This is a genomic window from Mameliella sp. MMSF_3455 (assembly GCF_030733205.1).
Classification (GTDB): Bacteria; Pseudomonadota; Alphaproteobacteria; order Rhodobacterales; family Rhodobacteraceae; genus Antarctobacter.
In genome coordinates this window covers 1-105439 of record NZ_JASHJL010000016.1, presented here as the reverse complement: position 1 = coordinate 105439, position 105439 = coordinate 1, and the positions used below count along the sequence as shown (strand labels likewise).

Sequence of the window (105439 nt, the reverse complement as noted above, 5' to 3'; positions counted from 1 at the left end):
CATACCGCCTGCACCAATGCATCCATGCCGATGCCGGGCCGATTTTGCACCACCTCGAAAATCCGCCACTCGGTCGGAGACAGAATGTCCTCCACCGCGTCCACACGGTCAGCCTCGAAAGGCTGGCCGCAGGAAGGACACAGGAGGTGCACCGCTTGGTGCATCAGGCCGCCGTGCCAGCCGTCGCCACATAGAGGCCGGAGGCGTTGATCGTGACGGTCAATGGGCCGTTGGTCGTCGACAGGCTGCCGCCATCCTCCAGCTCACAAAACCACATCGGAATGTCGGTCCCGGCCAGCGCCCCGTTGGCATCTGCATCACGAACGATCACCGCGTAAGCGACGTTTGTCAGGGTTGAGCCGGTCCACGACTGATCGTCACAGTCAACCGTCACTGCAAGGCCGGAGCGGGAAATGGTCAGCGTCACAGCCTTACCGTTGGCTGTGTAGCCGGTGCCGCTGATTTCATGTGCCGAGATGTCGGACCACGCATCATCGGCACTCTGGTTCGGGGTGTAGCCGGTGCCGACCAGGACCATCCGGAAGCTGTCATTCGACAGGTCAACCGTGCCGTCCCAGATGGCCTCGTATGCGGCGCCGTACATGGCGAAGGGGTTTGCAGCCATCAGTCTACTCCTTTGGTGCAGGTTGGTTTCGTTCGCATTTCAGACGCCGATGCGGCGCAGCTGAGAACGGCCCGCCGCGCCGCACTCGCCGGCGTGTGTTCGGCACAGCGCGCGCGGGTCCACACACCGGCCGCACAGCCGCGGGCGACGGTTTCGTCGATGCGCTCCTGGTCCTCGATCGTCAGGCCCTGCGCGCCGGGCAGCGCATCACCGAGGGCGGCTGTCAGGCCAGGCACATTCTCCGGCTGCGAAATCCCACAAGCCCCCAGCAGCAACACAGTCGCGGCGGCCCAACTCCGCCCAGATCGCGGCTTTCGTGGCATCGTCATTCTCCTGTTGGATGTCCCGGGCGTGATCGCGCCGCCCCAGCGCGTAAATCCCGGCGGCGAGGCTGGCGACCAGTGCCAGCGCGATGGCAAAGCGGGTCACTTCCGCACCGCCTTCCAGACGCGCGCCAGGACCAGCAGGCCAACCGCCGCCGCCAGGAACAGGCCCAGCCCCCAGGCCGCATCCAGCGCCCAGGGCGGCGCGTCGCGCAGCAGGTAGCCTGCCGTGCCACCTGCCCCGAGGCCCGGCGCCGCCTTGGCGCCCTCGGCCAGCGCCTTGTCGATCCGCGCGGTCACCGGGTCCTTCGGGTCCGGCTGCGGCGCGGCGCGGATCTGGCGCAGGGCGGCCATGACCTCGTCGATGCCGGCGTGCGCCTTGTTGAGCCCGTCGCCCGCGTAATAGCTCTGCCCTGCGCGCACGGTGCGCCCGAGCCGCTGGATGTCATGCGGCACCGGCAGACTGGCCCACTCTTTCGCCAGGGACAGCGCAAAGGCCGCGTCCGAGATCCGACCGGCCAGGAAATCGTCCAGGCCCCGGCGCCGCAGCAACCCCAGCGCCAGGCGGTCCTGCGTGGCCTGATCATAGCGCGCGGTCAGGGGCACGCCCGCCTCGCGGTAGAGGCCGCGCAGCGTGTCCTCCAGGATCTGGTAGGCGCCCGCCGCCTCGCTCTGGTACAGGCGGTCGATGCTGTCCTGCCAGTCCAGCACCTGCCCCACGGTCATCTCGACCAGCGGGCGCGGCGGGTGGTCCCGCGATTTGATCCCGCCCCAGACGGCGCCGTAGTCGTCGGCGCTTTCGTGCAGGCGCAGGACCGCCAGCAGCGGCTCCACCGCCGCGATGGTCTTGTCGGTCATGCCGAGTCCTTTCCATTTTCGGATGTGTCGTCGCGCAGCAGCGCGCGCGGCAGCAGGGGCCCCCGGCGCCAAAGGCCCCAGAGGTGAAGCGCGAGCGCCCGGATCATTCCTGTGCTTCAGTCGCCCGAGCAGAACGGCCCGAAGAGCCGCCGCCGGCCACGCATGTCGTCCATGACGTAATCGACGCAGAGCCGGTGGGGCCGCACCGGCTGCGGGCATCCCTCCGTGAACCGGGCAAAGGGCATGCGGATCGTGCCCGAGGTTTCGGGCCGGTATGTCCATTTGCCATCGCCGTCGCAGATCGTCCGCCACCCGCCCGGGGTCTCGACCTGCACGCTCACGGTCCACTCGCCGCGCAGGACGCGCTTGATCTCTCGTGTGTAGTCGACCTGGTCACCGATCAGCTGCAGGGACACGTCGATCCACGGGCGCTGAGATGGCCTGTCGTCCCAGGCGTCCAGCAGGGGCTGCAACAGCAGCAGGACCAGCCAGCCGACCACCAGGAGAACACCGAGGGTTTTGTTCGACACGTCGCGCGTGGTCATTTGCCCCTCCCCAGGATGACCGCCACCCATTCGGCGATCTGCCCGCCGGTCAGCCCCACCAGGTTCTTGGCGATCGCGTAACCGGTCATGGCCAGAAGGCCGGCCACCGCGTTGCCGTAGACCTCCGGGTCGCGCCCCAGCAGATCCAGCAGGGGCCCCGGGAACATCGTCGCGCAGAACAACCCCGAGGCCACCCGCGCCGCCGCCATCCGGATGGTGTGTTCCTCGCTGGTGAGGATGGACACGACGATGCCGCCCAGCACGGCCGCCACCATCCACACGTTGTCGATCAGCCAGTCAGCCAGATGTCTCACGCGCCCGGCTGCCCACATGTCATGTGAACCATCGCGCTACCCTTTCTGTGGTGTGATGGAAGTCCCCGGATCCGCCAGTGCGCGCGCCGGGCCCGGTATCTTAGACGGCGATCCAGCCCTTGCTCGCGCCGTAGCCTGCACCCGACTTGATGCGCATGAACTTCAGGATCGTCTGCGCGTTGGCCGTGGTGTCCACGGTCTTGCCTTGCAGGTCGTAGCCGCTGTTGAACGTCACCGAATGGCCGCCCGTCCCGTCCATCAGGACAGCAATGGTGATCATCTGGCCATAGCTGGGATCGTCGGCGCCCAAGTTCGCGTTGCTCGGCTGCTGGATGGTGATGTTGCCGTTGACCGAGTATTGGAAGAAACACCCATCATCGAGATCCGGCGTGACCGTCCCGCTGGCGCCCTCGGTCAGCACGAGGGGCGTCACCAGCGTATCAATCTCGACCCGGCCATGCTCAACCCGGTCCCGCGCGCTCTTGCTGTGGACCCGGCGACGATAGTCCGACGCCCCGCCACTGTACGACAGGCCGTAGAACTCCGGGGAGGTCGTATCGCCGGTGGGAAACGACAGCGCCCCCGCGCCGTTGTAGTGATGGAAGCGCGAGCCGCGCGCGCTGTTGCGCACCTGCGCCCCGTTGGGCAGGAAATGAATATCGCTGTCCGTCAGGTCGTAGGCGTCGATGCTATTGGACAGCACACCGGAGCCGGTCGCCAGGAAGTTCATGTCGATCCGCGACTTGGTGATGGTCGAGTTGTCCTCGCCATAGATCGGCGCGGACGAACGGCCCGTCAGAACCAGGGCCTCCACAGAGGCGCCATCCCCCACGCGGATGAAATAGTCGCCGGACCCTTCCACGCGCAAATCGCTCATGGTCAGGTTCGAGCAACTGCCCGAGAAATGCACGGCGGCCTCGCCGTTCTGGAAGTTGAAATAGGGCGCGATGAACTGCGAGTTGTCGATGCCGGAACAGCGGATGTAATGCGTGCCGCTCGGCACGGACGAGCCGTTGAAGGCGCAGCCGATGAACATGTGCCGCGTGTTGCCACCAACAAAAGTGTGCGACGACAGGTCGATGTATTCCGAGTTGACCGTGGTTTCGATCTGTTCGGTCAGTTCAAGCCCCGAGGCGCCGGCCTTGTAGGTCTCGAAATCGACGTTGATCCACTTGTTCACCTCCGACGACGCGCATTGCACGCCGGTCACATCGACATAGCCCCGGAAGGTCAATCGGTCGAACACATGCCCGCCCGCGTAGCCGTTGGTCGTGTTCCGGGCCAGGAGCAACATGCAGGACGGGTTGTGCGCGCCGTCCGAGTAGTTGGCGAAGCTGATGTTGCGGAAGGTCATGCGCGGCTTGCCGGTCATGTCCCACGTCGGCGTCCCGGCGGTCTCGCATTTGATGATCGAGTTGATCTGGTCGGACCCTTCGATCACGAAACCGTAGTAGCCCGAGGAAATCCCCGAAGCCACTCCCGAATAGGTGCAGTCGATGGAGGTCACGACGCGGAACGCGCCTTTCGGGAAATAGATGGTGACGCCGGGGCGGCTCTTGCCAAATTCAACCGCCGCCTGGATTGCCGCGCTGTCGTCGGTGGTGCCGTCGCCGGTCGCGCCGAACGCCTTGACGTTGTAGCGCCCCGATGCGCTTGGTTGCACATACAGCTTGTCACCGCCCGCCGTGGTCAGGTGATGGTCCGATGCCCCCGAAGCCGCGACGACATAGCGAAAGCCGTCCAGCGTCTGAACACCCTCACCCTCCGCGAGGCTGTCCGTGCTGGCCAGAACCGCCGCCGGGTCGGCATAAACCCAATCGGGTTGCTTGCCAGCAATCGCCGCAAGTTCTGCGTTCAGGTCGTCAAAATCCGCCACGCGACCCGTAAGGTCGACCGCTCCATCTACAGCCATTTGCAGGCTCCTTTTAAGTCACTGTGAGTGCGTGCGGCCCGTCCGGCGGGCCAAGGCTGTCGGATGACCAGGGCACAAGCCAGAAATCCGCCGTGCCGGTCGTGACGCCGGTGAATGTGAGAGAGAAAGACGAGCCTGCGGTGACCGTCTGCGCCGCGCCTGTCGGGCTGGCCGACGTGAAGCCCGCGCCGGTGGTCGCCCGGTAGAGCCGGACTTGCGTGTAATCGGCATCGTTTGGCACGTCGCCGTCCGCATCCACTTCGCCGGTGCTGGCCCCGAGGCTCAGCACCACGTCCTCCAGCGGGTCCAGCGGATCGACAATTTCCAATTCGTCCGTGGTTTCGTCCCAATCGTAGAAGGTCGATGCTTCCTCGCTGGCGGTGATCGGCACGCGCATTGCAACGCCGCTGCTTTCGTCCTCGCCGGTGCCGGACAGCCAGATCCCCGGATCCGCGTTGGTGACGCGATACACCCCGTCCATGTGCGAAAGCCCGTCAAGGTCCACCGTGATCGTGCTGCCGGGCAGCAGGTCGAAGGCCGAAGGCGGCGCGGTGCAGGACAGCATTTTCTGCGCTTCCAGCCGCCGCGCCTCGATTAACTGGATGCGGCGGGCCTGCGAGGCGCTTGTGACCATGCCAAGTTCAAGCGACCGTTCCTCACCCGCGCCGTCCCGCACCTCGACTGAGGGAAGTTCCGCCGTTTCCCAAAGCCGCTGCGGGCGGGTGTAGGATGCCACCAGCCGCCGGGGAATGTCGCGGCCCCGCTGCATGGTGGTGAACTCGATGGGATTGTCATCCAGCACGTCGCTTAGCGTGTACCCGGGCGTCGTGTATTCGCCGGGATAGTATCCGATCTTGCCGCCCGAATAGAACAGGCGCCCCGCCCCGGCCCGTTCCAGCGGGCGCAACTGGTTGTAAAGCTCGCTATCGGACCAGTTGATTGTGCCGGAAACCTCGTAGCGCGCCTCGGTCCCGCCATTCAGCAGGTCAACGCTCTCATCCGCCACGTCGGCGGCGTCCTCGAACAGGTCCAGCAGGATCTGCGCGTCCGGCCAGGGCTGCACCGGGTTCTGCCGGATTGCGTCCAGCAGGCAAAGCGCGTGGTTCTTGCTGAATTCCCAGGTGTCGGGATCGTCCTTGTCCTGCGCCGGATCGCGCGGGTCCCACACCTTGCTGTAGTCCATGACCACGTCGAAAGCGGGCGAGCGGGGATAGTTCGGCCAGCGGTTGGCGCGCTTCTGCAGACCATCGGAGCCGCTGCCGCCGGTATTCCACCGATACCAAAGCACCGTCAGCCCCGTGCCCGCGTCCGACTCGGTGAAAAACCCGTTGCACTCGTCAAGAATGCGCTGCGGTGGTTTTGTCTGGTCACCAAGACCGACCCAGACCCGCAAGAAATCACCCGTATTGAACGAAGCAAAGTTTCTTGGCTTGATGCTGTATCCGTCGCTGTCGAAGTCGAGCGGATCGCCCTGCGTGTAAACTGGATCACCGGGGTCGCCGAGGCCGAAAGTCTCGCCAATCTCCGCCGGGATCGTGACCGGGCGACTATCCACGAAGAACTCCATCTCCCCGCCCTCGGACGGGCGCGACGACAGGATCACGCACCCGTAGACAGCTTTCTTGTTCGGCTCCACCGCAGGTCGAAAGAATTTCAGAGGCGTCCCCGACGCCATCGTGCGGCCATAGGCATAGCGGATTTCCGGCTGGCTGGTCGGCTGTTTCAGGACCTGGCGCTGCCGTGATTGGCTGGCTGTCGGGATGCGCAACGCCGAAGCGCCAAGCGCGATCACGGCACCCGCCGCCAGGACGCCAAGGACGTTCGCCGCCACGCCGCCAAGCCCCGCAGCCGATGCCCACATGGCGACCTGAATTGCGATCCCGCCAGCGTCCGCGACATTCGGCCAAGCGGTCAGCGCCGGCAGGGCAATCACCGCGACCCTACGCATTCCACGACTCCACTGCCGAAGCGGGCGGCAGGATCAGCACGCCGCCCTCCGTCTTGACCCACCAGCCGCGCGAAAACCGCACGGCAAGGCTCTGCATCAACCCTCTGTGATGGCGGCCGACCGGCATTCGGACAACGCCGAACTCCCCGACACCGCCAACGCCAGCGATCAAACCCGCCCGCGTGGCGCAGTCGCGGGCCAACTGCAACAGCCCGCCGCCGTTGGCGACGACCTCGCGCGCGCCGTCCAGATCCGCACAGGCCCCGCGCAGGTCGTGCATGGGGTCGATGCCGTGCCACCGCTCGAAGGCGTCACTGGCCGCAGTGCAGCAGTCAGAGACACCCCATTCGAAGGGGCGCGCGTAGATGTCCGCTATGTCCCGCATCAGTTTTCCTGGTTTTCCACGCCCAGCACAAAGGCCGCCTCGACGCCCGCCGCGTGGCGTAGCAGCGTATCGCCCGGATAGCTGCGCTGGTGTTGCTCCGAGGTGTGAAACAGCCCGCTGCGCAAGCGCTGCGATGGCCCTGTCGTCGCCCCGAGTTGCAATGACCGCGTGCGCCCCAGCTCCGAGGCCGCGATGCTTTCGCGCATCTGGTCGCCGCGCCCGCGAAAGACCTCTTGCGGCGTCCCGACGAGCTTTGTCCCGGCCCGCTCCGTGACGGCGCCAAACCAGACGGCGCAGGTGATGTCCCGTGCGTCCTCGGTGGCAAGCGACGCCAGATCATCCGGCACGCCCACCAGCGAAAAGGCCGCCGCGTCGGCAGCCGTGCCGCGCTGTTCTGCGGGCAGCGAGATGCGGGCATAATTCCCGACCCCGGACCACGTCTGGCTGTCGAAGGTGATATTTCCCACGCCGGAATGCGCATAGACCGGATCCTCCGGCCAATCGACAAAGACGAGGAAGACCGGGAAAAAGAACGGCTTGCTGATTTCCGCCAAAAGCGCGCTGTCGACGTTGCGGCTCACCATGGGTCGATCTCCACGAAAGAGCCGTCTACCTCATCCTCGAACAATTCGCGGAAATTCCATGTGTATGACCAATCGCCAGCCGAGGGCCGCACCGCGCGAGGATAGGGTCCGACAGGAAGGAATACGCCCGTGTCGGATGTACCGATACTGACGGCTGCGCCGATTGCGTTGGCCAGACTGCCAAACACCCGGATCGTCGCGGCGCCCGTTCCATCCGTCTGCGCGGCGGTCACGATCTCTGCGGTCTGGGCTGGATCGCTGTAGATGGTCAGGAACTCGCCCGGGCGCGCAATCAGGTAGTTTGCAGGCCCGCCGGAGATGGTGACTGTTGCAAAGCCGAGGCTATCGGTCCCCGTGGCGGTCACGGTCAGCGGCCTGTATTCCCACGTGACCGAACCCTCGCTGTCCTCCCACGTGACCGAACCCTCACTGTTTTCCCATGTCAGCGGCGCCTTGTTGCGTAGGGCGTTGTCGCCCCGGCCACCCCAGTTGACCGGCTTCGAATACAGACGGACAGCGTGCCTGCCAGCCAGCAGTCGTTTCAGCGATTCCATGTAACCTGCACCGGCCTCGGTATTGTCGATCCCCGAAACGACCAGCGTGGCCATCCGCCGGCTGCGCTGCGCGGCAGAGCGATAATCCGCCCCAGTGATCAGGGAGCGGCTGACATCCACCGGATCGACGCGCGTCCACTCATGCCCCAATGCCCCCACCGGCGGCCAGGCATAGACGTTGGTCATCCTATCGGCTCCTCTTGCGCGGCGCTGTAGGTGGCCCGCACCGATTGCTGCACGATGCCCGGCGCGGCGCGGCTTACAGCCGCTGTCGTTCGACGCTCGATCTGCGCCTGCAGGTTGCCGTTGTCGTCGAAATAGACGCGCACGTCGGTCTGACCTCCCTGCATCATGGCTGCTGTGTCCTGACGGCTGATGACCTTGGCAGGGCCATGCACGATCTCGGGACCGCGCTCGCCCACGATCCCGAATTGTCCACGCGGGATGCTTCCGCCGCTGTCGAATAGCCCTGCAAACAAACTACCGAAGAAACCGCTACCGCCCCCAAATCCGAACATCGACATGAGCAGGCTGCGAATGCCGCTGGACAGGAGATCTGCCGCCATCTGGCGGAATACGTTGCGCAGCGCCTCGCCCATGTCTTCGCCTTGTACGATGGCGTTCGCCATGGCGTCGGACACGCTGTCGATGCCGCGGACAAAATCTTCGAAACGCGCGCGCTCGAACTCTTCCTTCACGTTGGCCACGGCGCGGGCATAAGCTTGTGGGTGCTCCTTGAAAAAGCCGTTGGCGTTCAGCTTTTCCAGCAAGGCCAATTCCGCGTTGTATTTTTCGAGAGCAGTACGCGTCTGCTCGATATAGCGTTCTGCAGCCCGGGCGTAGTCCTGGGTCTCCTTCGACGTCTTCGACGTTCCGCCACCGCTGCCGCCCTTGCCGCTGACAAGTTGCTTGTTGTAGCGCTCGATCGTGTCCTCGATCGGGATGTAATCAACGCTGGCGCTGTAATGGTCGCGTGACCCACGACCGCCCTCCATGAACAAGCGGGGGTCCTGCCCGCGCCCGCTGTAGGTCTTGGACTCGGCTGCAGAGATCTGGTTGAACAGCGCAGCAGCGGCGGCCAGGTTGCTGAGCAACTTGCCGGATTCTTCCGTTCCATTGGCGATGTTGGTGGCAATGTCCACGGCAGCAAGATCAAGAGCAGCCCGGACGGCCGCCAAAAGCTGATCGTAAAGTGCCTGCCCCTCTTCATCGGCATCGCCCAGGTTCCCGCTGACCTCGCTGATGTACCCGGCCAGCGCGATCATCGCGTCGGCCCGGGCACGCGCGTCGTCGGTCTGCTCGATCTCGGCGAAACGGGCTGCGACTTCGCGCGCCTCGCGTTCCGTGATGCCCAGCATGGCCGCCAGATCGTCGAAGTTCCTGGTCACCGAACGCAGGTTTCCGGCCCGCTCCTGCAGTTCCAAGATCCTGTTGTTCAGCCGCAGGAACGCCTCGTCTGACAGCTTGCCGCCCGAGGTTTGCAAACGGTCGATTTCGGTCCGCAGCGCTTCCAGCGTGGCCTCTGCCGCCCGGATTTCTTCCGGTTCCAATCCCAGCACACCGCCAAGGCCGAGCCCCTGCCCCACGGCCCGCGTCGCGGCCTGCTGGGCCTCACGCGCTCGGATCTCGGCGATCTCGCGCTCGATGGCGATCAGCTCGCGCGCGCGATCCGCCATGCCACCGTATTCGTCGATCAGCGATGACCGGCCACGCCCGCTTTGTCCTCGCGCATCGTCCAGCCGTTGCATGGCGGCGGACAGCGCCTTGACCTTGCGCTCGACATCCTCGGCACTGTCCCCGATCGAGATCAGGTCGCCGACCATCGGCCCCAGCACCGTCAAGGCGATACCTGCGGCGATGCCGATGCCACCAAAGGCCATGCCCACGTCTGCCGCCTGGATCGAGAACGCCCGCAGCCAGTCGCCTGTTGCGGCCCCCTGCTGCGCCACCTGGCTCAGCTGCTGGCCCATCATCCGCAGACCACCATTGGAAAAGCCGCTGACCGCCTTGTTGGCCCGGTTGGCACCGCGCACGAACCCTGCGTTCTGCTTTTTCCATGCGGTCTCAGCTTGCTTTGCCGATTTCAGCGACTGGGATTCCATCCGCTTCAGCGCCGCGAGGTATTCCTTTTCGGTCAGTCCAATTCGGACCAAGAGGTCTTCGTCAGCCACTCACAGAATCCCCAAGTCACGCATCCGCGTTTCGCTCATGACCGCGCCTGTCCCGGTGTCCTTGGCGCCATGCGCGCGGGCGTAGCCCCTGGCGCAGGCCGCAAACTCCCAAGCGCTCATTTCATCCACTTGCGCGGGCGTGAATCCCATCACGGCGCCGCCACCGTAGAATTCGGAGAAGCTCCATTTTCCTGGGGCGTCTCCGTCGCCCCTTTGTCCTCCCCCACCTGATCGTCCTCAACCTGGAAGAGCGCGTGCGCCAGAACCGCCTGCGCGGTCAGTTTGAACTGTACGAGCGGATGAAGGTCGATCAGCGGCGTTACCAGTGTGGCGGCGACGTCGGGCGCCATACCTCCGCCGACAAGGCCCCAACGAATTACCTGCACCAGGTCGTCGGCCTCCCAGCGTCCAGAGTGAAAGCGCAGATAGATTTCCTCGGGGCCGGCCTTACGCGCAGACTGTAACGCGCGCAGCTCGCCCAATCGCAGGCGGAACGGATGCGATCCGCCCGGCCAAGTCAGCGTGATAGGCTGCATCAGGCCAAGGTCCCGTAGACAACTGCGCCGTTACGCTCCAGCGAAATTTCGGCCGACACGACCTGCCCCTTGGTGCGCGCGTTGTTCATGCCGGCCAAGATCATCGGGTAGGTCTCGGTTTCGGTGTCACCCGAAGTGCCGTCTGCCGTGATCACCAAGTGGGTCACCCGGACATTCTTCGTTGCCCCACTATCGAACCAGTTGATCATCTGCTGGTGATTGGTGCGCGCCCAGACGCCGGTTCCGCTGATCGTCGCGTCCTGCGAGCGAACCGACCGCTTGATGCTGTGCGGCAGGCTTTCGTCGGAGCAATCCGGGACCTCGGACGTCTCGGTCTGGTTTGTCCTGCTGATGGTATAGTCGACCATCCCGCACACCTTGGTGTAGACCCCGCTCCCAGCGGTGAACTCGACTTCGAACACCAGTTCGTCAAAATCGGCCGTCGGTGCATTTGCCATGGCTTGCTCCCTTAATCCTATGCCTTGCCCAAGGGCCTACAGGGCGTTGATGTTGCGAACGGCGCGGCGCAGCGTGCTGCGCAGCCCCGACAGGATGCGGCGCCGGTTGGACCGGTAGGTGCCGAAGAAAAACGATGCGCCCGAGATCCGGCCCGTGGGCCGACCGGTCTTTTTCTGGACGCGCGGGGCTGTGCCGAATTCGAACCAGGCCGCGCTGATGCCGCTGCCGGATTTTGCCTTGGCGTAGACGGTGACGACCATCTGGTCGAATTCGTTGCGGCCCACCTGCCCGACCGTGATCGCCCCCGCCGGGGCCTGCCCCCAGGTCCAGGAGATGTCGACCTTCGCGGCCACTGCCGGGTAGGATAGCGCCAGCATGGCGCGCATCTCTGCCACGACGCGGTCCGCCCAGCGTTCGATCGCACGGGTCAGCTTGTCGTGGACTTCGGTTTCCATCGCCCGCATCTTGCGGGTGAACCGCGCGCTATCGACCACGCCGCGCCCGACCGATGGAGACCGCCATGTTCCGAACAGCCCTGACCTGCCTTGCCTTCGCTTCAAGCGCCGCGGCGCAATCCACGCCGGAGGACAAGCTGGCCGTGGCCTGCGCGGGATGGCAGGCCGACCGCCTGATGCTGGCCACCGTCTCACAGAAGAACGGCGAGATGATCGTCGCTCTCGACAACATCAGCACCGGAAACCCCGGCAAGAAGCTGGCCAGCGCGATGTCCGACAACCTGAACACGATCAACGGCGCGATCGACAAGGGCAGAAACGCCACAGCCACGGTCATGGAAACGGTCTGCCGGGCCGACTAGGCGCTGCGCGCCAGGATCGCGATCTGGTAGGTGGCCGCGCCGCCCGAACCATTCGCAATCCGCAACTCGTCGGCGCTGCCGCCGGTCACGGTCCCGATGCCTGCGACGTCCCCCGCCCCGATCATGACGAACCCGCCGGGCTTGATCGGCCCGATGGTCGGCGACGTGCCGCCAAGGAACCCCTCGAAGGCATTGGTGGCGCCGCCGATGGTCAGGTCCGAGGCATTCGCCGTCCCCGTGCGCGGCGCGTTGATGATCAGGATCGCGACGACCTCTGCCGCGGCGACGGTCGCGCCGAAAGCATCGGACAGGGCACCCGCAAGGTCGAGATCGTCATTCGACGATTCCGGGACTTCGCGCTCATCCACGAAAACGATGTCGGCCTGGTTCGCGCCGGTCCCGTTGGCGGTGTTCAGAACCGCCTCGACCACGGGCGAGAACTTGTCTGTGCCAAAGTCGTTTCCGCCGCGCTGGACGATGTCCATCCGGGCCGTCACGGTTGCTTTCACGGTCATCTGTCTGTCTCCTGTCTGACGGGTGAATTACCCGGTGATTTCCGTTTCGATCTGCACGATCCCGTGCGTGGTGATCCCGTCCGGATCGTCGATCACCCGCGCCAGGATCACGTCGCAGCGCGACAGGTCGTGCGGATGCGCAAGATCGAGTTTCGCCTGGTCGAGGGCGCCCACGATCGCATCGACCAGGTCCTTGCAGGGCACGCGGTCGTATGCGTCGCGGGTCCATGCGTCGATCTGCAGGACGGCCACCCGCCGCTTGAAACAGTCTTGTCGGAGGGGCTCGAAACTCTCGGGCCCCATCGAGATGTAGGGTTTCGGTGTTCGCGGCTCGGGCCGGTCGAGCACTTTCTGACCGACGATCGCGGCAACGCCCGGATCTCCGCGCAGGACGGCGACAACCGCCACCTGAAGGGCGCGAGACGCGCTCACACCGCCACCCCGCTTTCGACAACCAGGTAGACCCACGCGCGGCTGGTAATCGTGTCGACCTCGACCACGTTGTAGACGCCGGCGATCAGCTTGCCGGTGTCCGGGTCGCGCTCTTCCCGCAACGGGTGACGCATCCGCCAGTCGGCCCTGATGCCCCGCGTTCCCGTGGATGAGGCGACGCGAACCTTGAACCGCCGGGTGCCTTCGTTGGCACCGGCCAGGACTTCCTCGTCACCGCGCTGGTAGATGAACTGCGCCGAACGACTGAATTGCTCGACGAATGTCCGCGTCATTCCACCCGTGTCTTTTGGCGCGGTCACCGGCTTGTCAAAGGCGACGCGCTCTCGCAGCGGCCCCACGCCGCGCCCCTTCACAGCCATAGCCGCCACGGGTTCAGCATGGCCTTGACCTGCCCTGGAATGTCATGGCCGGCATCACGTCCGGCCAGGAACCACCAGTTCACCATCAGCCGGATGGCCTGCACGATGTCCTCTGGCACGTCATATGCCGTGTCACCGAAGCCGACCACCAGGTCGATACGCACTGCCCCCTTGTCCGGACGCGGGACGGGCCAGGACTCACCATACGGCGGATGCAGTTCGACCGGCAGCCCCGCCGGGATGAGGCGGTACCCACTGGGTGCCAGCGTCTGGTCCACGCCTGCGCCATCCGTGTAGACGACCTGGTCGACACCCTGGATCGGGTCGACCGGCAACGGGATCCCGCCAAATCCGAAACAGTCGCGCGTGAGCCGCACGGTCTGCGTGATGAACCGCCGCTTTGTATAGCCTTCGGCCAATCTCACGGCGGCAAGGCACAATCCGTCGATCAGGCTGTTCTGGTCATCCTCATCCGGCTCCAGTCGCAGCTGCTGGCGCAACTTGTCGTCCAGTGCATCCAGAAGGACCGCAGGCTTGGAAATCGTGGTGATCATTCTGCCATCTTTCAGCGGGCCGCGTCACCACGGCCCGCATCGCCCGATCAGGGCGTCACGATCGCGGCGACGGTCGAGGCATCGCTGTCCGACGCGGGTGCATAGCGGGGCGACATGCCCAACACCAGGGCCGCGACATCGGACGTCGCCGTGCCCACGGTCATCGACAGGCGCGCGTGGGTGAAATCGTTCACCAGGTCGAGGTCATCGGAATGCAGGTTGATCACCACCTGCTTGTCGTCGTCGCTGCCCGCCTTGGTCAGCTGCGTGATGTCGGTTCCGCTGACATCCTTGGCGCCGGTGCCACTGGAATCGGTCGCCTGTTCGAATTTCGCGTCCAGTGTCGCAGAGGCGCCCAGCGTGCCTGCCATCACGACCCCCATCAGCATCTGGAACCTGCTCATGTCGATCCAGTCTGTGGTGTAGGTCGCGGCGGTGTTGGCGTCGGGGTCGATCACGCCGACAACGGCGGCCAGATCGGAGGGGTTCAGCATTTTCATGGTTCTGTCCTCGGTCAGGAATGAAGGAAGCCCCGCGGCCTGCCGGACGCGGGGCCGCCGGATCAGGCGCGGGCGGCCAGGGTGACGAAATGCGACTTGGTCGCGTTGCCGTTCTTGGGGCTGACCGGCGCCGACAGGTGCGGCTGACCGCCATAGCGGAAGGTCCAGCGGAAGGCCTCGGTGTTGTAGTCGAAGTAAAGGTGGATCGACGACGCGAACTTCACCCCATCCGACCGGCGCACGCCGTAGTAGCCCTTGGGCGAGATCAGCTGCAGGTCACCCTTGTCACCGACGGTCTTGGCGAATTCCGAGAACCGGACCGGGCGGCCCAGCAGGAACCCGCCCGGCGCGCCCGCGAACCCGTTCGGCGGGATCCAGATCGGCTTGTCGCCGATGGTCATGGTCATCAGCTCCGGGATGCAGTCCTGGTTGGTCAGCCAGAACGGGCTGTCCCCCGGCACCGTCATCAGGCGGGAGTACATCTTGACCACGTTGGTGGCATTGATCGTATCCGCCGACTGCCCGCTCTCCTTGGCCACGGTGACCAATGCATCGGAATTGAACCAGCCCAAAGGCTGACCGGTGCCGGAACCTTCGACGATGGCCAGGTTCTTTTTCCAGGCAATCGCCATCGCGGCCTTGCGGGTCAGGCGGTTGCGCAGGCGGGCTGCGTCTTCCAGCAGTTCCTCCGACGCCGTCGCCATGCAGTAGAGCTGATGCAGCGGCACGTTGCGGCCTTCGTCACTCAGCTGGCTGGCGGTCATCTGGTTGCCTTCGGCGCGCCAGTAGGCCTTGATCCCTGCCGTCCCCCAGGGCGTGGTCTCGTCTGCACCCAGCTTGACCTCGCGCGCGCTGGTCGGCTCTTCGTCGATCATCGACCCGAATTCGTCGAACTCGGTGACCAGTTCCCAAACCTCGTCGCGGAAGGCCGGCGGCAGGCTGTAGCCCTCTCCGGACGATCCGCCGCCCTCGTGCGAATTGGCCAGAGCGCCAAGCCGTTCGTCGACCACACCGCCGACACGGCCCGCCTGCACGGCACCGTGCACCGCCGTGGCGAATTCACCTAGGTCGGCGAAACCGGCGGTCAGCGCCGGGTTGGTGTCACTGACAGTGTTGTGCCCCGCGGGCGCCGGCGTGGGTGCGCCTGCCGGCAGACCCTGCATGGACCGGCGGCGTTCGGCCAGTTTTTCGGCCTTGTCGATGTCCGCGCGCAGGCCCTCGATTTCCTCCTCGATCGCGGCGAACCGCGTGTCCTGCTCTTCGGTGAACTCGCCGCCTGCGGCCTCGGCCGCCTTGACGATCTCTGCGCCCTCCGCCTTCAGTTCGGCGAGGCGCTTCTTCAGTTGTGCCAGTGTCATGTTGGCCACTCCTTTTTCGCCGGGAAAAGTGTGTCCGCCCCGTGGCGCCCGGCGCACCACAGGTCGCTGCTGCCAGCCCCGCCGGGCAGGTCAGTCGATCAGGGAAAGCCGCGCACGGGCGACAGAGGCGCGGCGCGGACGCCGGGCCTCGGCCAACCGCTTCACGGCAGCGTCGAAGGTCTCGATACGGTCGGCCATGCCAAGGCGCACCGCGACGCGCGCGTGATAGGCCCGCCCGCCGCCGAAATGCTCCTCCGCCTCTTCGGGGTCCGCCCGGACCACGTCCTTGCCGACACCGCGATGGCGGGCAACGGCATTGACGAACATGTCATAGGCATAGCGCGCGCCCTCCTGACGATGGCGGCGCGCCTCGTCGGTCAGAGGGCCGAAAGCGCCCTCCGCCTTGCGCGCGCCCTCGGAAATGATGGTTCTGGTGATCCCGGCCTTTTCCAGCGCCTTGGAAATATCGTTGTGCTGCCCCAGCACGCCGATCGACCCGACAGTGCCCGACGGCGAGACCACGATCTCGTCTGCGGCACTGCCGATCCAGTAGGCAGCCGAGGCCATCATCGTATTGGCCACCGCCACGATCGGGCGTCCGGGACGGCGCGCGGCATAGACCATGTCTGCGGTCTCCGACACCATGTCGACAATGCCGCCCGGGCTGTCCACGTCCATGACGATGGCCGTGGCATTCGGATCTCCCGCCGCCTGCGCAAAGGCCGCCCGGAACCCCTCCAGCGACGCGGCGCCGGACATGCGCGACATCATCCCGCCCCGTGGCACGATGGTGCCGTGAAGGCGCAGGACGTGCACCGTCCCGCCGCGCCCCGTGACCGGCTCACCCGCATAGCTGGCCTTGCGGGGTTCATCGTCCCAGCCACCTTGGCCTTCGGCACGCAGCGCCAGCATATGCGCGATCTCTGCCGCCTTGGCTTCGTCGATGGCCCAGGTGCTGGCAGCGACAGCCGCCAGCACACGCGAAATCTCATGTGCCATCGCGCGCCTCAGAAATTGCCGACCGCGATCCCGTGGATCACGTCGTGTTCTGCCAGGCCCGGCCTGGTGCCGCTCTCGACCTTGAAGGCCTGCTTGATGTTCTTCATCTCTCTTGCCCTTTTCTCTGTTCCGGTTGGTCAGGCGGCGTCTTTCACCAGCTCCAGGCGCGGGCGCCCGCGCGATCCCCCGGCCGACGCCCGCAGGAAGGAAATCGACCGGTTGATCGACTCCTGCGAATCCCGCTCGCGTTCGCTGGTCCCCGTGCCCACGGGCACCATGTTCAACGGCTCGACATACCGGTCGCCCGCCGGGCCGATGCTGTTGCGCTTTTCCAGCGCCAGCACGTCGTTGACGCTCAGCCAGCCCCATTGCCGCCCCAGGGCATAGGCCTTGTAGCGTGCCTCCAGATCGCCACGCAGAAGCGTCTCGACGTTGAATTCGAAGTACACGCCCGGCACGCCGATCAGGTGCTTGGTCACGCTGCGCTCGATCAGTTCCAGGATCGGGCGCAGGGTGTCGGTGACGAACTCAAGGCTCTGGTGCTCGATGTTCGAAAACGTCGCCTTGTCCAGCAGGCCGACCTTGTGCGGCGGCACGCGCCAGATGCGCGCAAGGTCGATCCACAGTTCCTTGCGGGTTTCCAGGAACTGCGCCTCTTCCGCCGTCAGCCCCATCCGGTGCGGTTTCAAGCCATATTCGAGAAGCGACGGCGTATGCCGGTTCCGGCCTGTCGCCCATTTCCGGATGGCGTCCAGCATGTTTTTCCGGCTTTCTTCGTCGCGGAAATGGCTGTCGGTCGACAGGGCGTATGGCGGCGTTGCATCGTTGGTGAACAGGATGTTGGCGTAGCGCTGCAGCGCGATCCCAACGGCCACGGCCTCGCGTCCATCCTCAAGGATCGGCGAGGTACCGCGGATCCCGTCCAGCAGCGGCGGCAACGGAATGTGCCAGACCTCGTCGCGCAGCAGCTTTCGCTCGCGCCCCCAGCGGTCGCGCACGGCGAAACGGACAGATCCATCCGGCAGCTCCTCGACCGTCATCCGCTCAGGCGACGGGTCCAGCCGCCGCAGGCCGACCGTCTGCCCCATGTTGTCAAAGATCCGCTCGGCCAGGAAATCTCCGTGCGCCGCCAGGTCATCGACGATCTGGTAGACGAATTCGAACCCGGTGCGGTCTTCGTTCGGATCCTGCAGCAACATTGCCGCCGGGTGATCGTCAATCCGCTCGACCTTGGTTGCGCTGATCTTGCGGAATGCCCCGTGTTCCAGCCCGGCAACCGAGTCCGCCAGGCATTTCAGAGCGCTGCGCACCACCGGGATTTGCCGGGCCCGCTTGACCGTCACCGTGACGTCGATTTCCGAACGGGCCCCGGACATGCCGGTGAACCAGCGGTCGTCGCCCGCGTCCCGCTGCGTCATGTCGCTGGCGGACAGGCCGCCCCGATCGCCCCAAAGCCAGCCCATCATGCCACTTTGTACCCCGCCGGAATCACGATTTCCTTGTCTGATCCACCCGCGACCGGGTTACGGCTGATCAGCATGAAGGCGTTCAGCATGGCGATCACCGGGTCAATCTTGGCCCGCCCTGCCGCCTGTTTCGTCACCGTCACCGCCGATCCCCTCTGTTCGATCTTCACGTTGCCCATGCACCAGCCCATGATCGGCTGGCCGCAATGGCGCAGTGTCCCGTCCTTCAGTTTCCGTTCCATGCCCCAGATCGCTGGTGACAGCCTGGCGCCCTGCCCCACGGCGACGACCTGCCCGTCCTCGATCTCGCGCAGCGCCAGTTCATCGACGATGGCCGACACACCCCAAGGGTCGAGGCCAACGGCCCCGGCATCTGCCAGCAGCTGAGCGTCCTTCAACCGCTCTGCGACATCGGCCACACCGATCACGTCGCCGGTCGGGTCGTCTTCTTCGAGGATCGTGAGGTCTCCCGCCTCCGCGAAATCCTGCAGGCGCGGCGCGATTTCCTTGCGTTGGCGCAGGACCTCCGGATGCGCCCAGGCATGCACCCAGCCCAACCACTGCCGCGTCTCGGCACAGCGCCCGATCACCGCAGCGCCCAACAGGTCATCCAGCCCGCCGCCGTCGACGCCCATCACGGCCACGTCGCTGCGCGCGATAATCTCGTCCAGCGTCAGGGTCTGATCCCCGGCCTTTTCCCAGAACCGCGCCGCCATCCATTCGCCGCCCAGCCCGACGCCGATCTCGACATTCAGGTGCAGGCTTGCAAACAGCGCCAGTGCCGCGGGCCCGTCCTTCTTGGCTTTGCGGAACTGTTCCTCGAGGAAGGCGGTGGAGACCGAAACGCCGAGGTTCGGATTGACCGCGCCCCAGATGTCCGGGTTTTCCCAGGCCTTGTTTTTCATCAGCTTGGGCGGGAACTCGTACAGCACCGGCAGCAGCGGCGCCTGTTCCTCGCCGTCGCGCACCCGGCGCGCCCAGGAGAGTTCTTTCTTGAACTCGCCCGCCGGCGGTTCCTTCGACTGTGTCGTGATCGTCAGCAGGAACCCCTCGGGCCGCGCCGCAAACCCGCCGCGCAATTCGGCCAGGATTTCCGCCGCCCGGGGCTTGGCGCCCAGGACGTGCATCTCGTCGATCAGGATGCCGCTGGCCTTGGAGCCGGTGACCACATCCCCGTCGGCCGAGACGATGGCCAGCACCGCCCCGGTCTCGATATGCTCGATCCGTTTCAGGTGATCGCGGATATGGAACAGCCGCTCGATCTCGGGGTCGGACTTGATGATCCCCTTGACCGCCCGAAACGAATAACTGGCGATCTGATGCGAGGCCGAGATCAGGTAGAACTCGGCATCCGGGCGGTCGTTCAGCAGGATCGCCACCAGCATGATCGCCGCCGCCGTTGGCGTCTTGCCGTTCTTCTTGGGCACCAGCACGAAGAACTCGCTGATCGCGCGGCTCCGCGTGGCCGGATCGTAGGATCCGAACAGGGCCTCGACCAGCTCGAACTGCCAGGAACTGCAGATCTCCGCAAAGCGCGGTTTCTCCGGCATGTCCGGCATCCGGAACCGCTTGAACAGCGCCAGCGCCTTCGCGGCAGAACGCTCATTCAGGGGCAGGTCCGGAAAAATCGACTCGCCGGCCATCAGCCGGTCCTGCCAGTCAGGGCAGGCCGTCGACCATTCGCTTGGCTGGGCGTTCATCTCAGTGCGGACCGAAACCCGGTTTCAACAGATCGTTTTCGTCGATGGTTTCCGCCGCTGCCCGCCGCCGGGCCTCTTTCTTGCCCTCGGGCGGGCTGTCGTCGCCCGCCGCCTGCATCTTTTCGTGCAGCAGCTGGCGGTCCCGCCGATCCACGATCCTGGTCAGTTCTTTCATGGCCCCGACGTCACCATCGCGCGCTTTCTTGGCCAGCGTCTCTGCCCGCCACAACTCGAACCGCGAACGCTGCATGTCTCGGCGTTTCAGCTCCGAAAAATAATACTTCCGCAGGGTCGGCAGACTGACCCCCAGTCCTTCGGCGATCTCCTGGTCGCTGTAGCTCATCGCCAGGCCCATGATCACCCTGTCGGCGTTGCCTTGCGACCAACGATGGGCAGGCCTCCCACGACGCCCTGACGGCAGCGTGGTGAGGTCCCCAAACAGGTCCCTGGTCAGATTTTCGTCTTCCACAAAAAAAATCTCCGCATGGGTAGGGAGCGGGTTTCCCCTTTCGGCCCGAATCAGCGATCCGACCCCCCCTACCCTCCGGCACCGCCGTCAATGGAATTCGACCCGGCGCCCGTATTTATCTCACCGCCCCGAGGCGATCTCTTCCCGCTGCTTGTCCCGGCTGTGGCACGTCCAGCAGAGGCACTGCAGGTTGCTCCGATCCCAGAACCGCACCTCATCCTCCCGGTGCGGCTCGACGTGGTCCGCGACCAATGCCCGTTTCTCCAACGAGGCAAAGCCACACCGTGCGCAGGTGAACCCAGCTTCCAGCAGCACCTGCCAGCGCAGGTCCTGCCACCGCTTCGAACTGTACCAGGCGCGAGAACGCTTCACCGCAGCGCGGGCCTGGTCCCTTGTCCGATCCATCGTCGACAAGCGCGGGGCAAGGCCGGTCAGCCTGCCTGCCATCGGTTTCAGCCGCGCCATCCGATCTCCTGCTGCACGTCTCCAAGGGATGGGGCGCCGCCCAGCCGCTGCAGCGCCCCGGCTCTGCTCGCGCCTGTCGGCTGGCGCGCTCGGGGTATCCCGAAACGAGAAGCGCCCGGCGGCATCTCTCCCCACTTCTATTCAGCGGCACTATGTCAACATGAGCGGATCTCAGTCAACCCCCTTTGTCCCACGGCGCCAACGCGGGCAGCGCATCGGTCAACTCGAAGAGGTCGAACGTCACCCCGCGCAACCCGGCCTGCACGTCCATCAGCGCCCCGCGCCAGTCCAGATACCGCCGCCGCGCCGCCGCCACCTGCGAGGCCGTGGGTTCCACCGTCACGGGACAGACCGTCACCGCCTTGCGCACCTCGCCGCGCCGCGTCCGATATCGCACCTCGCCGATGACCTCGGTTTTGGCCAGCCTCCGGTTCTGGTTCGCGCCGCGCCAGCCACAGGGCACCATCCGCTGAGGCCCGATGTCCCAGCGCGGACAAGCACAGCAGCGCGCCAGTTCCGCCACCTGCACCGCCACCGACCACGGCACCGACCGCCGCAGCACGCTGACCACGACCTCGGCGTCATGGTGCGGCAGGCTGCGCCCGCCCGACTGATCGACCCGCAGGCACGACCCCGGCTCACCCGTCGACAGGGCCATCGCTTCCATGATCCGCCGGGTCGAGTCGCAACCGACAGAGGCACCGCCGCCGACCTCGTCAAACTCCAGTGCCGCCTTCTCGCGCGCAAAGGCCCATTCCAGCAGCAGCCGCACGCTGACCCGCTCGCGCCCGTCCGGGCCGACCGGCTGACCGCAGCGCCCGACACCTTCCGCTCGCACCGCGACGCGCGCCCCGATCCCGCGATAGGCCATCATGCCGACACCCCCGCGCCCATCGCCGCGATGGCCCGGCACCGGTCCACCACCGCCAGCCGCCTCTGGCGCCAGGCCACCTGGTCGGGCGGCAGATCATCCCCGCGCGCCAGCTTCCGCTCCAGGTCCCGCAGATGCCGGATCGGGTCCTCCGCCTCATCCTTCAGCATCTTGCAGGCATAGGCCGCCGGCCAACGGCGCGTCCGCTTGACCGCCGCCAGCAACTCCGGCGCCCAGCCCTCGGCAATCGCGTTCTGACCCAGCGCATGCGCAAAGACCGCCCGCACCAGCGGCGAGGCACTGTCCTCCGGCGGCTGGATCTCTGCGGCCCAGTCCAGGATCACCTTGGCAATCGGGAACCGGTCCTTGCCCTTGCCGCCCGGATGCGCCGCCACCTGTTCCGCCAGCGCTTCAAGGCTGGCCTCGGTCATGTAGGCCAGGCGCTCGCACAGATCCTCAACCATGTCGTCGAACTCTGCCTTGGTCAGGCTGGACGGCTTGGCCAGCCCCAGCCGCTTCAATCCATCGACCAGCACCCGCTTCACGCGCGCCTCGCCGTCCTTCTGCTCTGCGGCGTCCATATCGCCCCCTTTCTCAGCCCTTGTCCCGACTTATCCACAGCACCTGGCGCCCGATCCGTGGCGCCACGCCATTCTGTTCTTCTCTTCTGTGTTCTGTTCTTCTCTCCTCTATGCAGCACAGTTCCATTTCGTGCGGACTTGTGGCGCCATGTGGAAATCTGTGTTCTCCACAGATGGCCGGATTTTCCGTTTGTTTTCAGCGCCCCTTGTTCAGACGTCCCTCAGCCGCCGCCGCGCGCAACGCCCGTTCCACCGAATGCTGGATCTGGGGAAAGCGCCGCTGGCCGTGATGGTTGGCCGCCAGCCAGTCGTCGAGCCAGCAGACCAGCGCCCAGTCCTTGGTCATCGGCTCGCTGCACCCGCACTGGCGCAGCGTGCCCACCAGCCGCCGTCGCCGCTCCTGCACGGCCTTGTCGTCATTGGCCAGCTTGCGCGCCTCGCGCCGGTCCAGCGCGTCCTGCGCCACCTCGATCACCACCGGGTGCCCCAGGACGACCCCGCCGTCGTGGCTGTACTCGCGCCAGCCGTGCAGCGGCGTGATCTCCTGGTTCATCAACTCGTGCCACTGCCCGTCAGAGATCCGCAAGAGCCGCGCCAGCATCCGGTGATCCACCGGCAGCGACCCGATCGGGTTCTGCTTGCGCGCGTAGAAGAACAGGTTGAGCGCCGCCGCCTGCACCTCCAACGAGGCCGTCAGGTGCAGCCGCGACGACAGCCAGCGGTCGTGCCAGAACTTGGTGAAATAGTCGGTCGCGCCGGACGGGTCGCACATCTCCTGCGGATACTCCGGCATGTCCTCCACCTCGATCGGCCGCAGATGCTCTCTCACGCCGCCACCTCGCGCAACTTCAAGGCCCAGTAGGCCGCCAGCCGCCGCTGCAGCGCATCCTTGGCCTGACCATAGGCAAAGGCATCCCCGGCCAGACGCGCCGCCAGCAGGGTCTCACAGGCCTCGCGCACCGGCCCCAGCGCGTCACCCGCAGGCAGGCCCGGCAGCGCCTCGCAGGCCGAGGCCAGCGGCGACAGCAGGTGCGAATCCCAGGACATTCCGCCCCGGTTGAACCCCAGCGCCGTGGCACAGGTGACAAAACGCGCCCGGTCACTCATTCCGCATCCTCCGCCATTGCCTTCTCGAAAACCGCCACCTGCGCCGCCAGCTCGAACAGCCCGGCAGAGGTCAGCCCCTCATCGCCGCCGACCATGCCGCTCAGCAGCACCTTGTCCGGCGCGGGGCTGTCGGGCGCGGAAAAGACGCCGAACGCCCCCTGCCCGCCCTCCAGCACCAGCTTGACGCGCAGATGCGCCAGCGGCACCACGACCCGCAGAGTACCCGGCGCGCTCATGAGGCCCACCAAAGGCGCGGCATCCCGCCATCACGGTTCGCTTTCCGGCGACACCTATCCTCGGGCTGGTATTTCGGATTCAGGAACCGCGTCCGCATCCCCTGCACCTTCGAGTTCGTCAGGCCAAACCTCTTCCGCGCGACAGTTGTCCCCTCGTGCGAAATCACGTCCAGAATGTTCAGGATGCGCTCATCTTCGGCGCGGCTTTGCGCCAGAACCTTCGCCCCGCTCATGATGCCCGCACCCGATGCCAGATCCCCTCGACCGACCGGATCGGCAAGGCATGCGTCGCCGCCACCTCGGACAGGCGCCGATAGCTGCCCTTGCGCCCGATCCGGGCCACTGCCTGGACAACCTCGACACCGAACCGCGCCCGCAGGTGATCCAGCGGGTCGGGTTCTGCCTGGACGACAGGCTTGGGCGGCACCGCCGCCACCCGCGGCGCGTCCGGCACAGCCGCCACCCGCGGCGTCGCGTCCAGCGGCGGCAGGGCGCCGCGCTTGCGCAGCCGCACCTGCCAGTTGCGCACCGTCGCCACCGAAATCCCCAGCGCCTGGGCGATTTCGGATTGCGTACAGCCCGCCCGCGTCTTTGCGACAATCGCCTCCGCCCGGCGCCGGATTTCCTCGCGCCGCTTTGCGCCGAACTTGATCCCCGCCCGCGACGCGGCCGAGACGACGGCGCTTTCCGTCGCCCCGATTTCGCGCGCGACAGCGGCAGAGGTACACCCTTCCCCGGCCCGCTGGCGGATCAGGTCGATGTCCGACGTGCCCAAACGGTCCGTCGGCGTATTCGCGGCCAGCTTCATCGCCCGGCGGTTGCGCCAGACCGTGTTCACCGCCACCCCCAGCGCCTCGGCGATCTCGCGATCGCTGCGCCCGCGTGCGTGCAACAGGCGCAGCCGGTCCCTGTTCACAATGGCTTGTCCCATCAGTCCCTCCTGTTCAATCGCGGCATCACAGTGGATCCCCCTGCGGCGCGCGGTCATCGACGGCAAAGAACACCTCGCCAAAGTCGATGACGCAGGCCATGCCATCCGGCCCGACCCGCAGCGCCGTCCATTCGCCCAGTTCCGGATGCGCGTAGATTTCCACGACCGAGCCCTGCGACAGCATCACCGCCACCCGGCGCTGGCCGAACCCTTCCGCCAGGTCGCGTTTGATCCGGTCACGCGCCTCGCAGCCCTGCACCGCCTGTGCTTCCACGCCGGAGGCCAGCAACAGAAAGGCCCCGGCGGCCATGAGGAACCGCCGAGGCAAGTGCCGCGCGCAAGACAAGGCAGAAGCGCGCGGGGAAGTGACCGCAAATCCTGAAAGGCGCAGGCCGGAAGCATCCTTGGGAGGAGTCTGCACGCCCCCGGCCTGCTGACCGGCGCCATGCCCAAGCGCCGGTATTCCGTGAGTGATGGGCGGGCAGATCATGGGCATCCCGCCAGCTTGGACCGCGCCGCCGTCAGCGCCTCGATCGCCTCGTCGACCTCGACAATCGCCTGTCCCGTGTCGCGGGCATTGTCCGATTGCTGGGCGGCCAGGATGGCCGCCACGGCCTCGCCGGACTCCTTGCTGATGACACCGGCATGTTCGAACAGATGGCCCGAGGCACGGTCCCTGTCCGGGTTCAGCCGCCGGGCCATCATCCGCGTGACCGGATAGCGCCCCGCGGCATCCTCCAGCGCCCAGACATAGGCCAGGGGCCACTGCAACTGGCCGCTGAGGTACTTGGACAGGGTGCCTTTGCCGACCTGCCCGCCAAGACGGGCATTGATCGTCTCCGCAGCGGCGTCGAGGCAGCCGAACGTGCCGTCGATCAGCGCCGACATGGCAGCATTGATGGCCCGCGCGTCACTCATCCGGAAACCTCGTTTCCTGTGCAGGCCCGCACGATTCCGGCAACCTGTGGGTATGGGACAGACAGACCGACATCGTGTTGACGAAACCAAACCACGGGGCGAAGACTACGGGCGCGCCGGGATGCCCCCCGGACACGCCCAACCACATGACGCCACAAGGAAAACGTCACATGGAAAGAGACGAAGACATCGATCCAACGGTCGCCAAACTGACCGCCGAGATGCTGGGCATGAAGCTGGTCCTCTCGAAGCTGATTGCACAGGTGGCCCAGGACTACGAAGACCCGACCCGCTTTGCCACGTCGGTCACTTCCCCACTGAGGGGACTGGCGGACGCGGCTCAGCCGGACGATCCCGCCGCAACTCACATCACGAACGCCCTTTGCGATCTCGCGGACTTCCTCGAAGAGAGTGCGACAAGCTAGATCAAACATTCCGGACCCCATTACGCCTGACGCACGTTTTTTCGACACCCCGCGCCGTGTCCCGAGACCGCGCCTCTGCAACCGCAAGCGCATCCTCCCAATTCAGCCGCGCCTCGCGCCGCGCCACCTCGGTCCGGTGCCGGATCGCCCAAGCCGCAAGACAGCCCGCGCCGAACCCGGCGAGCGCGCCGACCAGAACGGCAAGGAAGAGGAAAGCAGCGAAGGAGTCGGTCATGCGGCAGTCTCCTGCTCATTGTCCGGCTCAGGGACCCAAGACTCGGCCGGAACGGCCCCGCCTGTGAGCCGATGAATACGAACGGCCAGAACCAGTCCGGGCACTTTCTTGCCGCCCAGCAGGTCACACAGGTAACCCGGGGAGATTTCGAGCCGGCGCGCCCAGGCGGCCTGGCTATCTCCGGAGTTTTTGATGAAGTCAGCGAACATCTTGCGAAACTTCTCACACAGAGAAGATCGCCCCGTCAAGGAGGGAATTCTTTGTCAGCGAATATTCTCTCCCAGCGTATTGCCCGGAGCGCCCAGCCAAAGGACAAGGCGCGCATGGGCCCAATTATCCTCAAGCAGTTGAAAACGCTGCGCATGACGCAGACAGCGCTGGCCGAAAAGGTCGGGATCAGCGCTGGCTATCTCAGCGAACTGATTTCGGGCAAGAAACAGCCCTCTATGTCGACGCTCAGCGCGATCGCCGAGGCGCTGGAAATCTCGACTGCCGAACTGCATGGCGCGCCGACACCCTCGTCGGGCTTCCACGAACCGACAGAGAGCTTTGTGTCACCCGTAAAGGAGACACCGGCGGACCTGCGCAAGGCCCTGATGGAGCAACCGGGCCATGCCTCCTACCGGGTGAACCGTGCAGCATTGCCGTTCGGGATACTGGCGGGCGACATTATCATCCTGGAACTCGGGAAAAGCGGCCAGTCCGGTGATCTGGTGATAGCGACCCGGGTTGATGACCAAGGCGCCGCCGAGACCTTCCTGGCGCGGAAGATCGCGGAAACCTTTGTTCTGCCCGATCCGCAGGACGCGCCTCTAAAGTCAAACGGCGCCGCAACTATAACCGTTATGGGCCGGGTTTCCGCCGTCTTCAGGAGTGCGTCTCCGACGTCCCGCTAAGCGCCTTTCGCGCAGCCGACATGCTGTCAAAGACCCCTCCCTCGACCCAGTAGCGACCATCGCCGATGTCGCGCAGCTCACGCCCATAGCGCACCTCGACAATCCGACCCGGCGCCTTACCGCCACCAGGCGCGGGGACGGCCCTGCGCTCTGCATCGACGGTTTCCGCGATAAAGGCGACCGCGCGCGCGACGTGCGCCACCAACGCCAACATCAGACCACCCACCAACGACGGAACGGCCGCCATGATGCCCGGCAACGGCTCGCGCTCGCCCAGGTTCAGCGCGATCAACACGCCGCCACCGGCGACCGTCAGCCATCCAGCAAGCTCGATCAATGCGGACAATTTCCGCAACCCCTCAAACATGAGACCCTCCTGAAAATCACATGGACGACGGTAGCGAGGCACCTGTCACCGCTCAACGATTCGCCCCAAGCTCGCGCGATATTCTCTTGCGGCGAACATTTCTCTTGACGCGAATATTCGCTGTCAGCTAACTCTGCCCCATCCCATCCCGGTCACATCCCCCGTGATGCACCCGCCGGGACACCCCGCGCGCTTCACGGCGCGCCCTTGGATGGAGGCCCACATGGCAGAAACAGTTTCCAGCACCGGCGACGACCGCACGGCGAACAACGCAGTCCGGCACCAGTACCGCAAGCTCGCTGAGGCCGAGAAAGCGCAGATGCAGCGCATCAAGGACATGGGCGCGGCGCTCATCACCGAATTGCATGTGATCGGCGGCACCGATCCCACCCTAGACCGCTTCGCCTCCCGCGACCTGTCGCTGGCAAACACGCACATCGAGGACGCCGTTATGCGCGCCGTCCGCCACATCACGCAGTGAGGCAGCCCACATGCAACGCATCCCCCGCGACTTCACCGCCGACCTGATCGTGCCGCCCTCGGGCAAGGTCCACCGCATCACCGCCATCGACGCATGGCTGCGGCTGAAAGCCCGCCAACAGCTCGAAGACGGCACCAGCGCTGCAATCCCTCCCACGCGCCTGTCGCGCCTTATGCGTCTCGACGCCCCCGCCAACGAGATCGACGCCGCCCGCATCCACGCGCTGCCCGCCACATGGCACGCCATCGCGACGCTGGACGACCGCGCAACCTCGCGCGAGATCGCGGAACACACCTACGGCCCGGGGATCGCGTGATGGGCACGATCTTCTCCCTCGTCGCCGCCACCGTCCTGATCGCCACGCTGGTCATCACCTGGCGCATCCTGGCCGATTGGCCCGCCCTGTCGGCCCCCGAACGTTGGGCGGGCGGGATCTTCAACGGCGCGCTCTGGACGATCTGCCTGCTGCTGATTGCCGCCGCGAGGGCCCTGACATGAGCGCCCTCACCCGGCAGGACGCCGACCCGCTCTGGTACGCCCGCGCCGTCCTGGCCGACATCGCCGCCCAGGACACGGCCACCGTGATCGAGGCCTGCCGCCAGGTCGAGCGGCACAGCACCGACCCGCAGGAACGCAACGACGCCCGCGCCCTGCGCGACCGGCTGGAAGGAGAGACGGTTTGACCCGCACGATCTGCATCTACCACGCCAACTGTGCCGACGGCTTCACAGCCGCCTGGGTTGTCCGCGAGTCCCTCGGAGACTCCGTCGACTATATCCCGGCGGGCTATGGCAGCGAACCGCCCGACGTCGCCGGTGCCGACGTGATCATCGTCGATTTCAGCTACAAGCGCCCAGTGCTGGAGAGCATGGCGAAAACCGCACGGTCCATCCTGATCCTCGACCACCACAAGACGGCGCAGGCGGACCTTGCGGGCCTGCCCTGCCCAACCGGTGCCTGGCATCACCAACGTACAGTCACGGGCCAACCTGTCGCCCTCTTCGACATGGGCCGCAGCGGCGCGCAGATGGCCTGGGACTATTTTCATGCCGCGACCCGCCCGGCCCTAGTCGACTACGTTGCCGACCGTGACCTCTGGCAGTGGCGACTTGAACACTCGCAAGAGATAAGCGCAGTGATCGCCTCCTACGACATGACGTTTGACCGCTGGGATGACCTGGCGGCGGAAATGCAGGCGGACTATGACCGCGGCCTTATGGCTGACGAAGGCGCCGCGATCCTGCGCGCCCGCAACAAGATGGTGCAGGGCATCATCGACAGCACGACCCGCAGCATGACGATCGGCGGTCACACCGTTCCGGTAGCCAACGGACCATATGCGCTCGCCTCTGAGGTCGCGGGCACATTGGCCGAGGGCCACCCCTTTGCCGCAAGCTATGTCGACACGCCGAAAGGCCGCGCCTTTTCCCTGCGCGCCCGCAACAATGGCGAGGACGTGGCCGAGATCGCGGCCCGGTACGGCGGCGGCGGGCACCGCAAGGCCGCGGGATTCCTCGCACCGCACGGCTGGGAGGGAGAAACATGACCCCCGCCGAGGCCCGCACAATCCTTGCCGCCCCCGCGGACCACGACGACGCCAAGATCCGCGACGCCGCCCGCCTGTTGATCGAGGCGGGCGGCCCCGAGGACATCCAGAAAGCCCGCAGGTTCGTCAGCTTCGGCCTGCGCCACACAGGAAAGGAAACCCATGCCACGCGATGAACTGAACTTTCTCGAATTCCTCCAGACCTTCCGGCGGGGCGAGCTGCTGCGCGAGGCGGACGCCCGCCTGGCCGAGGTGCTGGAGGCAATCCAGGAGACCGGAAACAGCGGCGAGATCACACTGAAGCTGCCGCTCAAAGTGAACAAGGCCGGGCAGATCGAATGCGTCCCGCAGGTCACCGCCAAGAAGCCGCGCCGCGAACTGGGCGCCGGAATCTACTTCCTCAGCGACGACGCGCGCCTGTCGCGCCGCGATCCCAACCAGGGCGACTGGCTGGACGAGGTCGAAAGCCGCCGCGACGCGGCAGAGTAACCCCAACCCGAAAGGACCTGACATGACCGACACCACACAAACCGACCCGCGCGCCGCGCTGGACGTCACCCTGACCGCCGCCCGGCTGGCCGACCCGGTGATCGCGGGCGAGAACGGCAAACGCTTTACCTTTGGCCCGACCGACTTCAAGCTGACCGAGATCCCGGACCCGCATGCCCTGCCGCCGCACATCATGGCGCAGCCTGTCGTGGACGATGCGCGGTCGCTGATCACCTACGCCAACCGCTTCAGCAACCCTGCGTCGGTCCTGATCGCGGACATCGACAGCCTGCGGGTTATGGCCTGCTTGGACTACCACGCCAGCAACCAGGACGAGGTGGAGCCGCTTGAACCCGGGGCGCGCAAGCACACCGCCACCCTGCAGCTGCGGGAAAGCGAAGAGTTCAAACGCTGGAACGAAATCCAGGGCGAGTTGATCGACCAGATGGCTTTTGCCGAGTTCCTGGACGAGAACGCCAACGACATCATCGCCCCGGAACCCACCGTCATGATCGAGATCGCGCGCGACCTCGAAGCGACACAGGGCGTCAATTTCAAGTCCTCGACCCGGCTGCAGACCGGCGAACGGTCCATCGTCTATGAGACCGAGACCCACACCAAGGGCGAGATGAAGGTGCCGACACAGTTCACCCTGCAAATCCCGCTTTTCGCGGGCGAGGCGCCTGTCGACATCACCGCCAGCTTCCGGTTCCGCCCCTCCGCCGGCGGCCTGAAACTCGGCTTCGTCTGGCGCCGCGTCGAATACCGTCGCCAGGCAGAATTCCAGCAGGTGGCAACACGCATCGCCGAAGGCAGCGGTCTGCCGGTGGTCTTTGGCCGGCCCTCCTGACCCTGATCTAACGCCTTGGCCAACTTTGGCCAGGGCGCCGCCTTCGGAGGCCGATGTTATGACCGACATTCTGACCGAAACCGCAGACCGGGCCCGCGCGGGCGCAAAATCGCTGCCCAGCCCGCCCCCGCCGCAGGACATGGTCGAGATGACCTTTCTGCCCACTGCCGACCTGCAGATCCACCCGGCCTACCAGCGCAAGATCAGCCGCGTCGGCATGAAGCGCATCACGCAGATCATCACCGGCTTCACCTGGGCCCGGTTCGGCGCGCTCTGTGTGGCCCGGGACGATGACGGCACTCTCTGGGTGGTCGACGGCCAGCACCGCATGATCGCGGCCCGCGCCCTGCAGCTGACCGCCGTGCCCTGCGTGATCTCGACCGCCACGCTGCAGAAACAGGCCGGCGACTTCGAAGGGATCAACACCACGCGCACCACCGTCGCCTCGATCGACAGGTTTCGCGCCCGCGTGGTCCAGGGTGACGAGGTCGCAGTCAAGGTGCACCAGATGCTCGAGACGCTGGGCATCAGCACGGATGTCGCTGCGGGATGCAGCCTCAGACCGACCGAGACCCGCGCCACGGCCAAACTGGAAAAACTGATCCGAAAGGCCGGTGAAGGCACGGTATTTACCGCGCTGGAAACCCTGATCGAGGCCCAGCCGGAACAAACCAACCTGCTGACAGCGTTCAACATCGAGGCGACGGTCATGTGCGTGGCCCGCATGCTGGAAGCCGGGCGCCCCTTGGAGCGCCTGGACGCCGTCCTGCGCGACACGGATTTCGAGACGATCAAGGAAGAGGCCAGCCAGTCGCAAAAGCTGAACGGCGGCACGGTGGCAGGCCACGGTACAGACCGGCTGCTGGTACGGGTCAACAAGGGCCTGCGGGAGAAGGTGGCATGACCCGCCCCCTCCGCGTCCTCATAGGCTGCGAGACCTCTGGCATCGCCCGGCGCGCCTTTGCCGCGCGCGGGCATGACGTCTGGTCCTGCGACATCGAACCGGCCGAGGACGGCAGCAACCGGCACATCCGCTGCGACATCAGAGACGGCATCCTGTCCGAGGGCTGGGATCTGCTGGCGGTCATGCACCCGCCCTGCACCCGGCTCTGCCGCTCTGGCCGCCGGTGGATGAGCGGCGCGGGGAAATGGACCCCGCCAAAACGCCTGCCGCAGGGCCGCAGCTGGGCCGACATGCGCGCCGAGTTTGAAACCGGCGTCGAGATCTTTACCGCCTGCTGGGCCGCGCCGATCCCGCGCGTGGCGATCGAGAACCCGGAGATGAACGACCTGGCGCGCGACCGGATGCCCGCAGACCTGCCCACGCCGCAGATGGTGCAACCGTTCTGGTTCGGTGAACCCGCCTACAAATCCACCGGCTGGTATTTGCGCGGCCTTCCCGAACTGGTCGAGACCGACCGCCTGCCAGAGCCGGAACGCGGCACCGACGAATGGAAGGCATGGAACAGGGTTCACCGCATGCCACCCGGCACCGAGCGCGCCCGCCTCCGCAGCCGATCCTTCCCCGGCATGATGGCCGCCGCAGCAGATCAATGGGGCGGCTATTCCCAGAAACAGGCTGCATCATGACCTACCATTTCCCCCCAAGGCTGATGCAGGCCAAGGCGGCGGCGCACTACCTGGGCGTCTCGCTCAGCAAGCTGCGCCAGCTCGACCTGCCCTGCAAGCGCGACGGGGGGAACGTACTCTATGATCGGCGCGATCTTGACGCCTGGGCCGATGGCTTGCCCTATTACGGGCAGGCGCCGCTTCAAGCGGTCCCGGCAACGGCAAAACCGAAACAATGGCGGACAGGATAGATGCGCGTCAGACTTCCCGGCCTCCTGCGCGAGACACACCGGAATGGCTCACTGCGGTGGCGGGTCCGGGTCGAGGGTGACGCGTCGCGCCGGATCGCCCTGCCTGTCGGGCCGGATCACGCCGACTTCCTAGACCACTACTATGCCGCGCGCGCCGGCCAGATCTATCAGCCCGACACGCCTGTTGCGGTGGAACGGTCACTGGACTGGCTCTGCACCCGATACCTCGATTACCTGCGCAAGATGGTGGCGGCCGGCCAGATGTCGCCAGACACGCTCCGCCAGCGCCGGAGTGTCCTGACACGGCTCTGCGACCACGCGGAGACGCCCGGAGACCGCTACGGCGACTATGACATGGACGCCCCGCCCGCCGCCTTCGTCGCGATCCGGGACGTCTGGGCAGACCGGCCCGGTGCCGCGGACAACCTGATCAAGACCGTCCGCGCCGTCTATCAATGGGCGATCGAGCGCGGAGAGATTGGACACAACCCCGCTGCCGGAATCGCGGCCATCAACCGCCGTCCGGCTGGCGGCGCGACACCCTGGACGGCAGAGGATCTGCGCAAGTTCAAGGACCGCCACGCGAAGGGCAGCACCCCGCACCTATGGCTGACCCTGCAGGCTTTTACGGCCTGCCGGATCGGGGATGCAATCTGGCTGGGGCGGGGAAATGAGCGGATCCGGGACGGCCATATCTTCCTGGAATGGCAACCGCGCAAGCGTGGTTCCGCCTTCGTCAGCATCCCGATGGCCAGCCCGCTCTTCGAGGTGACCCGCGCCGTGACCGTTTTGGGGCCCGCCTACATCCTCGGAAAACGAGGGCGTCCGTTCACCAGCGCGGAAAGCCTGCGCAACCAGGTCCGCCGCTGGTGCGACGACGCGGGCCTGCCCGACAAGTCATCTCACGGTATCCGCAAGGCCGTCGCCGAGTTGATGGCCGAGTCGGGATGCACTCAACATCAGATCATGGCGGTCATGTCGCACACCCAGGCGAAGACCTCCGAGGTCTACACGAAGGGCGTCCAGCGCCGGATTCTGGCCGCTGATGGCGTTGCTGCGCTGGAGGCTCTGGACTGGTAATGTGTCCCGCATGGCATTTTTGCGGGACAGGTGAGCCATAAAATAAACGCGCAATCGGTCATTCTGCGATTCCAAGGTCGCCCACCATCTTCCTTCACATTTCGAGTGTTGGCTGATGGTGACCCGCGCACACGATGGCCATCGAGGCGGCTCTTTCACGAATGCCGCGTCCACCGTTTGACCTCATCCGGCATGGCAACGGTCTATGGGACACTGCCAATGCGCGGGCGGTCAGCGTGGTCATTCAGACGTGCAACACCAGTTTGGCGCTTCACGACTTAACAATGCGACGATCGCGATGGTCCCAAATGAACGCATGTGCTGCTTGTGTGGCGCCAACCCCCTCCGAACAGGGAGCCCAGGTGAACAGCGCAACTGCCTATGCAGCCGCCGCGCGAAACCTCGGGGCGGAAATCGGCAGACGCGCCAAGACGTTAACGGGCCTTTCCGCGAACAATGCCATGCGAGTCGAACACCCTGCAAAGGACAATCCGAAGGCCCAGTCTTGCCTGCAATTCACCCGATGACAAAGGCGTAAATCACCACCCAGGCAGACAAGAGCGCGCCGACGATGACGACAAAGGCCCCGTTCCAACGGACCCCGACGTGCAAGGCGCTGACACCGGCAAAGGACCCGATCAACAGGGTGGTCGCCGTGAAGGGCGAGCAGATCCCGCTGATGGCCCAGCCCGCCGCAATGGCCGCCACCAAGGCCGACGGACTGACCCCCAGCACCTCGGGTGCCGGGATGATCGACGCAAAGAGCGTCACCGCAAGAATCGGATTCATGCCCAGTTGGCCCAGGAACGGCACCAGCCAGACCAGCAGCACCAGAACCGCCCAGGTCGGCAGCGCGGCCAAGTCGATGCCCGCCCCGGCCACCACCGGGCCCAGCAGTGGGCCACCCACGGTCCCGATATAGCCCGCCATCATCAACAGGGTGACCTCGCCCCGGGTGCCGGGCAGTTCCTGCGTGACGTAGCGCACCAGCCGGTCACGCATCCCGTAGTCCAGCGCGCCGCCCCGATGCTGGACCAGCGCCCAGCCCAGCGACAGGACGGGCACCACCAGCATCACGATCCCCACGATCCGGAAACCGGTCTGTGTGTGCAGCACGGAAACCGTCACCCCCAGCAGGACCAGAAGCAGCAAAAGCGGCCGCATCAGCGCCCAGGAGCCCTCGACCGGCCCGCGTGGCGGCGGCGGAACCGACAGTTTCGGCTTGAAGATCCGGTCCAGCGCCCAGCCCGCCACGATGATGATCCCCGCGCTGACGAACCCGGCGGGCGCCGATGCCGCCCAGCGGGCGCCGGGAATCAATGCATTGGTGATCGCCATGGAAAACCCCAGCGGCGACCAGGGCAGCGACGAGATGAAACCACGCTGGATCGCCAGCAGCATACGCCGCGTGCGATGGCTCCGGATCTCGGCATTGGGCTCCTGCGCGGCGCTGGTTGTCGCCAGGTTTCCCAGCAGCGAGATCGCCCCGTAGTTCAGCAACAGGGCGAACATGTGGCTGCCCACTGTCAGCGCGGCATAGCGGCGCCCGGGCGGCTGCTCGGCCAGGAACATCCCCGCGGCGCGGATGGACGGAGAGCTTTCGGCCACATTGCGCAGCGTGGTCAGCGCGGCGAAAAAGGCGGCAATGAAGCCGGCAGAGCCCAAGGCGCGCAGCACGGTTGTCTGCCAATCGGGCAGAATCGCCACCGCCACGCCGGTCAGCACCAGGGCCGCAAGAACAAAGGCCTGCCGTGACCGCCTAACCCTGATTGCCAGCAGGGCCACCAGCGCCGTCACCAGGAAAGGGATCAGGACAAATGCGCCGTGCAGGTCCCATTCGTCCAGTGTGACCACGATCGCGACCAGTACCAGCAATACGCCGGTGGCCGCATCCACCTTTTCTGTCCGCCGCGCAGAAATCGCCGCTCTCCCGGTTGTCACTTCGCTCGGGTCTGTCCTACCCGCTGCGTCAACAAGGGGACAGTCGCAATCCGGTCCGCCGCGGGATCAGCCATTGCGCCCGCCGACCAGATGCCCGCCAAGGGCGCTTATGCCAAAGGTGACGGCGGCGACGCAGACGATGCTTGGCCCCGCAGGCGTGTCAAAGCTCCACGCAGCCCAGAGCCCGCCCAGCGCGGCGATCACGCCCACCGAGGCCGCGCCCGCCAGCATCCCTTCGGGCGTGCGGGACAGCGGACGCGCCGCCGCCGCCGGAATGATCAGCAGGGCCGCAATCAGCAGCGCGCCAACCACCTTCAACGCGACCGCCACGACCAAAGCCAGCGCCAGCATCAGGGTCACGCGTTCGCGTTCCGGTTTAACACCGGAGGCGGCCGCCAGATCGGGCGAGAGGGTGGACAACAGCAAGGCCTGCCAGCGCCAGCCGATCAACGCCGCAACCGCAGCGCCCCCGCCCCAGATCACCGCCAAGTCCATCTTGCTGACCGCCAGGATATCTCCGAACAGATAGGCCTCGAGGTTCAGGCGCGGGCCTGACAGGAGACTGGACGCCACCAGCCCGGTCGCCAGGGCCGCATGGGCGGCGACGCCCAGGACCATGTCGGCGGCATAGCCGCGCCCGGTCAGGCGCGCGACGCCAAAGGCGACCAACAATGCCACCACCAGCGTCCCGGCGAAGACAGGCACCGACAGCGCCAGCGCCAGCGCCACGCCCAGGATCGCCGCGTGCGAGGTCGCGTCGCCGAAATAGGCCATGCGCCGCCAGACCACGAAGACCCCCAGCGGGGCCGCCGCCAGCGCCGCCCCCACCGCCGCCAGCACCGCACGGACAAGGAAATCATCCAGCATCGCAGGTCTCTCCCGGCGCGTGATCGTGACGGTGCGTGTGTTCGTGCCGATAAAGCGCCAGCGCCCCCTGCGTTCCGGTTCCGAACAGGGCGCGGTATTCCTCGGCCTGGGCCACGACCTCGGGGTGACCTTCACAGCAGACATGACCGTTGAGGCAGATCACCCGGTCGCTCGCGCTCATGACAACGTGCAACTCATGGCTGACCATCAGGACGGCACAGCCCATGCGGTCGCGCAACGCCTCGATCTGGCGATAGAAACTGGCCTGTCCCGGCTGGTCCAGACCGGTTGTCGGTTCGTCCAGGATCAGGATCTGCGGATCGTTCAGCAGCGCCCGCGCCAGCAGGACCCGCTGGAACTGCCCCCCCGACAGGTCCGACATCTGCCGGTCGGCCAGGTCGCCTGCCCCGGCCTCGTCCAGCACCTTGGAACAGTCGGCCGCGCTGACCCGCTTCGGCAGGTTCAGGAACCGGGCCACCGTCATGGGCATCGACCCGTCCAACCGCAGCCCCTGCGGCACATAGCCCAATCGCAGCGCAGGCTGGCGCGTCACCTTCCCGCGCGACGGTTTCAGCGCACCGATCAGCGCCCGCAGCAGCGTCGACTTGCCCGAACCGTTCGGCCCTACCACGGTGACGATCTCTGCTGGCGCGATCGAGAAATCCACGTCGCGCAGGACCTCGCGCGTGCCGTGCCGCAGGGTCAGACCTTGCGCCTCGATCAATCCGCTCACGCGCCGGCCTCCACGCAGGCGGGACACAGGCCCTCTGCCTCGATCGCCACGCGTTCGACCTTGAATCCCAGTTCCCCGGCGGCGGACCGCAGCGCATCAGAGGCCCGCCGTCCCGGGGTTTCGGCCACTGCCGAACAGGCGCGGCAGATCAGGAAACAGGGCGCGTGCCGTTCCCCCGGCGCCGTGCAGGCGACAAAGGCGTTCAACCGCTCGATCCGGTGGGCGAAACCGTTGGCCACAAGGAAATCCAGCGCCCGGTAGGCCACCGGCGGCTGCGAGCCCAGCCCTTCCTTGCGGAGCACGTCCAGCACGTCATAGGCACCCATCGCCCGATGCTCGTCTAGCAGGATCTCCAGCACCCGACGGCGCACCGGCGTGAACTGCAGCCCCTGCGCCTTGCAGGCCTCTTCGACCGTGCGCAGCGACGTGGCAATGCAATGGTGGTGGTCGTGATGTTCGAACCCCTTGGTTTCCATGTCGCGACTCTCCTTCGGGTTTGGGGTTGATATGGTATAACGTTTTGCCGTACAAGCCCGCGAACGTTATATCATAACATGCGATCCGAGGTTCCATGCTCCGCCCCCTTGTTCTGTCCGCCTTCCTCACCCTGCCCCAGATCGCCTCGGCAGAGGTGCCCCGCGTCGTCACCGACATCGGCCCGGTCGAAAGCCTGGTCGCCACGGTCCTGGGCGATCTCGCCACGCCAGAGCGGCTGTTGGCCCCCGGTGCCTCGCCACACCACATGGCCCTGCGCCCCAGCCAGGGGCGCGCCCTGTCTGAGGCGGATGTGGTGATCTGGGTCGGGCCAGACCTGACGCCGCAACTGCAAGAGCAGATCGACGCGCTGGCCGGATCGGCCCTGTCGCTGGCCCTTGGCGAAGCGCCCGGAACGCATCTCTTGCCCTTCCGTGACACCGGCCTGTTTCCGCATGAACACGATGAGCATGACGAGCATCACGACGAACACGATGATCATGCAGACGGCCATGATGATCACGACGATCACGATGATCACGATGATGACCACCATGACGACCACGCCGAAGGGCATCATGACGATCACGACGACGACCACCATGACGACCACGCCGAAGGGCATCATGCCCACGACGGTCACGGCGCGCATGACTCGCATGTCTGGCTCTCTCCGGAAAACGCGACCCTCTGGCTGACCCTGATCGCCGAGGCCCTGTCACAAGCGGATCCCGAGAACGCCGCCACCTACACTGCCAACGCCGAGGGCGGCGCCCGGACGATCGCAGAGGCCGTTGAACAGGCACGCGCGGTCCTGGATCCGGTCGCGGACCGCCCACTCGCCCTCGCCCATGATGCCTACCAGTACTACGAGGAATTCTTCGATCTGAGCGTCATCGGCGCCATCTCGGACGCGGATGCGAACACGCCCGGCCCCGCCCGCCTCGCCGCGCTGCGCGACGGGCTGGCCGAACAGGGTGCGGCCTGCATCCTGACAGAAACCTCCACGGACCCGCGCCTGCTGGAAGCGGTCAAGGCCAGCGGCCTGCCCTCGGTGCAGCTCGACCCGCTGGGAACGGATCTGCCGCAGGGCACCGCGCTGTACCCTGCGCTGATCCTTGAAACCGCGATGCGAATCGCCGACTGCGCCGGCAATTGACCCGCGCCGGGGCCCTATGGGGCCCCGCGACGCCCCTCGAAGGCTTTGACCTCGATCCCTGCCGCCTCCAGCGCGCCGCGCACGGCGCGTGCCATCGGCAGGGCCGTCGCACCGTCCCCATGCAGGCAGATCGTGTCGATCCCTGCCGGGATCGGATCGCCTGTCTCCGGCAGGACCGCCCCCGCCTGAACCATCTTCACGATTCGCGGCGCGGCCTCTTCGGGGTCATGCAGCACCGCCCCGGGCAGGCTGCGATCCACCAGGGTCGCATCCGCATTGTAGGCCCGGTCGGCGAAAATCTCGCCCGCCCAGAGGCACCCCAGCCGTTCCACAACCCGCTGCTGCGCCGTCGCGGCCAGCACCATGACGATGATCTCCGGCGCCACTTCCAGCGCGGCACCGTAACAGGCTTCGGCCAGCCCCTCGTCCTCGGAAGTCATGTTGGACAGAGCGCCATGCAGTTTCAGGTGCCGCACCTCGGCGCCCACGGCCCGCGCCATGCCCAGCGCCGCCCCCAACTGGTACTGCACCATGTGCCGCAGCGACCGCTCGGGCAGGTGCATCCGCCGCCGACCAAAGCCCTGCAGATCGGCAAAGCCCGGATGCGCGCCAATACCCACGCCCCGCGCCTTGGCCGTGGTCATCGTCTCGGCCATCACGTCCCAGTCACCGGCGTGAAAGCCACAGGCGACATTGGCGCTGGTGACAACCTCCAGCAGGGCGGCGTCCTGCCCCATCACCCAGGGGCCAAAGCTTTCGCCCATATCGGCATTCAGATCCACGGATGTCATGACAACTCCTCCCCGGCGGTCACGCCGCCGATCAATTCATACGACAGCAGGTCCGGCATATCCGCCGGATCGCGCACCAGCGGGCGCACGGCAATGTTTTCCAACCCGCGTCGGAACGCTCCCTCTGCCTCCAACGCCTCGTCGCGCGTCACGAACCGGAACCGCAACTCCGCACCCGGCGCGGCCTGTGCAACGCGCGGCAGGTCCGCCGGAATCACCGTGCCGATGCGCGGATAGCCCCCGGTGGTCTGACATTCATAAAGCAGCACATAGGGCGCGCCGTCGCCGGGGATCTGGATGTCACCGGGCGTGATGACCTCTGACACGATGCTCTGGCCCTCGGTCAGCCCATAGCCCTCGCCCTCGGGCAGCAGGCGGATGCCCATCCGGTTGCCCCGGCTGTCGCGCGCAAAACGCTCTGCGACAAAGCGCGCCCGCATGTCCTCGGGAAACATCCCCGTCTGCAACGAGGGCAGCACCCGCAGGACACCTCCGCCGAACCGGTCCATCGGGTCCAGTGTCAGTCCGGTCTCATGCCCCGTGTCCGGTGCCAGCGGCAGGCGATCGCCCGCCTCCAGCAGCCGCCCCAACCCGGCGTTCAGATGCGCCGATCGCGCCTCCAATTCCTCGGGCAGGTCGAAGCCACCGCCCAGCGTCAGGTAGCCGTAGACCCCGTGCAAGGCGCCACCGATCTCCAGATCCGCACCGGCAGGCAGGGCGTGGCTGGCGTTCCAGGCCAGCGGCGCGCCGTCAAGCGTGGCGCGCATCGGCGCCCCGGTCAGGGCGATGCGGCAGGGCACGTCCGCGCGGAAGCGCCCACCGTAGCCCGCCAGTTCCAGCGCCGTGCGCACCGGCTGGCGCAAGAGCGCCGCGCCCTCGGCCAGGGCCAGCCGGTCCGCCGCCCCGCCCCGCGACAGGCCCAGAGCCATGTAGCCCGGCCGCCCGCCATCCTGAACCGTCGCGCCCGGTCCGGCCTGCAGGATCTCCAGAAGGCTCATGCCAGCGGCTCCACGGTCACACCGCCCATCGGATCGTCCGAGAGCCGGTCCCAGGCCTCCGCCGGGACCGCGTCAAAGACCACCTCGTCCCCGGGCCGCAACAGGAAAGGCGTCTGGCTCTCGGGCCGGAACAAGGGCGCCGCCGTGCGCCCCACCTGTCGCCATCCCGTCGGCGCCGAGACGGAAAACAGCACGAATTGCCGGATCGCCACCACCAGCGCCCCCTTGGGCACCCTGGGCGTCAGCCCGGACTGGCGCGGGATGTCCCAGGCCTCTGGCAGCGTGCCCAGATAGGGCTGGCCCGGCGCAAAGCCGATGGCATTGACCCGCACCCGCGCCTGCGACAGCTCCCGTTGCGCGGTCGCAGCGCTCATGCCCGCAGCCTCGGCCGCCTCATCCAGCTGCGGACCGAATTCGCCGCCATAGATCGTGGGAATGCGCAACAGCCGCCGCCCCTCGGGCAAAGGCGCCGCATACCAGTCGTCCTGCGTCAGCCGCGCCTCAAGGTCCGCACTCAGGCGCTCCAGCGACAGGAAAAGCGGATCGAACCGTAGATAGGTGGAAACCAGCGAGGTCGAAATCTCCTCGACCCCTTCCGGCGGATCGCGCTCGACCGCCGCCCGAAAGGCCAGCGCCGCCCTGTTCGCCGGTTCCGACAGGGCCGGTCCGAACTGCACGATCACGCCATCCAGCCCGATGGGCGCAATCCGGGGAAAGTCAGTGCAAGGCTCTGTCGTCACGTCCAAGGCTCCTTGGCGCACAGAGCATCATGCGCCGCGCCCCTTGTCCACCGCTTCCAGCCCCCGGGGCAAAGGCGCGTCGCCCCTGGCGTCTTCTCCGTGAAGAATATTCCCCGGCGAGGCAACCGAAGGCAGCTGCCAACCAGCTTCCCCTCAGCCGAGAATGCCCCGCATTGCGGTCAGGAATGCCCGCACCTCTTCCAGCGAGTTGTAATGTGCCAGCGACACCCGGATGCAATCTGCTTGGCCCAGGGGCCCCAGCACGTTGCCCGAATAGTGATCCGCCTTGCGGGTATGGGTGCGGATGCCGGCCTCGTTCAGTGCCGTGACGATCTCGGCCGAAGGGCGCCCTTCGGCCCAGAAGCTCACCAGCCCCTCGCGGCCCGGGTTGTCGGTGCCACCCACGATGACGACCCCCGGCAGGTCTGCCAGCCCGGCGAGGTTGCCGGTGCCGTGGATCATCGCCTGACACAGCGCCGCCTCGTGGGCGTGGATCGCCCGCCGCGCCTCCGCCAAGCGTCCGGTCCGCGTTTCCGCCCCGGATACCTGCTCTCCCAGCCAGTCGAAATAGCTCACCACGTCCGAGAAGGTGGCATAGGCGCCGGTATCCCGCGTGCCCATTTCCCAGTTGCCCTCCGGCCCGTCGATCAGCGCATCGTGCGCCAGCGCCGTCAGCCGGTCCGAGGCCCAGGCCACGCCGTAGCCATGCCGCGAAAAGACCTTGTACGGAGAGATCACGTAGCCGTCGACACCCGCCCCCGCCACGTCGATATGGCCGTGGCAGGCGTGCTGGATGCCGTCGACGATGATGAAACATTCGGGCGCCACGGCGCGGATCGCATCGGCGATTCCCGGCAAATCCATTCCGATGCCCGTCACGGGCGAGGTATGCAGGATCGTGGCCACCGCCGTATCCGGTGTCACATGCGCCGCGTAGGCGTCGGGCGTCACCCGCCCCGTGGCGCCGTCATGCGGGATCAGAACGTGGCGCCGCCCTGCCACCCCGGCCCAGCGTGCCATCGCACTGCGCGAGGCCGGGTGCTCCACGGTCGAGCCCAGGGCCACACCCGGCCCCGCGCCAAGGCAGGCATCCCGGATCAGCCGGAACAGCAGTTCCGTGCCGCTTTCGCCAAAGATCACCGCACCGCCCTCGGCGCCAAGGAAGTCGCGCACATCCGCCCGCGCCGTGTTGATCACCTCGACCAGTGCCTTGGAGGCCGGGTTGTCGCGACCCTGGTTGTCAGGGATCGCGGCAAACCGCGTCGAAGTCTCGACCACCGTGTTCAGGGTCAGCGCCCCGCCCGCGTTCTCAAAGAACACGCGCTTGCCGGTAAAGGGGCAGTTCTCGACATGGGCAAAGCGCCCGCGAATTTCGCTCAACAAGGCATCTTCGAACATCAGTGCGGTTTCCGTTCTTCCTGTTCCACGGCCTGCGCCGCCTCTTCCATGTCCTCGGGATCCTCCGAGGGAATCGCGTATCCGCCACCCAGCCATTTCGCCAGATCCACGTCCGCGCAACGTTTCGAGCAGAATGGCCGGTACTCGGGGTCAGTTGTCTTCGAACAGATCGGACAGCTCATATCACCTCTCTCAACGCCACGCGGTCGCGCTTGCGCTGCAGTTCCAGCAGGCCCAGCGTCGTCCAGCCCGCCACGACGGTTTCCGTGGTCTCGGCCTTCAGCGCCGCCTTCAGCACGCTTTCGACCTGGCGGCGGTCCTTTTTCACCATCGGCGCCGGATCGACCACGATCTGCCCCCCCAGCCCGCGCAGCCGCAACTGGCGCGGCAGGTCCCGCATGGCGGCGATATTCGCCTTCAGCCCCGCCGCCGGAGAGGTGTCGCCACCGGTGTTGATGTCCACCGCCACCAGCGCCGAGGTCGGCTCGATCAGCATCGACCCGCTTGAGGGCAGTGCAACCCGCGGCTTGCCCAGCGTCTCGATGGTCTCGCCCAGCTCGTGCCGGTCGAAAGCCCCCTCGGCATCGTCCAGATCCGCCGGGGCGACCCATTCGCGCCAGGCCAGCGCGTGCGGCCCGTCGCCCTCGACCAGCAGTTCCGCATCGCCGGTCGTGTCCGCCATCACCGCGCGGGCCAGTTCAGACATGGCCAGGAGATCGTCCATGACCTCGTCTGCCAGGTCCGGATGCGCCGACGACCGCAGGATCACGCCAGCCCCCTCGGGCAGCGGACTTTCCCCCACCACGTCATGCGCAATTTCCATCAGCGCATCACGGATATCCTCGTCCCGGATCTGGCGCGAGACATTGATCCCCGGCGCGCCGGGCGTGACGATGGCATACCGCGACTTGAACAGGATGCGGTTGGTCACCGGGATGGCCTTGCCCGGCTCGGCATAGCCGGTCACCTGCACCAGCAGCCTGTCGCCCGGGCTCAGCCCCTTGACCTGCCGCAGAAAGGCATTGCCGTCGGGCGTGCGCAGGAATAGCCCGCCCTGCCCCTTCATCGGCCGTTCGACGACGCCGCGATAGATCGACCCGGGACGCGGCAGATCCGCGTCGATCAGCAGGTCGTCCAATTGCCCGTCCACCAGCAATGCGGCCGCCTCGCGGCCCTTCCACTGGTCCAATACGATTGTGCTGCCCTTCATGACGCATCCCTGTAAAGCGGATAGCCCGCTGCTTGAAGCAGATTTGCCGTCTCGGCCAGCGGCAGGCCCACCACGGCGGTGAATGACCCGCTGATCCAGGGGATCAGCGCCCCCGCCGGCCCCTGGATACCATAGCCGCCCGCCTTGCCGCGCCAGTCACCGCTGTTCAGGTAGCCGTTCAGTTCTTCGTTGGACAGCATCTTCATCTTGACCTGCGTGACCACGTCCCGCTCCCAGACCTTGTCACCCCGGCGGACCGCGACGGCGGTGATGACCCGGTGGCGCCGCCCCGACAGCATGGTCAGGAACGCGGCCGCCTCTTTTTCATCCGCGGGATTGCCCAGGATGCGGCGGCCCATCGCCACCGTGGTATCCGCCGACAGAACGATCTCGTCCGGGTCCGAGGGAATCGCCATGGCCTTTTCCCGTGCCAGCCGCACGCAATAGGGGCGCGGCTGCTCTCCCTTCCTTGGATCCTCGTCAATGTCCGGCGGACGGATATCATCGGCCGTGACACCAAGCTGTGCCAGCAGCTCGCGCCGGCGGGGACTGCCGGAGCCCAGGATCAGGCGGGGCTTTGGGGACATGGACGGCTTCCTTGCAACGGGGACAGGTCAGGCTTCACCAGAGGCACCGTGCGGATGCAAGGGCGGGACAGGCACCGCCACGCGAAAAAGCGGCCTGAAAGCCGCTTTCAACGCGCAAGCAAGCGCGTTCCCCGCATCACTCCGCGCACACCGCAACCGGACGGGCGGCACAAAGCTGGTCCGGCGCCTTACTTGAAGCGATAGTTGATCCGACCCTTGGTCAGGTCGTAAGGGGTCATTTCCACCTGAACCCGGTCGCCCGCGAGGACACGGATGCGGTTCTTGCGCATCTTGCCTGCCGTGTGCGCGATGATCTCATGGCCGTTGTCAAGCTCGACCCGGAACGTCGCGTTCGGCAGGAGTTCCTTCACGACACCGGGAAATTCGAGCGTATCTTCCTTGGCCATGTTCTCTCCTGAATCGAAAACCGCGCTCTCGGCGCGGCGCGCCATAATATGCGCCTGCAGCGCGGGGAATTCAAGTCACATCTCAGCGCAATGCAATGACTTCCGGTGCGCCGTCCCGGCCCGCCTGATCGTCCCAGTGCTGTCGGTTCAGAACCACGCCCTCGCGCCGCACGCGCGCCACCGCGCCCGGGTCGATCTCGGCATAGGTCCAGCCGGGCTGGTTCAGAACGCCATCGGCCAGGATGCCGGTCTCGGGAAAGCCGATATCCGGCGGGCCGAAGACCGCGCCGCGCCCGACGCTGACGTCGATCGACTCGCTCCAGTCCGCCTCGCCCACGACCGAGGACATGACCGCCACGCATTGCGCCTCCAACGCCCGGGCCATCGCGCCGATGCGCACCCGGCTGTTCCCCGACAGGGCCTCGGTCACCGAAGGCACCAGCAGGATCTCTGCCTCCCGCAGCGCCCGGCCCAGCAACGGATACTCGCTGTCGTAGCAGATCAGGATACCGATCCTGCCCAGCGCCGTGTCGAACAGCCGCAGCGGTCCGCCCGCCACGACGTTCCAGTCCTCGCGCTCGAACCGGGTCATGATCTGCTTGTCCTGCCCCCCCATCTCTCCGGAAGGGGCGAAGAAGCGCGCCCGGTTCACCGGTCGCGGCCCGATCTCCGGGTCGAAGACAGGCGCCGAGGCGGCCAGGATGTGCACGCCGAAGCGCCGCGCCAGCGACGCATGCAGCTCATCCGCCGCCGGAACGCGCTCGGAGACCGCGTGCAAACTGGCCTCGAGGTCCAGCGCCACTTCGCGCCCCGCCAGCGTCGCCAATTCCATCGCGCCGTATTCGGGAAAGACCAGCAAGTCGGCCCCCTCGCCGGCGGCCTCGCTCACCCATCGTGTCAGCTTGGCCTCGTAAGCCTCCCAACTGTCAAGAAATTCCGCCGGGTACGCCGCTGCAGCAACCTTCATCTCAGAGCCTCACAATTCACGCATCCAGAATTGGAGCGGCTTTTCCGTCTCCGCGTCCTGGTCGATGTCCTTCCAGCGGAATCGCGCCACCGCGCCCTCCAGCGGCTCATACCCCCGCTTGCGCCAGAACGGATCAAGCGGCGCGTAGTCGGCAGGCCGAAGCGGATGGTCCTCTGGCCGCACCACCCCACAAAAGACGCAATACCGCCGACCCAGCGCCCGCGCATGAGATTCGCGCAGGTCAAAGAAGCGATGCCCGATGCCGTGCCCGCGGTACTCGGGCAACAGCACGGACTCGGCACAGTAAAAGACCTGGGACAGGTCAAATCCCTTGCCGTCGAAGGCCCCGGCGAAATCCTCGGCGTGGTCCTCCAGCGGCGTGCCCGTGGACGCCCCCACAAGCCTGTCGCCGTCAAAGGCCCCCACCAGCACCGCGTTTTCGCTGTCGCGGTAGGTCTGCAGATAGCCGCGTTCGTACTCGAAGTCCCCGTCGTAAAGATAGGGAAAGGCGCGGAAAACCGAGATCCGCAGCCGCGCCACGTCATCCAGCGCCGCCTCCAGCGCGGCGCCCGTCAGCACCTCGACCCGCATCACGAGACCTGCGCGGTCCAGTCGGCGAGATTGTAGTAGGTCACGACCCGGCTGATCCTGCCGCCGTCCAGCGAAAAGAATGACCCCGCCGGCAAGCGATAGTTCTGCCCACGCGCCTCCGGCAGGCCTTCGTCGGTTTGCAGGTAGGTGCCGTTGACGATGAATTCCGCCGCCGCCCGGCTGCCGTCCTCGCTCTCGAAGATCACCATGTCGGTCAGGTTCTCGCGGTAACAGCGGCTCATGTGGGCACAAAACGCCTCGAACAGTTCCTTGCCGCGCCGCACCTGCCCCTCGTTGACGTGATGCGCCACATCATCCGACAGGCACTCCAGCATTCCCGCCGTATCACCCGCATTGAAGGCCGCGAAATACTTCGCCACCACGTCCCGCGCCTCTCCCATTGCGCAACTCCCCGTTTCTTCTCTCTGAAAATACTCGAAAAAGCGGCGCAGCCGCTTACTCCGCGCTCCATTGATCGCCCAGCCTCTTGACCAGCTGGTCCCGCGTCTGGCGATAGGCGTTCAGCTTCTGCTCTCGCGTCTCGCCGATGCCGGTCGGATCCATGATCGGCCAGTATTCCACCGTCAGGTGATAATAGCGCGTCAGGTCCAGCGCCCGCCGCTGCGAGGCCGGAGACAATGTGACGATCAGGTCGAACCCCGACAGCATCTCGCCCATCTGTTCCATTTCCTCGAAACTGCGCGACCGGTGCCGTTCCAGCTCTACCCCGATCTCGCTGCAGACCGAGATCGCGAAACCGTCGATCTCGAGATCGTTCACGACACCGACCGACTGCACGTAGGTTTCTGTCCCGTACAGCTTCTTCATGATGCCCTCGGCCATCGGGGACCGGACGGCATTGTGGTCGCAGGCAAAGAGGATCGACTGCGGCAACTCCGGCACCTCAGCCCCCGAAATGCAAGACGCAGACCAGGGTGAACAGCCGCCGCGCCGTGGCGTCGTCGACCTCCACCTTGCCCTCCAGCCGCTCCTGCAGGATGCGCGCGCCCTCGTTGTGAATGCCACGGCGCGCCATGTCGATGGTCTCGATCTGGCTGGGCGGCAGGGTCCGCACCGCGTCGAAGTAGCTCTTGCAGATCTGGAAGTAGTCCTTGACCACCTGCCGGAAGGGCGACAGCGAAAGATGGAATTCTGCCGCCTTTTGATGATCTGCCGTGCCAACGTCAAAGACCAGCCGCTTGTCCCTGATCGACAGCCCCACGTTGTAGGGTCCGGGCGGCACGGCGCGATCCTCGCGCGCGGGCAAGACAAAGGAATTCTCTTCCATTAGGTCGAACATGGCCACGCGCCGCTCCTGCTCGATCTCCGGCGTCGGCGGAGGCAGGTTGGCATCATCCAGTTCGATATGCGCGATGCGGGTCATGGGCAGCATCCTGAAAACTCGCATTGGCTTAGCGCGGCCCGTCCCCGGGGGCAATGGCACCAAAGGGTCAAATCCCGCCTTCGGACCCGACCCGCCTCAGCCGTCCAGCAGTTCCGCCACCAATTCGGGCGGACGGCATAGCCGCACGCCTTTCGGCGAACAGACGATGGGCCGCTCGACCAGTTCGGGATGCGCCACCATCGCCTCCAGGATCGCGATTTCGTCAACGCCATCCTCCAGCAGCCCCATCTCCTTCGCCTGAGTGCGGGCCGTGCGCAGCACCTCCCGCGCCGTCAGCCCCGCCACGGCAAACAGCGCCTGCAACTGCGGCACGGTCCAGCCCGTCTTCATGTAGGGCACCACGACGGGCTCTTGGCCCGCTTCCCGGATCAGCGCCAGCGCCGCACGCGACTTGGAACAGTTCGGGTTATGAAAAATGACGACCCTCATGCCCTTCCCCCTTCAGCGATTGAGCTTTTCAAGCCGCGCGGTCACGCTCAACCCGTGCGCCTCCAGGCTTTCGGATCGCGCCAGCACCTCGGCCGCCGGGCCGATGGCGCGCAGGCTGTCCGGCGTCATCCGCGCCAGGGTCGTCCGCTTGAGGAAATCCATCACCGAAAGGCCCGAGGAAAACCGCGCGGAACGCGCCGTGGGCAGGACGTGGTTCGGTCCGCCGACATAGTCGCCGATGGCCTCGGGCGTCCACTGGCCCAGGAAGATCGCCCCGGCGTGCTGGCATTTCCCGGCCAACGCCTCGGGGTCCGCCACGCAAAGCTCCAGGTGCTCGGGCGCGATTCGATTCGACAGCGCCGCCGCCTCGTCCAGGTCGGGCACCGTGATCACCGCCCCGAAATCACGCCAGGAGGCGCCCGCGATCTCTCGCCGTTCCAGCGTCTGCAACCGCGCCTCGACGGCCTCGGCCACCCGGCGGCCAAAGGCCTCGTCGGTGCAGATCAGCAGTGCCTGCGCGCTTTCATCGTGTTCCGCCTGGCTCATCAGGTCCAGCGCGATCCAGTCCGGGTCATTGTCACCATCGGCGATGACCAGGATCTCGGAGGGGCCGGCGATCATGTCGATGCCGACCTTGCCGAAGACCCGGCGCTTGGCCGCGGCGACAAAGGCATTGCCCGGTCCGGTGATCTTGTCCACCGGCGCGATGCTCTCGGTGCCATAGGCCAAGGCGGCAATCGCCTGAGCCCCGCCTATGCGATAGATCTCGTCCACCCCGGCAATCCGCGCCGCCAGCAGGACCGCCGGGTTCACGACCCCGTCCGGCGTAGGCACGCAGATCGCCAACCGCTCCACGCCCGCCACCTTGGCGGGAATGGCGTTCATCAGAACCGACGACGGATAAGAGGCCAGGCCGCCCGGAACATAAAGCCCCGCCGCCGACACCGCGCCCCAGCGCCAGCCCAGAGTGGCGCCCTCGGGATCGGTCCAGCTCTGATCCTGCGGCATCTGGCGGACGTGATAGGCGCGGATGCGCTCGGCCGCGGTTTCCAGCGCCTGACGTTCGGCATCAGGCACGCGCGCGCACTCCGCCTCGATCTCCGCCTCGGAAATCCGCAACCGGGACGCGTCCAGTTCCAGCCGGTCGAATTTCGCGGTCAGCTCAAGCACCGCCGCGTCGCCGCGCGCACGCACGTCCGCGATGATCTCCGACACCACCGACTCCACGTCCGGGCTGTCTTCGCGCTTGGCCCCCAGAAGGGTCCGAAAGGCGGTTTCGAAATCGTCTTGGCGGCTATCGAGAAAGACGGGCATGGGCACCTCCGCTGCATCCAGCGCCTCTTAGCCCGCCCATCCGCCGGCCTCAAGCGCCGCGACTGGCGCACGCTCCTGGCTGGGGGCCGCCCCGTCGCACTTCATGCTCTTCCCTTGAAGGTTTGCCGCCTTCAGCGGGCCGGCGCTCAGCCTGCTCTCGGGGGCGTCTCGGACCGGAATACGGTGCCAAGCCGCGCCGTCCCAAAGGGTCGGCGGGCGGGCGTCTTTGCGGCGCAGCCGCAAACAGTCCCGTCCCGACGACAGGACCTACAGGCTCACGCTCCGTGGTCCGGCAGCTTCCCCGAAGGCGCAAGGTAAGGCCGCGTCACGTCCCGCAACGCTACTTCCAGCGCCTCGACCTTCGCCCGCAGGGCCCCGTCCCCGGCCAGCGTCAGAACGACAAAGCCATCCGCATCCTCACCCGGCTCGAATGTCACCGACATAAGCTGCAGGATCATGTCGCGGTCCGACCGGTCCACGCCCTGGCTCGCCACGCCCAGCACATTGTCGATCACCAGCAGCGCCTGCACGCGTTCAACAGGCCGCCCCCTTGCGCGGGCCGCCTCCACATCTTCCCAGCGGATACGATTGACAAGAAGGCCCAGCCTGCGCTTCGAGGCCTGCCAGCGGATCTCGGTGACCGGCAGGACCGCATCCTGAACCAGGCTCGAAATCACCGCAAGGTCCTCGGCATCCAGCGCGCCAAGGTTCAGCGGTCGCTCGCCACCGTCTTCGAAACGCGCGTCCTCGGTCATGCCTCGGCGACCCTCTCGATCCGGGCGCCCACCGCCGACAACTTGTCCTCGACGTTCTCATAGCCGCGGTCCAGGTGGTAGACGCGGTTGACCATCGTCTCGCCCTCGGCCGCCAGCCCGGCCAGGATCAGCGAAACGCTGGCCCGCAGGTCCGTCGCCATCACCGGGGCGCCGCGCAGCCGCTCGACCCCGGTCACCGTCGCCGTGCCGCCATGCACATCGATCTGCGCGCCCATGCGCATCAGCTCCGGCGCGTGCATGAACCGGTTCTCGAAGATCTTCTCCTCCAGCACCGACACGCCCTCGGCCGTACACAGCAGCGCCATCATCTGTGCCTGCAGGTCGGTCGGGAAACCCGGGAAAGGCTCGGTGGTCACGTCCACCGCCGACACGCGGGCATTGCGGCGCGCGACCTTCAGGCCGGCCTCGGTTTCCTCTACCGAAATCCCCGCCGCGTCGAGCTTTTCGCAGAAGGCTTCGACCAATTCGATCTTGCCGCCGAGGCAGGTCACTTCACCGCCGCAGATCGCCGGCGCCAGCATGTAGGTGCCCAGTTCGATCCGGTCGGTCACCACAGCATGGGTCGCCCCGCCCAGCCGGTCGACGCCCTGGATGGTGATCTCGGGGGATCCCTCGCCTTCGATCTGCGCGCCCATCGCCCGCAGGCACCGCGCCAGATCGACGATTTCCGGCTCGCGCGCGGCATTCCTGAGAACGGTCGTCCCTTTCGCCAGCGTCGCCGCCATCAGGGCGTTTTCCGTCGCACCGACCGAGACGAAGGGAAAGGTGACGATGCCGCCCCGCAGCCCGCCCGCCGGCGCCTTGGCGTGCACATAGCCGTCGCGCAGGTCCATCTCGGCGCCCATCGCTTCCAGCGCCTTGAGGTGCAGGTCCACGGGCCGCGCGCCGATGGCACAGCCTCCGGGCAGGGACACCTCGGCATAGCCCTCGCGCGCCAGCAGCGGGCCCAGCACCAGGATCGAGGCCCGCATCTTGCGCACGATGTCGTATTCCGCCCGCTGGGTGATCTCGCCGTGCGAGGACATGGCCAGCACCCGGCCATCGGCCAGGGTCGACACCTCGGCGCCCAGCGACCGCAGCAGCAGCGTCATCGTGCGGATGTCCGACAGGCGCGGCGCGTTCGTCAGCGTCAGCGGCTCGTCGCTGAGCAGTGTCGCCGGCATCAGCGTCAGGCAGGCGTTCTTGGCGCCCGCGATGGGAATCTCCCCGGCCAGCGGGCCGTTCCCCGTCACAACAATCGAATCCATGCCTGTCCTATTCCTCGTCCGGCGTGTCGCCATTCTTTGGTGCAGCGGGCTCTGCGGCGTCCTGCCGCGCCCGGGCCTGGGCCTTGCGGCGCGCAAGATTGGCTTTCAGCGCCGCTTTGAGCCGCGCATCCCTGCCGTCATTGCCACTTTGGCCCCGCCGTTTATCATCCTGCTTCATGGCGCGGGTGTACCTCAGCCATGATTGCTGGTCCAGCCTGAGGCAGGGCAGTCGGCAAAGCTTTGTCGGTTTTTTCAATTCGACCTCTTGCGCGGTCAGAATTTCCGGTCTAAGAGGCCCGCCACACGCTGCTGCTGTAGCTCAGAGGTAGAGCACTCCCTTGGTAAGGGAGAGGTCGAGAGTTCAATTCTCTCCAGCAGCACCACCACTTAGGGTCTAAGCCCATGAAGTGGCGCACAGTTACCCGCACAGAAATCATCTTCCCCTCCGTTCGATAACCTGCACAGCGGCTGCTTGTTGATGTGGGCTGTGATGCCAGTAGTGTTCCCGGATGGTCGCGGGCGATGTGTCGAAGTATTCCGCCGCATCCTCGATCCCAAGGCCGCTCATGATCGCGTGCGTGATGGATGTGTGTTTCAGAACGTGTGGCGTCACGCCGTCCAATCCGGCCCGCTCAGCCGCGCGCCTTATGCCCTTCTTGATGCTCGCCACCGTCTGACCGCGAAACATCACGACATGGGTCTGATGCGCAGCGGAATTGCGGGGCAGAGCGTCCATCCCGGCACGCCACCTGGCAATGTGCGAGCGTAGCTGGCGCGGCATGACGATCCGGCCTCGCCGCTTATTCGTCTCGCGCTGACCGTCTTCACGGAAGCGGATAACACCGCGTTCCAGATCGACGCGCGACCAGGTCAGTTCGAGGATCGCACTGGCGCGCCTGCCGGTATAGTACGAAAGCAAGATGAATTTGCGCACATGAGGCGCGGCGGCGCGCAAGAGCAACGCCAATTCGTCGCGGGTCAACCATCGGTCCCGGATCGCTCCGGCCTCTGGCAGCTTCACCTTGATCGGATAAACAAGGACGCCCTCTCGGTGCGCATAGTTCAACGCGGCTTGCAGAACCCCCAACTCCCGGCGCACCGTGCCGGGCGCGCAGTCGCGGTGTGCCTGATACCGACGGCATTCCGATTCCTTGACGGCATCACAAGTCAGGTCGGCCCAGAAAGGGGCTAGCGCGGCGATGGAATATGCCAACGTCGCCGGGGCTTCCATGCCCGGCCCGTAGTCATCCGCGTATTTGGCAAGCACCTCACCCACCGTCAGCTCTCCCGGATGTGCTGGCCCTGATCGCTCCGGGACCGCTTTTTGGGCGAGGTAGTCGGAAAGCGCGTTTTCAGCCTCGCGAGACTGCTGTGCACCAAATCCTGTCCTGATCTGTGCGGTTCCGTCGCGGATGACCCATTGCTGTTCATCCTTGCGCCAGTAGAGGCGCGCGGGCTTTCTCGGCCTCGGCATGAAACCCACTCCTGCACCCATTCCCAGGTCGTCAGATATGACCGGGTGTTGAATTTATCCGCCCGCAGCTCGCCGCTGCGTACCGCCTTCCGCAGGGCCTCCACCGTGACCGTGTGGTGAAGTTCCTTAGCAACCTCTTGCAATGTCATCAGGCGGGCCATCACTGCCCCCCCTCAAATCCATCTGCGATCCGCGCGACCACCTCTTGATTGACGAAGGCAATGGCTTGCCTGCCAAGGCGCAGATCTTCGTTCTGATCCGGGGTCCAGTCGCGGACGCTTGTCGGGCGTTCGTTGAAGGCATAGTGAGCCGCGCCCATGCTGATCGTCGCGGCTGCGTCCTCTTCAAAGACTTCTATCCGGCAAACCGGGTTGCGAAAGCCTCCGTCGCGCAGTCGCGTGCCTGCCTCGACAAAGGCAGCGGTTTCCCGGCATTCGGCAAAGACCCGGATCAGGGCTGCAATGGCATCCTCGAGTGTGTCGGTCGGGCTGTCGGGGGCCAGTTCTGCCAGCGTGAAGGGATCGTCCTCCCAGGCAAAAGCCGGATTGGCCCAGGGCAGCCGCCCAAAATCCCGCACATAGCGCGGTGCGGCGCGGCCTGGGTTGCTGTCCAGGATGTGCGCCAGCAGCACGCGGGCGGCGTCCCGATACGTCAGATCGGGCGCATTCACACCCCGCGCGCCAGTCGTGATCAGATCGTTTTCCCGCAGGTTGCGCATGGTCACCCAAACCTTGGAAGGCTCAACAAGCATGGCCTCGGCCACAATCCGTTTCAGGTCGCCCGCTTTCATGCTCGGCCTCGATAGCTCTCTTATGGCAATTCTTGGCGATCATCGGATTCCGGTCAATGCTAAATGTAAGGGTTGCTCTAAGTGTTTTCTGGACACTTAGACTTCGCCTCGCAAGTCATTGATTTCCTGTAATTCCCCAAACCTTCCCAATCTTATGCTCTCGCTCGATTTCCTCCACTTGGTCGGAGATTTCGTAGGCGAGGCGGCGGATCACGTCGAAGATGCTGGGGAAGTCAAAGACATGCTCTGCACTTTCGACGGAGGCGATACCGGCCATGTGGGACAGGGCGATGATCTGATTGGCCTTGGTCACGGCGTCGTCGCCGTTGAGGTAACCACGGGTCATTGCTCAGCCTCCATGAGGTGTTCCAGACCGTCCATTAGGCGCGTGACCATCGGCTTGGCGGTAGCGGTGATGTAATTGATGGGCAGCCTGCCATCGTCCAGGTCGTCGAGGATGCAAAGCGCATCGCGCAGCCTGGCCGCGTAGCCGTGCAGCTGATGAACGTCAGGCAATACGGGGGTGGTCCCGCAGGCGGGGTCTTTGGGCATTGTCAGGGCCTCCTGATGTGGTATGGTCTAATTGGACCATATGCGTTTTGGTCTAATTAGTTCAAGAGGAAATATGACCACTCCTGCACAACTGCGCGCCGCGCGATCTATGCTCGAGCTGAGTCAGCCGGAATTGGCTGCGCAAGCAGGCGTGTCAGTGTCCACGCTCAAGAGGGCTGAGGGCAAAATTCAACCGCCTGCGTCACAGGATGCCATCGCCGCGATCCGCGCCGCCCTCGAAGCCGCCGGGGTGGAGTTCATCGCGGAAAACGGCGGTGGCGCAGGTGTTAGACTTAGCAAAGGAAGTTGAAGTGCGTTTCAATGGAACACAGGACGAAATAAATCAGATGTTTGCAGAGAAGATTGGAGCTCTGGAGGTCGAGCTTTTGGCAACTCGTCTGATATTAACCGCCCTCACGAGACACTTGAAGGGAGAGGACGGCAGTTCTTCCGAAGTGATCCGAGATCAAATCACCGAGAATGTTCTCCGTGTCCTCGATATTGCCGGACCAGAAGCGATTTCACCGGAAGTGAAAGAACCTTTAAAGGCCGCAATTAGAGGCTACTTGAAGAAGCCGTCTTCAGCCGAGATCATAAACTTTCCGAAAGAGTAGGCAATGGCGCGCCGCGCCAGACAGAGGATGCAGGCCGCGCGCTGTCGGGGTTGCTGACGGGACTCGCCGACTGATCCGGGATGCATGGGGGCCAACATGAAAATCCCCAGGGGCATCCGCCCTATTCCGGTTCCTTCCAGTCCACCATGCCAAAGGCGGCGGCCAGATCGCCGGGGGATAGCCCGGCCTCCTTGGCCTCTGCCATCGTCTTGATGATCGCGGACAGGGCGCGTGCCCGCCCGCCTGCGTCAAAGGCTTGCAGGGGCCGCAGCGTGTCGATCCGGACGGGGGCGCCCAGCTTGGCCGTGGCCTCATCCGCCAGCAGCTCGGCAATGGGTTGCAGCGTCCAGGTGGCAAGCTGGCGCTGTGCCTCGCGCACAACCGGCCCTGTGGCGGATCTGTTCATCAGCGACGGCAGGACGCCATAGGCCGCAAGGATGCCCTCTCGGGCCGCTGCCAGCGTCTCGGCGGTCATGCTCTTGCTGAGGTCGGGCGAGAGCTGATCCGGTTTCTGGCCGATGGTCGGATTCATCCCCGCCGCCGTCGCCTGGGCCACACCTTCCATGACCAGGGTGGAGCCGCGCCGCCCGCGAAAGGCCGCGCGCAGGGTCGCCATGTCGTCGGCCCCGGTGTCCGGCAGATGCGCGATGATGCTGCCCAGGGGCGCGCTCTCGAAGGTCTCGGACAGGGCCGATTCCACCGCGTGCAACATGGCGCCGGTCAAGCTGGACCGGCGCAGCGGCGCCGTGCCGATCCAGGGCATGGCGTGATCCGCGCCGATCCGCAGGTGCAGCACCTCGGGCGCAAGGGCCGTCATGGACCGCCCACCGCCCGCCTCGGGTATCGACAGGCGGTAAGCCCTGGGCAGGCCGTCGCGGGTGCTAACGTCCCAATCCGTGGCCGGAACAAGGCCCCGGTCACTGATCAGGAACAGGGCTTCGCCGGTCAGGGCGATGGACCGCGCCGCCATCGCCATCGTCTGGCGCGGCAGGAGGTCGGTTCCGGTCACGTCCGCCATTGCAAAGCCGCCTTCCCAAAGGCTGATGCAGCTCTGCACCGTCGCTGTCAGTTCGGCCACGCCGCGGCGCCCGCTCACATAGCTGTCCCGCGCGGCGATCACCTGGGCCGTGTAGCCCGATCCGCTCGATCGGGCCTCGATCGGGCGCAGCTTGTGCATGATCCATCCCAGCATGGTCACCTCCACCGATAGGCGTGATTGGCCCGCATCACGATCCGGTTCAGGTCCGGGCTTTGCGCGGTCCAGCGGCGCGCCTCGACCTGGGCATGATCGTAGGCTGGCCGGGCGACGGCCGACAGTTCCACCAGCTCGGCCGCAAAGACCGTGCGGCGGATCGTGGTCCCGTCGCGCTCGATGCGATCCCCGCCACCGGCCACGCGAAAGCCCGGCGACAGGCCCCGGATCAGCCCGGCCCCATGCGCGGCAAGGAAGTCGCGCGCCCAGGTCGTGGCGTCCGAGATTGTCGCCTCGAAGGTCAGGGCCTCGTCGCTGTCCGTCAGCTCGAGCGTGCCCGCAGCGCGGCTGGCAAGCGGGCGGTCGAAGTCGTGACCGGCCAGCAGGTAGATCCCCGCGCCCTGGGCAAGGCTGGCGGCGAAGGCACGCGGGGCGATCACCTCGAAGCGCCCAGGGGCCAGCTCGGTCGGTTGGTTGTAGGGAAAGCGCCCGGTCAGCCGTGCGCCTCCCCCGTCCAGGCGGCGCAGCTCCAGCCCGCCGCCTGCCACGCCACCGTAGAGCATCAGTCCTGCACCCCGGTCAGCACCTCGAGCTGGGCGGCGCGGGAAATGGTGACGTCCATCGTGGACAAAGCCGTGAGGCGCAGCCCGCCGGACTGGGCATCGCTGTAGGGATCGCGGATCAGGTCCACCGCGCCCCACATGCCGACGAAGATCGGCGCCGTGCCGCCCGCATTGGTGGTCAGCAGGGCGTTCGATGCCGTGGGCGATCCGGTCGGGGCCGCAAGCCCGTTGGTCGACATGACCACGTTGCGCGCCGGGATGTTCTTGACCAGGCGATCCCATTCCGTGATGCCGGTGCCGGTGTCGATGTAGGTATCATCCAGAGCGGCCCAGACCTCGGGCCGGATCATCAGCTTGACCGCATCGGGCGATCCCGCCGCGTTGGCGGTCATGAAGCGCACCACAGCCGCCCGGAATGCCGCCCAGGACGCAGCCGCGTTGATCGCAGTCTCCGTGATGGACCAGCCCGACGCGCCAGTGAAAACCCCGGTCGGTTCCCCGCTGGACCCGCTGCCCAGGAATACCGCCGCGTCCAGCGCTTCGCCCATGCAGCCCGCCATGTCGCGCCGCACCGCCTGTTCCAGCGCCGCGCCCGACTGTTTCAGGCTCTTGCGGGTAATCCGCATCTGGATGCCCAGGGTGTTGTCCGGGGCAAGCGGGCGGTCGGTCGTGCTATAGACGGTCGGGCCTGCAACATTGGCGGTTTCACCATCGGCCCAGCCCGCCGCCACGCTGGACGTGACAACCGGGTATTCCAGTTCGCCGGTGCCCACGTTGACCATCTGCGCGCCCATGCGCGCCGCAGCAGACTGCGGAAACAGCCGGTCGATGATCGGGGCGGTGCGGATCGGGTCGGGCGTGCCGCTGGCGACGGTTTCACCGGCCCGGACTTCCAGCGCCTCGAGGGGCACCGGCATTCCGCGATAGCCGCCGCGCTCGCGCAGTTCGGTCACGATTTCCGCCGTCTGGCCGTTGAGCTGGCGCCCTTCGTCCAGGGCAAGCGCGACCTGGCGCAGTTCAAATCCCGCCATCATGTCGGACCATTCTCGGTCAGAGCGGGTTTCCAGTTCCTCGCCCGCCTCGCGACGCTCGGTGTCCTCAGCGATCAGGGCCGCGCGATACCGGGTTTCGTTCTGCCGGTACTCGCGGTCCATGTCTTCCATGCTGCGCACCTCGTCGTCAGAGGGGCTGTCCTTCGCCGCCAGCTCTGCCAGCGACTGGCGGATTTCCGACTGGCGCCGGGCGATCTTCACAGAATCGAGCATTTGGGTTCCTTTCTGCTCTCGGGGTTCTTGCCGGGCTTTTCGAGGGCCTCGACAGCATCCCGCCATGCCTGGCGGTCTTCTCTTGGCGGCGGGTGGCCGCACTCGAGCCGCGTCTTGCGTGCGTGGCAGGACGGGCAAAGGGCTTGCAGGTTGGTCGGCTCATAGGACAGGTCGGGATGCGTCCTGACCGGCTTGATGTGGTCCACCTCGAGCCGCCCGCCGCAGCCGCAGGACCGGCAGCGGTAGCGGTCCCGCTCGAGGATCTCGGCCCGCAGGGCTTTCCAGCGTTTGGTGCGGGTCACGCGGGCGCTGTGCCTTTGATGTTGCTTGCGGATGCTCATGCGGGTTCCTCCGACCAGGCGGTGATTTCGAGGAAGGCCCGCTTGCCGGGCACCTCCTTGATCCCGTCGATCTCGTAGGTGATGCCCTCATGGGTCAGCCGGTCGGTGCGGCGAATGTCCCGCCCCGCCGCCGTGTTGCGGATGACAAAGCGCGTCACCAGCTTGTTGTCCCAGGCGCCCGCGCTGTAGCGTTCGGCGTCGGATACGTCCCGGCGTTGGGCGTAGATCGGCGCGCCTTGATCGTACCACTCGGCGTCATATCCGCCGTAGTCATTCAGTGTCAGGTTCGCCCGCCGGATTTGAATCCGGCGGTCAAGGTTCCCGGCATTCAAGCCCATATCATCCTCGCTTTCTTGACCGGCTGTGCTGCGATCCGTGCGCCTTGGGCCACGGCCAGCACCGATGCCGCCGCCGCGTCGATCCGCCCGGTGCTGCGCGCCTTGGCAAGTTTCAGATTGTTGGCCGGATCGCGCAGGCAGACTGCATCCGCGAAGGCGGAACGCATCAGCAGGGAGGGCCGGGATTTCACCTGGCCGTCGAAGGTGGCGCGGCGGAACCGCTCGCAGTCCTCGCCACCGTCGCGGAAGCCCTGGCCGCGCCAGACAAGGGGCGCCCGGATGCCTGCGCGGGTGATCGCTTCGCCAAGCTCGGCCTGCTTGAAACGGTCCATCGTGATTGCGCTGATCGGCTGATCCTCGACATGGCGCAGCACCTCGAGCAACCAGGGCGCAACGGGCACCGTCTTGTCGCCCAGCACCGTCAGCTCGCCGCGCTCCTGCATCTCGACGTAGCGCCCGGCCACGCCATCGGACTGGCCGCGATCCAGAAGGCTGGGGGAGCTGGGGAAGGTGCCCAAGGCTTCCAGGCGCCCGGTCTCGGGCCAGTAGAAAGCCGCCGCCGTCATGCTGGCAGAGCCGCCCAGGTCGATCCCGATCACGCATCCGCCTTGGCGCGGTGGCAGCTCTGACACCTCGCAGGCCAGCCATTCGTCCTGTGTGATCAGCGAGTCGCGTGTCTCACCGCTGACGCGCTCATTCCGGTTGTAGAGGCGGAAGGTGGAGAGGCTCGAGCCGCCGCGTGCAATTGCCCGCTGCGCCTGGGCCTCGAGCCATTCAGGGCTGGACCCGATGCCATGAACGGAGCCGGGATTGGCGATCAGGAGGCTTTCGGGATCATCCGCCGGCAGGCCGGGGGCGGGCCGGTGTTCCTGTACATAGGTGCCGGGGGCCGGGTCGTCGATCCAGCGGGAAAACGGGTGCGTGTCGTCGCTGGCGGAGGTGCTGATGAGGAAGGCGCGCCCGCCACGCTTGCCAAGGCCCGACAACAGCGCGTGTTCCAGTTCGTCGCCGCGATCCAGCGCCCAGTGCCCGCGTTCGTCCAGGATCACGATTGTCGGGGCGCCGCCCAGGGCTGACTTGCCGTCAGCCGCGACAACGCGCAGGACATGCCCGCCGCCGTCGCCTTCGTACTCGATTTCAAGGCGGGGGGCGCGGCGGAAGATCAGCCGGTTCTGCACCTCGGGCGGGAGCGATTGGCAGAAGCCCGCCACGAAGTCCCAGATGATCCGACCCTGATCGCGTGTTCGCGCGGCTGCGATGATCTCGCGCCGGGGCTGGCGATCCCAGATGCCCAGGAGACCGCCCAGGCCAAGGCCCGCAGTGATCGCGGACTTGCCGTTGCCGCGCCCGATGCTGAGAACAGCGGTAGAGGTCTCCGGTGCTAGCGCACCCTCGATGAATTGACGCTGGAAGGGTGCCAACTGCACCAGATTGCCTGCGTTCGGCCCCTCGGGAATGGCGAGGGCATGCATAAATCGCATAGCTTTTTCTGCCGGGGCCGCGCCGTCCAGTTCCCCACCGGGCGAGAAAACTCCCTTGTCAATAGCACGGTTTACCCTCCGCATCAGATCGGCGGCATTGGGACCATTTTCGAAGAGGTCGGGCTGATGATCCGAAGAACGGGCGAGGTCGGGCGCGCGCTCGGGCTTCGGCTCGAGCTTCGATCCGTCCGCCTTACGCCATTGCCTGTTTTTTTTCGTCGCCTCTGTCATCGTTCCTGCTCTCGCGCGTATCTCTCTGTTCAACCGTTGCTCTTGCCCTCTCTGCCAATGGAGAGGGGAGCCGTGCAGAAGGCATAGGACGACTGCCCACAGCGCGCGGCTGCGGCAGTCCCTACGCCCCTTGCGGTCTTGCCCTGCCAACCGAGCCGGGTGTGCCGCTTGAAGGCCCGTCCGGTCATGCGCTCCTGCCGGTCGGTCGGTTGCTGCTTGCGACACCATGAGCGCGGTGCCGGGGATCGGGCCTCAACCTCTCGGACTGCCCTTTGCCTGTGATCCCGCCCGTGGTAGGCTGTCCAATGTGGAGCCACCGTTGCTAACCCGTTCCACCACATCGGCCCTGCGTCTGGGGTGGCGCGCAGGGTCGCCGCTTTCTCACCTCTCGATCACCTCCACGTCGCCCGGTGCTGCACCCAGTTCGGACAGCAGCCGCCGCATGACCTGCTCTTGCTTGGCTGAGGGGCGCCAGGAGGCGCGCTTGCCATGCTTGGCGATGGATCGCACAAAGCCCTGTAGCCATTCGTCGCTACCCGCCATCACGGCGCGCATGACCAGCGGCCAGCGATGCACAAGGATTTCGTCAAGCTCGCGCGCGGTCATGCCTGCACCCCGCGATACCTGGCCGCGATCCGCGCCATATGCGGCGACGTGGTGAGGCTCTTCGCGTCCATCGGGGACCGCCCGTCATAGTGCAGCGCGGTCTGATCCATGATCGCCTGGGCGAGGTCAGCCGGAATGTCCGTCGCGCTGTCTCCAAACCCTGCCGGGTATTCAATCGCGATCTGTTCCGGCGTGAGGTTGTCGAACGTGTCGCCAAATCGGATCAGCGCACGGATACCGCCGATCAGGGTGAAGTCGGTGAAGGATGCGCCGTCTATGGACACGGTCACCTCCGCGTCGTCGGCAACAGGGCCGATGGGCAGGCGCAGGATTCTGTCTGTGCCCGGGTCAAGGATCACAACCCGGATTGTCTGGGTCAGAAGCCCGATCTGTGCGACTTGCTCGACCTCCTGCCCGGAGGTACGGGCCATGTTGCCGATGCCGCTGTCATCGTCTGTGAAGTCCACTCGCAAGTGATCTTTGACGGCGTCCAGGTCGAAAGGGTCGGATGCGCTGACGGGGGTGCGCGTGGCAATTAGTTTCATGCCGCAATCTCCACTTCGCTGATGTGTCGGAAGAAGGCTGCTTGATCGGCGGCGCTCATCGCGTCGAAGGCTGCCGCCGCGTAGGATTTCAGCTCTGCCCGGCTGGCGAGTGCCGCCCAGGACCGGGCCTCATCCATCTGGCCCAGGAAGGCGGGAACCGGCGCGCCTGCCACGCGGATCGCGGCGCGGGCCGTCAGTTCGGCGTGATCCGGGTGCAGGGATCGCAGGGCTGCAAAGGCCAGCGCGGCGCGTTCCTCGGTCGAAAGCCGGGCGGCGGCAACGTCGCTGAAACCGGACCAGGCGTCAGTGGTGCCAAGAGTGAGCGTGTAGCCCAGCATCTTCGACATGCGCTTGTGCGCGGGTTTTGCCAGTTTGCCAAAGCTAGACATGGGCGCACTCCCGCACAGATACCGCACAGAAACTGCGGAACATGACGGAAACAACGGCGATCACGCAAAGACTGGAATGCCCTAAAAACAGGCTTCTAAGCTGCCCACCCCTGTCTTGGTAAGGGAGAGGTCGAGAGTTCAATTCTCTCCAGCAGCACCATTCCCCCATGTTCGACATTTCGCCGACCGGTGGATGGCCTTTGGCTGCGGCGATCAAGTCACCAGTTGGATGAGAGCAAGGGCCCGGCGAAATTTCGTGGCGGCACTCACGCCAAACGAAACTTGTGAGAAGCACTGCGCAAACATCTGTTTTTGAATTGAAAACCTGACCAAGCGACATCTGATCGGTTTTCCCGATGTTCCGACCATCTCTTGCAGTTTCTTGGCAGGAATCGGTTCACAGGAACCAAAGGGGACAACCCGTTGATTCAAATACATGATCGGAAATCACCCCCAATGTCGCCGCCAAGATCGTACAGCAGAGCCGCGGAGCGCCGCCACCAAACCCCAACTCGGGCTGGAGACGCCGTCGAAAAAGTCCTGAAACGACAAGAAACGTAGCCATAACGCCCTACTTCTGAAGAATGAATATTGCATTTTGTAAACGCACACCGCACCAAGGCAGGCGTTCCCCCAGAAAGTTTCCTCCGCTAACCCACTGAAAACTCGCACCGGCAAGTTTCCGCATTCTCGTCGTGCAAACCGGGATCCGCTAGCCATATGGGGCCGATCTCGTCCACTCTTGCCAAGGCCCCGTCGCAGGGCCTATCCGCAGGTCCGGGCAGTTGGCCCGCGCAATGACCGGATCACCTGTGTTTCTCTATCGCTTGCTCCTCAGCCTCTTTGCCACCGGCACCCTGGCGACTGCCCTGCGTCGGGGTGGGCTCTCCGCGGCCCGGTCCCGGCTGTCGCCCGGCACGCCCACTCCCGGCCCGCATGTCTGGTTGCACGGCGCCTCGAACGGAGAGCTTGCCTCTGTCCGTCCGCTTCTCGAACGCCTGATCGCCGCCCGCCCGGACCTGCACTGGCTGATCACCGCCAACACGGACACCGGCGTGGCGCTGGCCAAACGCTGGGGCTTGCCGCGTGTCACCGCCCGGCTCGCGCCGCTGGACCTGCGCGGCCCGACGCGCCGGATCATGCAGGGCTGGCAGGTTCGCGCCCATGTCGCGCTCGAAGCCGAGCTCTGGCCAAACCGGTTCCTCAGCTGCCCCGGCCCGGTCCTGCTATTGGGCGCCCGGATGAGCGCGGGCACCGCGCGCAACTGGGCACGGCTGCCGAAACTGGCCGGTCGGACACTGAATCGCGTCGCGTTCGCCTCGGCGCAGGATGGCGCAAGCGCAGAGCGGCTGGCCGATCTCGGCCTGCCCGCCAGCGCCCGGGGGCCGGTCGTCGACCTCAAGGCATTCTACACGCCCCCCGCCCCGGTGGCCGATCCAGGGCTGGACGCCGCCTTGCCCCGTCACCTGACCTGGCTTGCCGCCTCTACCCACGAAGGCGACGAGCGCGTCGCGCTCACCGCCCACAAGACCTGCCTGCGCGACACACCGGGGCTGAAACTCATCCTCGCCCCACGTCATCCCCGCCGGGCGGATGAAATCGCCGAAGAGGCCCGCGCACTGGGCCTGACCGTCGCCCGCCGCAGCCGCAGCCAAGACCCCGCGACGGCGCAGGTCTACCTGGCCGACACGCTGGGAGAGATGCCGCTCTGGTATGCCCGCGCGGGCCGGGTCTTCATCGGTGGAACGCTCAGCGACCGGGGCGGACACACCCCCTATGAGCCCGCCGCATTTGGCGCCGCGCTGATCCACGGACCGGATACGCGTAATTTTACCGCCGCCTTTTCGCGGCTGCGGGACATCGCACCGGAAATCACCGATGCAGAAACGCTTGCCCATGCGCTGACCGCCCTGCAAGACCCTGCCGAACAAAAGAAATCCGGCCAGGCGGCCCGTGCCGCCCTGCGCCAGGACAGCAGCCTCGACGCGCTGGCGGACAGCATCCTTGCCCAGCTGCCGCCGCCAGAGCGAACTTGATCCGCCGCGCGTTATCCTTATCTTTCATATGATTGCCATCCGGAGCCGGGAGATGATCCAGTACAGTCTCAAATGTGCCGACGGACACCAGTTCGACAGCTGGTTCCAATCCGCATCCGCCTTTGACAAGCTGCAAGCCGCGGGCCACGTCGCCTGTGCCGTCTGCGGAACGGAAAAGGTGGAAAAGGCGCTGATGGCGCCCCGCGTCGGACTTGGAGACACGCCCGAAACCGCCCCGGAACAACCGCTGTCCAAACCCGCGACCCCCGCCGAACAGGCCTTGGCCGCGCTCAAGGCCCATGTCGAGGCGAACTCGGACTATGTGGGCACGCGGTTCGCACAAGAGGCCCGGGCCATGCATGCCGGTGACGCTCCGGAACGCCCGATCTGGGGCGAGGCCAAGGGCCATGAGGCCAAGGCGCTGATCGAGGACGGGATCAAGGTCGCGCCCCTGCCCTTTACCCCCACGCGCAAGAGCAACTGACCCCTGTTCCGGCCCGCGCCATTGCGCTAGGCAAAACGGGCAGACATCAGGGAGCCCGCCCATGCAGATCCTCATCACCGGCGCCAACCGCGGCGTCGGCGCGGCGCTGGACAGCGCCCTGACCGCGCGCGGCGACAAGGTGCTTGGCACCGCGCGCGACCACCCGGAATACCTGCCGCTGGAAGTCACGGACCCGGCCTCGCACCGCGCCCTCTCCACAAGGCTGGAAGGCCGGACCATCGACACGCTGATCTGCAACGCCGGCGTCTACCTGGACAAGGGACAGAGCCTCGCCGACGGCTACCCGCCGGAAATGTGGGCCGAGAGTTTCGCCGTGAACGTCACCGGCGTCTTCCTCAGCGTGCAGTCGCTCCTGCCCAACCTGCAACTGTCGGACATGCCGCGCATCGCGATCATCTCGTCTCAGATGGCCTCGCACACCCGCGCGCCCGGCGGCAGCTATATCTACCGCGCGTCGAAGGCGGCGGCGCTGAACCTTGGCCGCAACCTGGCCGCGGACCTGAAACCGCTGGGCATCGCCGTCGGCATCTACCACCCCGGCTGGGTGCAGACCGACATGGGCGGCGGGGCGGCGGAAATCACCCCCGCCGAAGCCGCCCGCGGACTGGTGGACCGCATCGACGCCTTGGACATCGACCACACCGGCTGTTTCGAGACCTGGGATGGCCGCGCACATCCCTATTGACCCCGTCCTAGAACCCGCGCGCTTTCCGGCGGCCTTCGCCGCCGCCTGGCACAGCCGCAGCGGACAGACGCTGGCCGCGCTGTTCACCGAAGACGCGGTTTTCGTCACGGTCACCGGCCTGTGCTGGCACGGACGTGCCGCGATCGCCAAACCGTACGACCGCATTTTCAGGACCGCCTTCGCCAGAACGGTCCTGACGCCCAGCCGGACCGCGACCACCACGCTGTCGGACGACAGCGCGCTCGTACGTTGCAGGTTCACTCTGTCCGGCCAGCCCGCACCGGATGGCGGCCCTCGTCCGGACCGGCTGTGGATCACCAGTTTCGTGCTGCAGCGGCAGGCGCAGGGCTGGCTGGCACTCAGCGCCCAGACGACCGAGGACACCGCCTCGCCCGAGGCGCTGGTCGCGTCTGGCAGAATGGCCCCGGTGGACCACCGAACGCCGCGCGACCGCTGAGCCGCGGTGACATCGCCACAACGGCCGACCTGCGGCCAAAGCGCCCTTGCGCGCGACGGAAACGCGGCGTAAACGCCCTGCGATCTGAAGGGGGACCTCCATGTCCGTGCTCGTGATGAAATTCGGCGGCACTTCCGTCGCCACGCTGGACCGCATCCGCCGCGCCGCCAAGCGCGTCGGCGTCGAGGTCGCCAAGGGCCATGACGTGATCGTCATCGTCTCGGCCATGTCCGGCGAAACCAACAAGCTGGTGGGCCTGGTCGAGGACACCTCGCCGCTGTTCGACGCGCGCGAATACGATGCGGTGGTCTCCTCGGGCGAGAATGTCACCGCCGGATTGATGGCGCTGACGCTGCAGGAAATGGACATCCCCGCCCGCAGTTGGCAGGGCTGGCAGGTGCCGGTGAAAACCACCTCGGCCCATGCCTCGGCCCGGATCGAGGAAATCCCGCCGGAGAACATCACCGCGAAGTTCGCCGAGGGCATGAAGGTCGCCGTCGTGGCCGGGTTCCAGGGGATCAGCCCGGAGGGCCGCATCACCACGCTGGGCCGGGGCGGTTCGGACACCACCGCCGTGGCCTTTGCCGCCGCGTTCGGCGCGGTACGCTGCGACATCTACACCGACGTCGACGGGGTCTATACGACCGACCCGCGGATCTGCGAAAAGGCGCGCAAGCTGGACCGGATCGCCTTCGAGGAGATGCTGGAAATGGCCAGCCTGGGCGCCAAGGTGCTGCAGACCCGCTCTGTCGAGCTGGCAATGCGCTACAAGGTGCCGCTGCGGGTGCTGTCGAGCTTCGAGGAAATGGACGACGCGGCGGGAACGCTGGTCTGCGACGAGGAAGAGATCATGGAAAGCAATATCGTGGCCGGTGTGGCCCACTCCCGCGACGAAGCCAAGATGACCCTGGTCTCGGTCGCCGACCGGCCCGGCATCGCCGCCGCGATCTTCACCCCCCTGGCCGAGGCCGGGGTGAACGTGGACATGATCGTGCAGAACATCTCGGACGAGGGTCGCACCGACATGACCTTCTCCTGCCCCACCAACCAGGTGGCGCGCGCCGAGAAGGCGATGGAAGAGGCCAAGGCCAAGGGTGACATCAATTTCCACGGCATCGTCGCCGATACCAACGTGGCCAAGGTCTCGGTCGTGGGTATCGGCATGCGCTCGGCCGCCGGTGTCGCGGCCAAGTTCTTCCGCGTGCTGGCCGACGAAGGCATCAACATCCAGGTCATCACCACCTCCGAGATCAAGATTTCCGTCCTGATCGAACGCAAGTACATGGAACTGGCCGTGCAGGCACTGCACGATGCCTTTGAACTGGACAAGGCCGGCTGACGCCGGCGCCGTCACACCCAGGCCGGACGGTTGATTTCCGACCGATCCGGCAGTGCATATCACACGCATAGCGGGTATATTCTCGCCCCGTCCGCGAAAAGCGGTTTCCAATGGGGCGCTCAATGCTCTATTGCTCCGGATCGCATCCACCGGAGAGGCGCGGGAAGACATCCATGCCGACAAATACCGAATCGGAAAGCCGCAAGCTGCTTGGCCGCTTGCGCGACACGATGGCCGAGGATGCCGCCGGGCAGGCGCGCCTGGACAAGATCACCCATCTGACCGCCGACAGCATGGGGACAGAGGTCTGCTCGATCTACCTGTTCCGTGACAACGAAACGCTGGAACTCTGCGCCAGCCAGGGCCTCAAGCCAGAGGCCGTGCACCAGACCCGGATGAAGCTGGGCGAGGGCCTTGTGGGTCGCGTCGCCTCCACCGGCAAGACGATCAACGCCGCGGACGCCCCCTCGGAACGCGGGTTCCGCTACATGCCCGAAACCGGGGAAGAGATCTATTCCAGTTTCCTCGGCGTGCCGATCCAGCGGCTCGGCTCCAAGCTGGGGGTGCTGGTCGTCCAGTCCAAGCAGGCGCGCGAGTTCACTGCGGACGAGGTCTACGCGCTCGAGGTCGTGGCAATGGTCCTGGCCGAGATGACGGAACTGGGCGCCTTCGTCGGCGAAGGCGCGGCCCTCAAGGCCCGCCATACGCAGTCGCTGTTGTTCCGGGGCGGCACCGGTCAGGAAGGCAGCGCGATGGGCCATGCCTGGCTGCACGAGCCGCGCGTGGTCGTCACCAACCCGGTGGCCGACGATCCCGACACCGAACTCCGGCGCCTGCACGACGCGGTCGACCAGCTGCGGGTCTCGGTCGACGAGATGCTGGCCGGCGCCGGCAGCGATGGCGAACACGCCCAGGTGCTCGAAGCCTACCGCATGTTCGCCAATTCGAAGGGCTGGATGCGCCGCATGGAAGAGGACATCGCCCGCGGTCTCTCGGCCGAGGCAGCGGTGGAAAAGGAGCAGTCCACCGCCCGCGCCCGCATGGCGCAGGTGACGGACACCTACCTGCGCGACCGGCTGCACGATCTTGACGACCTGTCGAACCGACTCTTGCGGATCCTCACCGGCCAGGGCAACCAGACCGGCGCCGAACTGCCCGAGAACCCGATCCTGATCGCCCGCAACATCGGCCCCGGCGAGCTGCTGGAATACAACCGCAAGCTCAAGGGCGTGGTGCTGGAAGAAGGCTCTGTCGGCAGCCATGCCGCCATCGTCGCCCGCGCGCTGGCGATTCCGCTGGTCATCCACGCCGACCGGATCACCAACGAGGCGCTGAACGGCGACCAGATCCTTGTCGATGGTGACCAGGGCATCGTGCACCTGCGCCCGGACGAAACCGTGGTCAGCGCCTTCCGCGACAAGATGGCGATGCAGGCCAAGGCGCAGGAACGGTATTCGTCGATCCGCGACACGAAATGCACCAGCGCCGATGGCGCCCGGATCGAACTGCACATGAACGCCGGCCTGATGGCCGACCTGCCGTCTTTGGCCGGCTCCGGCGCCGAGGGCGTGGGCCTGTTCCGGACAGAACTGCAATTCCTGATCCGCAACAAGATGCCGAAACGCACCGAGCTGGTGGACATCTACGCCAAGGTGCTGGATGCCGCCCAGGGCAAGCGCGTGATCTTCCGCACCCTCGACATCGGCTCGGACAAGGTGCTGCCCTACATGAAATCGCTGGACGAGCCCAACCCGGCGCTCGGCTGGCGGGCGATCCGGGTTGCTCTGGACCGCCCCGGCGTGATGCGGATGCAGTTGCAGGCGCTGGTGCGCGCCGCCAATGGCCGCCCGCTGACCATCATGTTTCCCTTCATCGCCCAGTACGAGGAATACGCCCGCGCCCGCGACGAGGTGGACAAGGTGCTGGCCCGCGAGCGCCGTCTTGGCCATCCGGTGCCCGAACGCATCGAGGTCGGCGCCATGCTGGAAACGCCCAGCCTGGCCTATGCCTCGCGGCGCTTCTTCGAAGAGGTGGAATTCCTGTCGATCGGCGGCAACGACCTGAAACAGTTCTTCTTCGCCGCCGACCGGGAAAACGAGCTGGTCCGCCGACGCTACGACACGCTGAACATCTCTTTCCTCAGCTTCATCGAGAACATCGTCGCGCGCTGCGAAAGCACCGGCACGCCGCTGAGCTTCTGCGGCGAGGACGCGGGACGCCCGATCGAGGCGCTGGTCCTGGCAGCCATCGGGTTGCGGTCGCTCTCGATGCGGCCCGCCTCGGTCGGCCCGGTAAAATCGCTCTTGATGCGGTATTCGCTGAAAGAGGTCCGCGACGTGATCGAGGAATCCAAGATGCGCGGCGAACAATCGGTGCGCCAGGCCGTCATGGAATACCTGCGCGACAATTCCTGAGCGCGTCCCCTCACGCCAAGTTGCCCGTCGGCGCCTTGACAGGGGCCGCCCCTGCTTCGACTCTGCCCCGACGCGACAGACACGGGGACAGACATGCGCAAACCGATTTTCGCCGGCCTCTTCATCCTGGCCGGCGCCGCCGCCTTTGCCCATTCCGGGGTCCAGAACCAGGCCGTCATGGCCCGTATGGACTCGATGAAATCCATCGGTGACGCGATGAAGGTGCTGGGCCGCATGGCCAAGGGGCAGACGACCTTCGACGCCAGCGCCGCGCAGGCCGCCGCGGCGAACATCGCGCGCCATTCCGCCGAAACCCCGGCGCTGTTCGAGGCACGCGAAACCGATCCCAAGTCCGAGGCCAAGCCCGCGATCTGGACCGATTTCGCCGATTTCACCGCCAAGGCCGAGGCCCTGGAAACCGCCGCGCTGGACGTGTCGAATTCGCTTACGACGCCGGACGACCTCGTGCCCGCCGTGCAGCGGCTGGGAGAGGCCTGCAAATCCTGCCACAGCCTCTACCGGGAGTGACCATGCCGCTGAACCGCCGCCAGTTCCTTGCCACGACCCTGGCCGCCTCGGCGCTGCCGCGCATGGCCTGGGCCGCGCCGCATCCCCTGCGGGCGGAACCCGTGGTCTCGCAGATCCTCGATGCCGGAGAGGGACAGACGGCCGGCTTTGGCTTCAACGGGTCGACCCCCGGCCCGGAACTGCGCCTGCGCGCGGGCGACCGCCTGTCGGTCGCCTTTGAAAACAACCTGCCCGAGCCAACTGCCCTCCACTGGCACGGCATCCGCATCGCCAACGCGATGGACGGCGTGCCCGGCCTGACGCAGGACGCGGTCGCCCCCGGCGGCACCTTCGACTACGACTTTGTCGCGCCGGACGCGGGCACCTATTGGTATCACTCGCACCACCAGAGCTGGGAACAGGTGGCGCGCGGTCTCTACGGCCCGCTCATCGTCGAAGAGGCCGCGCCCCCGGATGTCGATCACGACATCACCGTGATCCTCGACGACTGGCGGCTGGAGCCTTCCGGCAAGATGGCGGGCGATTTCGGCAACATGCACGACTTTGCCCATGCCGGGCGGCTGGGCAATTTCGCCAAGGCGATCCTGCCGGACGTCACGGTGCACCGGGGCCAGCGTCTGCGCCTGCGCATCATCAACACCGCCACCGCGCGGGTCTTTCCGCTGGTGCTCGACGGGATCGCGGGCCGGGTGGTGGCGCTTGACGGCCGTCCCCTGCCGGAACCGCGCGACCTGTCCCAGGTCGCGCTCTCCCCGGCGCAGCGCATCGACGTGATCGGCGACGTGACCGACACGGTCCGTTTTCTCTTTCCCACCCCCGAAGAGGCCTTTGTCATGGGCGCGCTCGAACCCGGCGAGGCCCCCGTGCCCGCACGCGACACACCCATCGCCGCCCTGCCCGATGACCACCGCCCGACACCGTCTGACACCGCCCGCAGCCTGACCCTGCGGATGCAGGGCGGCGCGATGGGGGGACAGCACGCGGGCGACGACATCTGGTCCTTCAACGGCGTCTCCGGCCTGCCGGACGCCCCCTGGGCCAGCTTCGACCGGGGGGAAACCGCGCGCCTGCGGCTGATCAACGACACCGCCTTTCCGCATGGCATCCACCTGCACGGGCACCACTTTCACGAGGTGACCGCGGACGGCACCGAGGGCGACCTGCGCGACACCACCCTGCTGATGCGGGGCGAGACACGCGAGATCCTCGTGGTCTTCGACAACCCGGGCAAATGGCTCTTGCATTGTCACATGCTGGGCCATCAGGCATCGGGCATGAAGACATGGGTCGAGGTGGCGTGATGCGCGCGCTGGTCCTCGCCCTCCTGCCCGTGCCGGCCCTTGCGGGGCATGAACTCGACGGGCGCGACATCGCCGCCGGCAAGGTGATCTATGCCGAGAACTGCGCCGCGTGTCACGGTGCGGACCTGCAGGGCCAGCCCGACTGGCAGACCCCGGACGCCGACGGCATCTATCCGGCGCCGCCGCACGACGAGACCGGCCACACCTGGCACCATTCCAACGCCGATCTCTTCGACTATACGAAACGCGGCGGGCAGGCGGTCGTGGCCGATCTGGGGCTCAAGAGTTTCACCAGCGGGATGCCGGCCTTCGCGGGCACGCTGTCGGACGAGGAGATCTGGCAGGTGCTGGCCTATATCCGCTCGACCTGGCCGGACCGCATCCGCGAGATCCACGCCAGCCGCAATCCGCCGCACGACTGACCGGGCCCGCGTCCGGGGAACAGCCCGTGAAAAAACCCGGTCACAGCCTTCGGCATGTGACCGGGTTCCAGGACTGTCTACACGAGTTCGCCCCTACCGTTCTGGCCAGAGCGCCGCCCGCGCTTTCTGCGCGGATGGAGACCCTATCCCCTGTGCTTTTGGCGCGGCCTTCGGCGAAGCCGGGCCTGTCGTGGGACGGGCGCTTCGTTCCGGGGCTTTCCGCCCTCGGTACGACTCACATACCGCGGTTAAGCCTAATTCCGCGTTAACCGCGGTTCCGCCATCTGCTCTTTCAGCTCGGCCACCAGTTCGTCCCGCGGCAGGCCGGACCGTTCCGCCAACGCCAGCAGGCCGAAATGCACATGCGCCATCTGCTGGTAATAGCTGGTATAGGCGTAATTCGTCGCCGCCCCCGCCACGGCGCCCAGCACCGGCACCGTCTGCGCCGCCAGCTTCTGCCCCATCGCGACGGACAGTTTCGGCGCGATCCGCGCGATCAGGCTGTGCACCGCCGCGCCGGTCACCGTCACCCGTGCCGCCAGGAACCCCATCTCGGCGCCGTCATCCTCTTCCAGCGGGCCCGCCACCGCAAAGACCGTCAGGCATTCCCGCGCCACCTCCGGATCATTCGGGTCGAACCCGTATTCCGCCGCGATTCCCTGAATCGCCCGAAACAGCACCGTCACCGTGACCGGCAGTTCGGCCAGCGCCGTCGGCAAACCGCCCGATCCGCCCGCCGCGCCCATCGCCGTGGCCAGCGCCGTGTTCAGCCAGCCCTTCTGGTCCGGCACCATGCCGCGCGACTGCTGCGCCGCCTGCATCGCCACGGTCAGCGCCCGCCGCGTCGCCTCTTCCAGCCGGTCCTTGGCATGGTCCGGCAGCCGTTCCAGCAGGTTGCCCGCCTGCCCGCCAATCAGCGACAGGACCTGCATCCCGATGGACCCGGCCTCATCGTAACGCTTGGCCAGGGCGGCTATTTCCGCCTCGTGGGACCGCACAGGAAGTTTCGTATCGCTCACGTCCAGACCCTCCTCGATCCCCCAAAAGATGGGATCAGACAGGCCCGCGATCAAGCCGCGCGCGTCACCGCCCCCGCGACACCCGCCCAGGCGCCGGGCACCAGCTCCAGCCCCAGGACCCGGTCCGGGTTGGTCGGCGGCGGCATCTCGACGCCCTCCAGACGCTGGAACCCGAAGCGCCCGTAATAGGGCGCATCCCCCACCAGCAGCACCCGCGCAAGGCCCAGTTCCCCTGCCCGCGCCACCGTGTCCCGGATCAGCGCCGCGCCCAGCCCCTCGCCCTGGGCGATGGGGTGCACCGCGACCGGCCCCAGGAGCAGCGCGTCGTGATCCCCGACACGCACCGGCCAATAGCGGATCGCTCCGCCGAGGGTCCCGCTCTCGTCCCGCGCCACGCGGCACAGGGCCGCCACGGGTGCCACGTCCTCGCGCAGGCGGTAGGACGACAGCGCCGAGCGCCCCGGCGCAAAGGCGAGGTCGTAAAGGGCCTCGACCTCCCACCAGTCGTCCGCTGTTTCCTGTGCAAGCGTGAACACCAGTCCTGCCCCCTGCCCCCGTGCATTCCGGCGCAAGGCCGCGTATCACGCGACAAACCCACGCGCAAACAGGAGCGACGCCCTTGTTCTATCGTCCCGAGGATGGCCACGGCCTGCCGCACAACCCGTTCAACGCCATCGTGACACCACGCCCCATCGGCTGGATCTCGACCCGGGGGTCCGACGGGCACGACAATCTGGCCCCCTATTCCTTTTTCAACGCGGTTGCCTACGTCCCGCCGCAGGTCATGTTCTCCTCGACCTCGGCCAAGGAGGACCGCGGCGACACCAAGGACAGCGTCGCCCAGATCCGCGAAACCGGCGTCTTCTGCGTCAACATCGTGGAATACGAGATGCGCGACGCGATGAACGCCACCTCCGCCTTCTTCGGCAAGGAGGTCGACGAATTCGCCGAGGCGGGCCTTGAGAAGTCAGAGTGCGAGACCATCGCTTGTTCACGCGTGGCCGCGGCCCCCGCCAACCTGGAATGCAAGCTGACCCAGATCGTGGAACTGCCCGGCAAGGCCAATTTCGCCGTCTTCGGAGAGGTGACCGGCGTGCACATCCGCGACAATTGCCTGAAGGACGGCATCTTCGACGTGCTGACCTTCAACCCGCTCAGCCGCATGGGCTATCGCGACTACACCGTCGTGCGGGAGAAGTTCGAACTGAAGCGCCCGGGGGAATAACGACGGGCGACCAACTGCCGTAGACGAGGAGCGGGCGTGCCAAAGTCGCGCTCGTTCCCCGACAGCGGTCATTCGCGTGGGGTGCGGCGAAAGCTGGCAAGGAGCCCAAACTTACATGCGCATTGGGAACGGTCGTTCAGGTAGTAGGCCAATCAACCGCTCCTGCAGTTTCGTTTCTGGATTTAGCAGACGGTTGGGTGCAGACCTTTCAGAAAGCGCAAGTGCCCCGGCAATTCCCGCGTTTGAACAATAAAAGCAAATTAGAGCCCACCAGTCCATTCTCCCATCTCTTACAGTCGCAATTCCGTGGTTGGGTGCGTAGCACATAAATGCATATTCACCGTCGGGTTTGTTCCATGCGGATAAGAGATCAAGGCATTCTTTTTTCTCAACAAAACGACCCAAGACACGAAAGGGTGCGTCTCGCTTTCCAGCAATTATGGGTGTGCGGTATTCCAGCCCATTGTTCGTTTTGCGTAGGATCAACTCCTGCAACTTCTCAGCAACCACTTGGTCGCCTTGTGACGACAAGAAATGGAAGATGAACAATGCATCCCATGGTTCGTCAGCGCGCCCTGCAATTTCCATCTACGATACCCTTCTTGTGACTTCGGCTCACACTATTTGACCCATCGTAGCAGTCGCAGCGAAAGCCCGCTTCGTCCCGCACAGCCGACAATCATACAACCAACCGCGAAGGTCCGCTCCGACCAACCGGCTCGTGACGTGCTATCTCCGCTTCGGGCTGCAACCGCACACCCCGCATGCCCTCCATGCGGATCCGCATGGCCCCACCCTCTCGCATTCCGGCGTCGGACGTGCTATCCAGACCTCTCAACGATGGAGGCACCGATGGACCAGACCCTTTGAACCCCTGACATTTCCCAGAGTTCAAAGGAGGCATCATGCCTGATCCATCCATGCCGGGTCCTTCCCTGCCCGCAGCCGACGCGGCCTTTCCCATCATCCTGCCCGACGGCACCCCGCATCGCGGCACGGTTTTCCTGAAAAACGTGATCGACCACCCGCGGTTCGAGGTGGGCGCCTACACCTATGCCTCGGACTTCGACCCGCCCGAGGACTGGGCGGCGCGTCTGGCCCCCTACCTCTTTCCCTTCAGCCAGGAGTGGCTGCGCATCGGCAAGTACTGCCAGATCGCCCACGGGGTGCGGTTCATCGGCAGTTCGGCCAATCACGCGACGGACGGGCTGACCACCTTTCCCTTCGCGGTCTTCGACCCGTCGACCATGCTGGGCTACCAGCCCGACAGCCGCGACACGGTGATCGGCCATGACGTCTGGCTGGGCTATGGCGCGCTGGTCCTGCCCGGCGCACGGATCGGCAACGGCGTCATCGTCGGCGCGGGCGCGGTGGTGCGCGGCACGGTGCCCGACTACGCCGTTGTCACCGGCAACCCGGCGCAGGTGGTCAGGATGCGCTTCACCCCGCAAGAGGTCGAGGTGCTCAATTCGCTGGCCTGGTGGGACTGGCCGCCCGAGTTGGTTGCCCGGGCCCGTCCGGCGCTGGAGGCCGGGGACGTCGCTGCATTGCAGCAAATGGCACCGGCAGACGCCGGCTGAAACGGAAAAGGGCGCCCTTTCACGGGCGCCCTTAACGAAACCTTGCCGGTTTGTACAAAATGCTGAAAACGGCGTACGTTTTGTACAAAACGTACAGCGTGCCGCCCGGCCTCAGTGCCCGCCCAGGATGCCCGTTCGGACGTTGTAATCGACCGCCAGTTCATAGTCCGGGTCGTCGTCGCTATCCACCATCAGGTGCCCGGCCTTGGTCAAGAGCTTGTGGCAATCCCGGCTCAGGTGGCGCAGCTTGATCCGCTTTCCGGCCTCCTCGTACTTGCCCGCGATCGCCTCGATCGCCTGCAGCGCCGACTGGTCGACAACCCGGCTTTCGTTGAAATCCACGATCACCACGTCCGGGTCGTTTTCCACGTCGAACAATTCCACGAACCCGTCGGACGACCCAAAGAACAGCGGCCCCTGGATCTCGTAGACCTTGGCGCCGAGGTCGGTGTGGGATTCGCGGGTCCTGGCGTGAATGCGCCGCGCGTTGTTCCAGGCATAGGCCAGGGCCGAGACGATGACACCGACGACAACCGCGACGGCAAGGTCCTCCATCACCGTGACGACCGTCACCAGCAGAATGACAAAGGCATCCATCAGCGGGACTTTCCTGAGGATTGTCAAAGAGTTCCAGGCAAACGTCCCGATCACCACCATGAACATCACCCCCACCAGCGCGGCCAGCGGGATCAATTCGATCAGCGGCGCCGCAAAGAGGATGAAGATCAGCAGGAACAGCGCCGCGGCGATGCCCGCGATCCGCGTGCGCGCACCGGATTTCACGTTGATCATCGACTGGCCGATCATCGCGCAGCCGCCCATGCCGCCGAAGAACCCGGTCAGGATGTTCGACGCGCCCTGCGCGATGCACTCCTGGCTGGCGCCGCCGCGTTTGCCCGTGATCTCTCCGACCAGGTTCAGGGTCAGCAGCGATTCAATCAGCCCGATCGCCGCGAGGATGACCGCGTAAGGCAGAATGATTTCAAGCGTTTCGAGGTTCAGAGGCACCGCCGGAATGTGGAAGGGCGGCAGCCCGCCCTGGATCGAGGCGAGATCCCCCACGCGCGGCACGTCCAGTCCGAACCCGATCACAAGTGCCGCCACCACGACAATGCCAACCAGCGGCGCAGGCACGACCTTGCTGATCTTGGGCATGACCCAGATGATCGCCATCGTCAGCACCGTCAGCCCCAGCATCAGGTACAGCGGCATCCCCGAAAGCCATTCGCCGCCGCCCATGCCGTGACCGGTATTTTCCATTGTTCCCGGCACCTTGAACTGGCCCAGCTGGGCCAGGAAGATGACGATCGCCAGTCCGTTCACGAACCCCAGCATGACCGGATGCGGCACCAGCCGGATGAACTTGCCCCATTGCAGCGCCCCGGCGATCACCTGCAGGATCCCCATCAGGACAACGGTCGCGAACAGGTATTCGACCCCGTGCTGCGCCACCAGCGCCACCATGACCACCGCCAGCGCCCCGGTCGCGCCAGAGATCATGCCCGGTCGCCCGCCAATCAGCGCCGTCACCAGTCCCACCAGGAAAGCGGCGTAGAGCCCCACCAGCGGGTGCACACCGGCGACAAAGGCAAAGGCCACCGCCTCGGGCACCAGTGCCAGCGCCACGGTAAGACCCGCCAGGAGCTCGATCCGCCATCGGCCCGGCGTCAGTTTCTCGTCCGGCATCAGGGACAGGTCGGGCAATTCCACACGGTTGGCGAAACGCGCCAAGAGAGCTTTTTTCATCGGGGGTCCTTTCCTGGGCGCAGCATCGGGCAGCCTGTGGCCGCTAACGCCGCATCGCAGCATGTTCGCGATTCACGGCCTGATAGCCGAACCGGACCAAAGATGCACGGAATACTTCCGTATCCTGCCGAACCGCGGCGCCCGGGTATCCCACAGAGGCAACACCGGCGGGATTGTATCACGAAACCCCGCTCGGGTGCTTGCCCTCGGACACGCATCCGGCACACTTCGGGCAAAGCGAAACACCGGGCGCCGGGCAAGGACGGGGAATTGACATGACGGAAACGATGATTGCCGTGATCGGCGGGTCGGGCATCTACGACATCGACGGGCTGGAAAGCGCGGCATGGCAGGCGGTGAAAAGCCCCTGGGGCACCCCTTCGGACGAGATCCTGACCGGCACGCTGGGGGGCGTGAAGATGGCCTTTCTGCCGCGCCACGGCCGCGGCCACGTCCACGGGCCGACGACCGTCCCCTATCGCGCCAACATCGACGCGCTGAAACGGATCGGCGTCACCGACGTGATTTCCGTCTCCGCCTGCGGTTCCTTCCGCGAAGAGATGGCACCGGGCGATTTCGTTGTCGTCGACCAATTCATCGACCGCACCTTCGGGCGTGAAAAATCGTTCTTCGGAACCGGGTGTGTCGCCCATGTCTCGGTCGCCCATCCCACCTGCCCGCGCCTCGGTGAGGCCTGTTTCACCGCAGCCCGCGAGGCCGGGATCACCGTCCACAAGGGCGGCACCTACCTGGCGATGGAAGGGCCGCAGTTCTCGACCCTTGCTGAATCGAAGATGTACCGCGAAAGCTGGGGCTGCGACGTGATCGGCATGACCAACATGCCCGAGGCAAAACTCGCCCGCGAGGCCGAGCTTTGCTACGCCTCCGTCGCGATGGTCACGGACTATGACAGCTGGCACCCAGACCACGGCGAAGTCGACATCATGGACATCATCAAGACCCTGACCGGCAATGCCGACAAGGGACGCGAGATGGTCCGCCGCCTGCCTGCCCTGCTGGGCGCCGAACGCGCACCCTGCCCGCATAGCTGCGACCGCGCGCTGGAATACGCCCTGCTCACCGCGCCCGAGAAACGCGATCCCGCGCTACTGGCCAAGCTCGACGCGGTCGCGGGCCGCATGCTTGGCGGCAACTGACGCCTGGCCATGCTGCGACCTGCCCTCTTCTGGCTGGCACTCGCCCTGCCCTGCGCGGCGACGGGTGCAGTCGACTATATCGAAACCGACGGCCCGCTCAGCGACGAGGATTTCTACCGCCTCGTCGCCTGCGCCGCCCCTCCGGGCGAAGCCTGTCGCAAGGACATGGTCCATTGGCCCACGGAGCGGCCCCTGCGGGTCCAGATCGCCCGGATCGACCGCGCCTTCCTCGGCGGACGCCAGAAACGTGCCCGCGCGGCTCTGACACGGGCCATCCAGTACATCAATCGTGCCGGCGCCGGTATCTCGCTCCGCGAAGTCGCCCCGGGGGCCGAGGCCGACATCCGCATCTACCTGGTCGACACCGATGGCTCCGCGCCGCTCAGCGGCACCGGGATCAAGGGGGTCGACGGCATGACGGTGACCGGCGCGCGGGTCATCGTCTGGTCACGCAGCGACACCCATGTGATCCAGCGCGCGCGGATCATCTTTGGCACGCGTCTGGACATCCGCCACTACGAATCCGCCATGATCGAGGAGTTGACCCAGGCCCTGGGCCTGTTGACGGACATCCGCAATCCCGCTTACCTCGGCAAGTCGATCTTTTCGCAGGACGACAATCAATCCAAGGACCTCGGTCCCCAGGATCTCAAGGCCCTGCGCCGACACTATCCGCCACGGGAGTAACCTCATGGACTTTCAGCTCTGGCTGGCCTTTGTCGCCGCCTCCACCGCTCTCCTGCTGATCCCGGGGCCCACCGTGCTGCTGGTCCTGTCCTATGCCCTCAGCAAGGGGCGCTCGGTGGCCATTGCCTCTGCGGCGGGCGTCGCCAGCGGCGATTTCATCGCCATGAGCCTGTCGCTGGCGGGTCTCGGCGCTCTGGTCGCCGCTTCGGCCACATTGTTCACCGTGCTGAAATGGGTCGGCGCCGCTTACCTCGTCTGGCTGGGGATAAAGCTGATCCGCTCGGCACCGCAAAAAGGGCTGGTCCTGCCCGACAGCGGCGTGACCGCGCGCGGCGTCTTTGCTCACAATCTGGCCGTAACCGCGTTGAACCCGAAAAGCATCGCCTTCTTCATCGCCTTCGTGCCGCAGTTCGTGACGCCCCAGGCGCCGCTGCTGCCGCAGTTTGCAATCCTGGTGGCAACCTTCGTCACCCTCGCGGCGCTCAACGCCCTTGCCTATGCGCTCGCCGCCGACCGGCTGCGCCGCATGATCCAGCGCCCGTCGATCCTGGCCTGGCTGACCCGGGCGGGCGGCGCCACGCTGATCGGAATGGGCGTGCTGACGGCAACACTGCGCCGCGCCTGAAAGGACGACTGCGGGCAGAAGACTTGCACAGCCCGCCGCTGCCGCGCTACCGCAGGCGGGCGTTTCAACCGGGGACCCTACCATGCCGCGCAAGACAGAGATCAAGGACTACATCCGGACCATCGTCGATTTCCCGCACGAGGGAATCATGTTCCGGGACGTCACCACCCTCTTCGCCGACCCGCGCGGCTTTCGCATGGCCATTGACCAGCTCCTGCATCCCTATGCCGGGGTCCGCTTCGACAAGGTGGTGGGCCTCGAGGCGCGCGGCTTCATCCTCGGCGGCGCCGTGGCGCACCAGCTCTCGGCCGGTTTCGTGCCGATCCGCAAGAAGGGCAAGCTGCCCGGCGCGGTCATCTCCGAGGAATATCAGCTGGAATACGGCGAGGCGGTGGTCGAGATCCACGACGACGCCATCGAGGCGGGGGAAAAGGTGCTGCTTGTCGATGACCTGCTGGCCACGGGCGGCACCGCAGAGGCCGGCATCAAGCTGGTCGAACGGCTGGGCGGCGAAATCATCGGCTGTGCCTTCGTTATCGACCTGCCCGAACTGGGGGGACGCCAGCGGCTCGAAGCGATGGACATGGACGTACACGCCCTCTGCGCCTTCGAGGGCCTCTGACGCCGGGCGCTCTTCAGGCTACTTCGGGCCGAAAATACCTCCGGGGGAGCGCCGCAGGCGCGGGGGCAGCGCCCCTATCGGAGAACGGCGCGCTTGCCGCGCAAGGACGACGGGAAAAGCGCGCGCCCGCAGGCGCGCACAATCGGATCACGGAGCGATCAGCGGTGATCGGCCAGGTTCACGGGCACGGCCGCCGGGCTTTTCGGCATATCCGAATTCGCGTCGATGAACTCCAGCACCAGCGGACGGATGTTGTTGCGCCAGCTCTTGCCGGCGAAGATGCCGTAGTGGCCCGCCCCCGGCTCCAGGTGGCTCGCCTTCTTCTCGTCCGGCAGCCCGGTGCAGAGATCCAGCGCGGCGACGCATTGGCCGGGCGCCGAGATATCGTCCTTCGCCCCTTCGACGGTCTTGACCGCGACCTTGGTGATCTTGCCCATGTCCACCCGGTGCCCGTCCACGATGAACTCGTTCTTGGCGATCTCGCGGTTCTTGAAGACACGTTCAACCGTCGACAGGTAGAATTCCGCCGGCATGTCCATGACCGCCAGGTATTCGTCGTAGAAACGGTTGTGCGCGTCGTGGTCCGAGGCCTCGCCGCGCGCGACCCGGATGATCTGGTCGCGGAAGGCGGCAGAATGGCGGTCCGCGTTCATGGACATGAACGAGGCAAGCTGCAGCAGCCCAGGATAGACCATGCGGCCAACGCCCTTGTACTTGAACCCGACGCGCTGGATCATCGTCTCTTCCAACTGGCCCATCGTCACGCGACGGCCAAAGTCGGTCACGTCGGTCGGGGTGGCGTCAGGGTCGATCGGCCCGCCGATCAGGGTCAGGGTGCGCGGCTGCGCATCCGGATCCAGCTCTGCCAGGTAGGCGGTTGCGGCCAGGGTCAGCGGCGCCGGCTGGCACACGGCGATCACATGGGTATCGGGGCCGAGGTGACGCATGAAGTCCATGAGGTACAGCGTATAGTCCTCGATATCGAACTTGCCTGCCGAGACGGGGATGTCGCGGGCATTGTGCCAGTCCGTGACATAGACCTCGCAATTCACGATAAGCGACTTGACGGTCGAGCGGAGTAGTGTGGCATAGTGGCCCGACATGGGCGCGACCAGCAGGATCTTCCGCGGCTGTTCCTCGCGCCCGGAGACGTTGAAATGGACCAGGTTGCCAAAGGGTTTTTCCACCACGGTGGCGACGTCGACGAGGTGATCCTTGCCGTCCTCGCAGGTGAACGTGTGGATCCCCCAGTCGGGCTTGACCACCATGCGCTCGAATGTGCGTTCCGTTACGGCACCCCATGCCGCCATCCACTCCAAGGCGGGGTTGGGAAAGGCCGAGAACATCGGGTAAGAGGCCATCGTCCGCGCCGTCGCGCCCATCCACGCGTTGGTGTTGCGGATGCTTTCCATCAAATCATACGTCGCCATGTAGCGCACGACAGCACTCCTTTTGTTTCGCGGGGTCAGCGGCTTGCCGCGCACCCAGGCCCGAGCCAATTCGTCGCTTTGCCCCCCGAAACCCACGACGGTATTTCTGCAGTTGCGAAGGATAGGGGGATTTGTTTCCAATGACAACAAACGAGGTTGCCGCAGGCGAAAGCCGCGCGCGGATGGAGGAGAACCTTGAGCGGGTCGAGGAACTGAGCAAGCGGCTCGTTTCGGCCCTGACCCGACGCCATCCGACGCCACAGGCGCTGAATGGCCCCGACCATGCGCTGTATACCAAGGCCGCGCAGGCCTACATGCAGGAATGGATGACCAACCCGGCAAAGCTGATCGAGCAGCAGGTCAGTTTCTGGGGCAAGACCGTCACCACTTTTGTCGAGGCGCAGCAACAGCTGGCCCGTGGCAAGCTGACCGCCCCCGAGAACCCGGGGCCCAGCGACAAGCGTTTCAAGAATCCACTTTGGGACAGTCACCCGTACTTCAACTACGTCAAGCAACAGTACCTCATCAACGCCAACGCCATCCGCGACGCGATCGACGCGATCGAGGACATGGACGAAAAGGAAAAGCGGCGTCTGCGCTATTTCAGCCAGCAGATCGTCGACATGTTCGCGCCGACCAACTTCCTGGCCACGAACCCCGACGCACTGATGAAGGCGGTCGAGACCGAGGGCGAAAGCCTGGTGCGCGGGCTGGAAAACCTTGTCAGCGACCTCGAGGCCAACAATGGCGAACTGGTGGTGCGGCTGGCCGACGACAGCGCCTTCGAGATCGGCGAAAACATCGCCACTGCACAAGGCGAGGTGATCTATCGCAACCGGATGATGGAGATCATCCAGTACAGTCCGACGACGGAACAGGTCTACGAGACCCCCGTCGTGCTGTTCCCGCCCTGGATCAACAAGTTCTACATCCTTGACCTGAAACCGCAGAACAGCCTGATCCGCTGGGTCATCGACCAGGGCTATACCCTTTTCGTCGTCAGCTGGATCAACCCGGACGGCAAGTACCGTGACGTCGGACTCGAGGAATATGTCGACGAGGGCTTCCTCAAGGCGATCGAGGTCGCCAAGGAGATCTGCGGGACCGACAAGGTCAACGCGGTCGGCTATTGCATCGCCGGCACGACGCTCAGCCTGACCCTGTCGTTGATGAAGAAACGTGGCGACAAGTCGGTGAAATCGGCCACATTCTTTACCGCGCTGACCGACTTCAGCGACCAGGGAGAGTTCACGCCCTTCCTGCAGGACGATTTTGCCGACGGGATCGAACAGGAAATCGACCAGGAAGGCATCCTGCCCTCTTTCATCATGGCGCGCACCTTTTCCTTTCTGCGGTCGAACGACCTGATCTACGGCCCGGCGATCCGGTCCTACATGATGGGGGAAACTCCGCCCGCCTTCGATCTTCTGTACTGGAACGGCGACGGGGCGAACCTGCCGGGGCGGATGTTCAGCCAGTACCTGCGCGGGCTTTGCCAGCGCAATGAATTCGCCGAAGGCACGTTCGAGCTTTTCGGGGAAAAGCTGAGCGTCAAGGACGTGGATGTGCCCCTGATGTCCATCGCGGCCGAGACCGATCACATTGCCGCGGCGCGCGACGTCTATCGCGGTGTGCAGATGATGGGATCACGGTCCAAGCATTTCGTGATGGGCCAGTCCGGCCATATCGCCGGGATCGTCAATCCCCCTTCCAAGGGCAAGTACGGACATTTCGTCAACGACGACCTGTCGCAAGACTTCGATGCCTGGAAAGAGACCGCCGAGTTCCGCGAAGGGTCGTGGTGGCCGCATTGGGAGGGCTGGCTGCGCAAACGGTCCGGCAAGAAGGTCCCCGCGCGCGAGCCTGGCGATTCGGCCTATGAGCCGCTTGCGCCCGCTCCCGGGACCTATGTGAAGTTGAAGGCCGCCCAACAAAACCAGTGACTTGTCAGTGGCATGCTGCGGTGCAGAATTTTTTCTTGAAATGCCGCGTCGCAGCATGCATATTCTCGTCAGTTGCTGAGCGATGGGGCGGGCCCAAGGCAGCACGAGACAAGGATTGACTGAGATGGCACAGACCCAGGACATCACCGCGATGATGAAAGAGATGATGGGCGCATTCCCCGTGGACACCAAGGCCATGGAAGACGCGTTCAAGACCACCGCGACCATGAACGAAAAACTGTCGGCGGTTGCTCTGGAAGCCGCAGAGAAGTCGACGGAACTGTCGGCAACCTGGACCAAGGACACCCTGTCCAAACTGGCCGACATGTCGAAAGCCAAGGCAGAGCCGGCCGACTACGCCAAGGCGATGACCGATTTCGCATCGGGTCAGGCCGAAGTGGCAGCCGAAAACATGGCAGCCCTCGCCGAGATCGCCAAGAAGGTTCAGATGGACACCGTCGAACTGCTGATGGCAGCCGGCAAGGATTTCTCCGAGGACGCAACCGCGGCCATGAAGAAAGCCACCGACGAGATGACCGCGACCGCCAAGAAGGCAACCGCCGCGGCAAAGTAATCGGTTACGACCGAACGATTTTGCGCCCTCTCCTCCCAAATTTGGCGCAATTTCCTGGGGCAGGATCTTCGGATCCTGCCCCTTTTTCTTTGCCTGACAGAAACTTGCCGATCGTCGTCTCCCCCCTGCGACAGGGGGTGCGACATAATTTTCGCTGCATCGCAGCAGAAAAATCTTGAAATGCTGCGCCGCAGCATCCATCTTCGGGTCAGTGGAACGCAGCACGCCGGAGACGGCGCAACATTGGAAGAAGGATCAAGACAGATGGCAAAGACCGACGATATCACCGCCATGATGAAAGAAATGATGGGCGCATTCCCCGTCGACACCAAAGCTATGGACGACGCTTTCAAGACCACCGCGACCCTGAGCGAAAAGCTGTCCGGCGTCGCACTGGAAGCGGCCAAGAAATCGACCGAGCTGTCGGCCTCCTGGACCAAGGACACCCTGTCCAAGATGACCGAGATGTCGAAGGCCAAGACAGAGCCCGCCGACTACGCCAAGGCGATGACCGAATTTGCATCGGCACAGGCAGAAATCGCGGCTGAGAACACCGCCGCCTTTGCCGAGATCGCCAAGAAGGTTCAGATGGACACCGTCGAACTGCTGATGGCAGCCGGCAAGGACTACTCCGAAGACGCGACCGCGGCGGTCAAGAAGGCCACCGACGAGATGACCGCGACGGCCAACAAGGCGACGACCACCGCCAAGAAAGCCGCACCGGCCAAGTAATCCGGACACCACCGGACAATAATTGCGCCTCTCCTCCCAAACTTGGCGCAAGCGACTGGGGCAGGATCTTCGGATCCTGCCCTTTTTCTTTTTCTCTTTGCACCAACGAAAAAGGGCGAGCCCCTATCGAGCGCGCCCTTCGTTTCGAAAGTAAGGTCCAAGGGATCAGACGATGGTCGCCTCGGTGGCGGCACGGATCTCGTCCTCGGTCACGCCGTCGGCGGTCTCTACGATCTTCAGACCGCCCTCGACCACGTCCAACACACCGAGGTTGGTGATGATCCGGTCGACCACACCCTTGCCGGTCAGCGGCAGCGTGCATTCCTTCAACAGCTTGGAGTCACCGTGCTTGTTGGTGTGGTCCATGACCACCACGACCTTCTCGACACCGGCCACGAGGTCCATCGCCCCGCCCATGCCCTTGACCAGCTTGCCCGGGATCATCCAGTTCGCCAGGTCGCCGTTCTCGGCCACTTCCATCGCGCCCAGGATCGCCGCCGCGATCTTGCCGCCGCGGATCATGCCAAAGCTCGTCGCGCTGTCGAAATAGGAGGTCCGCGCCAGTTCCGTGATCGTCTGCTTGCCAGCGTTGATCAGGTCCGGGTCCTCTTCGCCCTCAAAGGGGAAGGGCCCCATGCCCAACATGCCGTTTTCCGACTGCAGCGTGATGTCCTTGTCGCCGACGTAGTTGGCGACAAGCGTCGGAATGCCGATCCCGAGGTTCACATACATGCCGTCTTCGAGTTCTTCCGCGGCCCGCGCCGCCATCTGATTGCGATCCCAGGGCATTATGCTTCCTCCCGCTTGCGGACGGTCCGCTGTTCGATCCGTTTCTCGTGTTCACCCTGAATGATCCGGTGCACGTAGATGCCGGGCAGGTGAATGTGATCGGGGTCGAGCGAGCCGCGCGGCACGATTTCCTCGACCTCGGCCACGCAGATCTTGCCGCACATCGCCGCCGGCGGGTTGAAGTTCCGCGCCGTCTTGCGGAACACGAGGTTCCCGGTGTCGTCGGCCTTCCACGCTTTCACGATCGAAAGGTCGGCAAAGATGCCTTCCTCGAGGATGTAGTGTTCCCCGTTGAAGACCTTGACCTCCTTGCCTTCACCGATCTGCGTGCCGTAGCCGGTCTTGGTGTAAAAACCCGGGATACCCGCGCCGCCGGCGCGCATGCGCTCGGCCAGAGTGCCTTGGGGGTTGAATTCCAGTTCCAGTTCGCCCGACAGGTACTGGCGCATGAATTCGGCGTTTTCCCCCACATATGAGGACATCATCTTCTTGATCTGGCGGGTGTCGAGCAGCTTGCCCAGACCGAACCCGTCGACGCCGGCGTTGTTGGATGCCACGGTCAGATCCTTCACACCGCTTTCGACAATGGCATCGATCAGCAGCTCCGGAATGCCGCAGAGGCCAAAGCCCCCCGCGGCAATCAACATCCCGTCGTGCAGAACGCCGTCAAGCGCCTCTGCCGCCGAGCCATAGACCTTCTTCATGGCAGTTGCCTCCCTTGGTTTCGGATTTCAGGAGGTTTTCGCCGCCCTGCAGCAAGATGTCAACGGAGGCCCGGGATGAGAGCGCTCACATCAGATCAGCCGCACTTGTGTGCCGATCGGAGTGATCTCGAAGAGCTCGGCGATCTTCTCGTTATACAGACCGATGCAACCGTCCGATGAGGGACGCCCGATCTTGCGCGTGTCATGGGTGCCGTGGATCAGGTAGGCGGGCCAGTCGAAATAGAGCGCATGCGTGCCCAGCGGATTGTCGGGCGCGCCACCTTCGACCGGACGCCAATCCGGAAAGCGTTCCATCTGCGACGGTGTGGGAGTCCAGGAAGGCGCCACCTTCTTGCGCACGATCTTGGTATATCCGCGTTTCGTCAACTCGTCGGTCTTGGGCACCGAAGTCGGGTAGACGCGATAATCGCTTCCATCTTCGTTCCAGTAGTGGAGCGCGCGGCTGGCAGTGTCACAGACGATACAGCCCACGCCGAGCTCGTCAAAATGGTCGCGCCAATCTTGGCTCGAAAAGCTCGAGATGTTGCGGCGCACGACCTCGGCCTCTTCGCGCACCTCGGCCCGGGCCCGTGCTGGCACCACCAGTGCTGCGCCGCCCGCAATCAGCAGGCCACGGCGGGACATTGCATTGCTCATGATGCTCTCCTTGCCTGTTACTCCAGGCAAGCCTTACTCCGCGCCGCGACGCAGCACCAATCACATCCAGTTGACGAAATCCGTCTTCAACCCTCGTCGCCGGCCGCTTTCTTGGCAGCAGTTTTCTTGGCCGTGCTCTTTTTCGCGGTGCTCTTCTTGGCGGCAGGTTTCTTGGCGGCGGCCTTCTTGGGCGCGGCTTTCTTCTTGCCGCTCTTGGCTGCCTTTTCGTTCACCAGTTCGACAGCCGCCTCCAGCGTGATCTCTTTGGGATCGGTGTCCTTGGGCAGGGTCGCATTGACCTTCTCCCACTTGACGTAAGGCCCGTAGCGCCCTTCATAGACGCTCAGCGCGCCGCCGTCCGGGTGATCCCCCAGTTCCCGCAACGGCTTGGCCGCCGCGCCGCGACCGCGTCCAGGGTTTGCACGCTTCTCGGCCAGCATCTCCACCGCCCGGTTCATGCCGATCTCGAAGACCTCCTGGAATTCCTTGAGGTTGACGTAGACCGGTTTTTCCTCGTCGGGCTTCTGGTGCATGATGAAGGGGCCAAAGCGACCGAGGTTCGATTTGACCACGCCGCCCTCGGGATGCATCCCGATTTCACGCGGCAGTGTCAGCAAGGTCAGCGCCTTTTCCAGAGTCATGCCGTCCGGCTCCCAGCCCGGCAGGAACTGGCCGCGCGCCTTGGGCAGCGAGGCCCGCGGCGGCTTCTTGTTCTCCGGCGTCGGTTCGCCGCGCTGGACATAGGGCCCGAAACGCCCGGCCTTCAGCCAGATCTCGTCCCCGGCATCCTCGCCCAGCAGGCGTTCCTCGCCCTCTGCGCCCTCGCCCGCGATGGGGCGGGTGTAGGTGCACTCCGGGTAGTTGCCGCAGCCGACGAATCCGCCGGTACGCGAGGTTTTCAGGTGCAGTTGCCCCTGGCCGCATTTCGGACAGATACGCGGATCGCTGCCATCTTCGCGCGGCGGGTAAAGCTGAGGGGCAAGCGCCTCGTCCAGCACGTCCAGCACCTCGGAAATGCGCAACTCGGACGTTTCCGCAATCGCAGCACTGAAGTCGCGCCAGAACTTGGCCAGCAGGTCCTTGTAGTCCTCGTTGCCCGCAGACACGCTGTCCAGCTCATCCTCCAGCGCGGCGGTGAAATCATACTCGACGTAGCGCTTGAAGAAGTTGAGCAGGAAGATCGTGACGATCCGGCCCTTGTCCTCGGGGATCAGGCGGTTCTGCTCCTTGCGGACGTATTCCCGCTCCTGGATCGTGGTCACGATCGAGGCATAGGTCGAAGGCCGGCCGATGCCCAGCTCTTCCATCTTCTTGACCAGCGTCGCCTCGGTGTAGCGCGGCGGCGGGTTGGTAAAGCTCTGCGTGGCCAGCGTGGCGCCGTCATCTGACATGACGGCATTGCGCGCCTCGCCCACGGCCTTTTCGACCGCCTTTGCGTGTTCGCTCTTGAGGGCGCCCGCGTCGAACTTGGCCGCCTCGCCCTGCATGATTTGCGGCAGGCGCTTGTCGTCATCTTCGACGGGCTCGTCGCGCCCCTCTTCGTAGATCTTGAGGAACCCGTCGAACAGGACCACCTGGCCAGTCGCGCGCAGACCCACCTGGCCATCGTCGCTGCCGATCTCGACCGTGGTCCGTTCAAGACGCGCCGCCGCCATCTGGCAGGCCAGCGTCCGCTTCCAGATCAGGTCGTACAGCTTGCGTTGATCGGGCTCGGACAGGCGCAGACTCTCGGCATCCTTGGTCATGTCCGTGGGGCGGATGCATTCGTGCGCTTCCTGCGCGTTCTTGGCCTTGTTCTTGTACATGCGCGGGCTGTCGGGGACATACTCCGCACCGTAACGATCCTTGATCGCGTCGCGCGCGGCCATGACCGCCTCGGGCGCCATGTCGATGCCGTCGGTCCGCATGTAGGTGATGTGCCCGGCCTCGTACAGGCGCTGCGCCGCGTTCATGGTCTGGCGTGCCCCCATGCCGAACTTGCGGCTGGCCTCCTGCTGCAGGGTAGAGGTCATGAAAGGCGCGGAAGGATTGCGCGAGGTCGGCTTGGCCTCGACCGACAAGACCTTCAGCGCGCGTTTTTCAACAGCGCTGACAGCCATCTCGGCGTCGGTCAGGTTGGCCAGGTCGTAACGGTCGAGTTTCTTGCCAGCGAGGCTGGTCAGGCGGGCCTCGAAGCCCTGGCCGCGCGGCGTGGTCAGCTGGGCCTTCACCTGCCAGTATTCGCGCGGCTTGAAGGCCTCGATCTCCATCTCGCGCTCGACAATCAGGCGCAGGCAGACCGACTGGACCCGTCCCGCCGAACGTGCGCCCGGCAGCTTGCGCCAGAGCACCGGCGACAGGTTGAAGCCCACGAGGTAATCCAGCGCCCGGCGTGCCAGATACGCCTCGACCAGCGGCGCGTCGATGTCGCGCGGGTTCTTCATCGCCTCGCTGACCGCCTGCTTGGTGATGGCGTTGAAGGTGACCCGTTCGACCTTGGTGGATTTCTTGATCGACCGGCGCTTGGTCAGCGCCTCCTTGAGGTGCCAGGAAATCGCCTCTCCCTCGCGGTCGGGGTCGGTGGCGAGGATAAGTTCGTCGTCGGATTTCAGCGCCTCGGCGATTGCCGCGACGTGCTTTCGCGAATCGTTGGCAATCTCCCATTTCATCTCGAAATCATGATCCGTATCGACCGAACCATCCTTGGGCGGCAGGTCACGGACGTGGCCATAGGATGCCAGAACGGTGTAGTCGGATCCCAGATACTTGTTGATTGTCTTGGCCTTGGCAGGGGATTCGACGACGACGACGGGCATGGGGTTCTGCTACCTCGTTAAATTTCTTTCGGGCCTTGCGAAGGCCTTGTCTTGAGCCGCGTATGGCGGCGCAAGATGTGGTGCGCAAGAAGCATTTGTCAATCCGGGGCGCCGTGACGCTGGCGATGCCGCTTTCCGCGCCGCTCTGTTTTCGGCTAGGTTCACCACATTTACCGGAGCGAGTGACATGACCCGATTTGCCTCTTTCCTGGCCGCCATCGCGCTGGCCGTCACGCCTCTGTCGGCCAACGCATGGGAGGAGCCCGCGCGCGGCACGGCCCTGCGCGCCGACCTTATGGATGCGATCAGGCCGCACGCGGAATGGATCCTCGGGGCCCCGGTGATCTTCGTCGTCTCGGACCTGCGGGTCAGTGGCGACGTTGGGTTTGCCAACCTTCATCCGGTCCGTCCCGGCGGACGTGAGATCACGCGGCAAGAGATCCCCATGCGGCCCGGCTGGGACAATCCCTTTGACTGGGGCGGGCCGGACATCCAGGTGCTGTACCAGCGCTCCGGGTCGACCTGGGTCGCCGTCCAGCACGCCATAGGTGCCACGGATGTGTGGTGGTCGGACCCCACCTTCTGCCCCACCTGGGGGCCGGTGATCCCGGAGGTCTGCTGACCCCGGGGTCAGTTCCGCACCACCAATGACAACAACCCGCCGGGCTGGCGCCGGATACGTCCGTCCAGTTCGAGATCGGTCAGCACCGGCGAGACCTTGCCCGCGGGCACGCCCAGATCGCGGATCAACTGGTCCTCGGCCAAGGGAGAGGGACCAAGTCGGTCGAGAATCTGCTGGTGCAGTGCCGCGGCCTTGCGGAGGGCCGCGTTTCCGTCCTGATCTTTCCGAGCCGGTTCACGACGCTGGGGCGGCCGTTCCCCTTGGTTCGCGCTTAATGTCGGTTCCGGCAGGTCCAGCGCGGGCTGATCCGTGGCACGAGGCGTTTCCAATGGTGGCAGCGCCTCGAGAATGTCCTCGACGTTGCGGATCAGGTGGGCGCCGTCGCGGATCAGGATATTGCACCCGCTGGCGCGGGCATCCATCGGGTGCCCGGGAACCGCCAGCACCTCGCGCCCCTGATCAAGTGCTGTGCGCGCGGTGATCAGCGACCCCGACTTTGCCGCCGCCTCGACCACGACGACACCGCGTGACAAGCCGGAGACGATCCGGTTTCGCGTCGGAAAATGCCGGGCCACCGGTTGCAGGCCCATCGGTTGTTCACTGAGCCGACAACCGCCGTGCTGACAAATGTCGTCGGCCAGGCGCGTATTCTCCGACGGATAAAGCACATCGACACCACCGGCCATGACGGCCACTGTGCCACTTGGCAGGGCACCGAGATGAGCCACGGTGTCGATCCCCCGGGCTAAACCGGACACCACGACGAACCCGGCCTCTCCAAGACCTTCGGCCAGGCGCCGGGCCATGCGTGTACCCAACGACGACGCGCTGCGCGCGCCGACCAGCGCGATCATCGGGCGCCGCAGCGCGGACTTGTCGCCGATCCCCCAAAGCAGCGGTGGCGCGTCCGGCAGTTCGGCAAGGTCCAAAGGATACCCCGGCTCTCCACGACAAAGCAGCCAGGCCCCGGCGCGGCGCCCGGCGGCGAGTTCCGCCTCGGCCACGCCAAGCGGGCAGGCCTGGTATTTCTCGACCCCGGCGGCGCGGGCGACATCCGGCAAGGCGTCTAGCGCGGCGGCGGCGCTGCCGTGTTCGTTCATCAATCTCCAGAAGGTCGTCGGCCCCACGCGACGCGAGCGCAAGAGACGGAGCCAATCCACACGATGATCTTCCGTGGTGGGTGGGAGTGGGGGGTGAGTGGAAGAGTAGCTTTCGTCGCGCATCCTGGCCCCGTCTTCTTGCAGGACCAGTGATAGCGCCATAGTGGTTAACCATAGGTGAATCGCGCCGGGTCACCTGCAGGATTTCGTGTAATCCACTGTTTCGGAACGACTCTTGATATGATCGGTGGCCTGCCCGGCGCCGATTGGGCAAGCCGCTCCGGCCCCGCCGGAGCACCTGCGTCAGCTACAGGGAGGGTGCCGCCAGGCTTCAGGCCTGCGCCCCGCCAACCGTCAACCCCCCGATCATCACCGTCGGCTGGCCCACGCCCACCGGCACCCACTGGCCCTGCTTGCCGCAGTTGCCCATGCCCGGGTCCAGCTCCATGTCATTCCCCAGCGCAAGGATACGGTTCAGCGCGTTTGCCCCGTCACCGATCAGCGTCGCGCCCTTGACCGGGGCACCCACCTTGCCATTCTTGACGCGGTACGCCTCGGTGCAGGAAAAGACGAACTTGCCATTGGTAATGTCCACCTGTCCGCCGCCGAAGCCTACGGCCCAGATGCCGTCCTTGAGATCGGCCACGATGTCCGCGGGATCCGAATCGCCGCCCAGCATGTAGGTGTTGGTCATCCGAGGCATGGGGATATGGGCATAGCTCTGACGCCGCCCGTTGCCCGTCGGCTCGACACCCATCAGACGGGCGTTCTGCCGATCCTGCATGAAACCGACCAGCTTGCCGTCTTCGATCAGAACATTCCTGCCCGAGGGCGTGCCCTCATCATCCACGGTGATTGATCCGCGACGGTCCGGGATCGTGCCATCGTCCAGCACCGTCACGCCCTTCGCGGCGACCTGCTGACCCATCAGACCGGCAAAGGCGGACGAGCCCTTGCGGTTGAAATCCCCCTCCAGCCCGTGGCCCACGGCCTCGTGCAGCAGGATGCCCGGCCAGCCGGGGCCAAGCACGATGTCCATGACACCCGCCGGGGCCGCCTCCGCCTCGAGGTTGACCAGCGCGATGCGCAAAGCCTCGCGCGCCTTGGCCTGCCAGTCTTGCGGCGCCAGCAGCCCGTCCAGTGCGACGCGCCCACCGCCTCCCGCGGTGCCGGATTCGCGACGGCCGTTCTCCTCGACGATGACCGAGACATTGACCCGGGTCATCGGCCGAACGTCCGAGACCAGCGTTCCGTCGGCGCGCAGGATCGTGACCTCCTGCAAAGAGGCCGCGATGGTCGCGGTCACCTGCACGACGCGACGGTCGAGATCGCGGGTGAAGGCATCGATTTCGCGCAGGGTCTCGAGCTTGACCGGGAAACTGGCCCCCTCGATGGGATCGGCATCGGTATACAGGTGCCGGTTGGTGCCCGCGGGCGGTGGCGCCATGATCCCGCCGCCATCACCGATGGCAAGCCGCGCCGTGTCCACAGCACGTTTCAGCGCCGCTTCGCTGAGCTCGGAAGAATGGGCATAGCCCGCCACCTCGCCGCGCACCGCGCGCAGGCCGAAGCCTTCGGAAGAATCGTAGCTGGCAGTCTTGACCCGCCCATCATCCAGAACAAGTGCCTCCGAGCGGGCGCGCTCTATGAACAGTTCACCATCTTCGGCCCCGGCAAGCGCTCCGCGGACAAGAGCAGAGGTGGCATCGAGGTCGAGATGGGTCTCGAACGGACGGAAGGGAGCGGCTGGCATGGGCACCTCCGGATTGATCTGGATCAAGAAAAAGCGGCGGTTTGCCGCAAGGACCGAGCTTTCCCGGCATTCCAGAATATGATTTTAAACAGACAGAACGCAATGGGAGGTGCGTGAACTGCCGTGTCCGACGCGGCGTTCCTCCTGTCCGACCACACTCGCAACCGATCAGGGTGAGACATGCAAAGCAAACCGATGCTTTTGGGCCTTCTGAGCGCCTTCATCGCCGCGCCGGCACTGGCGCAGGACCTTCCCGTCGTGGGCAAACCCCACGACGGTGGCATGGGCTTCCAGCCCGCCGCCACCGAACTGGCGGCCGATCTGCAGTGGCTGGACGGCATGATCCTGGTGATCATCACCGCCATCTGCCTGCTGGTCGTCGCCCTGATGGCCTTCATCTACGTGCGGTTCAACCGCAAGGCCAACCCGAACCCCAGCTCCTTCACCCACAACTCGCCGCTCGAGGTGGCCTGGACAATCGGCCCGATCGTCATCCTCGTCTTCATCGGCGCCTTCTCGCTGCCGGTGCTGTTCAAGCAGCAGGAGATCCCCGAAGGCGACATCACCATCAAGGTGACCGGCTACCAGTGGTACTGGGGCTATGAATATGTCGGCACCGACCTGGTCTACGATGCCTACATGATCGGCTCCCCCGCCACCGGCGGCGACAACCGCATGACCCCGGAAGTCGAGGAGCAATTGGTCGACGCGGGCTACGAAAAGAGCGACTTCCTGCTGGCCACCGACACCGCAATCGTCCTGCCCGTCGGCAAGACCGTCGTGATGCAGGTGACCGGTGCGGACGTGATCCACTCCTGGACCATCCCCGCCTTCGGCGTAAAACAGGACGCCGTCCCGGGTCGTCTGGCCGAACTGTGGTTCACCCCCGAGAAAGAGGGCGTCTACTACGGTCAGTGTTCCGAACTTTGCGGCATCGCACACGCCTACATGCCGATCACCGTCAAGGTCGTCAGCGAAGAGGCCTACGAGGCCTGGCTGCAGCGGTCTATCGACGAGGGCGGCTATACCGACGTCCGCGAAGTCCTGACCAACTAAGTCCGGATGGGTTCACGAACCCATCCCATGCCAAACCTGCAAGGTGCGCCCGTCCGGCGCATCTTTTGACCACAGGGACCCGAGATGAGCGACGCCAGCCTGCACGCCAGCCCCTATGAGAACGAGGCCCAGTTCGGTGACTACTTCGCCCTGCTGAAGCCGCGGGTGATGACGCTTGTCGTCTTTACCGCCTTTGTCGGCCTGCTGGCCGCGCCGGTCGGCGTACATCCCTTCATCGGGTTCTGCGCGGTGCTCTTCATCGCCGTGGGCGGCGGCGCCTCGGGCGCCCTGAACATGTGGTACGATTCGGATATCGACGCGGTGATGAAACGCACCGCCAAGCGCCCGATCCCCGCCGGCAAGGTGTCGCGGGACGAGGCGCTGGCCATCGGCCTGACCCTCTCGGTCTTTGCCGTGGTCTTCCTCGGCCTCGCCACCAACTGGGTGGCGGCGGGCCTGCTGGCCTTCACCATCTTCTTCTACGTCGTGATCTACACGATGTGGCTCAAGCGGCTGACGCCGCAGAACATCGTGATCGGCGGCGCCGCCGGGGCCTTTCCCCCGATGATCGGCTGGGCCGCCGCGACCGGCGACATCTCGACCGCCTCTGTCCTGATGTTCTGCCTGACCTTCCTCTGGACACCGCCGCACTTCTGGGCACTCGCGCTCTTTGTCCGCATGGACTACGACAACGCGACCGTGCCGATGCTGACCGTGACCCACGGCCGCCGCGCGACCCGCCGTCATATCCTCGTCTACACCGTGCTGCTGGCCATTTTTGCCATCGGGCTGGGCTTTACCCAGGTTGGCGGCCCGGTCTATCTGGGCACCTCGCTGCTGCTGAACGCCCTGTTCCTGAAAGGTGCCGTGCAGATCGCGCGCCGCGACGAGGCGCAGGCCGAAGCGGACAGCTACAAGGTGGAAAAGAAATTCTTCAAGCTCTCGTTGCTCTACCTCTTCGCCCATTTCGGCGCGATCCTGGTGGACGCGGGCCTGGATCGCCTGGGGGTCTGGGGATGAGCCTGGTCAAGGAACACGAGCTGCACAAGCGCCGCCGCGGTCGAAACATCGGCGTCGGTCTGGTGCTGGCGGCATTCATAGCGATAATATTCGGGCTGACCGTCGTGAAAGTCACCCGGGGGGACTTCCAGATGCAACAGCAACAGGGAGTGACTGATGGCAATTGATGGCAAGCTGAAGACGGTCTACCAGACCGTCGGCGTCGTCGTCCTGATGGGGGGCCTCGCCTGGGCCTCCGTGCCGTTTTACGACTGGTTCTGCCGTGTGACCGGCTTTGGCGGTACGCCCAACGTGGCCGTGGCCGCCGGCGACGTGCTGGACCAAACCATCAAGGTCCGTTTCGATGCCTCGAGGGAACGCGGGATGCCGTGGGAGTTCAAACCCATGCAGACCGAGATGGAGATCCGCATCGGTGAGGAAGGCCTGGCCTTCTACGAGGCCTACAACCCCACCGACCGCCCCATCGCCGGGCAGGCGTCCTACAACGTCGCCCCCTACGAGGCCGGCGCCTTCTTTTCCAAGATCGAATGCTTCTGCTTTACCGAACAGGTGCTGATGCCCGGTGAACGCGTTCAGATGCCGGTGAGCTTCTTCGTCGATCCCGAGATCGTCACCGACCGGGACGCCAAGCACACCAACCACATCACGCTGTCCTATACCTTCTACGAGATCGACCTGCCCGACGAGACGCAGGCCGCGCTCGACGCCCAAAAAGACGCGAAAGCGTCCGTGAACTAACGCCTAACGAGGGAACCGCAATGGCGCATGCAAAGAACCACGACTACCACATTCTGAACCCCTCTATCTGGCCCTTCCTCGGGTCGGTCGCCGGCTTCGTGATGCTGTTCGGCGCGGTGCTGCTGTTCCACGGCAACGGTCCCTGGATGTTCCTGATCGGCCTCGTCGGCGTGCTGTACGTGATGTTCGGCTGGTGGTCGGACACAGTGACCGAAAACCAGGTCGGCGACCACACACCGGTCGTTCTGATCGGCCTGCGCTACGGCTTCATCCTGTTCATCATGTCCGAAGTGATGTTCTTCTTTGCCTGGTTCTGGTCGTTCTTCAAACACGCCATGTACCCGATGGATCCTGACGGCAATTCGCCCGCCGTGGACGGCGTCTGGCCGCCCGCGGGCATCGAGACCTTCGACCCCTGGCACCTGCCGCTGATCAACACGCTGATCCTGCTCTGCTCGGGCGCGGCGGCGACCTGGGCGCACCACGCCCTGGTGCACGAGGACAACCGCCAGGACGTGAAGTCGGGGCTGATCATCGCCGTCCTGCTGGGCCTGATCTTCACCTTTTTCCAGGCCTATGAATACAGCCACGCGGCCTTCGGCTTCAGCGGCAACATCTACGGCGCCAACTTCTTCATGGCGACGGGTTTTCACGGCGCGCACGTCATCATCGGCACGATCTTCCTGTTCATCTGCCTGATCCGTGTCTACCGCGGCCATTTCACCGCAACCAACCACCTCGGCTTCGAAGCGGCGGCCTGGTACTGGCACTTCGTCGACGTGGTCTGGCTGTTCCTCTTCGCCGCTGTCTACATCTGGGGCGGCTGAAGGTGCGGCGGGATAAACCCCGCCGTATATCAGGCCTTGAACCTCACGGCCCAGAAGGTACACCAAGGCGCGCCCGATCCGGGCGCGCCTTTCACGTTCCCGGAGCCCCGCTTGAGACGCTACATCGCCCCCCTGCTGATCGGCCTGACCGGCATTGCCATCCTGCTGTGGCTGGGCACCTGGCAAATGCAGCGGCTGGACTGGAAACGCGGGATCCTGGACGAGATCGATACCACCATCACGGGCGATCCCCAGCCCCTGCCCCGGATGATCGATCCCGAGGCGCAGCGCTATCAGCCCACGACCCTGACCGGAGAGATTGGCGCCGAGACCTTGGCGGTGCTCGTTTCCGTCAAGCAGCGCGGCGCCGGCTGGCGCCTGATCTCACCATTCCAGACCGAGGACGGACGGCGTGTTCTCGTCGATCGCGGGTTTGTTCCCGTCGACCAAAAGGACGCAACGCGCTACGCCGGACCGGCAGAGATGACCGGTAACCTGCACTGGCCCGATGACCGCAATTCTTCGACCCCCGACAACGATCCGGCGGACAATACATGGTTCGCGCGCGATCTAGCCCCGATGGCAGAGGCACTGGACACCGAACCGCTGCTGGTCGTGACACGAACAATGTCGCCCGCCGACAAGGGTGTGACGCCCCTGCCCGTCGACACCAGCGGCATTCCCAACGATCACTTGCAATACGCCATCACGTGGTATTCGCTCGCCGCGGTCTGGCTCATCATGACAGGCGTCTGGATCAGACGGCTGAAAACAGGCAGGGAGGCCTGACATGCGTTACATCTCTACCCGCGGACAGGCGCCTGCGCTGACATTCGAAGAGGCGATGCTGTCCGGTCTTGCGCGCGACGGCGGCCTCTATGTCCCCGAAACCATCCCCCGGATGAGCGGGGACGACATTCGCGCCCTGCATGGTCTCAGCTACGAGGAAACGGCCTTTCGCGTGATGCGCCCCTTCGTGGGCGATGGCTTTACCGACGAGGTCTTTGCCGACCTGATCGCCAAGGCCTATGCCGGGTTCGGCCACGGCGCGCGGGCGCCGATGGTGCAACTGGCTCCGGGGCATTTCCTGCTCGAGCTGTTCCACGGGCCGACGCTGGCCTTCAAGGACTTTGCCATGCAGCTGATAGGCCAGCTGTTCCAAGAGGCGCTGGAACGCCGCGGCGAGCGTGTGACAATCGTCGGCGCGACCTCGGGCGATACCGGATCGGCCGCGATCGAGGCCTTCAAGGGGCTGGACAACGTCGACGTCTTTATCCTGTTCCCGCATGGCCGCGTCAGCGAGGTGCAGCGCCGCCAGATGACCACCCCGGCCGAGGCCAATGTGCACGCCTTGGCGCTGGACGGGCATTTCGACGACTGCCAGGCGCGGCTCAAGGACATGTTCAACCACTTCGAGTTCCGCGACAGCGTACGGCTGGCGGGCGTAAACTCGATCAACTGGGCGCGGGTGCTGGCACAGGTTGTCTACTATTTCTCCGCCGCCGTCAGCCTGGGCGCGCCGGATCGCAAGGTCAGCTTCACCGTGCCCACGGGCAACTTCGGCGATATCTTTGCCGGCTACATCGCCAAGAAGATGGGCCTGCCCATCGACCGGCTGGTCGTTGCAACCAACCAGAACGACATCCTGCACCGCTGCCTGTCCACGGGTGACTACAAGACCTCCGAGGTCCATCCCTCGATCAGCCCCTCGATGGACATCCAGGTCAGCAGCAACTTCGAACGCGCGCTGTTCGACGCCTATGGCCGCGACGGTGCCGCCGTGGCGCAACTGATGGACGAACTGAAAGCCGGTGGCTTCAAGGTGTCCCAGGGCGCGCTAGAAGCCCTGCGAGAGCATTTCGATTCGGCCCGCGTGTCCGAAGAAGACACGCTGGACACCATCCGAACCGCACATGCCACGATGGGCGAGTTGCTGTGCCCGCATTCCGCCGTGGGTGTCCGCGTGGGCGAGGCGCAGCGCGACCCGGCGACGCCGATGGTCACGCTCGCCACCGCGCATCCGGCCAAGTTCCCCGACGCCGTGGAAAAGGCCAGCGGGATCCGCCCCCCTCTTCCAAATCGCATGGCCGATCTGTATGAGCGTCCGGAACGGGTGACGCGGGTACGGAATGACCTCGCCGCCCTCGAAACCCTCATCCAGGAGCGCATCGCCAAGTGACCGTCCAGATCGCCACCCTTTCCAACGGACTGCGCGTCGTGACCGAAAACATGCCGGGGCTGCAAAGCGCCGCGGTCGGACTATGGGTCACTGCCGGAGGGCGACACGAACGCGAAGAACAGAACGGCATCGCGCATTTCCTGGAACATATGGCCTTCAAGGGCACCAGGACCCGCAGTGCCCTGCAGATCGCAGAAGCGATCGAGGACGTGGGCGGCTATATCAACGCCTATACCTCGCGCGAGGTCACGGCCTATTACGCACGCGTTCTGGAACCGGACGTGGCGCTGGCCGTGGACGTGATCGCCGACATCCTGCGAGAGCCCGTTTTCGACCCCAAGGAAATCGAGGTCGAACGCCATGTCATCCTGCAGGAAATCGGCCAGGCACATGACACGCCCGACGACGTGATCTTTGACTGGCTGCAGGAACAGGCCTATCCGGACCAGCCCATCGGCCGCACCATTCTGGGCGAAGCCACGCGCGTCCAGGGATTCGACCGGGGCGACCTGGCGAATTTCGTGAACGAACACTACGGGCCGGACCAGATGATCCTTTCTGCGGCGGGCGCGGTGGATCACGACGCGCTGGTCAAACAGTCCGAGGCGCTCTTTGGCGACATGGTCCCGCGCAGCGCCCTCGGGGCCGATCCCGCCCGCTTCCGCGGTGGCGAAACGCGCCGGACCAAGGACCTCGAACAGGCGCACCTGGCGCTGGCCTTCGAGGCGCCGGGCTATCGCGATCCCGACTTCTACACCGCGCAGATCTATTCCGTGGCCCTCGGCGGCGGCATGTCCTCGCGGCTGTTCCAGGAAATCCGCGAGAAGCGCGGCCTTTGCTACACCATCTTTGCCCAGAACGGCGCCTATGCCGACACCGGCATGACGACGATCTACGCCGGAACCTCGGGCGCCGAGATGCCGGAACTGATCACGCTGACCGTGGACGAGATGAAGCGCAGCGCCGAGGACATGAGCCCCGCCGAGATCGAACGCGCCCGCGCCCAGATGAAGGCCGGCCTGCTGATGGGCCTCGAAAGCCCGTCGTCCCGGGCCGAGCGCAGTGCCCGCATGGTCCAGATCTGGGGAGAGGTGCCGGATATCGAACGCACAGTGGCCAAGATCGATGCGGTCACACGCGAGGACGTGCTGCGCTTTGCCCAGGCACAGGCCGCCGAAGCCGCCGCGGCGATGGCGCTCTACGGCCCCGTCGCAGAGGCCCCCACGCTCGCCGAGCTGCAGGCACGCCGAGCGGCATGATGCTGGCGTTCCGGCGCAAGGTCCAGCTCGAGACAGAGCGCCTGACGCTGCGCCCGCCCGTGCATTCCGATTTCACCACCTGGTCGAACCTGCGCCGTGAAAGCCGCGAGTTCCTGACCCCCTGGGAGCCGTCGTGGTCGTCCGACCACCTGACGCGCAAGGCCTTTACCAACCGCGTCTACTGGGCCTCACGCTCCATCGGCACCGGCTCGGCGCTGCCGCTCTTCCTGATCCGCCGCGAAGACCAAGCTCTGCTGGGCGCGATCACGCTGGACAACATCCGGCGCGGCCCGGCACAGGCCGGCACGCTGGGCTACTGGATCGGGGAACGTTACACCCGGCGGGGCTACATGTCCGAGGCGATCGCCATGATGGTGCACCAGGCCTTCGAAAAGATGGGGTTGAGCCGGATGGAGGCCGCCTGCCTGCCCGAGAACGTCGCCTCGCGCGGGTTGCTGGAGCAGTCGGGCTTCAAGTACGAGGGCGTGGCGCAAAGCTACCTGCAGATCAATGGCCGCTGGCGGACCCATGTGCTCTATGCTTCGCTGCGGTCTGACAGGCGTGGCCGGACCGAGGTCGGCTAGACGCCGTGAAGCATGACCCGGATGCGCAGAAAAGCATCCCCGAGCACTGACCGGACCGCCCCGGCGAAATTGTGAATTTGGCCAGCGGTCCGCGCGCGCTACCCTTTCCGGGACGTCACCCGACAGGAGCGCCCGATGATCCGCCTTGCCGCCGCCCTTCTTTTCCTGACCGCCACGCTGGTACAGGCCCAGGAACAGCGCCGACCTTCGCACTGCATCGCCATAGCGGATGCGGCCCCGGGGATCGAATACCTGCACAAGGCCAGCTGGACCGCGCCGATCCCCGAATACACGGTTCGCATCCACTACATCGCCCATGCCTCCTTCCTGATCCAGACACGCGGCGGGCTGGAGGCCGTGACCGATTACAACGGAAATATCGGCACCACGCGGATGATCCCCGACATCGTCACCATGAACCACGCCCACACGACCCATTGGACAAATGTCGTCGATCCGGCCATCCCCCACGTCCTGCGCGGATGGGGCGAGGTCTTTGGAGAAGGCGTCGATCACTACCTGGACCTTGGTGAAATGCTGATCCGCAACGTCTCGACCGACATCCGTTCGGCCTATGGCGGGGACGAGCCGAACGGCAATTCCATCTTCATCTTCGAGGTCGAGGGCCTCTGCATCGCCCATCTTGGCCACCTGCACCACGAACCGACCGACCGGCAATACGCCGCGCTAGGGCGGGCGGATGTGCTGATGGTGCCGGTGGACGGCGGCATGACGATGCCGCTCTCGACGGTCAAACGCATCGTCGACCGGCTGAAAAGCTCGGTCGTGATCCCGATGCACTGGTTCTCCGGCTACGCCCTGGAACGGTTCCTGGCCGACGTCAGCGACACCTTCCAGATCGACCGGCGCAGCGATGCGACGCTCGAGATCTCATTGCGCGACCTGCCGCGCCGTCCCACCGTCATCGTGCTGCAGCCTCGCTACCTGACCGACCCGGACTGACCCGGCCTTCCTTGGGCCGCAAACACCTCGGGGAGCGCGAGGGGCTGGCCCCTCGCTGACCCGCGTGCCACAAGTGCGGGCATCCGAAGAAAGAGGATGCCATGCCGCTTGCCCCCGCCGATCACGCCTTTGTCCAGAGCCTCTCGGCGCTGCTGCCCGATGACACCCTGCGTCCCGCAGAGGCCCGCCACCGCGAGGAACCGCGTGGACGCTGGACCAGTACGGCGGAATGGATCGCCCTACCCCGCTCGACGGACGAGGTTTCCACGATCGTACGGACCTGTGCCGAAACAGGCGTCGGCATCATCCCCCTTGGCGGCGGAACCGGCCTTGTCGGCGGCCAGCTGAAACCGGACGGCCCCGCGCCTCTGATCGTCTCTCTGGAACGCATGTCGGCCATCCGTTCGGTCCACCCGCAGGAAAACGCGGCAGTGGTCGAAGCCGGGGCAATCCTGGCCGATGTCCAGAGCGCCGCCGCTGACGTGGACCGTTTGTTCCCATTGTCGCTGGCCTCCGAAGGGTCTGCCCGGATCGGTGGCTTGCTGGGGACCAATGCGGGCGGCATCAACACGCTGCGCTACGGCAATGCCCGCGACCAGGTGCTGGGACTGGAGGCGGTCCTGCCCGACGGGTCGGTCTGGCACGGGCTGAAACGGCTGCGCAAGGACAACACCGGCTATGACCTGCGCCACCTGCTGATCGGGGCCGAAGGCACATTGGGCATCATCACGGCTGCCAGCCTGAAACTGGCGCCCCGCCCCGCAACCACAGGCACGGCCCTGCTGACGGTCCCCTCGCCCGATGCAGCGCTGACCCTCCTGGCGCTGGCGCGCGGCCAGCTGGGCGAGACGATCAGCGCCTTCGAGCTGATGCACCGCACCGGGTTCGACTTCCTGGCAGAGAAACTGCCTGACCTGCGCCAACCCTGGGAAACGCCGCCGGAGTGGAGCGTGCTGATGGACATCGGCCTGGGACGTGGCGCCGATCCTGCGGAGGCGCTGGAAACCCTCTTTGCCGCGGCGCATGAGGCCGCCCTGGTCACCGACGGCATCGTGGCACAATCGCTGGCCCAGTCCGAGGCGCTCTGGACCCTGCGAGAGCACATGTCCGAGGCCAACCGCCTCGTGGGGGCCGTCTCCAGCCACGACATTTCCGTCCCGCTTGGCGCCATCCCCGAGTTCATCTCGCGGGCCGGTCCGGCGCTGGCCCGGCTGGGGGACTGGCGCATCAACTGTTTCGGCCACGCAGGCGATGGCAACCTGCATTACAATGTGTTCCCGGTCCCGGGCCGGACCAAGGCCGACCATGTCGATCAGCGCGACGCGATCAAGACCTGCGTGCACGACCTTGTGCATGACCTGGGCGGTTCCGTCAGTGCAGAGCACGGCATCGGGCGGCTGAAGGTCGATGACCTCGAACGCTATGGCGACCCGGCCAAGCTCGCCGCGATGCGGGCGATCAAATCGGCGCTGGACCCGAAGGGCATCATGAACCCGGGCGCGGTCCTGCGCGGCTGATCCCGGCGAGGTCCCAGTGCATGTCAGGGACCGGACCGCTTATTGTGACATCACCCGGAACACGCAGCCGTCCGAGATCAACTCGGGCGGCGTCATGCACAGGCCCTTGGCGACCTGGAAGGCGGCCAGCACCTTCGGCACGTAGTCCCGTGTTTCGGCATAGGGCGGCACGCCCCCGTGCTGCCCGATGGAGTTCTCGCCCGCGTTGTAACCGGCGAGCACGAGGATCGGATCGCCCTCGAACTTCTCCATCAGGAAATCCAGAAAGGCGACCCCGCCGCGGATGTTCTGCACCGGATCGAAGGCATCCTTGACCCCGAACCGCTGGGCGGTGGCCGGCATCAATTGCATCAACCCCTGTGCGCCCGCCTTGCTCTGCGCCCTTGGCGCACCAGCCGACTCCACCGCGATCACCGCCAGGGCGAAGGCCGGAGAGACCCGTGTGCCCACTGTCTCACGCAAAAGATCGACCCCGTGGACCTGCGCGATGTCCTGCAGCGATTGCAGGCGCGGCCCGCCGACGCTCTGCCCTTCGGGCCCCTTGGTCAGCGTGGCCAGCGCGGGGGCCAATCTCCCCGGGCCGGTGGCCGAGGCTTCTGGCGAAACGGCATTCCAGAACCAGGAATAGCTGCCCAGCGGGACCGACGGCACAGCCGCCAGTGCGGCGGCGGCCTGGGGAGCCACGGTCGGCGCCGTCGCGGGTGCCGTGGGCAGTGGCGGTGCCACGGCCGGGTTGGCACGCGGCGCGATCTGGACGGTGATCCGCTTCTTGACGCCGGCCTTCGGCGGCGTCACCCGCTTGAAAGTGAAATCCTGCACCGGTGCCCCGGCCGCATCCTGTGCCTGCACGCCCTGCGCACAGGACAAAGCAGCCGCAAAAGCGGCGCACGATAGTGTTCTGACGACCATGGGCCTGCTCGATCCCCGTGTTTCGGTCCGACTTTTCCACAGTCTCGCACAATCCGTGCAATTTATCCATCAGTGTTGCGAAAGGCCGAACCAGTGCCTTGAAAACGCGGCATTCCGAAGCCGGAGTTAACTCTTTCGGCATCTGGAGAGCGGGAAGTTATTCATATAAATCATACTGTTATTCATAATTCACAAGGATTCCGGCCCGGCTGCAAAATCAATCCATTCGAGCCACACTCTCGCCCCAAACCAACTGCTTAATAAGTTCATACCGACGAGGGACAGGGCAAGGTGAGAGAGGCCCGCAACGCCCAAGACGGTCGCTGAAAGCAAAGCAAGATATCTACGGAGAGAGACCATGATCAACTTCATCAAGAACTTCCGCAAAGACGAAGATGGCGCCGTGACTGTCGACTGGGTCGTCCTGACCGCAGCCGTCGTGGGCCTGGCCGTCGCTGCCTACACCACCATCGAGACCAACTCGCAGACGCTGATCGACAACGCCGCCGCACGCGTCGCTCTCGAAAACGACTTCTAAGTCGGGCGCGGCCTGAGCGCCGCGTATCCCCACGGGCCCGGCCGCATGGCGGCTGGCCCTCCCTACCGCACATGACATGACCGACCGAAAGGTCGACCGGAGAAAACCAATGATCAACTTCATCAAGAACTTCCGCAAAGACGAAAACGGCGCCGTGACTGTCGACTGGGTCGTCCTGACCGCAGCCGTCGTGGGCCTGGCCGTCGCCGCCTACACCACCATCGAGACCAACTCGCAGACGCTGATCGACAACGCCGCCGCACGCGTCGCTCTCGAAAACGACTT

At 65.6% G+C, this 105439-nt stretch carries 135 protein-coding genes and 1 tRNA gene (1 of these 136 cut by a window edge); 50 read left to right on the top strand and 86 right to left on the bottom strand.

What is annotated here, in order from left to right; all coding sequences use genetic code 11:
* From RBB42_RS13830 to RBB42_RS13755, 16 genes are all read right to left on the bottom strand, one after another.
* Positions 1 to 164: the 5' portion of a hypothetical protein gene (locus RBB42_RS13830; RefSeq protein ID WP_305972647.1), read on the bottom strand. 151 nt of this gene lie to the left of the window's left edge; 164 of the gene's 315 nt are visible here — the first part of the coding sequence; its start codon is at positions 162 to 164; the stop codon falls past the left edge of the window.
* On the bottom strand, positions 164 to 625 hold the full coding sequence (locus RBB42_RS13825; RefSeq protein ID WP_305972646.1) for a hypothetical protein: 462 nt from the start codon (positions 623 to 625) through the stop codon (positions 164 to 166). The genes RBB42_RS13830 and RBB42_RS13825 overlap by 1 nt, the downstream gene beginning before the upstream one ends.
* A 207-nt stretch (positions 626 to 832) precedes the next feature.
* Positions 833 to 1054: a hypothetical protein gene (locus RBB42_RS13820; RefSeq protein ID WP_305972645.1), complete on the bottom strand. Its 222-nt coding sequence runs from the start codon at positions 1052 to 1054 to the stop codon at positions 833 to 835.
* Positions 1051 to 1806 (bottom strand): hypothetical protein, encoded by a 756-nt coding sequence (locus tag RBB42_RS13815; RefSeq protein WP_305972644.1) that lies wholly within the window; start codon positions 1804 to 1806, stop codon positions 1051 to 1053. Before RBB42_RS13815 ends, RBB42_RS13820 begins: the two co-directional genes overlap by 4 nt.
* Positions 1807 to 1922: 116 nt before the next feature.
* Positions 1923 to 2351 carry a hypothetical protein gene (locus RBB42_RS13810; RefSeq protein WP_305972643.1) on the bottom strand — a complete coding sequence of 143 codons (429 nt, stop codon included), beginning with the start codon at positions 2349 to 2351 and terminating at the stop codon, positions 1923 to 1925.
* Positions 2348 to 2665 (bottom strand): hypothetical protein, encoded by a 318-nt coding sequence (locus tag RBB42_RS13805; protein ID WP_139132406.1) that lies wholly within the window; start codon positions 2663 to 2665, stop codon positions 2348 to 2350. The genes RBB42_RS13810 and RBB42_RS13805 overlap by 4 nt, the downstream gene beginning before the upstream one ends.
* 100 nt (positions 2666 to 2765) lie before the next feature.
* A complete protein-coding gene (locus RBB42_RS13800) occupies positions 2766 to 4577 on the bottom strand; it encodes a glycosyl hydrolase family 28-related protein (protein WP_305972642.1) in 1812 nt (603 codons plus the stop codon).
* Positions 4578 to 4590: 13 nt separating this feature from the next.
* Positions 4591 to 6525 (bottom strand): phage tail protein, encoded by a 1935-nt coding sequence (locus RBB42_RS13795; RefSeq protein ID WP_305972641.1) that lies wholly within the window; start codon positions 6523 to 6525, stop codon positions 4591 to 4593.
* A complete protein-coding gene (locus RBB42_RS13790; protein WP_305972640.1) occupies positions 6518 to 6910 on the bottom strand; it encodes a DUF6950 family protein in 393 nt (130 codons plus the stop codon). Before RBB42_RS13790 ends, RBB42_RS13795 begins: the two co-directional genes overlap by 8 nt.
* Positions 6910 to 7494 (bottom strand): hypothetical protein, encoded by a 585-nt coding sequence (locus RBB42_RS13785; RefSeq protein ID WP_305972639.1) that lies wholly within the window; start codon positions 7492 to 7494, stop codon positions 6910 to 6912. Before RBB42_RS13785 ends, RBB42_RS13790 begins: the two co-directional genes overlap by 1 nt.
* Positions 7488 to 8234: a hypothetical protein gene (locus RBB42_RS13780; RefSeq protein WP_306043714.1), complete on the bottom strand. Its 747-nt coding sequence runs from the start codon at positions 8232 to 8234 to the stop codon at positions 7488 to 7490. The genes RBB42_RS13785 and RBB42_RS13780 overlap by 7 nt, the downstream gene beginning before the upstream one ends.
* Positions 8231 to 10219 carry a hypothetical protein gene (locus RBB42_RS13775; protein WP_306043713.1) on the bottom strand — a complete coding sequence of 663 codons (1989 nt, stop codon included), beginning with the start codon at positions 10217 to 10219 and terminating at the stop codon, positions 8231 to 8233. Before RBB42_RS13775 ends, RBB42_RS13780 begins: the two co-directional genes overlap by 4 nt.
* Positions 10220 to 10369: a hypothetical protein gene (locus RBB42_RS13770; protein ID WP_305972701.1), complete on the bottom strand. Its 150-nt coding sequence runs from the start codon at positions 10367 to 10369 to the stop codon at positions 10220 to 10222.
* Positions 10369 to 10755 carry a gene transfer agent family protein gene (locus RBB42_RS13765; protein WP_305972700.1) on the bottom strand — a complete coding sequence of 129 codons (387 nt, stop codon included), beginning with the start codon at positions 10753 to 10755 and terminating at the stop codon, positions 10369 to 10371. The genes RBB42_RS13770 and RBB42_RS13765 overlap by 1 nt, the downstream gene beginning before the upstream one ends.
* Complete coding sequence (locus RBB42_RS13760; protein WP_305972699.1) at positions 10755 to 11213, bottom strand: phage tail tube protein; 459 nt, start codon at positions 11211 to 11213, stop codon at positions 10755 to 10757. The genes RBB42_RS13765 and RBB42_RS13760 overlap by 1 nt, the downstream gene beginning before the upstream one ends.
* A gap of 36 nt (positions 11214 to 11249) precedes the next feature.
* A complete protein-coding gene (locus tag RBB42_RS13755) occupies positions 11250 to 11708 on the bottom strand; it encodes a hypothetical protein (RefSeq protein ID WP_305972698.1) in 459 nt (152 codons plus the stop codon).
* A 26-nt stretch (positions 11709 to 11734) separates the two neighbouring features.
* On the opposite strand from RBB42_RS13755, the gene RBB42_RS13750 reads away from it, so the two are divergent.
* Positions 11735 to 12031, top strand: a complete 297-nt coding sequence (locus tag RBB42_RS13750; RefSeq protein ID WP_305972697.1) for a hypothetical protein — start codon at positions 11735 to 11737, stop codon at positions 12029 to 12031.
* Here RBB42_RS13750 and RBB42_RS13745 read toward each other — a convergent pair.
* The 20 genes from RBB42_RS13745 to RBB42_RS13650 form a co-directional block, all read right to left on the bottom strand.
* Entirely contained in the window at positions 12028 to 12546 is a 519-nt protein-coding gene (locus tag RBB42_RS13745; protein ID WP_305972696.1) for a hypothetical protein, read from the bottom strand. The genes RBB42_RS13750 and RBB42_RS13745 overlap by 4 nt on opposite strands.
* 27 nt (positions 12547 to 12573) lie before the next feature.
* Positions 12574 to 12978 carry a DUF3168 domain-containing protein gene (locus RBB42_RS13740; protein ID WP_306043712.1) on the bottom strand — a complete coding sequence of 135 codons (405 nt, stop codon included), beginning with the start codon at positions 12976 to 12978 and terminating at the stop codon, positions 12574 to 12576.
* Positions 12975 to 13358, bottom strand: coding sequence for a phage head completion protein (locus RBB42_RS13735; RefSeq protein WP_306043711.1), 384 nt, complete (start codon positions 13356 to 13358; stop codon positions 12975 to 12977). Before RBB42_RS13735 ends, RBB42_RS13740 begins: the two co-directional genes overlap by 4 nt.
* Entirely contained in the window at positions 13349 to 13912 is a 564-nt protein-coding gene (locus tag RBB42_RS13730; RefSeq protein ID WP_306043710.1) for a head-tail connector protein, read from the bottom strand. Before RBB42_RS13730 ends, RBB42_RS13735 begins: the two co-directional genes overlap by 10 nt.
* Positions 13913 to 13959: 47 nt before the next feature.
* Positions 13960 to 14412, bottom strand: a complete 453-nt coding sequence (locus tag RBB42_RS13725; RefSeq protein WP_306043708.1) for a hypothetical protein — start codon at positions 14410 to 14412, stop codon at positions 13960 to 13962.
* A gap of 62 nt (positions 14413 to 14474) precedes the next feature.
* A complete protein-coding gene (locus RBB42_RS13720; RefSeq protein ID WP_306043707.1) occupies positions 14475 to 15770 on the bottom strand; it encodes a phage major capsid protein in 1296 nt (431 codons plus the stop codon).
* A gap of 90 nt (positions 15771 to 15860) precedes the next feature.
* Complete coding sequence (locus RBB42_RS13715; protein WP_306043706.1) at positions 15861 to 16769, bottom strand: S49 family peptidase; 909 nt, start codon at positions 16767 to 16769, stop codon at positions 15861 to 15863.
* Positions 16770 to 16906: 137 nt separating this feature from the next.
* Positions 16907 to 18235, bottom strand: a complete 1329-nt coding sequence (locus tag RBB42_RS13710) for a phage portal protein (RefSeq protein WP_306043705.1) — start codon at positions 18233 to 18235, stop codon at positions 16907 to 16909.
* Entirely contained in the window at positions 18232 to 19935 is a 1704-nt protein-coding gene (locus tag RBB42_RS13705) for a terminase large subunit (protein WP_306043704.1), read from the bottom strand. The genes RBB42_RS13710 and RBB42_RS13705 overlap by 4 nt, the downstream gene beginning before the upstream one ends.
* A gap of 1 nt (position 19936) precedes the next feature.
* The gene (locus tag RBB42_RS13700; RefSeq protein ID WP_306043717.1) at positions 19937 to 20290 is read right to left on the bottom strand and encodes a hypothetical protein; all 354 of its coding nucleotides are present in this window, start codon (positions 20288 to 20290) and stop codon (positions 19937 to 19939) included.
* Between the two features lie 234 nt (positions 20291 to 20524).
* Positions 20525 to 20869: an HNH endonuclease gene (locus RBB42_RS13695; RefSeq protein ID WP_306043703.1), complete on the bottom strand. Its 345-nt coding sequence runs from the start codon at positions 20867 to 20869 to the stop codon at positions 20525 to 20527.
* A 175-nt stretch (positions 20870 to 21044) separates the two neighbouring features.
* Entirely contained in the window at positions 21045 to 21743 is a 699-nt protein-coding gene (locus tag RBB42_RS13690) for a hypothetical protein (protein WP_305972638.1), read from the bottom strand.
* Positions 21740 to 22321 (bottom strand): hypothetical protein, encoded by a 582-nt coding sequence (locus RBB42_RS13685; protein WP_305972637.1) that lies wholly within the window; start codon positions 22319 to 22321, stop codon positions 21740 to 21742. The genes RBB42_RS13690 and RBB42_RS13685 overlap by 4 nt, the downstream gene beginning before the upstream one ends.
* A 196-nt stretch (positions 22322 to 22517) precedes the next feature.
* On the bottom strand, positions 22518 to 23150 hold the full coding sequence (locus tag RBB42_RS13680) for a hypothetical protein (protein WP_305972636.1): 633 nt from the start codon (positions 23148 to 23150) through the stop codon (positions 22518 to 22520).
* The gene (locus tag RBB42_RS13675) at positions 23147 to 23428 is read right to left on the bottom strand and encodes a hypothetical protein (RefSeq protein ID WP_305972635.1); all 282 of its coding nucleotides are present in this window, start codon (positions 23426 to 23428) and stop codon (positions 23147 to 23149) included. Before RBB42_RS13675 ends, RBB42_RS13680 begins: the two co-directional genes overlap by 4 nt.
* Positions 23425 to 23664 (bottom strand): hypothetical protein, encoded by a 240-nt coding sequence (locus RBB42_RS13670; RefSeq protein ID WP_305972634.1) that lies wholly within the window; start codon positions 23662 to 23664, stop codon positions 23425 to 23427. The genes RBB42_RS13675 and RBB42_RS13670 overlap by 4 nt, the downstream gene beginning before the upstream one ends.
* Positions 23661 to 23897: a hypothetical protein gene (locus RBB42_RS13665; protein ID WP_305972633.1), complete on the bottom strand. Its 237-nt coding sequence runs from the start codon at positions 23895 to 23897 to the stop codon at positions 23661 to 23663. The genes RBB42_RS13670 and RBB42_RS13665 overlap by 4 nt, the downstream gene beginning before the upstream one ends.
* Positions 23894 to 24595 carry a sigma factor-like helix-turn-helix DNA-binding protein gene (locus RBB42_RS13660; protein WP_305972632.1) on the bottom strand — a complete coding sequence of 234 codons (702 nt, stop codon included), beginning with the start codon at positions 24593 to 24595 and terminating at the stop codon, positions 23894 to 23896. The genes RBB42_RS13665 and RBB42_RS13660 overlap by 4 nt, the downstream gene beginning before the upstream one ends.
* 25 nt (positions 24596 to 24620) lie before the next feature.
* The gene (locus tag RBB42_RS13655) at positions 24621 to 24905 is read right to left on the bottom strand and encodes a hypothetical protein (protein WP_305972631.1); all 285 of its coding nucleotides are present in this window, start codon (positions 24903 to 24905) and stop codon (positions 24621 to 24623) included.
* Between the two features lie 176 nt (positions 24906 to 25081).
* On the bottom strand, positions 25082 to 25513 hold the full coding sequence (locus tag RBB42_RS13650) for a hypothetical protein (RefSeq protein WP_305972630.1): 432 nt from the start codon (positions 25511 to 25513) through the stop codon (positions 25082 to 25084).
* A 170-nt stretch (positions 25514 to 25683) separates the two neighbouring features.
* Here RBB42_RS13650 and RBB42_RS13645 point away from each other — a divergent pair, with 170 nt between their 5' ends.
* On the top strand, positions 25684 to 25938 hold the full coding sequence (locus tag RBB42_RS13645; RefSeq protein WP_305972629.1) for a hypothetical protein: 255 nt from the start codon (positions 25684 to 25686) through the stop codon (positions 25936 to 25938).
* Between the two features lies 1 nt (position 25939).
* Here RBB42_RS13645 and RBB42_RS13640 read toward each other — a convergent pair whose 3' ends face one another.
* Positions 25940 to 26173, bottom strand: coding sequence for a hypothetical protein (locus RBB42_RS13640; protein WP_305972628.1), 234 nt, complete (start codon positions 26171 to 26173; stop codon positions 25940 to 25942).
* Positions 26170 to 26382 carry a hypothetical protein gene (locus RBB42_RS13635; RefSeq protein WP_306043471.1) on the bottom strand — a complete coding sequence of 71 codons (213 nt, stop codon included), beginning with the start codon at positions 26380 to 26382 and terminating at the stop codon, positions 26170 to 26172. The genes RBB42_RS13640 and RBB42_RS13635 overlap by 4 nt, the downstream gene beginning before the upstream one ends.
* Positions 26383 to 26496: 114 nt before the next feature.
* On the opposite strand from RBB42_RS13635, the gene RBB42_RS13630 reads away from it, so the two are divergent.
* Entirely contained in the window at positions 26497 to 27069 is a 573-nt protein-coding gene (locus RBB42_RS13630; protein WP_371931826.1) for a helix-turn-helix domain-containing protein, read from the top strand.
* Here the strand turns inward: RBB42_RS13630 and RBB42_RS13625 are convergent.
* A complete protein-coding gene (locus RBB42_RS13625) occupies positions 27041 to 27436 on the bottom strand; it encodes a hypothetical protein (RefSeq protein ID WP_305972626.1) in 396 nt (131 codons plus the stop codon). The genes RBB42_RS13630 and RBB42_RS13625 overlap by 29 nt on opposite strands.
* Before the next feature lie 223 nt (positions 27437 to 27659).
* Here RBB42_RS13625 and RBB42_RS13620 point away from each other — a divergent pair, with 223 nt between their 5' ends.
* Genes RBB42_RS13620 through RBB42_RS13565 form a run of 12 tightly spaced genes read left to right on the top strand, consistent with a single transcriptional unit; the run spans position 27660 to position 33702 of the window.
* A complete protein-coding gene (locus tag RBB42_RS13620; protein WP_305972625.1) occupies positions 27660 to 27917 on the top strand; it encodes an Acb2/Tad1 domain-containing protein in 258 nt (85 codons plus the stop codon).
* 10 nt (positions 27918 to 27927) lie between these two features.
* Positions 27928 to 28233, top strand: coding sequence for a hypothetical protein (locus RBB42_RS13615; protein ID WP_305972624.1), 306 nt, complete (start codon positions 27928 to 27930; stop codon positions 28231 to 28233).
* Entirely contained in the window at positions 28233 to 28415 is a 183-nt protein-coding gene (locus RBB42_RS13610) for a hypothetical protein (protein WP_305972623.1), read from the top strand. The genes RBB42_RS13615 and RBB42_RS13610 overlap by 1 nt, the downstream gene beginning before the upstream one ends.
* On the top strand, positions 28412 to 28600 hold the full coding sequence (locus tag RBB42_RS13605; RefSeq protein ID WP_305972622.1) for a hypothetical protein: 189 nt from the start codon (positions 28412 to 28414) through the stop codon (positions 28598 to 28600). Before RBB42_RS13610 ends, RBB42_RS13605 begins: the two co-directional genes overlap by 4 nt.
* Positions 28597 to 29463, top strand: a complete 867-nt coding sequence (locus RBB42_RS13600) for a DHH family phosphoesterase (protein ID WP_305972621.1) — start codon at positions 28597 to 28599, stop codon at positions 29461 to 29463. The genes RBB42_RS13605 and RBB42_RS13600 overlap by 4 nt, the downstream gene beginning before the upstream one ends.
* The gene (locus RBB42_RS13595; protein ID WP_305972620.1) at positions 29460 to 29639 is read left to right on the top strand and encodes a hypothetical protein; all 180 of its coding nucleotides are present in this window, start codon (positions 29460 to 29462) and stop codon (positions 29637 to 29639) included. The genes RBB42_RS13600 and RBB42_RS13595 overlap by 4 nt, the downstream gene beginning before the upstream one ends.
* The gene (locus RBB42_RS13590; protein WP_305972619.1) at positions 29626 to 29952 is read left to right on the top strand and encodes a YfdP family phage-associated protein; all 327 of its coding nucleotides are present in this window, start codon (positions 29626 to 29628) and stop codon (positions 29950 to 29952) included. The genes RBB42_RS13595 and RBB42_RS13590 overlap by 14 nt, the downstream gene beginning before the upstream one ends.
* A gap of 22 nt (positions 29953 to 29974) precedes the next feature.
* Positions 29975 to 30802, top strand: coding sequence for a DUF2303 family protein (locus RBB42_RS13585; protein ID WP_306043702.1), 828 nt, complete (start codon positions 29975 to 29977; stop codon positions 30800 to 30802).
* A gap of 58 nt (positions 30803 to 30860) precedes the next feature.
* Positions 30861 to 31706: a DUF6551 family protein gene (locus tag RBB42_RS13580; protein ID WP_305970883.1), complete on the top strand. Its 846-nt coding sequence runs from the start codon at positions 30861 to 30863 to the stop codon at positions 31704 to 31706.
* Positions 31703 to 32392, top strand: a complete 690-nt coding sequence (locus tag RBB42_RS13575; RefSeq protein WP_305970884.1) for a hypothetical protein — start codon at positions 31703 to 31705, stop codon at positions 32390 to 32392. The genes RBB42_RS13580 and RBB42_RS13575 overlap by 4 nt, the downstream gene beginning before the upstream one ends.
* The gene (locus RBB42_RS13570) at positions 32389 to 32622 is read left to right on the top strand and encodes a helix-turn-helix domain-containing protein (RefSeq protein ID WP_305970885.1); all 234 of its coding nucleotides are present in this window, start codon (positions 32389 to 32391) and stop codon (positions 32620 to 32622) included. Before RBB42_RS13575 ends, RBB42_RS13570 begins: the two co-directional genes overlap by 4 nt.
* Positions 32623 to 33702 (top strand): tyrosine-type recombinase/integrase, encoded by a 1080-nt coding sequence (locus RBB42_RS13565; protein WP_305970886.1) that lies wholly within the window; start codon positions 32623 to 32625, stop codon positions 33700 to 33702. It abuts the gene before it with no gap.
* A gap of 516 nt (positions 33703 to 34218) precedes the next feature.
* Here the strand turns inward: RBB42_RS13565 and RBB42_RS13560 are convergent.
* The 4 genes from RBB42_RS13560 to RBB42_RS13545 form a co-directional block, all read right to left on the bottom strand.
* Complete coding sequence (locus RBB42_RS13560; protein WP_306043417.1) at positions 34219 to 35598, bottom strand: hypothetical protein; 1380 nt, start codon at positions 35596 to 35598, stop codon at positions 34219 to 34221.
* A gap of 111 nt (positions 35599 to 35709) precedes the next feature.
* Complete coding sequence (locus RBB42_RS13555; RefSeq protein WP_305970888.1) at positions 35710 to 36510, bottom strand: metal ABC transporter permease; 801 nt, start codon at positions 36508 to 36510, stop codon at positions 35710 to 35712.
* A complete protein-coding gene (locus RBB42_RS13550) occupies positions 36500 to 37243 on the bottom strand; it encodes a metal ABC transporter ATP-binding protein (protein ID WP_305970889.1) in 744 nt (247 codons plus the stop codon). Before RBB42_RS13550 ends, RBB42_RS13555 begins: the two co-directional genes overlap by 11 nt.
* Positions 37240 to 37719, bottom strand: a complete 480-nt coding sequence (locus RBB42_RS13545; protein ID WP_305970890.1) for a transcriptional repressor — start codon at positions 37717 to 37719, stop codon at positions 37240 to 37242. The genes RBB42_RS13550 and RBB42_RS13545 overlap by 4 nt, the downstream gene beginning before the upstream one ends.
* Before the next feature lie 95 nt (positions 37720 to 37814).
* Between RBB42_RS13545 and RBB42_RS13540 the strand changes: the two genes are divergently transcribed.
* On the top strand, positions 37815 to 38876 hold the full coding sequence (locus RBB42_RS13540) for a zinc ABC transporter substrate-binding protein (RefSeq protein WP_305970891.1): 1062 nt from the start codon (positions 37815 to 37817) through the stop codon (positions 38874 to 38876).
* 14 nt (positions 38877 to 38890) lie between these two features.
* Here the strand turns inward: RBB42_RS13540 and RBB42_RS13535 are convergent, their stop codons facing one another.
* The 18 genes from RBB42_RS13535 to RBB42_RS13450 form a co-directional block, all read right to left on the bottom strand.
* Positions 38891 to 39667: a LamB/YcsF family protein gene (locus RBB42_RS13535; protein ID WP_305970892.1), complete on the bottom strand. Its 777-nt coding sequence runs from the start codon at positions 39665 to 39667 to the stop codon at positions 38891 to 38893.
* The gene (locus tag RBB42_RS13530; protein WP_305970893.1) at positions 39664 to 40665 is read right to left on the bottom strand and encodes a 5-oxoprolinase subunit C family protein; all 1002 of its coding nucleotides are present in this window, start codon (positions 40663 to 40665) and stop codon (positions 39664 to 39666) included. Before RBB42_RS13530 ends, RBB42_RS13535 begins: the two co-directional genes overlap by 4 nt.
* Positions 40662 to 41405, bottom strand: a complete 744-nt coding sequence (locus RBB42_RS13525; RefSeq protein WP_305970894.1) for a 5-oxoprolinase subunit B family protein — start codon at positions 41403 to 41405, stop codon at positions 40662 to 40664. The genes RBB42_RS13530 and RBB42_RS13525 overlap by 4 nt, the downstream gene beginning before the upstream one ends.
* Before the next feature lie 153 nt (positions 41406 to 41558).
* Positions 41559 to 42803, bottom strand: a complete 1245-nt coding sequence (locus RBB42_RS13520) for an aminotransferase class V-fold PLP-dependent enzyme (RefSeq protein ID WP_305970895.1) — start codon at positions 42801 to 42803, stop codon at positions 41559 to 41561.
* Positions 42803 to 42985 carry a DNA gyrase inhibitor YacG gene (locus RBB42_RS13515; protein ID WP_305970896.1) on the bottom strand — a complete coding sequence of 61 codons (183 nt, stop codon included), beginning with the start codon at positions 42983 to 42985 and terminating at the stop codon, positions 42803 to 42805. The genes RBB42_RS13520 and RBB42_RS13515 overlap by 1 nt, the downstream gene beginning before the upstream one ends.
* Positions 42982 to 44013 carry a ribonuclease E/G gene (locus RBB42_RS13510; protein WP_305970897.1) on the bottom strand — a complete coding sequence of 344 codons (1032 nt, stop codon included), beginning with the start codon at positions 44011 to 44013 and terminating at the stop codon, positions 42982 to 42984. The genes RBB42_RS13515 and RBB42_RS13510 overlap by 4 nt, the downstream gene beginning before the upstream one ends.
* Positions 44010 to 44600 (bottom strand): Maf family protein, encoded by a 591-nt coding sequence (locus RBB42_RS13505; RefSeq protein WP_305970898.1) that lies wholly within the window; start codon positions 44598 to 44600, stop codon positions 44010 to 44012. Before RBB42_RS13505 ends, RBB42_RS13510 begins: the two co-directional genes overlap by 4 nt.
* A gap of 188 nt (positions 44601 to 44788) precedes the next feature.
* Complete coding sequence (gene infA / locus RBB42_RS13500) at positions 44789 to 45007, bottom strand: translation initiation factor IF-1 (protein WP_023849011.1); 219 nt, start codon at positions 45005 to 45007, stop codon at positions 44789 to 44791.
* Positions 45008 to 45089: 82 nt separating this feature from the next.
* On the bottom strand, positions 45090 to 45974 hold the full coding sequence (locus tag RBB42_RS13495; protein ID WP_305970899.1) for a carbon-nitrogen hydrolase family protein: 885 nt from the start codon (positions 45972 to 45974) through the stop codon (positions 45090 to 45092).
* Between the two features lie 9 nt (positions 45975 to 45983).
* Complete coding sequence (locus tag RBB42_RS13490) at positions 45984 to 46565, bottom strand: GNAT family N-acetyltransferase (RefSeq protein WP_305970962.1); 582 nt, start codon at positions 46563 to 46565, stop codon at positions 45984 to 45986.
* Positions 46565 to 46966: a ketosteroid isomerase-related protein gene (locus RBB42_RS13485; protein ID WP_305970900.1), complete on the bottom strand. Its 402-nt coding sequence runs from the start codon at positions 46964 to 46966 to the stop codon at positions 46565 to 46567. The genes RBB42_RS13490 and RBB42_RS13485 overlap by 1 nt, the downstream gene beginning before the upstream one ends.
* Before the next feature lie 55 nt (positions 46967 to 47021).
* Positions 47022 to 47468 (bottom strand): arsenate-mycothiol transferase ArsC, encoded by a 447-nt coding sequence (locus RBB42_RS13480; protein WP_305970901.1) that lies wholly within the window; start codon positions 47466 to 47468, stop codon positions 47022 to 47024.
* A 1-nt stretch (position 47469) separates the two neighbouring features.
* Positions 47470 to 47949 (bottom strand): UPF0262 family protein, encoded by a 480-nt coding sequence (locus RBB42_RS13475; RefSeq protein WP_305970902.1) that lies wholly within the window; start codon positions 47947 to 47949, stop codon positions 47470 to 47472.
* Positions 47950 to 48045: 96 nt separating this feature from the next.
* Positions 48046 to 48399: an arsenate reductase (glutaredoxin) gene (gene arsC, locus RBB42_RS13470; protein WP_305970903.1), complete on the bottom strand. Its 354-nt coding sequence runs from the start codon at positions 48397 to 48399 to the stop codon at positions 48046 to 48048.
* A gap of 12 nt (positions 48400 to 48411) precedes the next feature.
* Complete coding sequence (hisD, locus tag RBB42_RS13465) at positions 48412 to 49713, bottom strand: histidinol dehydrogenase (RefSeq protein ID WP_305970904.1); 1302 nt, start codon at positions 49711 to 49713, stop codon at positions 48412 to 48414.
* 275 nt (positions 49714 to 49988) lie between these two features.
* Positions 49989 to 50468, bottom strand: coding sequence for a DUF2948 family protein (locus RBB42_RS13460; protein WP_305970905.1), 480 nt, complete (start codon positions 50466 to 50468; stop codon positions 49989 to 49991).
* The gene (gene murA / locus RBB42_RS13455) at positions 50465 to 51736 is read right to left on the bottom strand and encodes a UDP-N-acetylglucosamine 1-carboxyvinyltransferase (RefSeq protein ID WP_305970906.1); all 1272 of its coding nucleotides are present in this window, start codon (positions 51734 to 51736) and stop codon (positions 50465 to 50467) included. The genes RBB42_RS13460 and murA overlap by 4 nt, the downstream gene beginning before the upstream one ends.
* A 7-nt stretch (positions 51737 to 51743) precedes the next feature.
* Positions 51744 to 51914 carry a hypothetical protein gene (locus tag RBB42_RS13450; protein ID WP_305970907.1) on the bottom strand — a complete coding sequence of 57 codons (171 nt, stop codon included), beginning with the start codon at positions 51912 to 51914 and terminating at the stop codon, positions 51744 to 51746.
* 130 nt (positions 51915 to 52044) lie between these two features.
* On the opposite strand from RBB42_RS13450, the gene RBB42_RS13445 reads away from it, so the two are divergent.
* A tRNA-Thr gene (locus tag RBB42_RS13445) sits at positions 52045 to 52119 on the top strand.
* 50 nt (positions 52120 to 52169) lie between these two features.
* On the opposite strand, the gene RBB42_RS13440 is transcribed toward RBB42_RS13445, so the two are convergent.
* From RBB42_RS13440 to RBB42_RS13425, 4 genes are all read right to left on the bottom strand, one after another.
* Complete coding sequence (locus RBB42_RS13440) at positions 52170 to 53210, bottom strand: tyrosine-type recombinase/integrase (RefSeq protein ID WP_305970908.1); 1041 nt, start codon at positions 53208 to 53210, stop codon at positions 52170 to 52172.
* 160 nt (positions 53211 to 53370) lie between these two features.
* A complete protein-coding gene (locus tag RBB42_RS13435) occupies positions 53371 to 54000 on the bottom strand; it encodes a hypothetical protein (RefSeq protein WP_305970909.1) in 630 nt (209 codons plus the stop codon).
* A 115-nt stretch (positions 54001 to 54115) separates the two neighbouring features.
* Positions 54116 to 54346 carry a hypothetical protein gene (locus tag RBB42_RS13430; protein ID WP_305970910.1) on the bottom strand — a complete coding sequence of 77 codons (231 nt, stop codon included), beginning with the start codon at positions 54344 to 54346 and terminating at the stop codon, positions 54116 to 54118.
* Positions 54343 to 54516, bottom strand: coding sequence for a hypothetical protein (locus RBB42_RS13425; protein ID WP_306043701.1), 174 nt, complete (start codon positions 54514 to 54516; stop codon positions 54343 to 54345). The genes RBB42_RS13430 and RBB42_RS13425 overlap by 4 nt, the downstream gene beginning before the upstream one ends.
* 109 nt (positions 54517 to 54625) lie before the next feature.
* Between RBB42_RS13425 and RBB42_RS13420 the strand changes: the two genes are divergently transcribed.
* Entirely contained in the window at positions 54626 to 54862 is a 237-nt protein-coding gene (locus tag RBB42_RS13420) for a helix-turn-helix domain-containing protein (RefSeq protein ID WP_305970912.1), read from the top strand.
* Positions 54828 to 55166 carry a hypothetical protein gene (locus RBB42_RS13415; protein ID WP_305970913.1) on the top strand — a complete coding sequence of 113 codons (339 nt, stop codon included), beginning with the start codon at positions 54828 to 54830 and terminating at the stop codon, positions 55164 to 55166. The genes RBB42_RS13420 and RBB42_RS13415 overlap by 35 nt, the downstream gene beginning before the upstream one ends.
* Before the next feature lie 121 nt (positions 55167 to 55287).
* Here the strand turns inward: RBB42_RS13415 and RBB42_RS13410 are convergent, their stop codons facing one another.
* From RBB42_RS13410 to RBB42_RS13370, 9 genes are all read right to left on the bottom strand, one after another.
* Positions 55288 to 56358 carry a phage portal protein gene (locus tag RBB42_RS13410; RefSeq protein ID WP_305970914.1) on the bottom strand — a complete coding sequence of 357 codons (1071 nt, stop codon included), beginning with the start codon at positions 56356 to 56358 and terminating at the stop codon, positions 55288 to 55290.
* Between the two features lie 2 nt (positions 56359 to 56360).
* The gene (locus RBB42_RS13405) at positions 56361 to 56921 is read right to left on the bottom strand and encodes an HK97 family phage prohead protease (protein ID WP_306043700.1); all 561 of its coding nucleotides are present in this window, start codon (positions 56919 to 56921) and stop codon (positions 56361 to 56363) included.
* On the bottom strand, positions 56921 to 58186 hold the full coding sequence (locus RBB42_RS13400) for a phage major capsid protein (RefSeq protein ID WP_305970916.1): 1266 nt from the start codon (positions 58184 to 58186) through the stop codon (positions 56921 to 56923). Before RBB42_RS13400 ends, RBB42_RS13405 begins: the two co-directional genes overlap by 1 nt.
* Positions 58171 to 58527 carry an HNH endonuclease gene (locus tag RBB42_RS13395; protein ID WP_305970917.1) on the bottom strand — a complete coding sequence of 119 codons (357 nt, stop codon included), beginning with the start codon at positions 58525 to 58527 and terminating at the stop codon, positions 58171 to 58173. The genes RBB42_RS13400 and RBB42_RS13395 overlap by 16 nt, the downstream gene beginning before the upstream one ends.
* Positions 58524 to 58865, bottom strand: coding sequence for a head-tail adaptor protein (locus tag RBB42_RS13390; RefSeq protein ID WP_305970918.1), 342 nt, complete (start codon positions 58863 to 58865; stop codon positions 58524 to 58526). The genes RBB42_RS13395 and RBB42_RS13390 overlap by 4 nt, the downstream gene beginning before the upstream one ends.
* Positions 58856 to 60430, bottom strand: coding sequence for a terminase large subunit domain-containing protein (locus RBB42_RS13385; protein WP_371932220.1), 1575 nt, complete (start codon positions 60428 to 60430; stop codon positions 58856 to 58858). Before RBB42_RS13385 ends, RBB42_RS13390 begins: the two co-directional genes overlap by 10 nt.
* 528 nt (positions 60431 to 60958) lie before the next feature.
* Complete coding sequence (locus tag RBB42_RS13380; protein ID WP_305970920.1) at positions 60959 to 61183, bottom strand: hypothetical protein; 225 nt, start codon at positions 61181 to 61183, stop codon at positions 60959 to 60961.
* Positions 61180 to 61728 carry a head-tail connector protein gene (locus tag RBB42_RS13375; protein ID WP_305970921.1) on the bottom strand — a complete coding sequence of 183 codons (549 nt, stop codon included), beginning with the start codon at positions 61726 to 61728 and terminating at the stop codon, positions 61180 to 61182. The genes RBB42_RS13380 and RBB42_RS13375 overlap by 4 nt, the downstream gene beginning before the upstream one ends.
* Positions 61725 to 62117 (bottom strand): hypothetical protein, encoded by a 393-nt coding sequence (locus tag RBB42_RS13370; protein ID WP_305970922.1) that lies wholly within the window; start codon positions 62115 to 62117, stop codon positions 61725 to 61727. Before RBB42_RS13370 ends, RBB42_RS13375 begins: the two co-directional genes overlap by 4 nt.
* 797 nt (positions 62118 to 62914) lie before the next feature.
* Here RBB42_RS13370 and RBB42_RS13365 point away from each other — a divergent pair.
* The 9 genes from RBB42_RS13365 to RBB42_RS13325 all read left to right on the top strand — a co-directional run bounded on the left by RBB42_RS13365 (position 62915) and on the right by RBB42_RS13325 (position 71804).
* Positions 62915 to 64153 carry a 3-deoxy-D-manno-octulosonic acid transferase gene (locus RBB42_RS13365; protein WP_305970923.1) on the top strand — a complete coding sequence of 413 codons (1239 nt, stop codon included), beginning with the start codon at positions 62915 to 62917 and terminating at the stop codon, positions 64151 to 64153.
* Positions 64154 to 64205: 52 nt separating this feature from the next.
* Entirely contained in the window at positions 64206 to 64637 is a 432-nt protein-coding gene (locus RBB42_RS13360; protein ID WP_305970924.1) for a DUF1178 family protein, read from the top strand.
* 61 nt (positions 64638 to 64698) lie between these two features.
* Positions 64699 to 65343 (top strand): SDR family NAD(P)-dependent oxidoreductase, encoded by a 645-nt coding sequence (locus RBB42_RS13355; RefSeq protein WP_305970925.1) that lies wholly within the window; start codon positions 64699 to 64701, stop codon positions 65341 to 65343.
* Positions 65321 to 65800, top strand: a complete 480-nt coding sequence (locus tag RBB42_RS13350; protein ID WP_305970926.1) for a YybH family protein — start codon at positions 65321 to 65323, stop codon at positions 65798 to 65800. The genes RBB42_RS13355 and RBB42_RS13350 overlap by 23 nt, the downstream gene beginning before the upstream one ends.
* 100 nt (positions 65801 to 65900) lie before the next feature.
* Complete coding sequence (locus tag RBB42_RS13345) at positions 65901 to 67139, top strand: aspartate kinase (RefSeq protein ID WP_305970927.1); 1239 nt, start codon at positions 65901 to 65903, stop codon at positions 67137 to 67139.
* A 173-nt stretch (positions 67140 to 67312) separates the two neighbouring features.
* On the top strand, positions 67313 to 69553 hold the full coding sequence (ptsP, locus tag RBB42_RS13340) for a phosphoenolpyruvate--protein phosphotransferase (protein ID WP_305970928.1): 2241 nt from the start codon (positions 67313 to 67315) through the stop codon (positions 69551 to 69553).
* A 93-nt stretch (positions 69554 to 69646) separates the two neighbouring features.
* Positions 69647 to 70081 carry a c-type cytochrome gene (locus RBB42_RS13335; RefSeq protein WP_305970929.1) on the top strand — a complete coding sequence of 145 codons (435 nt, stop codon included), beginning with the start codon at positions 69647 to 69649 and terminating at the stop codon, positions 70079 to 70081.
* Positions 70082 to 70083: 2 nt separating this feature from the next.
* Positions 70084 to 71382, top strand: a complete 1299-nt coding sequence (locus RBB42_RS13330; protein ID WP_305970930.1) for a multicopper oxidase family protein — start codon at positions 70084 to 70086, stop codon at positions 71380 to 71382.
* A complete protein-coding gene (locus RBB42_RS13325; RefSeq protein WP_305970963.1) occupies positions 71382 to 71804 on the top strand; it encodes a c-type cytochrome in 423 nt (140 codons plus the stop codon). The genes RBB42_RS13330 and RBB42_RS13325 overlap by 1 nt, the downstream gene beginning before the upstream one ends.
* Before the next feature lie 254 nt (positions 71805 to 72058).
* Here the strand turns inward: RBB42_RS13325 and RBB42_RS13320 are convergent, their stop codons facing one another.
* On the bottom strand, positions 72059 to 72823 hold the full coding sequence (locus tag RBB42_RS13320) for an EcsC family protein (protein WP_305970931.1): 765 nt from the start codon (positions 72821 to 72823) through the stop codon (positions 72059 to 72061).
* Positions 72824 to 72873: 50 nt separating this feature from the next.
* Positions 72874 to 73359 carry a GNAT family N-acetyltransferase gene (locus RBB42_RS13315; protein WP_305970932.1) on the bottom strand — a complete coding sequence of 162 codons (486 nt, stop codon included), beginning with the start codon at positions 73357 to 73359 and terminating at the stop codon, positions 72874 to 72876.
* Positions 73360 to 73442: 83 nt separating this feature from the next.
* Here RBB42_RS13315 and RBB42_RS13310 point away from each other — a divergent pair, with 83 nt between their 5' ends.
* Positions 73443 to 74048, top strand: coding sequence for a flavin reductase family protein (locus RBB42_RS13310; RefSeq protein ID WP_305970933.1), 606 nt, complete (start codon positions 73443 to 73445; stop codon positions 74046 to 74048).
* Between the two features lie 111 nt (positions 74049 to 74159).
* Here the strand turns inward: RBB42_RS13310 and RBB42_RS13305 are convergent, their stop codons facing one another.
* Positions 74160 to 74636 (bottom strand): hypothetical protein, encoded by a 477-nt coding sequence (locus RBB42_RS13305; RefSeq protein WP_305970934.1) that lies wholly within the window; start codon positions 74634 to 74636, stop codon positions 74160 to 74162.
* Between the two features lie 317 nt (positions 74637 to 74953).
* Here RBB42_RS13305 and RBB42_RS13300 point away from each other — a divergent pair, with 317 nt between their 5' ends.
* Positions 74954 to 75628, top strand: a complete 675-nt coding sequence (locus RBB42_RS13300) for a CatB-related O-acetyltransferase (protein WP_305970935.1) — start codon at positions 74954 to 74956, stop codon at positions 75626 to 75628.
* A 111-nt stretch (positions 75629 to 75739) separates the two neighbouring features.
* On the opposite strand, the gene RBB42_RS13295 is transcribed toward RBB42_RS13300, so the two are convergent.
* On the bottom strand, positions 75740 to 77374 hold the full coding sequence (locus RBB42_RS13295) for a SulP family inorganic anion transporter (protein ID WP_305970936.1): 1635 nt from the start codon (positions 77372 to 77374) through the stop codon (positions 75740 to 75742).
* A 275-nt stretch (positions 77375 to 77649) separates the two neighbouring features.
* On the opposite strand from RBB42_RS13295, the gene RBB42_RS13290 reads away from it, so the two are divergent.
* The 4 genes from RBB42_RS13290 to RBB42_RS13275 all read left to right on the top strand — a co-directional run bounded on the left by RBB42_RS13290 (position 77650) and on the right by RBB42_RS13275 (position 80465).
* Positions 77650 to 78531, top strand: a complete 882-nt coding sequence (locus tag RBB42_RS13290; protein ID WP_305970937.1) for an S-methyl-5'-thioadenosine phosphorylase — start codon at positions 77650 to 77652, stop codon at positions 78529 to 78531.
* 9 nt (positions 78532 to 78540) lie between these two features.
* Complete coding sequence (locus RBB42_RS13285) at positions 78541 to 79218, top strand: DUF2927 domain-containing protein (protein ID WP_305970938.1); 678 nt, start codon at positions 78541 to 78543, stop codon at positions 79216 to 79218.
* A 4-nt stretch (positions 79219 to 79222) separates the two neighbouring features.
* The gene (locus tag RBB42_RS13280; RefSeq protein WP_305970939.1) at positions 79223 to 79843 is read left to right on the top strand and encodes a LysE family translocator; all 621 of its coding nucleotides are present in this window, start codon (positions 79223 to 79225) and stop codon (positions 79841 to 79843) included.
* An 82-nt stretch (positions 79844 to 79925) separates the two neighbouring features.
* The gene (locus tag RBB42_RS13275; RefSeq protein ID WP_305970940.1) at positions 79926 to 80465 is read left to right on the top strand and encodes an adenine phosphoribosyltransferase; all 540 of its coding nucleotides are present in this window, start codon (positions 79926 to 79928) and stop codon (positions 80463 to 80465) included.
* A gap of 158 nt (positions 80466 to 80623) precedes the next feature.
* On the opposite strand, the gene phaZ is transcribed toward RBB42_RS13275, so the two are convergent.
* On the bottom strand, positions 80624 to 81904 hold the full coding sequence (gene phaZ, locus RBB42_RS13270; protein WP_305970941.1) for a polyhydroxyalkanoate depolymerase: 1281 nt from the start codon (positions 81902 to 81904) through the stop codon (positions 80624 to 80626).
* Between the two features lie 131 nt (positions 81905 to 82035).
* Between phaZ and RBB42_RS13265 the strand changes: the two genes are divergently transcribed.
* The 3 genes from RBB42_RS13265 to RBB42_RS13255 all read left to right on the top strand — a co-directional run bounded on the left by RBB42_RS13265 (position 82036) and on the right by RBB42_RS13255 (position 85144).
* Positions 82036 to 83838 (top strand): PHA/PHB synthase family protein, encoded by a 1803-nt coding sequence (locus RBB42_RS13265; protein WP_305970942.1) that lies wholly within the window; start codon positions 82036 to 82038, stop codon positions 83836 to 83838.
* A 124-nt stretch (positions 83839 to 83962) separates the two neighbouring features.
* Positions 83963 to 84412 (top strand): phasin family protein, encoded by a 450-nt coding sequence (locus tag RBB42_RS13260; RefSeq protein ID WP_305970943.1) that lies wholly within the window; start codon positions 83963 to 83965, stop codon positions 84410 to 84412.
* Between the two features lie 264 nt (positions 84413 to 84676).
* Positions 84677 to 85144 carry a phasin, PhaP gene (locus tag RBB42_RS13255; RefSeq protein ID WP_305970944.1) on the top strand — a complete coding sequence of 156 codons (468 nt, stop codon included), beginning with the start codon at positions 84677 to 84679 and terminating at the stop codon, positions 85142 to 85144.
* 165 nt (positions 85145 to 85309) lie between these two features.
* On the opposite strand, the gene RBB42_RS13250 is transcribed toward RBB42_RS13255, so the two are convergent.
* The 4 genes from RBB42_RS13250 to topA form a co-directional block, all read right to left on the bottom strand.
* Entirely contained in the window at positions 85310 to 85933 is a 624-nt protein-coding gene (locus RBB42_RS13250) for a 3-oxoacid CoA-transferase subunit B (RefSeq protein WP_305970945.1), read from the bottom strand.
* Entirely contained in the window at positions 85933 to 86637 is a 705-nt protein-coding gene (locus tag RBB42_RS13245; protein ID WP_305970946.1) for a CoA transferase subunit A, read from the bottom strand. Before RBB42_RS13245 ends, RBB42_RS13250 begins: the two co-directional genes overlap by 1 nt.
* A gap of 90 nt (positions 86638 to 86727) precedes the next feature.
* On the bottom strand, positions 86728 to 87294 hold the full coding sequence (locus tag RBB42_RS13240) for a L,D-transpeptidase (protein WP_305970947.1): 567 nt from the start codon (positions 87292 to 87294) through the stop codon (positions 86728 to 86730).
* Between the two features lie 86 nt (positions 87295 to 87380).
* The gene (gene topA, locus RBB42_RS13235) at positions 87381 to 90089 is read right to left on the bottom strand and encodes a type I DNA topoisomerase (protein WP_305970948.1); all 2709 of its coding nucleotides are present in this window, start codon (positions 90087 to 90089) and stop codon (positions 87381 to 87383) included.
* A 187-nt stretch (positions 90090 to 90276) separates the two neighbouring features.
* Here topA and RBB42_RS13230 point away from each other — a divergent pair, with 187 nt between their 5' ends.
* On the top strand, positions 90277 to 90711 hold the full coding sequence (locus tag RBB42_RS13230; RefSeq protein ID WP_305970949.1) for a hypothetical protein: 435 nt from the start codon (positions 90277 to 90279) through the stop codon (positions 90709 to 90711).
* Positions 90712 to 90719: 8 nt separating this feature from the next.
* Here RBB42_RS13230 and dprA read toward each other — a convergent pair whose 3' ends face one another.
* Both dprA and tldD read right to left on the bottom strand, forming a co-directional pair.
* Entirely contained in the window at positions 90720 to 91934 is a 1215-nt protein-coding gene (gene dprA, locus RBB42_RS13225) for a DNA-processing protein DprA (RefSeq protein ID WP_305970964.1), read from the bottom strand.
* Between the two features lie 208 nt (positions 91935 to 92142).
* Positions 92143 to 93564 (bottom strand): metalloprotease TldD, encoded by a 1422-nt coding sequence (gene tldD / locus RBB42_RS13220; RefSeq protein ID WP_305970950.1) that lies wholly within the window; start codon positions 93562 to 93564, stop codon positions 92143 to 92145.
* A 195-nt stretch (positions 93565 to 93759) separates the two neighbouring features.
* On the opposite strand from tldD, the gene coxB reads away from it, so the two are divergent.
* From coxB to RBB42_RS13165, 11 genes are all read left to right on the top strand, one after another.
* A complete protein-coding gene (coxB, locus tag RBB42_RS13215; protein ID WP_371931792.1) occupies positions 93760 to 94620 on the top strand; it encodes a cytochrome c oxidase subunit II in 861 nt (286 codons plus the stop codon).
* Between the two features lie 84 nt (positions 94621 to 94704).
* A complete protein-coding gene (gene cyoE / locus RBB42_RS13210; RefSeq protein ID WP_305970952.1) occupies positions 94705 to 95640 on the top strand; it encodes a heme o synthase in 936 nt (311 codons plus the stop codon).
* Positions 95637 to 95807, top strand: coding sequence for a cytochrome c oxidase system small membrane protein (locus tag RBB42_RS13205; RefSeq protein ID WP_305970953.1), 171 nt, complete (start codon positions 95637 to 95639; stop codon positions 95805 to 95807). The genes cyoE and RBB42_RS13205 overlap by 4 nt, the downstream gene beginning before the upstream one ends.
* Positions 95797 to 96378 (top strand): cytochrome c oxidase assembly protein, encoded by a 582-nt coding sequence (locus RBB42_RS13200; RefSeq protein ID WP_305970954.1) that lies wholly within the window; start codon positions 95797 to 95799, stop codon positions 96376 to 96378. The genes RBB42_RS13205 and RBB42_RS13200 overlap by 11 nt, the downstream gene beginning before the upstream one ends.
* A 20-nt stretch (positions 96379 to 96398) precedes the next feature.
* Positions 96399 to 97205: a cytochrome c oxidase subunit 3 gene (locus RBB42_RS13195; RefSeq protein ID WP_305970955.1), complete on the top strand. Its 807-nt coding sequence runs from the start codon at positions 96399 to 96401 to the stop codon at positions 97203 to 97205.
* A gap of 111 nt (positions 97206 to 97316) precedes the next feature.
* Positions 97317 to 97994: an SURF1 family protein gene (locus RBB42_RS13190; RefSeq protein WP_305970956.1), complete on the top strand. Its 678-nt coding sequence runs from the start codon at positions 97317 to 97319 to the stop codon at positions 97992 to 97994.
* Between the two features lies 1 nt (position 97995).
* The gene (gene thrC, locus RBB42_RS13185; protein WP_305970957.1) at positions 97996 to 99384 is read left to right on the top strand and encodes a threonine synthase; all 1389 of its coding nucleotides are present in this window, start codon (positions 97996 to 97998) and stop codon (positions 99382 to 99384) included.
* Positions 99381 to 100643, top strand: a complete 1263-nt coding sequence (locus RBB42_RS13180) for a M16 family metallopeptidase (protein ID WP_305970958.1) — start codon at positions 99381 to 99383, stop codon at positions 100641 to 100643. The genes thrC and RBB42_RS13180 overlap by 4 nt, the downstream gene beginning before the upstream one ends.
* Positions 100643 to 101227: a GNAT family N-acetyltransferase gene (locus tag RBB42_RS13175; RefSeq protein WP_305970965.1), complete on the top strand. Its 585-nt coding sequence runs from the start codon at positions 100643 to 100645 to the stop codon at positions 101225 to 101227. Before RBB42_RS13180 ends, RBB42_RS13175 begins: the two co-directional genes overlap by 1 nt.
* Before the next feature lie 135 nt (positions 101228 to 101362).
* Entirely contained in the window at positions 101363 to 102190 is an 828-nt protein-coding gene (locus RBB42_RS13170; RefSeq protein WP_305970959.1) for an MBL fold metallo-hydrolase, read from the top strand.
* Between the two features lie 101 nt (positions 102191 to 102291).
* On the top strand, positions 102292 to 103707 hold the full coding sequence (locus RBB42_RS13165) for an FAD-binding oxidoreductase (protein ID WP_305970960.1): 1416 nt from the start codon (positions 102292 to 102294) through the stop codon (positions 103705 to 103707).
* A 39-nt stretch (positions 103708 to 103746) separates the two neighbouring features.
* Here RBB42_RS13165 and RBB42_RS13160 read toward each other — a convergent pair whose 3' ends face one another.
* Positions 103747 to 104616: a lytic transglycosylase domain-containing protein gene (locus tag RBB42_RS13160; protein WP_305970961.1), complete on the bottom strand. Its 870-nt coding sequence runs from the start codon at positions 104614 to 104616 to the stop codon at positions 103747 to 103749.
* A 358-nt stretch (positions 104617 to 104974) separates the two neighbouring features.
* Here RBB42_RS13160 and RBB42_RS13155 point away from each other — a divergent pair, with 358 nt between their 5' ends.
* Positions 104975 to 105154, top strand: a complete 180-nt coding sequence (locus tag RBB42_RS13155) for a hypothetical protein (RefSeq protein WP_219515130.1) — start codon at positions 104975 to 104977, stop codon at positions 105152 to 105154.
* The last annotated feature ends 285 nt before the right edge of the window (positions 105155 to 105439 follow it).

What these genes read in the sequence shown, in the direction of transcription:
- RBB42_RS13610 (WP_305972623.1), top strand. Translation starts at nt 28,233, where the DNA reads ATGGGCACGATCTTCTCCCTCGTCGCCGCCACCGTCCTGATCGCCACG.
- RBB42_RS13405 (WP_306043700.1), bottom strand. Translation starts at nt 56,921, where the DNA reads ATGCTCTACGGTGGCGTGGCAGGCGGCGGGCTGGAGCTGCGCCGCCTG.
- RBB42_RS13665 (WP_305972633.1), bottom strand. Translation starts at nt 23,897, where the DNA reads ATGAGCGGGGCGAAGGTTCTGGCGCAAAGCCGCGCCGAAGATGAGCGC.
- RBB42_RS13165 (WP_305970960.1), top strand. Translation starts at nt 102,292, where the DNA reads ATGCCGCTTGCCCCCGCCGATCACGCCTTTGTCCAGAGCCTCTCGGCG.
- RBB42_RS13770 (WP_305972701.1), bottom strand. Translation starts at nt 10,369, where the DNA reads ATGGGATTCACGCCCGCGCAAGTGGATGAAATGAGCGCTTGGGAGTTT.
- RBB42_RS13265 (WP_305970942.1), top strand. Translation starts at nt 82,036, where the DNA reads ATGACAACAAACGAGGTTGCCGCAGGCGAAAGCCGCGCGCGGATGGAG.
- RBB42_RS13575 (WP_305970884.1), top strand. Translation starts at nt 31,703, where the DNA reads ATGACCCGCCCCCTCCGCGTCCTCATAGGCTGCGAGACCTCTGGCATC.
- RBB42_RS13325 (WP_305970963.1), top strand. Translation starts at nt 71,382, where the DNA reads ATGCGCGCGCTGGTCCTCGCCCTCCTGCCCGTGCCGGCCCTTGCGGGG.
- RBB42_RS13760 (WP_305972699.1), bottom strand. Translation starts at nt 11,213, where the DNA reads ATGGCAAATGCACCGACGGCCGATTTTGACGAACTGGTGTTCGAAGTC.
- RBB42_RS13715 (WP_306043706.1), bottom strand. Translation starts at nt 16,769, where the DNA reads ATGGCACATGAGATTTCGCGTGTGCTGGCGGCTGTCGCTGCCAGCACC.
- RBB42_RS13815 (WP_305972644.1), bottom strand. Translation starts at nt 1,806, where the DNA reads ATGACCGACAAGACCATCGCGGCGGTGGAGCCGCTGCTGGCGGTCCTG.
- RBB42_RS13785 (WP_305972639.1), bottom strand. Translation starts at nt 7,494, where the DNA reads ATGGTGAGCCGCAACGTCGACAGCGCGCTTTTGGCGGAAATCAGCAAG.
- RBB42_RS13260 (WP_305970943.1), top strand. Translation starts at nt 83,963, where the DNA reads ATGGCACAGACCCAGGACATCACCGCGATGATGAAAGAGATGATGGGC.
- RBB42_RS13780 (WP_306043714.1), bottom strand. Translation starts at nt 8,234, where the DNA reads ATGACCAACGTCTATGCCTGGCCGCCGGTGGGGGCATTGGGGCATGAG.
- RBB42_RS13305 (WP_305970934.1), bottom strand. Translation starts at nt 74,636, where the DNA reads ATGGAAATTGCAGGGCGCGCTGACGAACCATGGGATGCATTGTTCATC.
- RBB42_RS13750 (WP_305972697.1), top strand. Translation starts at nt 11,735, where the DNA reads ATGTTCCGAACAGCCCTGACCTGCCTTGCCTTCGCTTCAAGCGCCGCG.
- coxB (WP_371931792.1), top strand. Translation starts at nt 93,760, where the DNA reads ATGCTTTTGGGCCTTCTGAGCGCCTTCATCGCCGCGCCGGCACTGGCG.
- RBB42_RS13300 (WP_305970935.1), top strand. Translation starts at nt 74,954, where the DNA reads ATGCCTGATCCATCCATGCCGGGTCCTTCCCTGCCCGCAGCCGACGCG.
- RBB42_RS13800 (WP_305972642.1), bottom strand. Translation starts at nt 4,577, where the DNA reads ATGGCTGTAGATGGAGCGGTCGACCTTACGGGTCGCGTGGCGGATTTT.
- RBB42_RS13695 (WP_306043703.1), bottom strand. Translation starts at nt 20,869, where the DNA reads ATGGCGCGGCTGAAACCGATGGCAGGCAGGCTGACCGGCCTTGCCCCG.
- RBB42_RS13460 (WP_305970905.1), bottom strand. Translation starts at nt 50,468, where the DNA reads ATGACCGAGGACGCGCGTTTCGAAGACGGTGGCGAGCGACCGCTGAAC.
- RBB42_RS13365 (WP_305970923.1), top strand. Translation starts at nt 62,915, where the DNA reads ATGACCGGATCACCTGTGTTTCTCTATCGCTTGCTCCTCAGCCTCTTT.
- RBB42_RS13745 (WP_305972696.1), bottom strand. Translation starts at nt 12,546, where the DNA reads ATGACCGTGAAAGCAACCGTGACGGCCCGGATGGACATCGTCCAGCGC.
- RBB42_RS13810 (WP_305972643.1), bottom strand. Translation starts at nt 2,351, where the DNA reads ATGACCACGCGCGACGTGTCGAACAAAACCCTCGGTGTTCTCCTGGTG.
- RBB42_RS13795 (WP_305972641.1), bottom strand. Translation starts at nt 6,525, where the DNA reads ATGCGTAGGGTCGCGGTGATTGCCCTGCCGGCGCTGACCGCTTGGCCG.
- RBB42_RS13350 (WP_305970926.1), top strand. Translation starts at nt 65,321, where the DNA reads ATGGCCGCGCACATCCCTATTGACCCCGTCCTAGAACCCGCGCGCTTT.
- RBB42_RS13710 (WP_306043705.1), bottom strand. Translation starts at nt 18,235, where the DNA reads ATGATGGGCTGGCTTTGGGGCGATCGGGGCGGCCTGTCCGCCAGCGAC.
- RBB42_RS13655 (WP_305972631.1), bottom strand. Translation starts at nt 24,905, where the DNA reads ATGGCCGCCGGGGCCTTTCTGTTGCTGGCCTCCGGCGTGGAAGCACAG.
- RBB42_RS13490 (WP_305970962.1), bottom strand. Translation starts at nt 46,565, where the DNA reads ATGCGGGTCGAGGTGCTGACGGGCGCCGCGCTGGAGGCGGCGCTGGAT.
- RBB42_RS13375 (WP_305970921.1), bottom strand. Translation starts at nt 61,728, where the DNA reads ATGAAACTAATTGCCACGCGCACCCCCGTCAGCGCATCCGACCCTTTC.
- RBB42_RS13735 (WP_306043711.1), bottom strand. Translation starts at nt 13,358, where the DNA reads ATGGCTGTGAAGGGGCGCGGCGTGGGGCCGCTGCGAGAGCGCGTCGCC.
- RBB42_RS13515 (WP_305970896.1), bottom strand. Translation starts at nt 42,985, where the DNA reads ATGAGCTGTCCGATCTGTTCGAAGACAACTGACCCCGAGTACCGGCCA.
- RBB42_RS13670 (WP_305972634.1), bottom strand. Translation starts at nt 23,664, where the DNA reads ATGAGCGCGCCGGGTACTCTGCGGGTCGTGGTGCCGCTGGCGCATCTG.
- RBB42_RS13450 (WP_305970907.1), bottom strand. Translation starts at nt 51,914, where the DNA reads ATGAAGCAGGATGATAAACGGCGGGGCCAAAGTGGCAATGACGGCAGG.
- RBB42_RS13630 (WP_371931826.1), top strand. Translation starts at nt 26,497, where the DNA reads ATGGGCCCAATTATCCTCAAGCAGTTGAAAACGCTGCGCATGACGCAG.
- thrC (WP_305970957.1), top strand. Translation starts at nt 97,996, where the DNA reads ATGCGTTACATCTCTACCCGCGGACAGGCGCCTGCGCTGACATTCGAA.
- RBB42_RS13370 (WP_305970922.1), bottom strand. Translation starts at nt 62,117, where the DNA reads ATGTCTAGCTTTGGCAAACTGGCAAAACCCGCGCACAAGCGCATGTCG.
- RBB42_RS13520 (WP_305970895.1), bottom strand. Translation starts at nt 42,803, where the DNA reads ATGTTCGAAGATGCCTTGTTGAGCGAAATTCGCGGGCGCTTTGCCCAT.
- RBB42_RS13175 (WP_305970965.1), top strand. Translation starts at nt 100,643, where the DNA reads ATGCTGGCGTTCCGGCGCAAGGTCCAGCTCGAGACAGAGCGCCTGACG.
- dprA (WP_305970964.1), bottom strand. Translation starts at nt 91,934, where the DNA reads ATGCGCGACGAAAGCTACTCTTCCACTCACCCCCCACTCCCACCCACC.
- RBB42_RS13255 (WP_305970944.1), top strand. Translation starts at nt 84,677, where the DNA reads ATGGCAAAGACCGACGATATCACCGCCATGATGAAAGAAATGATGGGC.
- RBB42_RS13595 (WP_305972620.1), top strand. Translation starts at nt 29,460, where the DNA reads ATGACCCCCGCCGAGGCCCGCACAATCCTTGCCGCCCCCGCGGACCAC.
- RBB42_RS13690 (WP_305972638.1), bottom strand. Translation starts at nt 21,743, where the DNA reads ATGATGGCCTATCGCGGGATCGGGGCGCGCGTCGCGGTGCGAGCGGAA.
- RBB42_RS13825 (WP_305972646.1), bottom strand. Translation starts at nt 625, where the DNA reads ATGGCTGCAAACCCCTTCGCCATGTACGGCGCCGCATACGAGGCCATC.
- RBB42_RS13430 (WP_305970910.1), bottom strand. Translation starts at nt 54,346, where the DNA reads ATGACCCGTGGTTACCTCAACGGCGACGACGCCGTGACCAAGGCCAAT.
- RBB42_RS13330 (WP_305970930.1), top strand. Translation starts at nt 70,084, where the DNA reads ATGCCGCTGAACCGCCGCCAGTTCCTTGCCACGACCCTGGCCGCCTCG.
- RBB42_RS13650 (WP_305972630.1), bottom strand. Translation starts at nt 25,513, where the DNA reads ATGAGTGACGCGCGGGCCATCAATGCTGCCATGTCGGCGCTGATCGAC.
- RBB42_RS13685 (WP_305972637.1), bottom strand. Translation starts at nt 22,321, where the DNA reads ATGGACGCCGCAGAGCAGAAGGACGGCGAGGCGCGCGTGAAGCGGGTG.
- topA (WP_305970948.1), bottom strand. Translation starts at nt 90,089, where the DNA reads ATGCCCGTCGTCGTCGTCGAATCCCCTGCCAAGGCCAAGACAATCAAC.
- RBB42_RS13285 (WP_305970938.1), top strand. Translation starts at nt 78,541, where the DNA reads ATGCTGCGACCTGCCCTCTTCTGGCTGGCACTCGCCCTGCCCTGCGCG.
- RBB42_RS13205 (WP_305970953.1), top strand. Translation starts at nt 95,637, where the DNA reads ATGAGCCTGGTCAAGGAACACGAGCTGCACAAGCGCCGCCGCGGTCGA.
- RBB42_RS13435 (WP_305970909.1), bottom strand. Translation starts at nt 54,000, where the DNA reads ATGAAAGCGGGCGACCTGAAACGGATTGTGGCCGAGGCCATGCTTGTT.
- RBB42_RS13240 (WP_305970947.1), bottom strand. Translation starts at nt 87,294, where the DNA reads ATGAGCAATGCAATGTCCCGCCGTGGCCTGCTGATTGCGGGCGGCGCA.
- RBB42_RS13625 (WP_305972626.1), bottom strand. Translation starts at nt 27,436, where the DNA reads ATGTTTGAGGGGTTGCGGAAATTGTCCGCATTGATCGAGCTTGCTGGA.
- RBB42_RS13385 (WP_371932220.1), bottom strand. Translation starts at nt 60,430, where the DNA reads ATGCGGAGGGTAAACCGTGCTATTGACAAGGGAGTTTTCTCGCCCGGT.
- RBB42_RS13725 (WP_306043708.1), bottom strand. Translation starts at nt 14,412, where the DNA reads ATGAAAATGCTGAACCCCTCCGATCTGGCCGCCGTTGTCGGCGTGATC.
- RBB42_RS13635 (WP_306043471.1), bottom strand. Translation starts at nt 26,382, where the DNA reads ATGTTCGCTGACTTCATCAAAAACTCCGGAGATAGCCAGGCCGCCTGG.
- RBB42_RS13620 (WP_305972625.1), top strand. Translation starts at nt 27,660, where the DNA reads ATGGCAGAAACAGTTTCCAGCACCGGCGACGACCGCACGGCGAACAAC.
- RBB42_RS13295 (WP_305970936.1), bottom strand. Translation starts at nt 77,374, where the DNA reads ATGAAAAAAGCTCTCTTGGCGCGTTTCGCCAACCGTGTGGAATTGCCC.
- RBB42_RS13160 (WP_305970961.1), bottom strand. Translation starts at nt 104,616, where the DNA reads ATGGTCGTCAGAACACTATCGTGCGCCGCTTTTGCGGCTGCTTTGTCC.
- RBB42_RS13335 (WP_305970929.1), top strand. Translation starts at nt 69,647, where the DNA reads ATGCGCAAACCGATTTTCGCCGGCCTCTTCATCCTGGCCGGCGCCGCC.
- RBB42_RS13170 (WP_305970959.1), top strand. Translation starts at nt 101,363, where the DNA reads ATGATCCGCCTTGCCGCCGCCCTTCTTTTCCTGACCGCCACGCTGGTA.
- RBB42_RS13720 (WP_306043707.1), bottom strand. Translation starts at nt 15,770, where the DNA reads ATGACACTGGCACAACTGAAGAAGCGCCTCGCCGAACTGAAGGCGGAG.
- RBB42_RS13540 (WP_305970891.1), top strand. Translation starts at nt 37,815, where the DNA reads ATGCTCCGCCCCCTTGTTCTGTCCGCCTTCCTCACCCTGCCCCAGATC.
- RBB42_RS13250 (WP_305970945.1), bottom strand. Translation starts at nt 85,933, where the DNA reads ATGCCCTGGGATCGCAATCAGATGGCGGCGCGGGCCGCGGAAGAACTC.
- RBB42_RS13705 (WP_306043704.1), bottom strand. Translation starts at nt 19,935, where the DNA reads ATGAACGCCCAGCCAAGCGAATGGTCGACGGCCTGCCCTGACTGGCAG.
- RBB42_RS13380 (WP_305970920.1), bottom strand. Translation starts at nt 61,183, where the DNA reads ATGACCGCGCGCGAGCTTGACGAAATCCTTGTGCATCGCTGGCCGCTG.
- RBB42_RS13765 (WP_305972700.1), bottom strand. Translation starts at nt 10,755, where the DNA reads ATGCAGCCTATCACGCTGACTTGGCCGGGCGGATCGCATCCGTTCCGC.
- RBB42_RS13440 (WP_305970908.1), bottom strand. Translation starts at nt 53,210, where the DNA reads ATGCCGAGGCCGAGAAAGCCCGCGCGCCTCTACTGGCGCAAGGATGAA.
- RBB42_RS13700 (WP_306043717.1), bottom strand. Translation starts at nt 20,290, where the DNA reads ATGGGCCTGGCGATGAGCTACAGCGACCAGGAGATCGCCGAAGGACTG.
- RBB42_RS13275 (WP_305970940.1), top strand. Translation starts at nt 79,926, where the DNA reads ATGCCGCGCAAGACAGAGATCAAGGACTACATCCGGACCATCGTCGAT.
- RBB42_RS13505 (WP_305970898.1), bottom strand. Translation starts at nt 44,600, where the DNA reads ATGTCCCCAAAGCCCCGCCTGATCCTGGGCTCCGGCAGTCCCCGCCGG.
- RBB42_RS13360 (WP_305970924.1), top strand. Translation starts at nt 64,206, where the DNA reads ATGATCCAGTACAGTCTCAAATGTGCCGACGGACACCAGTTCGACAGC.
- RBB42_RS13155 (WP_219515130.1), top strand. Translation starts at nt 104,975, where the DNA reads ATGATCAACTTCATCAAGAACTTCCGCAAAGACGAAGATGGCGCCGTG.
- RBB42_RS13590 (WP_305972619.1), top strand. Translation starts at nt 29,626, where the DNA reads ATGCCACGCGATGAACTGAACTTTCTCGAATTCCTCCAGACCTTCCGG.
- RBB42_RS13495 (WP_305970899.1), bottom strand. Translation starts at nt 45,974, where the DNA reads ATGAAGGTTGCTGCAGCGGCGTACCCGGCGGAATTTCTTGACAGTTGG.
- RBB42_RS13355 (WP_305970925.1), top strand. Translation starts at nt 64,699, where the DNA reads ATGCAGATCCTCATCACCGGCGCCAACCGCGGCGTCGGCGCGGCGCTG.
- RBB42_RS13530 (WP_305970893.1), bottom strand. Translation starts at nt 40,665, where the DNA reads ATGAGCCTTCTGGAGATCCTGCAGGCCGGACCGGGCGCGACGGTTCAG.
- RBB42_RS13420 (WP_305970912.1), top strand. Translation starts at nt 54,626, where the DNA reads ATGACCACTCCTGCACAACTGCGCGCCGCGCGATCTATGCTCGAGCTG.
- ptsP (WP_305970928.1), top strand. Translation starts at nt 67,313, where the DNA reads ATGCCGACAAATACCGAATCGGAAAGCCGCAAGCTGCTTGGCCGCTTG.
- RBB42_RS13580 (WP_305970883.1), top strand. Translation starts at nt 30,861, where the DNA reads ATGACCGACATTCTGACCGAAACCGCAGACCGGGCCCGCGCGGGCGCA.
- cyoE (WP_305970952.1), top strand. Translation starts at nt 94,705, where the DNA reads ATGAGCGACGCCAGCCTGCACGCCAGCCCCTATGAGAACGAGGCCCAG.
- hisD (WP_305970904.1), bottom strand. Translation starts at nt 49,713, where the DNA reads ATGCCCGTCTTTCTCGATAGCCGCCAAGACGATTTCGAAACCGCCTTT.
- arsC (WP_305970903.1), bottom strand. Translation starts at nt 48,399, where the DNA reads ATGAGGGTCGTCATTTTTCATAACCCGAACTGTTCCAAGTCGCGTGCG.
- infA (WP_023849011.1), bottom strand. Translation starts at nt 45,007, where the DNA reads ATGGCCAAGGAAGATACGCTCGAATTTCCCGGTGTCGTGAAGGAACTC.
- RBB42_RS13565 (WP_305970886.1), top strand. Translation starts at nt 32,623, where the DNA reads ATGCGCGTCAGACTTCCCGGCCTCCTGCGCGAGACACACCGGAATGGC.
- RBB42_RS13475 (WP_305970902.1), bottom strand. Translation starts at nt 47,949, where the DNA reads ATGACCCGCATCGCGCATATCGAACTGGATGATGCCAACCTGCCTCCG.
- RBB42_RS13390 (WP_305970918.1), bottom strand. Translation starts at nt 58,865, where the DNA reads ATGGGCTTGAATGCCGGGAACCTTGACCGCCGGATTCAAATCCGGCGG.
- RBB42_RS13395 (WP_305970917.1), bottom strand. Translation starts at nt 58,527, where the DNA reads ATGAGCATCCGCAAGCAACATCAAAGGCACAGCGCCCGCGTGACCCGC.
- RBB42_RS13535 (WP_305970892.1), bottom strand. Translation starts at nt 39,667, where the DNA reads ATGACATCCGTGGATCTGAATGCCGATATGGGCGAAAGCTTTGGCCCC.
- RBB42_RS13280 (WP_305970939.1), top strand. Translation starts at nt 79,223, where the DNA reads ATGGACTTTCAGCTCTGGCTGGCCTTTGTCGCCGCCTCCACCGCTCTC.
- RBB42_RS13645 (WP_305972629.1), top strand. Translation starts at nt 25,684, where the DNA reads ATGGAAAGAGACGAAGACATCGATCCAACGGTCGCCAAACTGACCGCC.
- RBB42_RS13585 (WP_306043702.1), top strand. Translation starts at nt 29,975, where the DNA reads ATGACCGACACCACACAAACCGACCCGCGCGCCGCGCTGGACGTCACC.
- RBB42_RS13400 (WP_305970916.1), bottom strand. Translation starts at nt 58,186, where the DNA reads ATGCTCGATTCTGTGAAGATCGCCCGGCGCCAGTCGGAAATCCGCCAG.
- RBB42_RS13245 (WP_305970946.1), bottom strand. Translation starts at nt 86,637, where the DNA reads ATGAAGAAGGTCTATGGCTCGGCGGCAGAGGCGCTTGACGGCGTTCTG.
- RBB42_RS13195 (WP_305970955.1), top strand. Translation starts at nt 96,399, where the DNA reads ATGGCGCATGCAAAGAACCACGACTACCACATTCTGAACCCCTCTATC.
- RBB42_RS13615 (WP_305972624.1), top strand. Translation starts at nt 27,928, where the DNA reads ATGCAACGCATCCCCCGCGACTTCACCGCCGACCTGATCGTGCCGCCC.
- murA (WP_305970906.1), bottom strand. Translation starts at nt 51,736, where the DNA reads ATGGATTCGATTGTTGTGACGGGGAACGGCCCGCTGGCCGGGGAGATT.
- RBB42_RS13605 (WP_305972622.1), top strand. Translation starts at nt 28,412, where the DNA reads ATGAGCGCCCTCACCCGGCAGGACGCCGACCCGCTCTGGTACGCCCGC.
- RBB42_RS13200 (WP_305970954.1), top strand. Translation starts at nt 95,797, where the DNA reads ATGGCAATTGATGGCAAGCTGAAGACGGTCTACCAGACCGTCGGCGTC.
- RBB42_RS13290 (WP_305970937.1), top strand. Translation starts at nt 77,650, where the DNA reads ATGACGGAAACGATGATTGCCGTGATCGGCGGGTCGGGCATCTACGAC.
- RBB42_RS13570 (WP_305970885.1), top strand. Translation starts at nt 32,389, where the DNA reads ATGACCTACCATTTCCCCCCAAGGCTGATGCAGGCCAAGGCGGCGGCG.
- RBB42_RS13545 (WP_305970890.1), bottom strand. Translation starts at nt 37,719, where the DNA reads ATGGAAACCAAGGGGTTCGAACATCACGACCACCACCATTGCATTGCC.
- RBB42_RS13660 (WP_305972632.1), bottom strand. Translation starts at nt 24,595, where the DNA reads ATGGGACAAGCCATTGTGAACAGGGACCGGCTGCGCCTGTTGCACGCA.
- RBB42_RS13675 (WP_305972635.1), bottom strand. Translation starts at nt 23,428, where the DNA reads ATGAGTGACCGGGCGCGTTTTGTCACCTGTGCCACGGCGCTGGGGTTC.
- RBB42_RS13790 (WP_305972640.1), bottom strand. Translation starts at nt 6,910, where the DNA reads ATGCGGGACATAGCGGACATCTACGCGCGCCCCTTCGAATGGGGTGTC.
- RBB42_RS13730 (WP_306043710.1), bottom strand. Translation starts at nt 13,912, where the DNA reads ATGATCACCACGATTTCCAAGCCTGCGGTCCTTCTGGATGCACTGGAC.
- RBB42_RS13345 (WP_305970927.1), top strand. Translation starts at nt 65,901, where the DNA reads ATGTCCGTGCTCGTGATGAAATTCGGCGGCACTTCCGTCGCCACGCTG.
- RBB42_RS13230 (WP_305970949.1), top strand. Translation starts at nt 90,277, where the DNA reads ATGACCCGATTTGCCTCTTTCCTGGCCGCCATCGCGCTGGCCGTCACG.
- RBB42_RS13485 (WP_305970900.1), bottom strand. Translation starts at nt 46,966, where the DNA reads ATGGGAGAGGCGCGGGACGTGGTGGCGAAGTATTTCGCGGCCTTCAAT.
- tldD (WP_305970950.1), bottom strand. Translation starts at nt 93,564, where the DNA reads ATGCCAGCCGCTCCCTTCCGTCCGTTCGAGACCCATCTCGACCTCGAT.
- RBB42_RS13555 (WP_305970888.1), bottom strand. Translation starts at nt 36,510, where the DNA reads ATGCTGGATGATTTCCTTGTCCGTGCGGTGCTGGCGGCGGTGGGGGCG.
- RBB42_RS13410 (WP_305970914.1), bottom strand. Translation starts at nt 56,358, where the DNA reads ATGCTGGGATGGATCATGCACAAGCTGCGCCCGATCGAGGCCCGATCG.
- RBB42_RS13640 (WP_305972628.1), bottom strand. Translation starts at nt 26,173, where the DNA reads ATGACCGACTCCTTCGCTGCTTTCCTCTTCCTTGCCGTTCTGGTCGGC.
- RBB42_RS13510 (WP_305970897.1), bottom strand. Translation starts at nt 44,013, where the DNA reads ATGAAGGGCAGCACAATCGTATTGGACCAGTGGAAGGGCCGCGAGGCG.